The 115,343-nt window shown below is 50.4% G+C and carries 90 protein-coding genes, 3 tRNA genes, 1 CRISPR repeat array and 1 riboswitch (2 of these 95 only partly in view); of the genes, 63 read left to right on the top strand and 30 right to left on the bottom strand.

What is annotated here, in order from left to right:
• The 12 genes from C3V43_RS07775 to C3V43_RS07725 all read left to right on the top strand — a co-directional run.
• Positions 1–89, top strand: partial view of a PepSY-associated TM helix domain-containing protein gene (locus C3V43_RS07775; RefSeq protein WP_106070509.1) — the final stretch only. 526 nt of this gene lie to the left of the window's left edge; only the last 89 of its 615 coding nucleotides appear in the window; its start codon lies beyond the left edge, outside the window; its stop codon occupies positions 87–89.
• A gap of 59 nt (positions 90–148) precedes the next feature.
• Positions 149–1,036, top strand: a complete 888-nt coding sequence (locus C3V43_RS07770) for an ABC transporter ATP-binding protein (protein ID WP_106069312.1) — start codon at positions 149–151, stop codon at positions 1,034–1,036.
• 7 nt (positions 1,037–1,043) lie between these two features.
• Positions 1,044–1,712, top strand: a complete 669-nt coding sequence (locus C3V43_RS07765) for a hypothetical protein (RefSeq protein ID WP_106069311.1) — start codon at positions 1,044–1,046, stop codon at positions 1,710–1,712.
• Positions 1,713–1,748: 36 nt separating this feature from the next.
• Entirely contained in the window at positions 1,749–2,783 is a 1,035-nt protein-coding gene (locus C3V43_RS07760) for a DUF4857 domain-containing protein (protein ID WP_106069310.1), read from the top strand.
• Between the two features lie 151 nt (positions 2,784–2,934).
• Positions 2,935–4,020 (top strand): tyrosine-type recombinase/integrase, encoded by a 1,086-nt coding sequence (locus C3V43_RS15060; RefSeq protein WP_106041397.1) that lies wholly within the window; start codon positions 2,935–2,937, stop codon positions 4,018–4,020.
• Between the two features lie 297 nt (positions 4,021–4,317).
• Positions 4,318–4,443: a hypothetical protein gene (locus C3V43_RS15045; protein ID WP_262494709.1), complete on the top strand. Its 126-nt coding sequence runs from the start codon at positions 4,318–4,320 to the stop codon at positions 4,441–4,443.
• A 16-nt stretch (positions 4,444–4,459) separates the two neighbouring features.
• Entirely contained in the window at positions 4,460–5,701 is a 1,242-nt protein-coding gene (locus tag C3V43_RS07750; RefSeq protein WP_106069309.1) for a DUF3575 domain-containing protein, read from the top strand.
• Positions 5,698–6,738, top strand: coding sequence for a DUF5119 domain-containing protein (locus C3V43_RS07745; RefSeq protein WP_106069308.1), 1,041 nt, complete (start codon positions 5,698–5,700; stop codon positions 6,736–6,738). Before C3V43_RS07750 ends, C3V43_RS07745 begins: the two co-directional genes overlap by 4 nt.
• Before the next feature lie 191 nt (positions 6,739–6,929).
• Positions 6,930–8,033, top strand: a complete 1,104-nt coding sequence (locus C3V43_RS07740) for a fimbrillin family protein (protein WP_106069307.1) — start codon at positions 6,930–6,932, stop codon at positions 8,031–8,033.
• Positions 8,034–8,239: 206 nt separating this feature from the next.
• Positions 8,240–11,026: a fimbrillin family protein gene (locus tag C3V43_RS07735; RefSeq protein WP_129588739.1), complete on the top strand. Its 2,787-nt coding sequence runs from the start codon at positions 8,240–8,242 to the stop codon at positions 11,024–11,026.
• 416 nt (positions 11,027–11,442) lie between these two features.
• Positions 11,443–11,982, top strand: coding sequence for an HU family DNA-binding protein (locus C3V43_RS07730; protein WP_106069305.1), 540 nt, complete (start codon positions 11,443–11,445; stop codon positions 11,980–11,982).
• A 186-nt stretch (positions 11,983–12,168) separates the two neighbouring features.
• Positions 12,169–12,444, top strand: coding sequence for a hypothetical protein (locus tag C3V43_RS07725; RefSeq protein ID WP_106041407.1), 276 nt, complete (start codon positions 12,169–12,171; stop codon positions 12,442–12,444).
• Positions 12,445–12,455: 11 nt separating this feature from the next.
• On the opposite strand, the gene C3V43_RS07720 is transcribed toward C3V43_RS07725, so the two are convergent.
• From C3V43_RS07720 to C3V43_RS07705, 4 genes are read right to left on the bottom strand one after another with little or no spacing between them, the layout of a single operon-like run.
• The gene (locus C3V43_RS07720; protein WP_106069304.1) at positions 12,456–14,993 is read right to left on the bottom strand and encodes a S9 family peptidase; all 2,538 of its coding nucleotides are present in this window, start codon (positions 14,991–14,993) and stop codon (positions 12,456–12,458) included.
• 14 nt (positions 14,994–15,007) lie between these two features.
• Positions 15,008–15,682 carry an RluA family pseudouridine synthase gene (locus C3V43_RS07715; protein WP_106069303.1) on the bottom strand — a complete coding sequence of 225 codons (675 nt, stop codon included), beginning with the start codon at positions 15,680–15,682 and terminating at the stop codon, positions 15,008–15,010.
• 11 nt (positions 15,683–15,693) lie between these two features.
• Complete coding sequence (gene fabG / locus C3V43_RS07710; RefSeq protein ID WP_106069302.1) at positions 15,694–16,440, bottom strand: 3-oxoacyl-[acyl-carrier-protein] reductase; 747 nt, start codon at positions 16,438–16,440, stop codon at positions 15,694–15,696.
• Positions 16,441–16,454: 14 nt separating this feature from the next.
• Positions 16,455–17,051 carry a TetR/AcrR family transcriptional regulator gene (locus tag C3V43_RS07705; protein ID WP_106069301.1) on the bottom strand — a complete coding sequence of 199 codons (597 nt, stop codon included), beginning with the start codon at positions 17,049–17,051 and terminating at the stop codon, positions 16,455–16,457.
• A 139-nt stretch (positions 17,052–17,190) separates the two neighbouring features.
• Here C3V43_RS07705 and C3V43_RS07700 point away from each other — a divergent pair.
• Positions 17,191–17,265, top strand: a tRNA-Met gene (locus tag C3V43_RS07700).
• A 90-nt stretch (positions 17,266–17,355) separates the two neighbouring features.
• On the opposite strand, the gene C3V43_RS07695 is transcribed toward C3V43_RS07700, so the two are convergent.
• Genes C3V43_RS07695 through C3V43_RS07680 form a run of 4 tightly spaced genes read right to left on the bottom strand, consistent with a single transcriptional unit; the run spans position 17,356 to position 20,279 of the window.
• Entirely contained in the window at positions 17,356–18,216 is an 861-nt protein-coding gene (locus C3V43_RS07695) for a hypothetical protein (RefSeq protein WP_106069300.1), read from the bottom strand.
• A 9-nt stretch (positions 18,217–18,225) separates the two neighbouring features.
• Positions 18,226–18,597 (bottom strand): GntR family transcriptional regulator, encoded by a 372-nt coding sequence (locus C3V43_RS07690; RefSeq protein WP_106069299.1) that lies wholly within the window; start codon positions 18,595–18,597, stop codon positions 18,226–18,228.
• A gap of 6 nt (positions 18,598–18,603) precedes the next feature.
• A complete protein-coding gene (locus tag C3V43_RS07685; RefSeq protein WP_106070508.1) occupies positions 18,604–19,428 on the bottom strand; it encodes a hypothetical protein in 825 nt (274 codons plus the stop codon).
• 5 nt (positions 19,429–19,433) lie between these two features.
• Complete coding sequence (locus C3V43_RS07680) at positions 19,434–20,279, bottom strand: ABC transporter ATP-binding protein (protein ID WP_106069298.1); 846 nt, start codon at positions 20,277–20,279, stop codon at positions 19,434–19,436.
• A gap of 687 nt (positions 20,280–20,966) precedes the next feature.
• Between C3V43_RS07680 and C3V43_RS07675 the strand changes: the two genes are divergently transcribed.
• The 6 genes from C3V43_RS07675 to mutL all read left to right on the top strand — a co-directional run bounded on the left by C3V43_RS07675 (position 20,967) and on the right by mutL (position 28,830).
• On the top strand, positions 20,967–22,508 hold the full coding sequence (locus C3V43_RS07675; RefSeq protein WP_106070507.1) for a peptidylprolyl isomerase: 1,542 nt from the start codon (positions 20,967–20,969) through the stop codon (positions 22,506–22,508).
• Positions 22,509–22,564: 56 nt separating this feature from the next.
• On the top strand, positions 22,565–23,413 hold the full coding sequence (locus C3V43_RS07670; RefSeq protein ID WP_106069297.1) for a peptidylprolyl isomerase: 849 nt from the start codon (positions 22,565–22,567) through the stop codon (positions 23,411–23,413).
• Positions 23,414–23,423: 10 nt separating this feature from the next.
• The gene (locus C3V43_RS07665; protein ID WP_106069296.1) at positions 23,424–24,791 is read left to right on the top strand and encodes a peptidylprolyl isomerase; all 1,368 of its coding nucleotides are present in this window, start codon (positions 23,424–23,426) and stop codon (positions 24,789–24,791) included.
• A gap of 25 nt (positions 24,792–24,816) precedes the next feature.
• On the top strand, positions 24,817–26,535 hold the full coding sequence (locus C3V43_RS07660; RefSeq protein WP_106069295.1) for an OstA-like protein: 1,719 nt from the start codon (positions 24,817–24,819) through the stop codon (positions 26,533–26,535).
• A gap of 4 nt (positions 26,536–26,539) precedes the next feature.
• Positions 26,540–26,830 (top strand): hypothetical protein, encoded by a 291-nt coding sequence (locus tag C3V43_RS07655; protein ID WP_106069294.1) that lies wholly within the window; start codon positions 26,540–26,542, stop codon positions 26,828–26,830.
• A gap of 68 nt (positions 26,831–26,898) precedes the next feature.
• Positions 26,899–28,830, top strand: a complete 1,932-nt coding sequence (gene mutL / locus C3V43_RS07650; protein ID WP_106069293.1) for a DNA mismatch repair endonuclease MutL — start codon at positions 26,899–26,901, stop codon at positions 28,828–28,830.
• 137 nt (positions 28,831–28,967) lie between these two features.
• On the opposite strand, the gene trpS is transcribed toward mutL, so the two are convergent.
• Positions 28,968–30,062 (bottom strand): tryptophan--tRNA ligase, encoded by a 1,095-nt coding sequence (gene trpS / locus C3V43_RS07645; protein WP_106069292.1) that lies wholly within the window; start codon positions 30,060–30,062, stop codon positions 28,968–28,970.
• Positions 30,063–30,146: 84 nt separating this feature from the next.
• Positions 30,147–30,395 carry a hypothetical protein gene (locus C3V43_RS14775; RefSeq protein ID WP_164996226.1) on the bottom strand — a complete coding sequence of 83 codons (249 nt, stop codon included), beginning with the start codon at positions 30,393–30,395 and terminating at the stop codon, positions 30,147–30,149.
• Positions 30,396–30,495: 100 nt separating this feature from the next.
• Here C3V43_RS14775 and carB point away from each other — a divergent pair, with 100 nt between their 5' ends.
• The 10 genes from carB to rodA all read left to right on the top strand — a co-directional run bounded on the left by carB (position 30,496) and on the right by rodA (position 46,839).
• Complete coding sequence (carB, locus tag C3V43_RS07635) at positions 30,496–33,717, top strand: carbamoyl-phosphate synthase (glutamine-hydrolyzing) large subunit (protein WP_106069290.1); 3,222 nt, start codon at positions 30,496–30,498, stop codon at positions 33,715–33,717.
• A gap of 443 nt (positions 33,718–34,160) precedes the next feature.
• On the top strand, positions 34,161–35,072 hold the full coding sequence (locus C3V43_RS07630; protein ID WP_106069289.1) for a nucleotidyltransferase family protein: 912 nt from the start codon (positions 34,161–34,163) through the stop codon (positions 35,070–35,072).
• Positions 35,073–35,306: 234 nt separating this feature from the next.
• A complete protein-coding gene (abc-f, locus tag C3V43_RS07625; RefSeq protein WP_106069288.1) occupies positions 35,307–37,286 on the top strand; it encodes a ribosomal protection-like ABC-F family protein in 1,980 nt (659 codons plus the stop codon).
• Between the two features lie 26 nt (positions 37,287–37,312).
• On the top strand, positions 37,313–39,349 hold the full coding sequence (locus tag C3V43_RS07620; RefSeq protein ID WP_106069287.1) for a M13 family metallopeptidase: 2,037 nt from the start codon (positions 37,313–37,315) through the stop codon (positions 39,347–39,349).
• A gap of 167 nt (positions 39,350–39,516) precedes the next feature.
• Positions 39,517–41,040 (top strand): bifunctional phosphoribosylaminoimidazolecarboxamide formyltransferase/IMP cyclohydrolase, encoded by a 1,524-nt coding sequence (gene purH / locus C3V43_RS07610; RefSeq protein ID WP_106069285.1) that lies wholly within the window; start codon positions 39,517–39,519, stop codon positions 41,038–41,040.
• 30 nt (positions 41,041–41,070) lie between these two features.
• Positions 41,071–42,093 (top strand): rod shape-determining protein, encoded by a 1,023-nt coding sequence (locus C3V43_RS07605; protein WP_106041018.1) that lies wholly within the window; start codon positions 41,071–41,073, stop codon positions 42,091–42,093.
• 29 nt (positions 42,094–42,122) lie between these two features.
• On the top strand, positions 42,123–42,968 hold the full coding sequence (gene mreC, locus C3V43_RS07600; protein ID WP_106069284.1) for a rod shape-determining protein MreC: 846 nt from the start codon (positions 42,123–42,125) through the stop codon (positions 42,966–42,968).
• On the top strand, positions 42,968–43,465 hold the full coding sequence (gene mreD, locus C3V43_RS07595; RefSeq protein ID WP_106069283.1) for a rod shape-determining protein MreD: 498 nt from the start codon (positions 42,968–42,970) through the stop codon (positions 43,463–43,465). The genes mreC and mreD overlap by 1 nt, the downstream gene beginning before the upstream one ends.
• Positions 43,466–43,535: 70 nt before the next feature.
• Complete coding sequence (mrdA, locus tag C3V43_RS07590) at positions 43,536–45,401, top strand: penicillin-binding protein 2 (protein ID WP_106069282.1); 1,866 nt, start codon at positions 43,536–43,538, stop codon at positions 45,399–45,401.
• On the top strand, positions 45,382–46,839 hold the full coding sequence (gene rodA / locus C3V43_RS07585; protein WP_106069281.1) for a rod shape-determining protein RodA: 1,458 nt from the start codon (positions 45,382–45,384) through the stop codon (positions 46,837–46,839). The genes mrdA and rodA overlap by 20 nt, the downstream gene beginning before the upstream one ends.
• Positions 46,840–47,204: 365 nt before the next feature.
• Here the strand turns inward: rodA and C3V43_RS07575 are convergent, their stop codons facing one another.
• The 5 genes from C3V43_RS07575 to C3V43_RS07555 form a co-directional block, all read right to left on the bottom strand.
• Positions 47,205–47,690, bottom strand: a complete 486-nt coding sequence (locus C3V43_RS07575) for a gliding motility lipoprotein GldH (protein ID WP_106069279.1) — start codon at positions 47,688–47,690, stop codon at positions 47,205–47,207.
• Positions 47,668–49,092 carry a PSP1 domain-containing protein gene (locus tag C3V43_RS07570; protein ID WP_106069278.1) on the bottom strand — a complete coding sequence of 475 codons (1,425 nt, stop codon included), beginning with the start codon at positions 49,090–49,092 and terminating at the stop codon, positions 47,668–47,670. Before C3V43_RS07570 ends, C3V43_RS07575 begins: the two co-directional genes overlap by 23 nt.
• Before the next feature lie 79 nt (positions 49,093–49,171).
• Positions 49,172–50,299 (bottom strand): DNA polymerase III subunit, encoded by a 1,128-nt coding sequence (locus tag C3V43_RS07565; protein WP_106069277.1) that lies wholly within the window; start codon positions 50,297–50,299, stop codon positions 49,172–49,174.
• A gap of 60 nt (positions 50,300–50,359) precedes the next feature.
• On the bottom strand, positions 50,360–51,313 hold the full coding sequence (gene metF, locus C3V43_RS07560) for a methylenetetrahydrofolate reductase [NAD(P)H] (RefSeq protein WP_106070506.1): 954 nt from the start codon (positions 51,311–51,313) through the stop codon (positions 50,360–50,362).
• A gap of 93 nt (positions 51,314–51,406) precedes the next feature.
• Positions 51,407–53,314, bottom strand: coding sequence for a fimbrillin family protein (locus C3V43_RS07555; protein ID WP_106069276.1), 1,908 nt, complete (start codon positions 53,312–53,314; stop codon positions 51,407–51,409).
• Positions 53,315–53,485: 171 nt separating this feature from the next.
• Here C3V43_RS07555 and metA point away from each other — a divergent pair, with 171 nt between their 5' ends.
• Genes metA through C3V43_RS07540 form a run of 3 tightly spaced genes read left to right on the top strand, consistent with a single transcriptional unit; the run spans position 53,486 to position 57,340 of the window.
• Complete coding sequence (gene metA / locus C3V43_RS07550) at positions 53,486–54,403, top strand: homoserine O-acetyltransferase MetA (protein WP_106069275.1); 918 nt, start codon at positions 53,486–53,488, stop codon at positions 54,401–54,403.
• A 56-nt stretch (positions 54,404–54,459) separates the two neighbouring features.
• Entirely contained in the window at positions 54,460–56,313 is a 1,854-nt protein-coding gene (locus tag C3V43_RS07545) for a peptidase U32 family protein (RefSeq protein WP_106069274.1), read from the top strand.
• Positions 56,303–57,340 carry a hypothetical protein gene (locus tag C3V43_RS07540; protein WP_394336134.1) on the top strand — a complete coding sequence of 346 codons (1,038 nt, stop codon included), beginning with the start codon at positions 56,303–56,305 and terminating at the stop codon, positions 57,338–57,340. The genes C3V43_RS07545 and C3V43_RS07540 overlap by 11 nt, the downstream gene beginning before the upstream one ends.
• Positions 57,341–57,342: 2 nt before the next feature.
• Here C3V43_RS07540 and C3V43_RS07535 read toward each other — a convergent pair whose 3' ends face one another.
• Positions 57,343–59,787: a TonB-dependent receptor gene (locus C3V43_RS07535; RefSeq protein ID WP_106069273.1), complete on the bottom strand. Its 2,445-nt coding sequence runs from the start codon at positions 59,785–59,787 to the stop codon at positions 57,343–57,345.
• A 327-nt stretch (positions 59,788–60,114) separates the two neighbouring features.
• Between C3V43_RS07535 and C3V43_RS07530 the strand changes: the two genes are divergently transcribed.
• The 9 genes from C3V43_RS07530 to C3V43_RS14685 all read left to right on the top strand — a co-directional run bounded on the left by C3V43_RS07530 (position 60,115) and on the right by C3V43_RS14685 (position 74,166).
• Positions 60,115–60,423: a phage integrase SAM-like domain-containing protein gene (locus C3V43_RS07530; RefSeq protein ID WP_106069272.1), complete on the top strand. Its 309-nt coding sequence runs from the start codon at positions 60,115–60,117 to the stop codon at positions 60,421–60,423.
• A gap of 820 nt (positions 60,424–61,243) precedes the next feature.
• The gene (locus C3V43_RS07525) at positions 61,244–62,902 is read left to right on the top strand and encodes a helix-turn-helix transcriptional regulator (RefSeq protein WP_106069271.1); all 1,659 of its coding nucleotides are present in this window, start codon (positions 61,244–61,246) and stop codon (positions 62,900–62,902) included.
• A 398-nt stretch (positions 62,903–63,300) separates the two neighbouring features.
• Positions 63,301–64,584: a DUF3575 domain-containing protein gene (locus C3V43_RS07520; protein WP_106069270.1), complete on the top strand. Its 1,284-nt coding sequence runs from the start codon at positions 63,301–63,303 to the stop codon at positions 64,582–64,584.
• An 11-nt stretch (positions 64,585–64,595) separates the two neighbouring features.
• Entirely contained in the window at positions 64,596–65,645 is a 1,050-nt protein-coding gene (locus tag C3V43_RS07515) for a DUF5119 domain-containing protein (protein ID WP_106069269.1), read from the top strand.
• 108 nt (positions 65,646–65,753) lie between these two features.
• Positions 65,754–66,902, top strand: coding sequence for a fimbrillin family protein (locus C3V43_RS07510; RefSeq protein ID WP_235655825.1), 1,149 nt, complete (start codon positions 65,754–65,756; stop codon positions 66,900–66,902).
• Between the two features lie 240 nt (positions 66,903–67,142).
• The gene (locus tag C3V43_RS07505; protein WP_129588738.1) at positions 67,143–69,872 is read left to right on the top strand and encodes a fimbrillin family protein; all 2,730 of its coding nucleotides are present in this window, start codon (positions 67,143–67,145) and stop codon (positions 69,870–69,872) included.
• 384 nt (positions 69,873–70,256) lie between these two features.
• Positions 70,257–73,001: a fimbrillin family protein gene (locus tag C3V43_RS07500; protein WP_106069267.1), complete on the top strand. Its 2,745-nt coding sequence runs from the start codon at positions 70,257–70,259 to the stop codon at positions 72,999–73,001.
• A gap of 319 nt (positions 73,002–73,320) precedes the next feature.
• Positions 73,321–73,842 (top strand): HU family DNA-binding protein, encoded by a 522-nt coding sequence (locus tag C3V43_RS07495; protein ID WP_235655824.1) that lies wholly within the window; start codon positions 73,321–73,323, stop codon positions 73,840–73,842.
• A gap of 111 nt (positions 73,843–73,953) precedes the next feature.
• The gene (locus tag C3V43_RS14685) at positions 73,954–74,166 is read left to right on the top strand and encodes a hypothetical protein (protein ID WP_129588737.1); all 213 of its coding nucleotides are present in this window, start codon (positions 73,954–73,956) and stop codon (positions 74,164–74,166) included.
• Positions 74,167–74,177: 11 nt separating this feature from the next.
• Here the strand turns inward: C3V43_RS14685 and C3V43_RS07490 are convergent, their stop codons facing one another.
• From C3V43_RS07490 to radA, 5 genes are all read right to left on the bottom strand, one after another.
• Complete coding sequence (locus C3V43_RS07490) at positions 74,178–74,789, bottom strand: response regulator transcription factor (protein WP_106069265.1); 612 nt, start codon at positions 74,787–74,789, stop codon at positions 74,178–74,180.
• Positions 74,790–74,842: 53 nt separating this feature from the next.
• Positions 74,843–76,459: an NAD(P)/FAD-dependent oxidoreductase gene (locus tag C3V43_RS07485; RefSeq protein ID WP_106069264.1), complete on the bottom strand. Its 1,617-nt coding sequence runs from the start codon at positions 76,457–76,459 to the stop codon at positions 74,843–74,845.
• 66 nt (positions 76,460–76,525) lie between these two features.
• The gene (locus C3V43_RS07480; RefSeq protein ID WP_106069263.1) at positions 76,526–77,209 is read right to left on the bottom strand and encodes a hypothetical protein; all 684 of its coding nucleotides are present in this window, start codon (positions 77,207–77,209) and stop codon (positions 76,526–76,528) included.
• Entirely contained in the window at positions 77,206–79,020 is a 1,815-nt protein-coding gene (locus tag C3V43_RS07475) for a hypothetical protein (RefSeq protein ID WP_106069262.1), read from the bottom strand. Before C3V43_RS07475 ends, C3V43_RS07480 begins: the two co-directional genes overlap by 4 nt.
• A 28-nt stretch (positions 79,021–79,048) precedes the next feature.
• Positions 79,049–80,416: a DNA repair protein RadA gene (gene radA, locus C3V43_RS07470; protein ID WP_106069261.1), complete on the bottom strand. Its 1,368-nt coding sequence runs from the start codon at positions 80,414–80,416 to the stop codon at positions 79,049–79,051.
• Between the two features lie 548 nt (positions 80,417–80,964).
• Between radA and C3V43_RS07465 the strand changes: the two genes are divergently transcribed.
• Positions 80,965–82,089 (top strand): AAA family ATPase, encoded by a 1,125-nt coding sequence (locus C3V43_RS07465; protein WP_106069260.1) that lies wholly within the window; start codon positions 80,965–80,967, stop codon positions 82,087–82,089.
• Positions 82,086–82,784, top strand: coding sequence for a DUF4276 family protein (locus C3V43_RS07460; RefSeq protein ID WP_106069259.1), 699 nt, complete (start codon positions 82,086–82,088; stop codon positions 82,782–82,784). The genes C3V43_RS07465 and C3V43_RS07460 overlap by 4 nt, the downstream gene beginning before the upstream one ends.
• Before the next feature lie 22 nt (positions 82,785–82,806).
• On the opposite strand, the gene C3V43_RS07455 is transcribed toward C3V43_RS07460, so the two are convergent.
• Both C3V43_RS07455 and C3V43_RS07450 read right to left on the bottom strand, forming a co-directional pair.
• Complete coding sequence (locus C3V43_RS07455) at positions 82,807–83,265, bottom strand: DUF4377 domain-containing protein (RefSeq protein WP_106069258.1); 459 nt, start codon at positions 83,263–83,265, stop codon at positions 82,807–82,809.
• A gap of 367 nt (positions 83,266–83,632) precedes the next feature.
• Complete coding sequence (locus tag C3V43_RS07450; RefSeq protein WP_106069257.1) at positions 83,633–84,670, bottom strand: asparaginase; 1,038 nt, start codon at positions 84,668–84,670, stop codon at positions 83,633–83,635.
• 563 nt (positions 84,671–85,233) lie between these two features.
• Here C3V43_RS07450 and thrA point away from each other — a divergent pair.
• The 10 genes from thrA to cas2 all read left to right on the top strand — a co-directional run bounded on the left by thrA (position 85,234) and on the right by cas2 (position 98,540).
• Positions 85,234–87,666, top strand: a complete 2,433-nt coding sequence (gene thrA, locus C3V43_RS07440; protein ID WP_106069256.1) for a bifunctional aspartate kinase/homoserine dehydrogenase I — start codon at positions 85,234–85,236, stop codon at positions 87,664–87,666.
• An 18-nt stretch (positions 87,667–87,684) separates the two neighbouring features.
• Complete coding sequence (locus C3V43_RS07435; protein ID WP_106069255.1) at positions 87,685–88,959, top strand: cofactor-independent phosphoglycerate mutase; 1,275 nt, start codon at positions 87,685–87,687, stop codon at positions 88,957–88,959.
• 32 nt (positions 88,960–88,991) lie between these two features.
• On the top strand, positions 88,992–90,305 hold the full coding sequence (gene thrC, locus C3V43_RS07430) for a threonine synthase (protein WP_106069254.1): 1,314 nt from the start codon (positions 88,992–88,994) through the stop codon (positions 90,303–90,305).
• A gap of 603 nt (positions 90,306–90,908) precedes the next feature.
• A complete protein-coding gene (cas9, locus tag C3V43_RS07425; RefSeq protein ID WP_106069253.1) occupies positions 90,909–95,219 on the top strand; it encodes a type II CRISPR RNA-guided endonuclease Cas9 in 4,311 nt (1,436 codons plus the stop codon).
• Between the two features lie 37 nt (positions 95,220–95,256).
• Positions 95,257–96,231, top strand: coding sequence for an IS982 family transposase (locus tag C3V43_RS07420; RefSeq protein ID WP_106069252.1), 975 nt, complete (start codon positions 95,257–95,259; stop codon positions 96,229–96,231).
• A gap of 32 nt (positions 96,232–96,263) precedes the next feature.
• Positions 96,264–96,887, top strand: coding sequence for a RhuM family protein (gene rhuM, locus C3V43_RS14860; protein WP_217349956.1), 624 nt, complete (start codon positions 96,264–96,266; stop codon positions 96,885–96,887).
• A gap of 37 nt (positions 96,888–96,924) precedes the next feature.
• A complete protein-coding gene (locus C3V43_RS15040; protein WP_262494717.1) occupies positions 96,925–97,014 on the top strand; it encodes a virulence RhuM family protein in 90 nt (29 codons plus the stop codon).
• Complete coding sequence (locus C3V43_RS14915; RefSeq protein ID WP_234878266.1) at positions 97,015–97,152, top strand: virulence RhuM family protein; 138 nt, start codon at positions 97,015–97,017, stop codon at positions 97,150–97,152. It abuts the gene before it with no gap.
• 119 nt (positions 97,153–97,271) lie between these two features.
• Positions 97,272–98,204, top strand: a complete 933-nt coding sequence (cas1, locus tag C3V43_RS07410) for a type II CRISPR-associated endonuclease Cas1 (protein ID WP_106069251.1) — start codon at positions 97,272–97,274, stop codon at positions 98,202–98,204.
• Positions 98,205–98,207: 3 nt separating this feature from the next.
• Positions 98,208–98,540 (top strand): CRISPR-associated endonuclease Cas2, encoded by a 333-nt coding sequence (cas2, locus tag C3V43_RS07405; protein ID WP_106069250.1) that lies wholly within the window; start codon positions 98,208–98,210, stop codon positions 98,538–98,540.
• A gap of 108 nt (positions 98,541–98,648) precedes the next feature.
• Positions 98,649–100,618: direct repeats of the CRISPR family, unit length 47 nt; unit sequence GATGTTCCCAATGGTTCAAAGATACTAATTTGAAAGTAAATCACAAC.
• Positions 100,619–100,802: 184 nt separating this feature from the next.
• Here the strand turns inward: cas2 and C3V43_RS07400 are convergent.
• From C3V43_RS07400 to C3V43_RS07385, 4 genes are all read right to left on the bottom strand, one after another.
• Positions 100,803–101,711: a transposase gene (locus tag C3V43_RS07400; RefSeq protein WP_234878149.1), complete on the bottom strand. Its 909-nt coding sequence runs from the start codon at positions 101,709–101,711 to the stop codon at positions 100,803–100,805.
• A gap of 138 nt (positions 101,712–101,849) precedes the next feature.
• Positions 101,850–102,509 carry a thiamine diphosphokinase gene (locus C3V43_RS07395; RefSeq protein WP_235655890.1) on the bottom strand — a complete coding sequence of 220 codons (660 nt, stop codon included), beginning with the start codon at positions 102,507–102,509 and terminating at the stop codon, positions 101,850–101,852.
• On the bottom strand, positions 102,476–103,114 hold the full coding sequence (gene pnuC / locus C3V43_RS07390; RefSeq protein WP_106069248.1) for a nicotinamide riboside transporter PnuC: 639 nt from the start codon (positions 103,112–103,114) through the stop codon (positions 102,476–102,478). The genes C3V43_RS07395 and pnuC overlap by 34 nt, the downstream gene beginning before the upstream one ends.
• Complete coding sequence (locus tag C3V43_RS07385; protein WP_106069247.1) at positions 103,114–105,429, bottom strand: TonB-dependent receptor; 2,316 nt, start codon at positions 105,427–105,429, stop codon at positions 103,114–103,116. Before C3V43_RS07385 ends, pnuC begins: the two co-directional genes overlap by 1 nt.
• 33 nt (positions 105,430–105,462) lie before the next feature.
• Positions 105,463–105,559, bottom strand: a riboswitch (TPP riboswitch).
• 234 nt (positions 105,560–105,793) lie between these two features.
• Here C3V43_RS07385 and C3V43_RS07380 point away from each other — a divergent pair.
• Positions 105,794–106,663 carry a mechanosensitive ion channel family protein gene (locus C3V43_RS07380; RefSeq protein WP_106069246.1) on the top strand — a complete coding sequence of 290 codons (870 nt, stop codon included), beginning with the start codon at positions 105,794–105,796 and terminating at the stop codon, positions 106,661–106,663.
• A gap of 25 nt (positions 106,664–106,688) precedes the next feature.
• Here C3V43_RS07380 and C3V43_RS07375 read toward each other — a convergent pair whose 3' ends face one another.
• The gene (locus C3V43_RS07375; protein ID WP_106069245.1) at positions 106,689–107,615 is read right to left on the bottom strand and encodes a DMT family transporter; all 927 of its coding nucleotides are present in this window, start codon (positions 107,613–107,615) and stop codon (positions 106,689–106,691) included.
• Between the two features lie 613 nt (positions 107,616–108,228).
• Positions 108,229–109,284: a bifunctional diaminohydroxyphosphoribosylaminopyrimidine deaminase/5-amino-6-(5-phosphoribosylamino)uracil reductase RibD gene (ribD, locus tag C3V43_RS07370; protein WP_164996225.1), complete on the bottom strand. Its 1,056-nt coding sequence runs from the start codon at positions 109,282–109,284 to the stop codon at positions 108,229–108,231.
• An 83-nt stretch (positions 109,285–109,367) separates the two neighbouring features.
• Here ribD and prmC point away from each other — a divergent pair, with 83 nt between their 5' ends.
• From prmC to C3V43_RS07335, 7 genes are all read left to right on the top strand, one after another.
• On the top strand, positions 109,368–110,213 hold the full coding sequence (prmC, locus tag C3V43_RS07365) for a peptide chain release factor N(5)-glutamine methyltransferase (protein ID WP_106069244.1): 846 nt from the start codon (positions 109,368–109,370) through the stop codon (positions 110,211–110,213).
• Entirely contained in the window at positions 110,204–110,680 is a 477-nt protein-coding gene (locus C3V43_RS07360) for a regulatory protein RecX (RefSeq protein WP_106069243.1), read from the top strand. Before prmC ends, C3V43_RS07360 begins: the two co-directional genes overlap by 10 nt.
• An 81-nt stretch (positions 110,681–110,761) precedes the next feature.
• Complete coding sequence (gene pyrE / locus C3V43_RS07355) at positions 110,762–111,400, top strand: orotate phosphoribosyltransferase (RefSeq protein WP_106069242.1); 639 nt, start codon at positions 110,762–110,764, stop codon at positions 111,398–111,400.
• 94 nt (positions 111,401–111,494) lie between these two features.
• Positions 111,495–111,905 (top strand): SRPBCC family protein, encoded by a 411-nt coding sequence (locus C3V43_RS07350; RefSeq protein ID WP_106069241.1) that lies wholly within the window; start codon positions 111,495–111,497, stop codon positions 111,903–111,905.
• 19 nt (positions 111,906–111,924) lie between these two features.
• On the top strand, positions 111,925–113,265 hold the full coding sequence (argH, locus tag C3V43_RS07345) for an argininosuccinate lyase (protein WP_106069240.1): 1,341 nt from the start codon (positions 111,925–111,927) through the stop codon (positions 113,263–113,265).
• Between the two features lie 101 nt (positions 113,266–113,366).
• Positions 113,367–113,439, top strand: a tRNA-Gly gene (locus tag C3V43_RS07340).
• 27 nt (positions 113,440–113,466) lie between these two features.
• Positions 113,467–113,550, top strand: a tRNA-Leu gene (locus tag C3V43_RS07335).
• Positions 113,551–113,838: 288 nt separating this feature from the next.
• Here the strand turns inward: C3V43_RS07335 and rpmH are convergent.
• Positions 113,839–114,000, bottom strand: coding sequence for a 50S ribosomal protein L34 (rpmH, locus tag C3V43_RS07330; protein WP_004292199.1), 162 nt, complete (start codon positions 113,998–114,000; stop codon positions 113,839–113,841).
• 193 nt (positions 114,001–114,193) lie between these two features.
• On the opposite strand from rpmH, the gene efp reads away from it, so the two are divergent.
• Both efp and C3V43_RS07320 read left to right on the top strand, forming a co-directional pair.
• Positions 114,194–114,760 carry an elongation factor P gene (gene efp / locus C3V43_RS07325; RefSeq protein ID WP_106069239.1) on the top strand — a complete coding sequence of 189 codons (567 nt, stop codon included), beginning with the start codon at positions 114,194–114,196 and terminating at the stop codon, positions 114,758–114,760.
• A gap of 132 nt (positions 114,761–114,892) precedes the next feature.
• Positions 114,893–115,343 carry the beginning of a glycosyltransferase family 2 protein gene (locus C3V43_RS07320; RefSeq protein WP_106069238.1) on the top strand. 539 nt of this gene lie beyond the right edge of the window, so only the first 451 of its 990 coding nucleotides appear in the window; the start codon lies at positions 114,893–114,895; its stop codon lies off the right edge, out of view.

Genomic DNA, 115,343 nt, shown 5'->3' with positions numbered 1-115,343 from the left:
TGCTGAAAGGCCCGAAAGGATTGTGGGGACGCGGAGGAATAGAGTTGGCGGCGGGGATATTGATACCGCTGCTGTTTCTCTTCCTTTGATTGGGTATACAAAAGATGACGGACTCCGATCATCATCACTAACTTTACTATAAAAATCAATGGGGAATATCATTGAATGCAATAACCTGACGCACTACTACGGCAAACGGTTGATATACGAGAATCTCAGCTTCAGCGTCCCGCAAGGGCGCATATTGGGGCTGCTGGGGAAAAACGGAACAGGGAAAACCACCACCATCAACATCCTGAGCGGTTACCTGACACCCCGTTCGGGCCGGTGCTCCATCTTCGGACAGGACATTCGGACGCTGGAGCCGGCCTTGCGTCGAAACATCGGATTGCTCATCGAGGGACATGTGCAATACCAGTTCATGACCATCCGCGAGATAGAACGCTTCTACGCCGCCTTCTATCCGGGACAGTGGCGGAAGGAGGCCTACTACGACCTGATGAACAAGCTGAAAGTGGCGCCCAAGCAGCGCATCTCGCGCATGTCGTGCGGACAGCGCTCGCAAGTGGCGCTGGGTCTGATTTTGGCACAGAATCCGGAGCTGCTGGTACTGGACGACTTCTCGCTGGGACTCGATCCCGGCTATCGCCGCCTCTTCGTGGACTACCTGCGCGACTATGCCCGCTCGGAGAACAAAACCGTCTTCCTGACCTCGCACATCATCCAAGACATGGAACGCCTGATAGACGACTGCATTATCATGGACTACGGCAGCATCTTGATTCAGCAACCCGTCAGGGAACTGCTCGACACGATACGCCGCTACACCTGCACCGTGCCCGAGGGCTACACCCTGCCGAAGGACGCGGACTTTTATCATCCGGCCGTCATACGCAACACGCTGGAGACATACTCGTTCCTCACTCCGCAAGAGGTGGAAGACCGATTCTCCTCCCTGCAAGTGCCCTATAATCAACTGAAATGTGAAACCGTAAATCTGGAAGACGCCTTCATCGGCCTCACCGGGAAATATTAAGAAAGAAATGAACGCCATATTTTATAAAGAATGGATTAAAACACGCTGGTATCTGTTGCTGGCCTTTGCCGTAAGCACGGGCTTTGCCGGATATTCCATGCTGCGCATAAACCGTGTGGCTGAACTTAAAGGAGCCGCCCACGTATGGGAAGTGATGCTGATGCGTGATGCCATCTTCGTGGACTTGCTGCAATACATCCCCCTGTTGGCGGGCATACTGCTGGCATTAGTGCAGTTCGTCCCCGAAATGTATCACAAATGCCTGAAGTTGACACTGCACCTGCCCTATCCGCAACTGAAGATGGTGAACCTCATGCTGCTTTACGGATTGGCCGCATTGGCGTCCTGTTTCTTCCTGAACTACCTGCTGATGTTCGTCTATCTGCAACGGATACTGGCTCCCGAACTGTACATGCGCATACTGTTGACGGCCGCCACTTGGTATGCGGCAGGTTTTTGCGCCTACCTGCTCATGGCATGGATTTGTCTGGAACCTACATGGAAACGGCGGGTGTTCAATCTGGTGGTGACGGTGCTGCTGCTCCGCATCTTCTTCCTCTCCTCCGAGCCCGAGGCATACAACGGCTTTCTGACGTGGCTTGTCGTCTACAGCCTGCTGTGCGTCAGCCTCTCGTGGATTTCCGTCCTGCGCTTCAAGGCGGGCAGGCAAGACTGACCTCGTCCCATTCAATCATTAAAGCATAACAAAGAGATGAAACGTTTTAGTCAACTATTCCTATGCGTTACGGTGGTACTGTTGCTCCTCTGGCAACTGCCGTGGTGCTACGCATTCTTCGCCTCCAAGCCTTCGCGCACGCCTTTCGCCCTATACAGTTGCGTGATTGGCGACTTCCTCTCCATCGGTTACGACGAGGCCACCGGCATGATACGGCGCGATCGCTCGGGCAACAATTATACGCAGGAACAGACAGACAGCATCCTGCCCCTGTTCTACGTCCGGCAACTGATGGCCGACGAGCGCTTCCCCGACACTCTGAAGGGGGTGCCCGTCACACCGCGCGAGGTGCAGCGCACCAACTTCAACTTCCGTGTATCGGCGTCGGAAGTCAATACCGCCGTCGTCCCCTTGTATCCGTTGTTGGAGAGCATGTCGAAGCGGGTGGACCTGGCCATGCCGGATGATGTATTCCGCATCACCCCGAGAGGCATTGAGTTCGTTGTGATGGACAGTAACAGCGTGGACAAGGCGAAGAGCGCGAAGTTTACGGAGGCGCTCGTGAAGAAAGGCTTCCGCTTTCCCGCCTCTCGTATAGCCGGCAACCCAAACCCTCGGAAAGAATACGATGAAGGATACCTCATTCTGGACGATGAGGGCAAGCTGTTCCACCTGAAGCAGGTTCGGGGCCGTCCCTACGTGCGCGCCATCCCCCTGCCCGAAGGACTGCACGCCAAATACCTTTTCATCACGGAGTTCTCCGACCGCAAGACACTGGGATACCTCACCGATGCCGACCATTCCTTCTACGTATTGATGAACAAGACCTACGAAGTGATAAAGACCGGACTGCCCTCCTACAATCCGGAGACGGACAAGCTCACCATCTTCGGCAATATGTTCGACTGGACGGTTTGCGTCGTGACGCCCGAGGCGGAAGAATACTATGCGCTGTCTGCCGACGACTTCTCGCTCATCGACTCGATGCGCATCCCGATCTCCGACGGCCCGATGCCCGGACTGCACTTCACCTCGTACACGGATAAGTACGTCAAGCCGCACTTCTTCTGACAAGCACTGCTTGCTTGTTCTCCATAAGATACAACGTTTCCCTGAAAGGGCGATGGATGCCGAAAGCTCACACTCACTTTCGCTGTTGCATATCGCCCGTGTAAGGGAAACGTTTATTTTTGTCTGCATAATCACTTAAACCAATCGAGAGATGATCTATTTTTTACCAAGTTTTAGGCAGGCGGGCCATACAATTGAGCCCGGCATAGAGCAACCTGCCGGGAAAAAACGGAAGCCGGTTCCGATGCTTTCCGTTTGTGCCGAGCAGGCACCCCGTGGCGTAAGTCGTTCCACGGCGGAAAATTACCGTACGGCAGTGCGCTCCTTCATCCGCTTCTGCGGCAACACAGATGTCCCCGTATCGGCGCTCAACGCCGACAATGTGCGCCGCTACGAGCGTTGGCTGCAAGACCGTGGCGTATGCCCCAACACCTCCTCGTGCTACATGCGCTCCTTGCGCGCCATCCACAACAAAGCGGCCTCGAAGCGGCTCGTGAAAGACAGGAAGCCCTTCAAGGGCGTGTTCACGGGCAACTCTCCCACGGTGAAGCGCGGCATCACCACAGGGGAGTTGCGCAGGCTCAAAAGCCTCTCCCCCGCAGGAGGCGGGGCAGAGGCCGGGGAAGCCGGGAGGAAGCGGACAGCCGTGGAGGCTGCGGCCCTGGACTTCTTCCTCTTCTCGTTCTACGCCATGGGCATGCCCTTCGCGGACCTGGCCGGCCTCCGGCGTCCGCAGGTCAGGGACGGGGTGCTTACCTACCGGCGGCGCAAGACCGGCCGGCAGGTCAGGGTGACGCTGGAACCCTGCATGCTCGACATACTGGACAAGTATGCGACGCGGGAGTCGGACTACCTCTTTCCCATATTATATAAGATGAAAGGCGGTGAGAAAGACCGGACGAAAGGCGGTGATACGGACAAGGGGAAAGACGGCGGTAAGGGCAGGACGAAACGTGGAAATCCTGTGGAAGTCTCCTACTCCTCGGCGCTGAACCGCTACAACCGCGCGCTCAAGACCCTTGCCCGTGAGGCGGGAATAGCGGTGAACCTGACCTCCTACGTCGCCCGCCACTCCTGGGCGAGCATCGCCTACGAGGGGAACGTCGACCTGCCCGTCATCTCCAAGGCATTGGGGCATACCGACACCAAGACGACACTCATATACATCGGGGAGATAAACGACACGCGGCCGGCATCGGCCAACCGCAAACTGCTGGAAGAGGTTTTCCCGTCCTGAAAGGAATTGCCATATCCCGGGGGATAGCCCCCTTTCCACACCTCTTGGCAAGAGGTGTGACCCCTCCCGTAACTGCCTGCAAATAAAAGGCTTTTATTTAATATATACAAATATTTGTGAGAAAAAATGCATCCCCGCCCCGTGCAAACGACTGCACCGTGATGTTTACAACCCCAGGTCCGGCCCTCCTGCCGCAAGAGGCCGGAACCTGCCGGCCGTCCCGCCTTTCCTTCCCTTTCCCCCGAGTGGAAATTTCCTTATGCCTTTTCCCGTCCCCCACACCTCTTGCCAAGAGGTGTGACTCCCGGAACACCTGCCCGAAGCCGCCCCGACAAGGACATGACAGGTCCCCGGACAAGCGGACGGGCGGGCGGACGGACAGCCGGTACGGTTACCCGTCCGAGAGATGAAAAAGATGTATAACCCTTATTCACAGGCAATGAAAAGACCCTTCCTCCTCCTGCTTTTCCTGCTTTCCCTGGGGCATTCCCGGGGACAGGAATCCGACTTCCGCCGCGGCACGGATTCCGTGCGCGTCTATTTCCGTCAGGGCGAATCGCGCCTCGACCCCTATTTCCGTGAGAACGGCGCGCGCGTTCGCGCCTTCACCGAACGTTTCAGTGCCCTGCTCCGGGACCCCTCGCGGCGCATACGGGGCCTGCGGGTCACCGCAGGCGCCTCCCCCGAGGGAAGCACGGCATTGAACCAGCGTCTCTCCGAGCGGAGGGCCGAGGCCATCCGGCAGCTGGTCTCCGGCTACTTCCCCCATGAGTTCGGGTGGCTCTCCACCGTGCCCAAGGGCGTGGACTGGCAGGGACTGGAAAAGCTCGTGCAGGCGGACGAGTACATGCCCTACCGCTACGAGGTGCTCGACATCCTGCGCTACACCCCCGAGTGGATTACTCGCGAGGGCAAGGTGGCCGACGGCCGCAAGCGCCGTCTGGCCATGGCGGGCGGGGGCTACGCCTGGCGCTACATGGAGAGCCGCTTCTTCCCCGAGCTGCGCGCCTCCACCCTGCACGTGTGGTACGAGACAGAGGAGGCGCAACAGGCCGTGAAGGACACCGTCTACATCCTCCCGCCCGAACAGGCTGAGGCCGTACCAGCGCCGCAGGATCGCAGACCTTTCTACATGGCGCTGAAGACCAACCTGCTCTATGACGCCCTGGTCGTTCCCAACATCGGGCTGGAGTTCTACTTGGGCCGCGGCTGGTCGGTAGCCGGCAACTGGATGTACACCTGGTTCAAGAGCGACAGCCGCCACCGTTACCACCGCATCTATGGCGGCGACCTGGAGGTGCGCCGCTGGCTGAGCTACGGCAAGAAGCCGCTGACCGGGCACCACATAGGGCTTTACGGCCAGCTGCTGACCTACGACTTAGAGTGGGGCGGCAAGGGCTATCTGGGCGACCGCTGGAGCTACGGGGGCGGCATCGCCTACGGCTACTCCGCCCCCATCGGACGCAGGCTGAACCTCGACTTCAGCATCGGCATCGGCTACTTGGGCGGCGAATACTTCGAGTACATCCCCAAGGGATGGTGCGAGACCCACCGGAAAGAGTGCTACCTGTGGCAGGCCACCCGGCAGCGCCGCTGGTTCGGCCCCACCAAGGCCGAGGTGTCGCTGGTATGGCTGCTGGGACATGATAACGTAAACACGAAGAAAGGAGGCAAACGATGAAAACCGAGAATATGATGAAAACCGGAAGACACCCGTTCACGTCCCGCCCGCTGCGGGCCTTCGGCGCCGTGGGCGCGCTGACACTCTGCGCGGCCCTGATTGTCGCACTCATCACCGGCACACTCTCATCCTGCGACCACAAGACCTTCTGCGACCCCGAGCCGGCCGTGTCGAAGGTGCATGTCGTCTTCGACTGGCGCAAGGCTCCCGGAGCGGCCGTCACCGGCATGAGCCTCTACCTTTATCCCGAAAGCGGTGGCGAGATGCTGCGCTACGACTTCGACAACGCCCTGGGCGGCGTGGTGGAGATCCCTCCCGGCAACTACCGGGCCCTGTTCCTGAACAACGACACGGAGACCACGCTGCTGCGCGGCACCGACGCGTACGGTACCTTCGAGGCCTACACCCGTCCCGCCTACCTGCTCGAGCCGCTTGGCATACAGAGCAGCCCGGCGGAGGCCAACCCCACGGGCGAGGAGGTGGCACTGCCCACAGACCCCGTATGGGGCGGCCGGGACGGAGCTGTGGAGGTGCCCGCGGCAAAGGCCGTCGGCGAGGGGGCATACGACCATCAGCTGACGTTCTACCCCGAGCGGGAGACCTCGCGCTACACGGTGGAGGTGCGTAACGCCGAGAACCTGCGCTACGTGTCGGCCCTGAGCTTCTCCTTGTCGGGGCTGTCGGGCAGCATGGCCCTGGCTTCCGACGCCCGCTCGCCGCTACGCACCACCATCCCCTTCGAGGGGCGCACCAACGCCGACGCCGGCACCGCCACGGGCCATTTCCACGCCTTCGGCCTTCCGTCCTCGGGCAACAAGCTGCGCACGCTGGTGATATACGTCATCATGACGGACGGCAGCAAGCAGTTCTACTCGTTCGACGTGAGCGGCCAGGTGAACGACGCCCCCGACCCCCTGAACGTGCGTATAGTGATAGACGGGCTGAAGCTGCCGCACCCCATAGTGGAGCCGGGAGGGGGAGGTTTCCAACCCTCTGTGGACGACTGGGTGGGCGAGACGATAGAGATGGAAATGTAGTCAGCGTTCAGCGGGACGTTAGACGTAAGACGTTAGAAATTAGACTTTAGACGTCAGGCTTCAGGGATCGGACGCTGGACGTAAGAGATATGTGATGTGGTTCTCTATTATATGAATTAAGACCATCGGTCATTGATTGTTTTATCTTTATTAATTAACCCTTTTATTAATCATTTAAAATTAACAAGAACATGAAAAAGAATGTATTGTTTTTAGCTGCGGGCCTGCTGGCGTTCGCCTCCTGCTCGCAGGACGAGACCACGGGTCTGGACAAGGGCGGCGCCATCAAGTTCCGCCCCAACGTGGGCAACGTGACGCGCGGCCCCATCATCACCACGAGCAACATCGCGGCCTTCAAGGTGAGCGCGTCTATCGCGGCCGCCCCCGCCAACTTCTTCACCGACCTGCAGGTGAACAAGGCCGGTACCGTGTGGAACACCGCTCAGACCTATTACTGGCCCGGCACGGGCACGCTGCGCTTCTTCGCCTATGCTCCGGTGGACGTGACCACCGTGGCCATAACCCCCGGGGCGCAGACCATCAACAACTTCTCGCCGACGGCCGCCGTAGCCTCCCAGAAAGACGTGGTAGTGGCCTACAATACCGGCACGAAGGCCGCCAACGAGGCGAGCGGCGTGGCGCTGACCTTCAAGCACATCCTCTCGCAGATCGAGGTGAAGGCCGAGATGGACGCCGCCGCCGTTACGAACTATGAGATTAAGGTATTGGGCACGAAACTGGGACGCATCCCATCCACGGCGAACTTCACCTTCCCCGCCTCGGTGGTAACGGGTACGCTGCCGCAAAGCCAGTGGTCCGCCGCCGCCACTCCGGCGGACTACGGCACGATGCTGGACGCCGCCGCCACACTGACGGCCGCCGCTCAGAAAGTCACCAAGGACAACTTCCTGATGATTCCGCAGCAGCTGACCAAGTGGACGGGAGGAAACACGGCCGACGGCGCCTACATCGCCGTGCTTTGCCAGATCTCGAGCAAGAACGGGGGAAACACCACGCAGATCTTCCCCAAGGTGTCGGGCAAGTACGCCTACGCCGCCGTGCCGGTGAACACCAACTGGCTGCCGGGCAAGAAGTACACCTACAAGCTGAAGTTCTTGGGCAGCGGCGGCGCCGGACACGTAGATCCGAACCAGACCAACCCGGACGATCCGAGCGACCCGAACGTGGACACCACGCAGAACAACGGCGGTGACCCCGTATTGGGCGGTGCCATCAAGTTCACCGTGACGGTTGAGGACTGGGACGAGCTGGCCGAGGAGGAAATAAGCCTGTAAGAGCCTGTAAGAGGATGCCCGCCACGGGCATATGACCCACATCGACAGGACGGCGGGGGTTGGACCGGCCCGGGACAAGCGGCCGGGGAGGGCGCAGGCCCTCCGTCCCCCGGCGTCCACAAAGCCTGAAGCCTCTCCCCGGTCCCCTCCCACATAGGGAGGGGGGAGAGAATCACTTTCAACTAATCACCAATCGTTAAATAATTATGAGAACTATGAGATTTATTCGCCCGGTCACGACCTCCCGGCTGCTGTCGGGCGTTGTGCTTGCGCTTCTGTCCGCGCTGCTGTTTGCGGCCTGCTCGGACGAGGAAGACGGCGGAGGCCTGCGGGGCAGGACCATCGGGTTTGAAATGACCGCACCGCAAGGGGCGGAGGAGACCGGTACGAAAGGAGCCGCCACCCGGGCGGCGGCCGACACCCTGCCACGGGTGGAGATAACCGCCATTGAGGGAACCACCGACGAAGAGGGAAGACAGCTGTACCTGCACACGCTCACGGAAGAGGACATGGCGGCAGATGACGCAAGGGAGGCCGATGCCGGCGTTGCCGGGGAAAGCGGCGGCGCAACCACCAAGGCGGCACCGGTGACTACCGCCACCATGCACGCCGACGCCACGGTGTTCGCCGCCGTGTACCCGTCCGCCGACACGTGGAACAACACCGTTGCCCCTAACTACTTCTTCGACACGCAGGTGAAGAAGTCGGAAAGCTGGGCGACGACCTACTACTGGCCGGGCACGAACAAGCGGGTGGCGTTTTTCGCCTACGCCCCTCACCACTGCGCGGGCGTTACCCTGACCACGGGCATCGCCACGCCCGGAGCACCGGCATTCAGCTACACCGTTCCGGCGGCCGTGGCCGCCCAGACCGACCTGCTGACGGCCTCGTCGGTGGACGTGGCGGGCGTGCTGCATGCGCCGGCGCCGCTGACATTCAGGCACGCGCTGACGGCCGTGCGCTTCGAGACGGGCAACCCGCTCCTGCCGGGGACGGTGACCAAGATAACCCTCAAGGGGGTGTACGGTACGGCGACGCACCGCATAGGGGAAAGCACATGGAGCGGGTACTCGGGCACAAAGGATTTCGCGCAGACGCTTGCCGTGGTGACGCCCGACCCTAATGTGGCGGGAACGGAGATTACACAGCCGTCGGCCACGTTCATGATGCTGCCGCAGACGCTGCCCGCGAATGCGAAGATAGAGGTGGTCTACACCGACAAGCTGACGAACATGCAGCGCACGCTCACGGCAAGCATAGCCGGTAAGGTGTGGGGCATGGGCAAGACTGTGACATACCGCATCAGCACAAACAGCATCGTGGTGACGCCTATACTGACGGTGACGCCCCCGGCGGACTTTGAGTACACGGGCGGCATGAAAGGCTACACGGTGACAAGCTACCTGGAGGTGACACGCCCGGGAGACCCGACAAAGACCGTACCTGCCCCGTGGACGGTGGAGTACTCCACGGACAACGGGCTGAACTGGAGCAATACTAGACCGGCGTGGCTCATGTCCTTCACCGAAAGCGGCGCGGGCGGAACCTCGCCCTCTACATACACCGCCACCGTGGCGGCACAGGTGAACAGCGCCTCGGCCAACCCGCACACCGAAGCACTGAAGAATGCCTCACCGGTGAACGACGGGACAAACACCAACATATACGACCTCTCCACCCACGACGGGCAAGGAAACATCGCCCCCATGCGTACGGCCAACTGCTACATAGTGAACGCCGCCGGGAGGTATAAATTGCCGCTGGTGTACGGAAATGCCGTGGATTACGTCAAGGTGCCCGGCACGGGCAACAACACTTCCGCTTACACATCTACGGCAAGCGGAGGCAATGTGCTGAAGCCGTTTATCAACCACCGAGGAGCAGGTATTACCTCCCCGTATATTTACAACAATGCAAACTGCACTCCCGATAACTGCACGCTCATCTGGCAGGACGAGCCGAACCTTGTTACGAACGTGGCCCTCTCTTCCGACGGGCACTACCTCGAGTTTACTGTGGGGCAGGCCACCATTCACCAAGGCAACGCCGTGGTGGCGGTGCGCAACGCATCGAACACCGTGCTGTGGAGCTGGCACATCTGGGTGACGGACTACAAGCCCGGAACAACGGGAACAGCCACACCCGACAAGGAAATAACCAACCACCAGGGTAAACATTATAAGATTATGACCGTCAACCTCGGTTGGTGCGACGGAAAGGAGGAGGAGACCTACGCCGAACGCACCGTACAAGTACGCTTCAAGCAGAAGCCTACGGCAGGATACACGCCGGCGGCGACACAAACCATCACAGTGAAACAGAAAGCGCATACCATTGCGGAACTTGGGAACAATACCTACTTCCAGTGGGGACGCAAAGACCCGTTCGTGGGGGGTATACTCGACGGCTCCACAATGAAGAATAAGACATGGTATGATGCATTGGGGACATCCCACACCGACGAGCTTCCTCCGACAAGCAACTTCTCATACAATAATGCCTGCATCACCTCAGGCATCACCCGGCCTAACACGTACTGTACGAATTATTACATGGATTATAAATACGCCAACCTCTGGAGTGCAAACAACACCATTTATACAAATAACGACAACCCTGTTGTAAAGACCATCTACGACCCTTGCCCCGCAGGCTACAAAATGCCTCCGGGCAATGTTTACACCGGTTTTACTACAACGGGACAATACGCGGGCTACTCGTCACAATTCAATGTGCAAGGACCTTGGGACAACGGTTGGAACTTCTATTGCGACCCAAGTAAGACCCAAACCGTCTTTTTCCCTGCGTCGGGCTATCGGGCCAGCAATTCCGCAGTGCCCATCTTCGTGGGGAGCTACGGCTACTGTTGGACGGCGGGGCCGAGCTCCACGTACTACGGGAGGTACCTGCACTTCTGCCTGGGCTACGTGCACCCGCTGAGCAGCAACGTATTTCGGAGCAACGGCTACGGGGTGAGGGCGGCCCAAGAATAAAGGGAGCGAAGCGACCGCGTCAATTATTATTTGTAAGGATTATTCTGCTATCGTGCAATCTGAGGTAACAAGCAAATTTATCGGTGTATGCCGTCTGAAGAAGAGAGTTATCTCATAAACAGGATGCTCCGATGATACGGAAATAACAACTTTATATGTGCGTATTATGCTGACAATGAAACATATACAAACCCGGTTGCGGTATGCGTATCTACCTGCCCGTGACATACGTATCTCAATGGTCACGACATACGTATCTCATGAGGCACGACATACGTGTCTCGTCATGCACGACATACGTATGTCACCGCCAACGACATACGTATGTCATCGCGGGGTATGAACCGAAGAAAGAGAGTCATCCGAAAGGATGTAGTATATTTTTATTAACCATTTAACAAATAGGAGATCGAACTATGAGTGTAAATTACAAATTAGTGCAGAAGAAAAATCCGCAAAAGAAAAGCGAACCTGCCAAATGGTATGCCACGCCCAACAGCGCAAAACCGTTGGCGCAGAAAGCCCTGACCCGTGCCGCCACGGAGAACACCACCACGGCGCCCATCGAGATGGAGGCGGCCATGGAGCTGCTGGCAGCCTTTATCCCGCAACAGCTTCAGCAGGGGCACACGGTGAACGTGCCCGGTATGGGTACATTCCGCCTCACCTTCAAGAGTGAGGGCGTGGAAGACATCGACAAGTTCAATGCCGGGCAGATGATAAAATCGCCCCGCATCGTCTTCACCCCCGCCAAAGAACTGCGTGAGAGAACTCTGCAAGGCATCAGCTATGAGAACGGCGGCGTACTGGAAAACAAAATCAACTATGCCTCGCTGGCCGACTACCGCAAAGCGAAAGGGATTCCCGAACCTACGCCCGGCGGCACAGGCGGTAGCGGCACGGGCGGCGGTACTCCCGGCGGCTCGGGCGGCCAAGGAGAGAATCCGCTTGGTTAGCGGTTGTTAGCGGTTAGTGGTTAGTTGTCAGTGGTGAGCGATTAGTGAGTGGTGAGTGAAAAACAGAAAGCACTCATCACTTACCGCTCACCACTTATCACTCACTGCTCATCACTCATCGTTAACCGTTCATCACTCATCACCCATCGTTAACCGCTCATCGACTAACCGTTAAACACTACTACCATGGCCCCCTATCGAACTATCAAAAGAATACGTGCGGCGAAATTCCGCAAGAGTTGCCTGATAAACATCGACATGACGGGCGAGGCATTCACGGCCTATGACCGCTCGGCCTTGATATTGCACGCCATATATCCGCAACTGCCCCTCCGACATGTGGTTTGCGGAGATGGACAGAAGCATCCGATGGTGACGGACATCCCACAGAAAATCATCCTCGAGGTGTGCCGCAGATACCGGTTAGTGGATGCGACGGCGAGGCTGATAAATGGGGGTTAGGAATCACTAACTCACCAATGCCTTTCGGGATACAGGTCGTTCCACCACGCCGGGCTGTTCTGCAGCCAGCGGGCAAACCATGCCATGATGGAGTTGTGCCACAACACGCGCTTGTCGTAGTCGAGGATGAAGTGGTTCTCGCCGTCTACAGTGATGAGCTCTACCGGTTTGCCCAGAATCTTCAGGGCGTTGTACATCTGGATGCTCTCGCCGATGGGCACATTGGTGTCCGCCGTGCCGTGCAACAGCAAGAGCGGAGTCTTGATTTTGTCGGCATTGAACAAGGCGCCGTGCTTGGTGAAGAGGTCGGGGTTGTTCCACGGATAACTCTCGGCGGCGGCCACGGAGTTGTACGAATATCCCCAATAGCCTTCGCCCCAATAGCTGGCCACGTTGCTGATGCCGGCATGCGAGGCGGCAGCGGCAAAGAGGTCGGTCTTGGTCTGCAGATACATCGTCATGAATCCGCCGTAGGAAGCTCCCAGACAGCCGATGCGCTTGGCGTCGACAAACGGATGTGCGGCGCAAAACTTCTTCGTGCCTTCGATAATTTCGTCGGCCGTGCGCTCGCCCCATGCGTTGACATGGCGGGCGGAGAATTCCTGCCCGTAGCCGATGGTGCCACTGGGCTGGAGGACGTAGACCACATAGTCGCGCGAGGCAAAGAGTTGGGGGGAGTATGGCGAGGTGATGCCGCGCGTGGAGGGCAGCGTTCCGCCGTAATAGTAAACGATAAGCGGGTATTTCTTTGCCGGGTCGAAAGAAGGAGGCAGGCACATCATGCCCCTGATTGTCGTGCCGTCTGCCGCCGTAAAGTCCCACTCTTCCATCTTGCCCAATTCTATCTTCTCCAAGATGGGGCTCATGGGATTGGCAAGCAAAGCGGAGGTCTGCTTTTTGGCATCATACATGTAAGCCGCTCCCGTGCCGGTGTTTCCTCCTCCCACATAGGCGGCAACCGAAGGATTGTCTTCGGCCAGTGAGAAATTGTAAATCACATCTTCCTCAAGTGGCAGTTTTTCGAACCGGTGGGTCTTCAAAGAATAGCGATAGATGTTCCGGCAGTCTCCGTCGGTGGTATTGAAATAAATGCAACCGTCCACACGGTTCCACTGCAAGGGAGTTACTGTCGGGTTGAAGTCTCGTGTGATAGGGTCTAACTTCTGCGTTGTCAAGTCCAAGATGAATGCTTGTGTGTCGAAGCTGTTGGCAATGGGATGAGGGTCACAATTGCGTCCGATGCCTCCGAGGGCATCCGGCCCGCCGGTCAGCAGCAGCTTCTTGCCGTCGGGAGAATAAGAAGCCCCCCCTATATAAGCGTCCCAGCCCACCAAAGTATCGGTCTTCAAAGTGGACAATTCTATCTCGAACAAAGAAGAAAGCGAGAACGGACACTCGGTGATGTTCGATTTGGATGTACTGCACAGCAGCTTCTTCCCGTCAGGAGAAATATCGTTCAGATAGACGTTGTGGCTGCCATAAGTGAGGCGTTCGGAAAGTCCCGTCGACAAATCGTACTTCATGAGATAATAGCGGTTGCGCGAATCGGGTATGCGGTCGTCCGGATGCAACAGTCGCTTCAACGGCCCGGCGACCTTTTCGCCTTCATCCGTCAGCGTATAAATGAGGCAGTCTTCCGTAGGCGACCAAGTGAAGTACTCTTCGGGAACGTTCTTCAACAAGACTTCCTCGCGCATGGTGGCGGGGTCGAACACCACCAAGTCATTCTGCTCTTTACCCACAACCGTATAATAAAGCTTATTGCTTCGTGGCATCCAACGCATACGCTCGTTGGCGCTGGGCAATATCACCCGCCCGGTCTTCACCTCGGTCAGCTCGCAACGGGTTTTGGAACGCTTCACGCCATAATTATCCGAATAGCAGGTCAGCAGGTATTTGCCGTTCGGCGAAAGGGAAACCCAACTCACACGGGAACCGAAGTTGGTATTGAACAACGAAAGGCGCCTTTTCAAGTCGGGCGCCATCAGGCAACCCACATCCGCAAACTCTTTCTCTTTTTCAAACTCGCACTTCAGCATCGGCGGCATCTTGTCATCGGCGGCGGAAAACAGCTTGATGACAACCTCATAATCCGTCTCCGGCTCCATGCGCAAGCTGACAACCGAAGGACGAACCTGCGACAGGCTGTCTTCCGCCGTATCTTTCATCTGCTTGGACTCGCCGTTCACAAACACTTCAAAGCGTACGGGAGCATAAACATTCAGCATACCTCGCATGAAACGCTCTGCACGCAGGTTGGTGGAAAACAGATAGACAAGATTGTCTTTATCTGCTTTCTTAACAGACACGTATCCTGCCGTATCGGCCGAAATCCTCTCATAGGGATATCCTTCAAATCCAAGGCTGATTTTCGTCTTCAAAAGGTTGGCAGTCGTAAACTTTTCTCCTTTGAAGTTGATGCTGTCTCCTTGAATGGGAGTGCGTAGCGCAACGGCAGGACGTACTTTGTACTCAGTTACTTTCTCTTGTGCCCGGACTGCCGACCCTGCCCAAAGGAGCAGTCCCGATAAAACAATAAGTTTCTTCATTATCATTTGGTTATTTAGATTATACTGTTAAATCCTTTCCATAAACTGTCAGACGGAACAGGCGCCTCTACCTCTATCAACTCCTTGGATACCGGATGCACAAAGCGGATATTCCGTGCGTGCAGGCAAATGCTTCCGTCCGGATTGGAACGAGGGGAGCCGTATTTCAAGTCGCCCTTGATGGGGCATCCCATCTTTGCCAGCTGGCAACGGATTTGATGATGCCGTCCCGTCTTCAGGTCTATTTCCAACAGATAATAGTTCTGTGAGTGCCCGATAAGTCGGTAGTGCAGGATGGCTTTCTTGCTGCCCGGCTTCTCACGGTCGTACGCATAACTCTTGTTCTGTTTCTCGTTGCGTATCATATAGTGCACCAATTCCCCTTCCTCCTGTGGAGGGCGGTTTTTCACCACGGCCCAGTAGGTCTTCTTTACTTCGCTGTTCTTGAACATTTCATTCAGACGGGAAAGCGCTTTACCGGTCTTGGCAAAAACAACAAGACCGCTCACGGGGCGGTCCAGTCGGTGAGTGACACCGATAAAGACATTGCCGGGTTTCTGATATTTCTCCTTCAAATACTGTTTCACGGTCTCTGAAAGCGGCGTATCGCCCGTTTTGTCTCCCTGAACTATCTCGGAAGCGGTTTTGTTGACTATAATGATATGATTGTCTTCGTATACGACAGTCATAGCAACGCTCTTTACATATTCATTCCACCATCTATCTGAATGACCTGGCCTGATACGTAGGATGACATATCGGAGGCAAGGAAAGTAGCCACGTTGGCCACGTCTTCGGGCGTACCGCCGCGACGCAAAGGAATCTTCTTGGCCCATTCGGCCTTTACCTCATCGGACAAGGCATCGGTCATGGCTGTCATGATGAATCCCGGAGCAATGGCATTGGCGCGGATACCGCGCGACCCTAATTCTTGTGCCACTGACTTGGCCAAGGCAATCATACCGGCTTTGGAAGCGGCATAGTTGGCCTGGCCTGCGTTGCCGTGAACACCTACCACAGAGGCCATGTTGATGATGCTGCCGGCTTTCTGGCGCATCATGACCGGCGTGCAGGCATGGATGAAGTTGAATGCCGATTTGAGGTTTACGTTGATGACCATGTCCCATTGTTGTTCGCTCATGCGCATCATCAGGCCGTCGCGCGTGATGCCGGCATTATTTACCAAAATATCGATGCGCCCGAAGTCTTTCTGAATATCCGCCACAACATTGGCCGTGTCTTCAAAGCTTGCAGCATTCGAAGCGTAAGCTTTGGCTTTTACACCCAAGGTTTCCAGTTCCTTTGCCGTAGCTTCGGCATTTTCGTCAATCACCAAGTCGGTGAACGCAACATTAGCTCCTTCTTGAGCAAACTTCAAAGCGATGGCCTTGCCAATGCCACGAGCGGCACCGGTCACAATGGCTGTTTTTCCTTCTAATAATCTCATATTCTTTAAACTGTTTATGAATGTATTTCTTTCTTTCCCAATGCACTGAGCACCATACGGCTTACGTAAGTCCCACGAACCTCATCGTCCATATCGGGAGCTATCTGACCGCGAATATAAGGTACTTCTATCCCTTTCACGCTATAATGTACGATGGCGGCAGTCATTTCGATGTCATCGATCTGAAACACTCCCTTTTCCACTCCTTCGCGGAGCACGTCTTCGAAAAGTTGTATCTCTTTTGCATCAAATCGCTTTCGCACCTTTTCCACCCTCCATATATCTCTGAAGAAGTTGGCACGGAGTGTTCCGTTGCGAAACACTACCTCTTTCACTGCATCCAGACGGGTGTATATCATTTCCATCATCTTTTCATCGGGCGAGATATCTTTCTCTGCCACACGCTTCATCATATCCGAAAGGATATCCAATTCCGTCTCGACAACAGCCATGTAAATATCTTCCTTACTTTTAAAATAGGTGTAAAGTGTTCTTCTTCCCTTTTTAGAGGCGAGGGCAATATCGTTCATCGTGGTATTCTCGACACCCATCTTTGCAAATAACTGACGGGCAACATCCACCAATTTAGCTTTTGTTTTCGATACGGTCATAAATTAATTGCACATTGCTTTAATATTTGAGCAAAAGTAAAACATTTCCGCATATCTCACAAGCAATAGAAAAATAATATGCATTTTATTTGCAGATTAAAAATAAAGCCGTACCTTTGCACCCACAAAACAACAACATCGCGGAGTGGAGCAGTGGTAGCTCGTTGGGCTCATAACCCAAAGGTCGTCTGTTCGAGTCAGGCCTCCGCAACCAAAAAGCCGTTCAAAAACTGAACGGCTTTTTCTTTTCCTGTCATCTACGTGGCTGTTTCGAGGCTGTATGAAAGTTTCGGGTTGAGTTCCGTTATTCCGTAGGCTTCGGTTTGTCTGTCAGTTCTATTTTGCCTCCGGACTCCAGTTTTACATTCAAAGCTGCTTCTTTGGCCAATGGCGTCCATAGCATTTGCCTGCACTCGTTTTTCTGCAATGTGCAGTATGCGCTACGGCTACCGCTCAGGTACTCCGTATCAATGTGGAAGGAATCCGTATTTACTGTCCAATTACCGATGTAATCCAAGTTCAGATGCATTTTCTCTGCCGAGCCGCTTTTGAAATGCCAGTTGTTTCCGCTTTGGATATGTAAGGAGCGGAAATGGCTGTTCTCTATCACGACCGGACCATAAATATGCCTGAAAGAAAGACTCAGACTGTCGCGCTCAAAGCCTCTGATCGTGCTCTTCTGGTCGTACATGTTAGATACGATGCTCTGTACGCCGGGGGGGACTGACAGGGTCATGCCGGTTTTGGAGTTCACGCTCAACCAAAATGTGCGAGCGAACTTTTTGTCTAATTTCTTCAATGGAAAGGCAAACGACACGGTCACTGTGTCTTCGGCGGATGTTATGGAAACAAAGGGCTCTAAGTCGGCGGCGAAAGAGATGCTGCCCGAAGCAGACGAGTCGGTAGGACATATCTCTAAAGGGATTTCTATGAAAGATGCCTCTTTGATTCTTTCTGCATCGCCGTTTCGGTTGCGGTCCGCACGCGGAGCAAGCAGTTTCAATACTTTGCATTCCGGAAGTGGAAAAGTTTTGGGTGCCTCGGTGAAATATAGTTCATAGTCGTCCCTGTTCAGTCCATGCTTTGACATGTAGAATATCGTGCCGCTCATCAGCAACAGTCCGCCGAGCAGCACTCCCAATATGATATAACTTGTTCGTTTCATTATCTGTCTTTATTTATTCTGTTTCTTACCATATGCCCGATACATGGCCATGAGTTCTTCTTCGGTCACGCCGAGCATGTATATTTGCTTGAAGAAGTAATCGGCTTCTTCTGTCAGGAAGGATTCTTTCCGTAGGAAATGAATCAGTTCGCGCGCACCGGCTGTCACGAAGTAACCGATGCCCCGCTTGATATGGATGATGCCTTGCGTCTGCAAGTAGTCGTACGAGCGCATCACGGTATTGGCGTTGACCTCCACCACAGCCGCATACTCACGCACCGAAGGAATGCGCTCTTCCTCCCGATACTGTCCGAGGAGTATCTCGTCGCAGATGCGGTCTGCTATTTGCAGGTAGATGGCCTTACTTTCTTTGAAATTCATACTTTATCACCAACGGTTAATGATTTCTGACTCTTTGAAACGGAAATAGGCAAGCACCCAGTTGAAAAGGGCGGCGAGCGAACATAAGATGGCTCCCCAGAAGGCGGCTTGCTCGTCCGTGAGAAACTTATTTTCCATATAATTATCGGGGAATAGCACTTTTACTAACCCTGCGCCAATCAGCAAGTAGACTATGACGATGACAACTCCGGCGGCAAACGTCTTGAGGAAAGCATTCTTGGCCCAAATGGAGCTGCCCAGTACGAAGCAGGATTGCAAGAGGAAATAGAAACTTACGCCAAACATAAATTTGTCACAATTATTGAAAGCTGTCCAATGTTCTGCCGGGCCTACGAGATAGACGGAAAGCGGCATGGGAGCTATCTGGCTCACTTCGGGGTATTTTACCGTAAAATACAGCACGCGGGTCCAGTCTGCCAGTTTGAAGGACACCAAGAAAACGATGAGGAAGCCGAACGTAAAAACCAGCCAGCGCGAGAGGAATTTCTCGAACATCGTGGCCGGTGTCAGCAGCATGGCTGTACGGCCGGTCTTTGTCTTCATTCGTTCCATGATGAACGATGCGCTCAGGCAGCCCATGAGGACAATGCACCAGATAAATGTTATCGCGTGAAAAGGCCATGCCGGGTCATTAGTCACTCCTTCCCAATTGCGATCGGTATATTCAATATATCCGTTCCATATAAAGATTATCGCAATCATGCCGTACATCAACACCATGCGCAGCACATTGGCTTTCCAGTTTTCCACCATATCCTTGCGGCACAGGTTCACAAAACGGGGCATACTAAAAAAGGTATCACGTATCATCATTCTTATTTGTTAGAGTGAAACATATCTGCTATTTTGCCGGGAGAGGAGAGCACCGCTCCAAACAACAGCTCGAGGTTTATCTCCGATTCCTCACCATCCGCATTGGGCAGCATCAGGTAATTGCCTTGCACGGAAGGCAGTGCATACAATGCTTTTTGCGCCAATTCCCGGTTGTCACTTTCCACAAAGAGAAGCTTGCGGCAAATATCGGTCGTGGACGCGTCGAGCATCACATGCTTGTTGTCCATGATGAGCACGTGGTCCAGAATCTTGTCGATATCCCTCACTTGATGGGTAGAAACGACAATCGTCTTGTCGTCCGACATTCCGGAAGCAATGAACTTGCGAAACTGACTCTTGCCGGGGATATCAAGTCCATTGGTGGGTTCGTCCATCAGCAGCAACGAAGTGTTGGTGGCCAAGGCAAAGCTCATGAACACTTTTTTCTTCTGACCCATGGAGAGTGCCCCCAGATTGATGTCCTGCTCCATCTCGAAAAAATGCAGATACCTCATCATGTCTTCTTTGCTGAAACGCGGATAGAACGGGCTGTTCAGCTCCACATAGCTGACAAGGGAGATGGCCGGAAGCTCAAACTCTTCGGGCACCAGAAACATGTCCCGCAACGTGATGGGCAACCGGCGGCGTACGTCGACATCGTGATATATCACTTTCCCATGCTTGGGGGTGAGCAAACCGCTCATCAGATAGAGCAAGGTGGACTTGCCGGCTCCGTTCTTGCCCAGTAATCCATAAACCCTGCCTTTCTCCAATGAGAGGGAAAAATCGTCCAGCACATCTTTCTTGCCTCGACGATAACTGAATGAAATGTTTTCTACTTGTAGCATATATTTAAATGATTGCGAGTTTTTTGTGTATTAGTAAAATAGTACACTGCAAAAGTATATATTCTTTTGGGAATAGCAAATTATTAATCGGATTTTTTTTAATAATTCTTTCGGGCAACACGAAACGGAACGAAAAAAATAGATGAAAGATGCATCATACGTTTTCAACCTTGAATTTGCGAAAGGTGGAAAATTGTTTACTTTTTATAAGAATGTACGTCTGCCGGCGCTTGCTGTATAGATGTTCTTTACGGGAAATATAGATGCAGTGCGCTCGGAATATAGATGCAGCATGGTGGAAATATATCTCCACCGAATCCTGCCTACAGGTATCTCTCGAAAGGGGAGGCTCTTTGAGATGTCTTTGTGTTAATTATTGACAAAGCAATGTCCTTATGGAACATCATGCCGAAAAACTAAGCGGCATAAATGTAACATTTAAGGCTTAAAATGTAACATTTGGTACACATAGCATAGCATAGTATAGCATAGTATAGTATAGCATACCCCCTCCTCAAGAGTTCCCCCGAAACCGGGGGCACCGAGGGCTCGGCCGTTCCGTCCGCGGAGGAGGAATATCGCCGGAAGATGAATGGCGGCTCATATCTTTTGAAAACATTGCATTTTCTTATCGTGGTTATTCCAAAGATTTTCCGTAAGTTTGCGGGTCTTAAAGAAGAGTGGATGATGGTTAGATTGGCTTTGATATCTGTGCTTTGGGGATTCGTTTTGGCTGTTTCGGCTCAAAACGACCCGGTGCTCATGCGTATTGACGGAAAGGAGGTTTTTCGTTCCGAGTTCGAGCGTTTCTGTGATAAAAAAGGCATGAATGCAGGTGTAGGGCGAAAAGAACTGAATGAGTATGTCGATTCCTTTGTGAGCTTTAAGTTGAAAGTTGCTGCGGCCAAAGCTGCGGGATTGGATACGGCCACCGTTTTTCTGAAAGAACGAGAACGTTATCGTAACCGGTTGGTCAGGGCTTACCTGACGGATATGGAAACTGCCGGTAAGGAGGCACGTGACTTTTACGATAAGATGAAATCCGGGCATCGCGCAGGGCAAGTGCTGGTGAAGCATGTTTTTAAATACCTTCCTCAAAATATTTCCGGCCATGCGATGCGGGAGGTAGAACACAAAATGGATTCTGTCTTCAGGCAGTTGGAGAAAGCGAATGCGGCAACGGATTTCGATGTTTGTGTCAATCTTTTTTCTGATGACAAAAGCTCTTTCTGGGTTAGTCGGACGCAAATGCCGATAGAGTTTGAAGACGTTGTGTTTGGCTTGAAGGTAGGAGAGTTCTCCCGTCCGTTCTTCACTCCGCAGGGCATTCACATTGCGAAAGTTCTTGAACGAAAGGAGTTTGATGAAGTGAAGGATGAAGTCATCCATCGTCAAACCTTTCGGCATGGAGAGAATAAGATTATCCGAACTTTTGTGGAGAAACTGAAGAAGGAGTATCGCTATACGCCCGACAAAGCCGGCATAGACGAACTTCTGTCGGCAGGCAGTACGCGTCGGACACTCTTTATGTTGGATGGAAAATCGTACACCGGAGAGGGCTTTTCCCGTTTCGCAGCTGCGCATCCGGCCGGGGTACGCAAACAGTTAGAGGAGTTTGTCATGAAGACCGTGCTGGATTATGAGAACAGTCGTTTGGAGCGGAAACACCCGGAGTTCAGGATGCTGCTGCAAGAGCATTGCGACAGTGTATTGCTTGCCGAAATTATTCATCGTGAAATCGGGGAAGAGAAAGTGGGGAATGAAGCGGAATTAAAGGGATATTTTGAAACGCACCGTTCGGATTTTCATTGGGGGGAGGCACGTTATAAAGGGATGGTGTTGCATTGTGCCACCAAACGGGTGGCCAAGCAAGCGAGGAAGCTCCTGAAGAAACTGCCTGAAACCGAATGGAAAGATGCCATTCGGTTGACTTTTAATGTCGAAGGGAAGCAGCAGATACAGGCAGAGCAAGGAACATATGCTCCCGGCGATAATGGGTATGTGGATCAGTTGGTTTTTGGAAAGAGAGAAATGGCTCCGGTTTTGTCATACCCTTTTACAATAGTGCTCGGCAAGAAGCAAAAAGGACCGGATAGTTGGGAGGAAGTACATGAATCCGTAACCATGGCCTATCAAAATCATCTGGAAGCACTTTGGACCGCAAAGTTGCGTTCTGCTGCTAAGGTTGAATTTGAACAAGAGGTTTTAAAAACCGTTAATAATCACTGATGCAACCGATTAAAACATTATCTTCGTACTTTAAAATGAGTAAATATCAGTTGGCGATGCGAACAACCGGCTTTGGACTTTTGATTCTCTTCCTCTGCATGTCATGCAATGACCGGCACGATCATGAAGGGCGAACACCTTTGGTGGAGCTGGATGGTTATTTTCTCTATAAGGAAGATTTGCAATCGGTGCAGCCCGTAGGTTTGTCAAAAGACGACAGTTTGTTATTTGCCGAACATTATGTACGTAATTGGGCGGAAGATGTGTTGCTGTATGATAAAGCAATGGATAATATTCCCAATAATGGTGAAATAGAGAAACTTGTGGAGAACTATCGTAAGGCTTTGATAGTACATACCTACCAGCAGGCTTTAATACATCAACAGCTCTCGGATGAGATTTCCGAGCAGGACTTGACAGACTATTACGAGAAGAATCAGGCTCTTTTTAAGGTGGAACGCCCGTTGATCAAAGGTTTGTTCATTAAAGTTCCTTTGTCGGCTCCGCAGTTGTCCAATGTCCGCCGCTGGTATAGGACGGAGGCGCGCGAAGCTGTGGAGAAGCTGGAAAAATATAGCTTGCAAAATGCCGTGAAGTATGAATACTTTTATGACAAATGGGTGCCGGCGTCGGATATTCTGGCTATGATGCCGTTGAAAGTAGCCAATCTGGAAGGCTATCTCGGCGAACATCGGCAAATTGAATTGAAAGATACGGCTTTTTATTATTTTCTTAATGTGAGCGATCTTCGCTCGGCAGGTGAGCAGGCACCCTATGAGTTTGCACATGCTCAGGTGAAAGACATGCTGCTGAATATGAAGCAAGTGGATTTTATGAAAAAGGTGAAAGACGACCTGTATCAGAGTGCAGTGAAAAAAGACAAGATTAAATATTATTTAGAATAAGATACCAAGAATGAAAAAGTGTATGAACTTTAAGTTTGTAGTTTTATTAGCCTTGACACTATGGTTTGGTCCTACCGTTTACGGGCAAGACAACGTGATTGATGAGGTGGTATGGGTGGTAGGCGACGAGGCCATCTTGAAGTCCGAAGTGGAGGAGGCGCGCATGAGTGCACTGTATGAAGGACGAAAATTCGATCGTGACCCTTACTGTGTGATACCCGAAGAGATAGCCGTGCAAAAGCTATACCTCCATCAGGCGGCACTTGATAGTATCGAGGTTTCCGAAAATGAAGTTGTGCAACGTGTGGACTATATGACGAATATGTACATCGCCAATATCGGCTCGCGCGAGAAAATGGAAGAATACTTCAATAAGACCTCCAGCCAGATTCGTGAAACATTGCGCGAGAATGCACGCGAAGGGTTGAAAGTACAGAAGATGCAGCAGAAATTAGTCGGAGAAGTAAAGGTGACTCCGGCCGAGGTACGCCGTTATTTTAAGGATTTGCCGCAGGACAGTATTCCTTATATCCCGACTCAGGTGGAAGTGCAGATTATTACCCAGCAGCCCAAAATTCCTTTGGAAGAGATTGAAGATGTAAAAAGACGTTTGCGGGAATACACCGAGCGCATCAATAAAGGCGAAAGCTTCTCCATGCTGGCCCGTCTCTATTCTGACGATCGCGCGTCGGCAATCAATGGCGGCGAAATGCCGTTTACCGGACGCGGATATTTAGACCCGGCTTTTGCCAATGTGGCTTTCAACCTGCAAGATCCGAACAAGGTTTCCAAAATAGTGGAGTCGGAATATGGTTTCCATATCATTCAGCTGATGGAAAAACGTGGCGACCGCATCAAAGTGCGTCATCTTCTTTTGAAACCTCATATTCCGGAAGCGGCTTTGACAGCCGGATGTGTACGTTTGGACTCCATTGCCGACGACATCCGTAATGGCAAGTTCTCGTTCGAGGAGGCTGCCGCCGTGCTTTCGCAGGACAAGGATACGCGTAATAACCACGGTCTGCTGCCCAATCCCAACTCGAATACATCCAAGTTTGAGATGCAGGAACTTCCTCCTGAAATAGCCAAAGTGGTAGACAAGATGAAGGTGGGTGAAATTTCCGAGGCATTCACCATGATTCCGCAAAAGACGGGAAAAGAAGAGTGCGTGATCGTGAAGTTGAAGAGCCGTACGGCAGGACATAAAGCAACGATTGCCGACGACTATCAGAACCTGAAGGAAATAGTACTTGAGAAACATCGCAGCCAAGTATTGGATAAGTGGATTCGCGAGAAGCAGAAGCATACTTATGTCCGCATTAAGGATAGTTGGAAGAATAACTGTACGTTCAAGTATCCGGGCTGGATTAAAAATTGACCCGTAGGGATTTACATAAATTTGTATGCAAAGAAAGTATATAAGAACTCATTTTCTGAACAAGCATAGATACCTTTTGATAGGTATTCTATGCTTGTTTGGCATCTGTCTGTTAAGCGCCCAAGATAAAAAGACGAAGACCGCTACTTCCAAGAATAAAGTGGTGGCAACAGACAAGCAACAAGCGCCGGCAGCCGGAAAGCAGAAAACCCGTGTGGATTTGCTCTATGCCGATGAAGCGCAAGCCGATAAACTTTCGCGTCCCGATGTGCAGATACTTGTCGGTTCGGTAAGGCTGAAGCACGACAGCATGTACATGTTCTGCGACAGTGCCTTGATCTTCGAGAAGATAAACTCGGTTGAGGCGTTTGGCAACGTTCGTATGGAACAGGGGGACACCTTATTTATTTACGGTGATTACCTTTACTACGACGGGATGTCGCAGTTGGCCATATTGCGCGAAAATGTGCGCATGATTAATCGTAAAACAGAATTGACCACCGACAGCCTGAATTATGACCGTTTGTATAACTTAGGTTACTATTTTGAAGGCGGGACGCTGACCGATGAAGAAAATGTACTTACTTCCGAATGGGGAGAATATAGTCCGACTACTAAGTTGGCTGTTTTCAACCATGATGTGAAACTGGTCAATCCGAAATTCGTGCTGACATCAGACACACTGAAATATAGTACGGAAACTAAAGTAGCCACCATCTTGGGACCTTCCGATATTGTAAGTGAGCAGAACCATATCTATTCCGAGCGCGGTGTGTACAACACAATTACCGAACAGGCAGAGTTGCTCGACCGTTCCATTCTGACCAACGAAGGCAAGAAATTGACCGGTGACAGTCTTTTCTACGATCGCAAGCTGGGCTATGGCGAAGCTTTTGACAATGTGCAGATGAATGATACGGTGAACCGGAACATGCTTACCGGCGACTATTGTTTCTATAATGAACTTACCGGTAATGCCGTAGCCACCCGGCGTGCAATGGCTGTTGATTATTCGCAAGGCGACAGTCTGTTTATGCACGCCGACACTTTGCGGTTGATTACTTATCATCTGAATACCGACTCCATGTACCGGGAGATGCGTGCCTATCACAAGGTTCGGGCCTATCGCACGGATGTGCAAGCGGTGTGCGACTCTTTGGTCTACAACTCAAAAGACTCCTGCATGACAATGTATACCGACCCTATTCTGTGGCATGGAGAACAGCAGTTGCTGGGCGAAGAAATCAAAGTTTATATGAACGACAGCACCATCGACTGGGCGCATATCATTCGTCAGGCTCTAACGGTAGAAAAGATGGACAGTATCCATTATAATCAAGTGTCCGGCAAGGAAATGAAAGCCTTCTTCATTGACGGTGATATGCGTAGGGTCGAAGTCAACGGCAATGTGCTGGTGGTCTACTATCCGGTAGAAGAAAAAGACAGCTCGTTGATTATGATGAACTATTCCGAAGGAGGATTGTTGAAAATGTATCTGAAGGACAGGAAAATGGAACGCGGGGTCTTTGTAGGGAAAACCACCGGCACAGCCTATCCTCTGGATCAGATTCCAGCAGAAAAGAGCAAGCTGCCTTCTTTTGTGTGGTTTGACTATATCCGCCCGAAAAACAAGGAGGATATCTTTGAGTGGAGAGGTAAGAAAGCGGGCGAAGCGTTGAAGAAAAGCGACCGGAAACCTGTGGTTTCGCCAAGGAACATGCATATCAAACGAAATAAAAAGTAACGCTATGGGAATGTTTACGATGCGGAAGCCCCGTGGCTTCAATCATCCATATATCTATGTGGACGAGCGGAAAGAGAAGTTGGCGAAAATGGAAGAGAACGCCAAACGCGATTTGGGTATGCTGCCGGAGAAAGAGTTCTCTCCTGAAGATATCCGAGGTAAATTCATTGAGGGAACCACCCACTTGAAGCGTCGGAAAGAGAGCGGACGCAAACCGGTGCATTTGGGAATCATTTTGGTGGTCATTGCCCTGCTGATTTACCTGTGGTATGCCATCAGTAGCGGGATTATATAGAAGTTGTTGCCGAATGTCATTCGGCTTCTTCCTTTTCTTAACGTATACTTGCTAAATTGTAGTTATTTATGAGCGATATTATTCATTTGCTGCCCGATTCGGTTGCTAATCAGATAGCAGCCGGAGAGGTGATTCAGCGTCCGGCATCTGTGGTGAAAGAACTGGTGGAAAATGCGATTGATGCCGAAGCCCGTGAAATACATGTGTTGATTACTGATGCAGGCAAGACCTGTATTCAAGTGATCGATGACGGAAAGGGAATGTCCGAAACCGATGCGCGCCTTTCTTTTGAGCGGCATGCTACTTCAAAGATACGCGAGGCAGCCGATTTATTCGCCTTGCGCACCATGGGGTTTCGCGGCGAAGCGCTGGCTTCCATTGCCGCTGTGGCAGAGGTGGAGTTGAAAACACGATTGGAGAATGAAGAACTGGGAACACGCTTGTTGATTGCCGGCTCTAAGGTTGAGAGCCAGGAAACTGTATCTTGCCCTAAGGGAAGCAATTTCTCTATCAAAAACCTGTTCTTTAATGTTCCTGCCCGACGCAAATTCCTGAAAGCTAATTCCACAGAGTTGAGCAATATCCTTACGGAGTTTGAACGTATTGCGTTGGTGCATCCCGAGGTGGCTTTCTATTTGTATAGCAACGATAGTGAGTTGTTCAATTTGCCGGTGGTGTCCCTACGGCAACGCATTCTGGCCATATTCGGCAAGAAGCTGAACCAGCAGTTGCTAACCATGGAGGTGGACACGACAATGATTAAGATTTCCGGTTTTGTTGCCAAGCCCGAGACGTCGCGTAAGAAAGGGGCGCATCAATATTTCTTTGTGAACGGACGTTACATGCGGCACCCTTATTTCCACAAGGCAGTGATGGATGCTTACGAACAACTGATTCCGGCCGGTGAGCAAATCTCCTATTTTATTTATCTGGAGGTCGATCCGGCAAATATTGATGTGAACATCCATCCCACAAAGACAGAAATCAAGTTCGAGAACGAGCAAGCCATTTGGCAGATTCTGTCGGCGGCAGTCAAGGAAGCTTTGGGGAGATTCAGCGCTGTTCCTACCATTGATTTTGATACGGAAGACATGCCCGATATCCCGGCATTCGAGCAAACGCGGCCGATTGAGCCTCCGAAAGTGCACTATAATGCCGACTTCAATCCTTTTAAAACGTCATCTTCTTCCTCTTCTTCTTATGGGGGAGGCGGAAACTATTCGCGGCCGAAAGTGGAGTGGGAGGGACTCTATTCCGGTCTGGAGAAAGGCAGTAGGATGAACAATTCGATGGGGGAACAATTTTTTGCCGAAGAGGGAGAAGGGAGAGGTTTCGTAGTCTCCGGAGAGGAACCGGACGTGTCATATCGTTCGGGCGCCACTCCTGTCGGTGCAACATCGGCTTCCTTCTGCGGAAGTGAAGTCTCCATAGAAAAAGGAGCTCAACATTTTCAGTTCAAGGGGCGTTTCATTCTGACTTCCGTAAAGTCTGGTTTGATGTTGATAGACCAACATCGTGCGCATGTTCGGGTACTGTTCGACCGTTATATGAGCCAGATCAATCAGAAACAAGGGGTGTCGCAAGGGGTACTTTTCCCGGAGATAATCCATTTGCCGGTTTCCGAAGCAGCTGTACTCGAAAGTATCATGGACGATTTGTCGGCGGTAGGTTTCGACTTGAGTCCGTTGGGTGGTGGCAGCTATGCCATCAATGGCATACCTTCGGGCATCGAAGGACTGAGCCCGGTGGAATTGATCGGGAATATGGTGCATACTGCCATGGAGAAAGGAAGCGATGTGAAAGAAGAGGTACAGACTATTCTTGCATCCACATTGGCTCGTGCCGCAGCCATTGTTTATGGTCAGGTATTGAGCAATGATGAGATGGTGAACCTCGTGGATAGCCTGTTTGCCTGTCCTGCTCCTAACTATACTCCTGACGGGCGGGTAGTGCTGGCAACCATCAAGGAGGAAGAAATAGAAAAGCTTTTCAATAAATGAAATAGTGGGTTGATTCCTTTTGCTTTGACGACCTCAAAACCAAAGTGACCTCAGAAGACCGGATGATTCGTGAGCCATATCCGGTTTCTTGAGGTCACTTTGGTTTTGAAATATTTCAGAATGGAGTTCGGCAAAGATTACTCTTCGCTGAACTTCTTCACTTGTTCGGCAATTAGTTCTGCGTCATCGAAATAGTTTATCTTCATGGCTTTGCGCACGTCGTCCAGAGTGGCGGCAGCCGTTTCCCTGGCTGTATCGCAACCTTTTTTCAGCATTTCGTAGATGGAAGGAATGTCTTTCTCGAACTCTTTGCGACGATTGCGAATCGGCTCTAACGTTTCCTGCATGATGGCATTGAGAAATTTCTTGACCTTCATGTCACCAAGACCGCCACGTTGGTAGTGGGCTTTCAATTCATCCAGATTGGGATATTCGGGTAGATAGAGACCGAAGTGTTCGGGGCGGCAGAAAGCATCGAGATAGGTGAATACCGTGTTGCCTTCAAGCTTTCCGGGGTCGGAAACGTGCAAGTGGTCGGGGTCGGTGTACATGCTTTTCACCTTCTTTTCCACGTCTTCGGCGGTGTCGGACAGGTAGATGCAGTTGCCGAGCGACTTGCTCATCTTGGCTTTGCCGTCGGTTCCCGGCAGGCGCAGGCAAGCGGCATTGTCGGGCAGGAGGATTTCAGGTTCAACGAGTGTTTCACCATATATATAATTGAAGCGTCGCACGATTTCGCGTGCCTGTTCCAGCATGGGTTCCTGATCTTCGCCTACGGGCACGGTGGTGGCGCGGAAGGCTGTAATGTCGGCCGCTTGGCTGATGGGGTAAGTGAAGAAACCTACGGGGATGCTTGTCTCAAAGTTGCGCATCTGTATCTCGGTCTTTACTGTCGGGTTGCGTTGCAGGCGGCTGACAGTGACCAGATTCATGTAGTAGAAAGAAAGTTCGCAAAGCTCCGGAATCTGAGACTGGATGAAAATGGTGCTTTTCGTTGGGTCCAGACCGCATGCCAGATAGTCGAGGGCTACTTCGATGACGTTCTGACGTACTTTTTCCGGATTCTCCATGTTGTCGGTCAGTGCTTGCGCATCGGCGATGAAGACGAACGTCTTGTCGTATAAACCGGAATTTTGCAGTTCCACTCTTCTTCTCAATGAGCCTACATAGTGTCCTATGTGCAGCCGTCCCGTGGGGCGGTCGCCCGTAAGGATGATTTTTTCTTTTGACATATAATGTGTTTTTAGTTCCTATATAATGATGTAAGGGCATTGCTGTCCGTAATGCCTGCAAAGATACCGATAATTATCCAAAAATCAAGGGATAGCGATTTCTCTTATATGTAATCCTCTTGCCGGAATTGCCGCTCTGCTTAAAATATTAGACGGATTCATTTGTTCTTTTCGCAAATAAGTAGTTTCTTTGCACAAATTTTGAAACAACAATGCAGCCGCAGGAAATGAGAAACAAATACAATCCCTATTCGAGTGATTATCATTCGGTAGTCGTTGGTTTCTCTTTTTTCCACGATGATATTTTTTATTTTCTTGAAGAAATGCGTTCATCTTTTATAGTGGACGCATTTTTTTTTAGGCTGGTTTATGTTTTGCGCGGCTTTTATGCCAAGATGTGAGAAGGAAACCTAATTGACAACAATAAGAGAATATGGAAAAGAATTTAAAGAAAGTGCTCGTCTTGGGCTCTGGTGCACTCAAGATCGGTCAGGCCGGAGAATTTGATTATTCGGGGTCGCAGGCTTTGAAGGCATTGCGCGAAGAAGGTGTAGCTTCTGTTTTGGTGAATCCCAACATTGCCACCATTCAAACATCGGAAGGTATTGCGGACAAAGTGTATTTTTTGCCGGTAACTCCTTACTTCGTGGAGGAAATCATCAAGAAAGAACGTCCCGATGGCATTCTGCTGGCATTTGGCGGGCAGACAGCCTTGAATTGCGGTACCGAATTGTATCTGAACGGTGTGCTTGAGAAATATGGTGTGCGTGTGCTGGGCACTTCGGTAGAAGCCATCATGTACACTGAAGACCGCGACCTCTTTGTGAAGAAGCTCGACGAGATTCCGATGAAGACACCCCAAAGCCGTGCGGTAGAAAGTATGGCAGATGCGCTGAAGGCAGCCCGTGAAATCGGCTATCCGGTGATGGTGCGTTCGGCTTATGCTCTGGGCGGTTTGGGTAGCGGCATCTGTCCGGACGAGGAAGCTTTCGTGAAGCTGGCCGAAAGTTCTTTTACCTTCTCTAAGCAAATTCTGGTAGAAGAGTCGCTGAAAGGTTGGAAAGAAATAGAGTTCGAGGTTATCCGCGATGCGAACGACCACTGTTTCACGGTGGCGAGCATGGAGAATTTCGACCCGTTGGGCATTCATACGGGTGAGTCTATCGTGGTGGCTCCCACTTGTTCGCTGACCGATGAGCAGGTGAAGATGTTGCAGGAACTCTCCACGAAATGTATCCGTCATTTGGGCATCGTGGGCGAGTGCAACATTCAGTATGCGTTCAATGCCGAGACGAACGACTATCGCGTCATCGAGGTGAATGCCCGTCTGTCCCGTTCTTCGGCATTGGCATCGAAAGCCACCGGTTATCCGCTGGCGTTTGTGGCTGCCAAGATTGCGTTGGGCTACACGCTCGACCAAATCGGCGAGATGGGAACTCCCAATTCGGCTTATGCCGCTCCGCAGCTGGATTACTTGATTTGCAAGATTCCCCGTTGGGACTTGACCAAGTTCGTAGGTGTGAGCCGTGAAATCGGTTCAAGCATGAAGTCGGTGGGCGAAATCATGTCCATCGGACGCTCTTTCGAGGAAATCATACAGAAAGGCCTGCGCATGATCGGTCAGGGCATGCACGGCTTTGTGGGCAACGAAGGGCTGGAGTTCGGCGATTTGGACTATGAATTGTCGCATCCCACAGACCTGCGTATCTTTGCCATTGCCGCAGCTTTGGAGAAGGGCTATACCATCGACCGCATCTTCGAACTGACGAAAATCGACCCGTGGTTCCTTGGCAAGCTGAAGAACATTGTGGACTACAAGCAAAAGCTCTCCCTATATAATAAGGTGGAAGATGTTCCGGCCGACGTGCTGCGCGGTGCAAAGGTGCTGGGCTTCTCCGACTTCCAGATTGCGCGCTTTGTGCTCAATCCGCAGGGAAACATGGAGAAGGAGAACCTTGCCGTGCGTGCCCGCCGTAAGGAACTGGGCATCTTGCCTGCCGTGAAGCGCATCAATACGGTGGCTTCCGAACAGCCCGAACTGACGAACTACCTCTACATGACGTATGCTGTTCAGGGCTACGATGTGAATTATTATAAGAACGAGAAGTCGGTAGTGGTGCTTGGTTCCGGTGCATACCGCATCGGCTCGTCCGTAGAGTTCGACTGGTGCTCGGTGAATGCCGTGCAGACAGCCCGTAAACTGGGTTACAAGTCCATCATGATTAACTATAACCCCGAAACCGTTTCCACGGACTACGACATGTGCGACCGCCTGTACTTCGACGAGCTCTCCTTCGAGCGTGTGCTCGACGTAATCGACCTCGAGCAACCGCGCGGAGTTATCGTGTCGGTGGGCGGACAGATTCCGAACAATCTGGCCATGAAACTCCATCGCCAGTCCGTTCCTATTTTGGGCACATCGCCGGTATCCATCGACCGTGCCGAAAACCGCAACAAGTTCTCGGCCATGCTCGACCAGTTGGGCATCGACCAACCCGCTTGGCAGGAACTCACCAGCTTGGAAGACGTGAAGGGATTTGTGGAGAAAGTGGGCTATCCGGTGCTGGTGCGTCCCTCGTACGTGCTTTCGGGTGCGGCAATGAATGTGTGCTACGATGAAGAAGAGCTGGAGAACTTCCTGAAGATGGCGGCCGAGGTGTCGAAGGAATATCCGGTTGTCGTATCGCAGTTCTTGCAGAATACCAAAGAGATAGAGTTCGACGCGGTGGCTCAGAACGGCGAAGTGGTGGAATATGCCATTTCCGAACACGTGGAGTTTGCCGGTGTGCATTCGGGCGACGCCACGCTGGTGTTCCCCGCACAGAAGATTTACTTTGCAACGGCACGCCGCATCAAGAAAATCAGCCGTCAGATTGCGAAGGAACTCAATATCTCCGGGCCTTTCAACATTCAGTTCCTTGCGCGCAACAACGAGGTGAAGGTGATAGAGTGCAACCTGCGTGCTTCGCGCAGCTTCCCGTTCGTCTCCAAGGTGCTGAAGCGCAACTTCATCGAGACGGCCACCCGCATCATGCTGGATGCTCCTTACACCCGGCCGGACAAGTCGGCGTTCGACATCGACCGCATCGGCGTAAAGGCTTCGCAATTCTCCTTCTCCCGTCTGCACAAGGCCGACCCGGTGCTGGGCGTGGACATGTCGTCCACGGGCGAGGTGGGCTGCATCGGTGACGACTTTTCCGAAGCGTTGCTCAATGCGATGATAGCCACCGGATTCACCATTCCCCGGAAAGGCGTGATGTTCTCGTCCGGTGCCATGAAGTCGAAAGTGGATTTGCTGGACGCAAGCCGCATGCTCTGTGCCAAGGGATATAAGATTTATGCCACGGCAGGAACGGCCGCTTTCCTCAATGCACACGGTGTGACGACGGAAGCTGTTTACTGGCCCGATGAACGCCCCGAAGCCGAAAACAACGTGATGAAGATGATTGCCGACCATGCGTTCGACCTGATTGTCAATATCCCGAAGAACCATACGAAACGCGAATTGACAAATGGCTACAAGATTCGTCGCGGCGCCATCGACCACAACATCCCGTTGATTACGAATGCCCGTCTGGCAAGTGCTTTCATCGAAGCCTTCTGCGAGATGAAACTCGAAGATATTCAAATAAAGAGCTGGCAGGAATATCAATAAGCCGCGCTTCGCTAAAGATTGAAACCGCTTTTAAGGCGTGTTCCATTGTTCCTCTTGGGGAAACTGTGGAGCACGCCTTTGCTGTGTCTCCTTGTTTGTCGGCCGGTGGGGGAATGTAGTGCTTGATGTAAATATTTATTTAAAAAAGAGGCGCGGTCCCTTCTCCCCCTTCAGGGGCGTGTTTCGGCAAGGGGTTCGTTCCTCGGTGTGGAAGGCCTCGTTCCTCACCGAGGAACACCCTCTTCCTCACCGAGGAACGAGGTCATGGTCGGCGAGGATAAAATCTCCCCCTGTGTAAGGGCGTATGTTTGTATGGAAAGGTTACCGTGGCGTTGGGAGAATGCCACTTTTGTGTCTTCGTATTGTCTGAGTTCGGCAATTTTTTCGTACGTTTGCAGGTGCAATCAATGCTGATACACTAACCTTTTTTAATAACAACTGACATGAAACCAACTTTATTCTTATTGGCCGCCGGTATGGGCAGCCGTTACGGTGGCTTGAAACAGCTGGACGGACTGGGTCCCAACGGTGAAACAATCATGGACTATTCCATTTACGACGCCATCAATGCGGGCTTCGGCAAACTCGTTTTCGTTATCCGCAAGGATTTCGAGCAGGATTTTCGCGACAAGATTATTTCCAAATACGAAGGACACATCCCGTGCGAACTGGTATTCCAGTCCATCGACGCCCTGCCCGAAGGGTTCACCTGCCCCGAAGGACGCACCAAACCGTGGGGTACGAACCATGCCGTCATGATGGGAGCCGACGTGATAAAAGAACCTTTTGCCGTAATCAACTGCGACGACTTCTATGGCCGCGATTCCTTCCAAGTGATGGGCAAATTTCTTTCTGCCCTGCCCGAAGGTTCGAAGAATGTCTACTCCATGGTGGGTTTCCGCATCGGCAATACGCTGAGCGAAAGCGGTACAGTGTCTCGCGGGCTTTGCGGAACGGATGCCGGCAACCTGCTGACTTCCGTGGTAGAGCGTACCAAGATTCAGCGTATGGACGGCGAAGTGAAATACATCGACGACAACGGCGAGTGGGCTGTTACTCCTGAGACTACTCCGGTCAGCATGAACTTCTGGGGCTTTACTCCCGACTATTTTGCTTACAGCGCCGATTTCTTCAAGACCTTCCTCAGCGACCCGAAGAACATGGAGAACCTCAAGAGCGAGTTTTTCATCCCCTTGATGGTAGACAAGCTGATTCATGACGGTACGGCGACCTGCGAAGTGCTCGATACGACCAGCAAGTGGTTCGGCGTCACTTATCCGGAAGACCGCCAAAGCGTGGTGGACAAGATTCAGGCATTGGTGAATGCGGGCGAATATCCTGCCAAGCTGTTCTAAGTCCTCCGCCTCATTGAAAGACTTATCATAAAGGTATTCCGCAAATATCTTTACACTATCTGTAAGCACGGGTCTCACAGGTTTCACGGTCTCTTCATGGCCGTGCCCGTTCTGTGAAGTCCGTGCTTGCCGCATTGTCTTGCGGATGTTTCAAGCAGTTTTTAAGGCTATCGGGAGTTATGTGGTTGGAAATCGTTATCTTTGCCACTCCAAAACGATTATTTCATTGACATTATGATATCAGTAGAAGGATTGAAGGTGGAGTTTAACGCCACGCCTCTATTCGAAGACATCTCTTACGTTATCAATAAAAAAGACCGCATAGCCCTTGTGGGCAAGAACGGTGCGGGGAAGTCCACCATGCTCAAGATTCTGGCAGGCTTGCAGCAACCCACTGCGGGCACTGTGTCCGTTCCCCGCGAATGTACCGTCGGCTACCTGCCGCAGGTGATGGTGCTCAGCGATAAGCGCACCGTGATGCAGGAGGCCGAGCTTGCTTTCGAGCACATCTTCGAGATGCAGGCCGGCATGGAACGTATGAATCGGCAGCTTGCCGAGCGCACCGATTATGAAAGCGAGGACTACCGGAAACTGATTGACCGCTTCACGCACGAAAACGAGCGCTTCCTGATGATGGGCGGCACCAACTATCGTGCCGAAATAGAGCGCACCTTGCAGGGGCTTGGCTTCAGGCGTACGGATTTCGACCGCCCCACCGGCGAGTTCTCGGGCGGGTGGCGCATGCGCATCGAGCTTGCCAAGTTGCTGCTTCGCCGTCCCGACGTGTTGCTGCTCGACGAGCCTACCAACCACCTCGACATAGAGAGCATACAGTGGCTGGAGAATTTCCTCTCCACCCGTGCCAATGCGGTGGTGCTCGTCAGCCACGACCGCGCTTTCCTGAACAACGTAACCACCCGCACCATCGAGATTACTTGCGGACGCATTTACGACTATAAAGTGAAGTACGACGAGTTTGTGGCACTCCGTAAGGAACGCCGCGAACAGCAACTCCGCGCTTACGAGAATCAGCAGAAGCAGATACAGGACACGGAGGATTTCATCGAGCGTTTCCGCTACAAGGCCACCAAAGCCGTGCAGGTGCAGAGCCGCATCAAGCAACTGGAAAAGATAGAACGTATTGAGGTGGACGAAGAGGATAACTCGGCGCTTCGCTTGAAGTTTGTGTGCAGCAGCCGTAGCGGAAACTATCCGCTCATCTGCGAGGATGTGGCCAAGGCATACGGCGGGCATGTCATTTTTCATGACGTAAACCTGACCATCAACCGGGGAGAAAAAGTGGCTTTTGTGGGCAAGAACGGAGAAGGAAAATCCACGCTGGTAAAGTGTATCATGGACGAGATTACCGATTATACCGGGAAGCTGACGCTGGGTCACAACGTGCAAATCGGCTATTTCGCACAGAACCAAGCCCAATTGCTGGATGGCGAACGGACGGTGTTCGACACGATAGACCGTGTGGCCGTAGGAGATATCCGGCTGAAAATACGCGACATACTCGGTGCTTTCATGTTCGGCGGCGAGGCTTCGGACAAAAAAGTGAAAGTGCTTTCGGGCGGAGAGCGTACACGGCTTGCCATGATTAAACTGTTGCTCGAACCGGTGAACTTCCTGATTCTGGACGAACCGACCAACCACCTTGACATGCGTTCCAAGGATGTGCTGAAGGAGGCGATTCGTGATTTTGACGGCACGGTGATTATTGTCAGCCACGACCGTGATTTTCTGGACGGACTGGCGACTAAAGTATATGAGTTCGGTGGAGGATTGGTGAAAGAACACCTTTGCGGCATCTACGAGTTCTTGCAAAAGAAACAACTGGAAAACCTCAATGAGTTGCAACCGGTATCTGCTTCTTCGGCAGGAGAAGCGGGAAGCGCCGGTAAGGAAAGAAAGGCGGACGTAAAAGAAAACGAGACCGGCCGGTTCTCTGCGGCTAAACTCTCGTATGAGGAGCAGAAGGAACTCAACAAGAGATTGAAGAAGCTGGAACGCCGCGTGGCCGACTGTGAAGCGGAGATAGGAGAGATAGAATCGGCCATTGCCATCATAGAAGATAAGATGGCAACGCCGGAAGGCGCGTCGGACATGTCTCTATACGAACAGCATCAAAAACTGAAATCCCGGCTCGACAGCGTGATGGAAGAGTGGGATGCCGCCTCTTCCGAATGGGAGGAGGCGAAACGGCAATGACGTTTTTATAACCTAATTTTCATAGTATGAGGAAAAAACATTTACTACCCTTTGCGGCATTCTGCCTGATGGCGGCATCCTGCAACACAGGCAAGCAACAGACCGAGCTTACGGCCGGCATTCAGCTTGCCAATCTTGACACAATGGCTCTGCCCGGTACCGACTTTTATCAATACGCTTGCGGCGGCTGGGTAAAAAACAATCCGATTCCGGCGGAATACTCTCAGTATGGTTCTTTTACCATTCTTGCGGAAAACAACCGCAAGCAGATACAAGGGCTTATCGAGGAGTTGGCGTCCGTTTCGCACGAAGCGGGCAGTGTGGCTCAGAAAATCGGCGATTTGTATAAGATTGTGATGGACAGCGTGAAGCTGAATCAAGACGGTGCGGCTCCCATCAAGGCCGAACTCGACAGGCTGGGCTCCTTGAAGGACACCAAACAAGTGTATGCGCTTTTGGGCGAACTGCAACGAAAAGGCATCGTGGCCTACAATATCCTCTATGTGGGTGCCGACGAGATGAACAGCAGCATGAATGCAGCCCAGACCTATCAGGCCGGTTTGAGCATGGGCGAGCGCGAATACTATCTGGAGAATGACGCCGCCACTGCGCGAATTCGTGAAGCATTCCGCACGCATGTGCAGAAGATGTTCCTGCTGGCAGGTTTCGACGAGGCGGTGGCCAAGCAGGGAATGGAAACGGTGATGGAGGTGGAAACACGCCTTGCCGAAGCCTACCGCTCGCGCACGGAGCTGCGCGACCCGCATGCCAATTACAACAAAATGTCCATGGAAGAGCTGAAGAAGAATTATCTTACTTTCGATTGGGACACCTATTTGTCTGCCTTAGGACTGAAAAATATGAAAGAAATCATCATCGGCCAGCCTGCTTCGTTGAAGGCTGCTGCCGACATCTTGAATACGCTTCCTGTGGCACGGCAAGGCCTTTACTTGCAGTGGAAATTGATTGACGCTGCGGCAAGTCGTCTGAACGATGCCCTGGCCGAACAGAATTTCGATTTCTACGAGCGCACCATGAGCGGCACACAAGAGATGCAACCCCGTTGGAAGAGAGCGGTGAGCACCGTGAGCGCGGCTTTAGGCGAAGCCGTGGGGCAGATGTACGTTGGGAAGTACTTTCCGGCTGCTGCCAAAGAACGTATGGTGGCTTTGGTGAAAAACTTGCAGGAGAGCTTGGGCGAACGCATAAAGAACCTGCAATGGATGAGTGACTCCACGAAAGTTAAAGCGCTGGAGAAATTAGCCACTTTCCATGTGAAAATCGGGTATCCGGACAAATGGAAAGACTATTCCACTTTGGAAATCAAGAACGATTCTTATTGGGCAAACATGGAGCGTGCCAGCGAGTGGGAACACGCTGAAATGATAGCCAAAATGGGTAAACCGGTAGACAGGGATGAATGGGGCATGACACCGCAAACCGTCAATGCCTATTACAATCCCACCACGAACGAAATCTGTTTCCCGGCAGGTATCTTGCAATACCCCTTCTTCGACATGAATGCGGACGATGCCTTCAATTACGGTGCCATTGGTGTGGTGATAGGTCATGAGATGACTCACGGATTCGATGACCAAGGACGCCAGTACGACAAGGACGGTAACTTGAAAGACTGGTGGACGGCTGAAGACTCCAAGCGTTTCGACGAGCGCACTCAAACGATGGTGAACTTCTTCGACAGTATCGAGGTGGCTCCGGGGGTACATGCCAACGGACGCATGACTTTGGGCGAGAACATTGCCGACCACGGCGGATTGCAGGTCTCTTATCAGGCATTCAAGAAAGCCACGGCTACCGCTCCGCTTGCTGTGAAAGACGGCTTTACGCCCGAACAACGCTTCTTCCTCGCATACTCCGGTGTGTGGGCCAACAATATCCGCCCCGAAGAGGTGCTGAACCGTACTAAAAGTGATGTCCATTCGCTTGGCAAGTGGCGTGTGAACGGTGCGTTGCCGCATATCGGCGCATGGTACGAGGCATTCAATGTCACGGAGAAAGATCCGATGTTCCTACCGGTAGAAAAGCGCGTTTCTATCTGGTAAGGCAAAAAAGATGCTTATTGAGAAAGGCGGCAAACCGGTGACGGGTGTCGCCTTTTTTAATTATGCCTAATTTATTGTATATGAATGTATGTACGAATAAACAAAATTTGTAACTTTGCACATTCAGAATAGAATATACATACGCATACTTTTTAATACGCAAATCCATGTCTGAAACAAAAAGAATCAAAACAGCTTTGGTATCCGTTTACCATAAGGAAGGTTTGGACGAAATCATCACCAAACTACACGAAGAAGGGGTCGAATTTCTCTCGACCGGAGGCACCCGACAATTTATAGAATCCTTGGGCTATCCCTGTAAAGCTGTGGAGGACCTCACTTCTTATCCTTCCATCTTGGGCGGACGCGTAAAGACGTTGCATCCGAAGGTCTTCGGCGGTATCCTTTGCCGTCGCGGATTGGAGCAGGATATGCAGCAAATCGGTAAATATGATATTCCCGAAATAGACCTTGTCATCGTCGACCTTTATCCGTTCGAGGCTACTGTTGCCGGCGGTGCCGATGAACCGGCCATTATCGAGAAGATAGACATAGGCGGTATCTCTTTGATTCGTGCTGCAGCCAAGAATTATAGCGACGTGGTTATCGTTGCTTCGCAGGCTCAGTATCAGCCGTTCCGCGATATGTTGATGGAACACGGCGCCGTTACTTCGCTCGAAGAACGCCGTTGGTTTGCCAAAGAAGCCTTTGCCGTTTCTTCCCACTACGACTCGGCCATCTTCAACTACTTTGATGCCGAGGAAGGCTCGGCGTTCCGCCAATCGGCCAATAATCAGAAAATGTTGCGCTATGGAGAGAATCCGCATCAGAAAGGTTACTTCTACGGAAACCTCGACGCCATGTTCGACCAGATTCATGGAAAAGAAATCTCTTACAACAACTTGCTTGACATCAATGCCGCCGTCGAACTGATCGACGAATTCGACGATGTCACTTTCGCTATTCTGAAACATAACAATGCCTGCGGTTTGGCTTCCCGTCCCACCGTTCTGGAAGCATGGAAGGATGCTCTTGCAGGTGATCCGGTATCGGCCTTCGGCGGTGTTCTCATCACTAATGCGGTGATTGACAAGGCTGCTGCCGAAGAAATCAATAAGATTTTCTTTGAAGTGATTATCGCTCCCGATTATGACGTGGATGCGTTGGAAATCCTCGGCCAGAAGAAGAACCGGATTATCCTTGTGCGTAAACAGACGGCTCTGCCCAAGAAGCAGTTCCGCTCTTTGTTGAACGGTGTGCTGGTGCAGGACCGTGATCTGAAGGTAGAAACGCATGACGATTTGAAGACGGTTACCGCAAAGACGCCCACCGCTCAAGAAACGGAAGATATGCTTTTTGCGAATAAGATTGTGAAAAACAGTAAGTCGAACGCTATTGTGTTGGCTAAAGGCAAGCAGTTGCTGGCAAGCGGTGTGGGGCAGACCAGCCGTGTGGATGCGTTGAAGCAGGCCATCGAGAAAGCCAAGACTTTCGGGTTCGACCTGCATGGTGCCGTCATGGCAAGCGATGCTTTCTTCCCCTTCCCCGACTGTGTGGAAATAGCGGGCAACGAAGGAGTGACGGCCGTTATTCAGCCGGGTGGAAGCATCAAGGACGAACTGTCGTTTGAATATTGCAATGAACATGGCATTGCAATGGTCATCACAGGCTTCCGTCATTTTAAACACTAATTGTAATAACCTATAATAAAGTATCGTTAGATGGGATTATTCTCTTTTACTCAAGAAATAGCGATGGACCTTGGCACAGCCAATACCATCATCACCACGAATGGTAAGATTGTGGTGGATGAACCTTCGGTAGTGGCATTGGACCGTCGAACCGATAAGATGATTGCCGTGGGCGACAAGGCAAAGATGATGCACGAAAAGACCCACGAAAACATACGCACCATCCGTCCGCTTCGCGACGGCGTGATTGCGGATTTCTATGCTTGCGAACAGATGATTCGCGGACTCATCAAGATGGTGAATAACCGCAACCGCTTGTTCTCTCCTTCACTGCGCATGGTCATCGGCGTTCCTTCGGGAAGTACCGAAGTGGAACTGCGTGCCGTGCGCGACTCTGCCGAGCATGCCGGCGGACGTGACGTTTACCTGATTTTCGAACCGATGGCTGCCGCTATCGGTATCGGTATCGACGTGGAGGCTCCCGAAGGAAACATGATTGTGGATATAGGCGGAGGTTCTACGGAAATCGCCGTAATCTCATTGGGAGGTATCGTGGCCAATAACTCCATCCGTATTGCCGGTGATGATCTTACCGCCGATATTCAGGAGTACATGAGCCGTCAGCACAACGTGAGGGTCAGCGAACGTATGGCCGAGCGTATCAAAATAAACGTGGGTGCCGCACTGACCGATTTGGGTGAGGATGCGCCGGAAGATTATATCGTTCATGGGCCGAACCGTATCACGGCATTGCCGATGGAGGTGCCCGTGTGCTATCAGGAAGTGGCGCATTGTCTGGAGAAGTCCATCTCCAAAATTGAGACTGCCATTCTGAATGCATTGGAGAATACTCCTCCCGAACTCTATGCCGATATTGTACACAACGGCATTTATCTGGCCGGTGGAGGCGCTTTGCTTCGCGGATTGGACAAACGTCTGACGGATAAAATAAACATCCCGTTCCACATTGCCGAAGACCCTCTGCACGCAGTGGCCAAAGGTACGGGCATAGCGTTGAAGAATGTTGAGCGCTTCTCGTTCTTGATGAGATGACGGACAACCCCATTCAATAGCTTGTCGATATGCGGAATCTACTGAACTTTCTCATTAAATACAATTACTGGTTCCTCTTTCTGTTGTTAGAGGTGACCAGTTTTGTTTTATTGTTTCGCTTTAACCGCTACCAGCAGAGTGTGTATTTCACCTCTGCCAATAGTGTGGCGGGAAAGATTTATGAAGTATCGGGAGGCATCACTTCCTATTTTCATTTGAAGTCGGTCAATGAAGACCTGCTCGACCGCAACATGTGGTTAGAGCAGCGTGTCTCTTTTCTGGAGAATACGTTGAGAGAGAAAGGACTCGATTCCGTGAAACTTTATAGCATGGCTCGGCTGGCTCCTGCCGAATACCGTATTTTCAAGGCGAACGTTATAAAGAACAGTCTGAATAAGGCCGATAACTACATTACCTTGAGCCGTGGAACGCTGGATGGCATCGCCCCTGAAATGGGAGTGGTGGATGCCAATGGGGTAGTGGGAATCGTTTATAAGACGTCTCCCCATTATTCGCTGGTGATTCCGTTGCTGAACAGCAAGTCCAGTATCAGCTGTAAGATTGTGGGCAGTGACTATTTCGGTTATCTGAAGTGGGAGGGAGGAGATTCCCGTTTCGCTTATCTGAAGGATTTGCCCCGTCATGCGGAGTTCAATCTGGGCGATACGGTAGTGACCAGCGGTTATTCGACCGTATTCCCCGAAGGTATTGTAGTGGGTACGGTGGATGACATGTCCGATTCGCACGATGGGCTTTCCTATTTGTTGAAGATAAAGCTGGCTACCGACTTCGGAAAAGTGAGCAATGTGCGTGTCATATCCCGTAGCGGGCAGGAAGAACAGAAGGCATTGGAAAAGGAGAAGGAGATGGAGTAATGGCGATCAGTTATTTACATAAGATAGGGTGGCTTATCGGTTTGGTGCTGTTGCAGGTGCTGATATTGAATAATGTGCATATCATGGGATATGCCACACCGTTTCTGTACATTTATTTAATACTGAAATTCGAGTCGGACGCTTCTCGCAATGAGTTGATGTTGTGGGCGTTCTTTCTGGGATTGACCGTGGATGTTTTTTCCGATACGCCGGGGATGAATGCGGCGGCTGCGGTGTTGCTGGCTTTCCTGCGACCTATGTTCCTTCGTTTGTTCATTCCTCGTGATACGTTGGACGGTATTGTGCCTACTGTGCGTGCAATGGGCTTTTCGCCTTTCTTGAAATATTTGGTTGTCGGTGTTTTTGTGCATCATGGAATGTTGCTTGTTGTGGAGTTCTTTTCTTTGGCTCATATAGGAGCGCTGTTTCTGAGGATTGCGACAAGCACGCTCCTTACGGTGGGATGCATTATGGCGGTGGAGGGGATTAGACGTTAGATGTGAGGTGTTGGACATTAGACGTCAAGGATTAGCATAGAAGATTTTGATGTTGTAGCATGTAGGACAGATGAAGGATTATGTATTGGAGAAGCGGAAGTATGTGATAGGGGCGGTGGCTGTAGTTATCGTCTTCATCTATGTGTTCCGCCTGTTCGATTTGCAAATCATGACGGATGCCTATAAGAAGAATGCGGACAGCAACGCTTTTCTGAATAAGATACAATATCCTTCCCGGGGGGCAATCTACGACCGCAACGGCAAGTTGCTGGTGTTCAACCAGCCTGCTTATGACATTACGTTTATTCCTCGTGAGGTGACCGGTCTGGACACGTTAGACCTTTGCCGGACATTGAACATCACGATGGAGCAGTTTGAAAAGCGTATGAAGGACGTCAGAAACCGTTGGATGAATCCCGGTTATTCCAAATATACGCATCAGGTGTTCATGACCCAGCTTTCTGCCGAAGAGAGCGGGGTGTTTCAGGAGAAACTGTTCAAGTTCCCCGGTTTTTATATCCAGAGGCGTACCATCAGGCAATATACCTACAATTCTGCCGGTCATGCGTTGGGCGACATCGGCGAGGTGTCGAAGCGAGACATCGAGAAGGACGATTACTATATCCGAGGGGACTATATAGGGAAGCAGGGCATCGAGAAATCTTACGAGAAATACCTGCGGGGCGAGAAAGGTGTGGAGATTCTGCTTCGCGATGCGCACGGGCGTATTCAAGGACATTATATGGACGGGAAACTGGATCGCCCGTCCGTGCCCGGAAAGAACCTGACATTGGGCATAGACATCGACTTGCAGATGCTGGGAGAACGTTTGTTGCAACATAAAATCGGGTCTATCGTAGCCATCGAGCCGTCCACCGGTGAAATCCTATGCATGGTGTCTTCTCCATCTTTCGACCCCCATCTGATGATTGGACGCCAGCGGGGAAAGAACCACAGCCTGTTGCAAGCGGATAAGCGGAAGCCGTTGTTGAACCGTGCCATCATGGGAACTTATCCGCCGGGCTCCACCTTCAAGACGGCTCAGGCTCTGACTTTCCTGCAAGAGGAGATTATCCATGAAGACTATCCGGCCTATCCTTGTTCGCATGGTTTCAATTACGGCAACCTCCATGTGGGCTGTCATGCTCACGGCTCTCCCTTGCCTCTGATTCCGGCCATTGCCACTTCCTGCAATTCTTATTTCTGTTGGGGATTGTTCCGTATGTTCAGCGACAAGAAGTACGGTTCGCCGCAGAATGCTATCACGGTGTGGAAAGATCACATGGTGTCTCAGGGCTTCGGCTATCGGCTGGAGGTAGACCTTCCGGGCGAGCAGCGCGGGCTGATTCCGAACGCCAAGTTCTACGACAGGGCCTATCGGGGCTCATGGAACGGACTGACCGTTATCAGTATATCCATCGGACAGGGAGAGATTCTCACCACTCCGTTGCAGATAGCCAACCTTGCCGCAACCATCGCCAACCGTGGACACTTCATCACTCCGCATATCGTGAAGGAGATACAGGACAACGAGCTGGACAGCATTTATCGCTTTCCGCGTTATCCCACCATCGACCGCCGGCATTATGAAGAGGTGGTAAAGGGGATGCGTGCCGCCGTCACCGGAAGCACGGGAAGCGCCACATGCCGCATGGTGGGTTCCATCTTGCCGGGGGTGGAAGCCTGCGGCAAGACGGGTACGGCACAGAACCGGGGAAAAGACCATTCTGTCTTTATGGGTTTTGCTCCTATGGATAAGCCCAAGATAGCCATTGCCGTTTACGTGGAAAACGGAGGGTTCGGTGCTGTCTACGGTGTGCCCATCGGCGCCATGATGATGGACCAGTATCTGCACGGAAAGCTCTCGCCGGCAAACGAGGCGTTGGCCGAAGAATTCAGTAACAGGGTAATATTGTATGGTGACGAGGAGAGATAGTATATGGAAATCATTGGATTGGGTGACGATTACCGTCTACCTGATACTGATTGTGTTCGGCTGGTTCAGTGTGTGCGGGGCGAGTTATGACTATGGCGACCGCGACTTTCTGGATTTCTCCACCCGTGCCGGCAAGCAGTTTGTCTGGATTATCTGTTCGTTCGGTTTGGGATTTGTGCTGCTGATGCTGGACGATTCCCTCTATGACATGCTTTCCTACCTTATATATATAGGGCTGATATTGCTGTTGGTGGTCACGATATTCATTGCCCCCGACACGAAAGGCTCTCGTTCGTGGCTCATTTTGGGGCCTGTGAGCCTGCAACCGGCAGAATTTGCCAAGTTTGCCACGGCCTTGGCCCTTGCCAAATACATGAGTGCCTACTCCTTTACGATAAGAAACTGGAAGAATGCCTGTATGCTGGCTTTCCTCATCCTGCTGCCCATGTTGCTCATCATCATGCAGCGCGAGACGGGTTCGGCGTTGGTCTATTCCGCTTTCTTCCTCATGCTCTATCGGGAAGGAATGCCGGGCGGGGTGCTGTTCGTGGGGCTGTGTGCCGTTGTCTTCTTTGTGGTGGGCATCCGTTTCGATGCGGTGATGATGGCCGACACTCCCACCCCGGTAGGCGAGTTTGCGGTGTTGCTGATGGTGCTGCTGTCTGCTGCCGGCATGGTATGGGTGTACGAGAAGAGGTGGGAGCCTGTGTGTAATATGCTGGCAGGTTCATTGGGGGTGCTTTTCATTGCTTACCTGTTATCGGAGTATGTGATGCACTTCAACCTTGTGTGGGTGCAGTGGGGGCTTTGTGTTCTGGTCATCGGCTATCTCTTCTTCTTGTCGTTGGGGCAGCGGCGCCTGTCTTATTTTCTGATAGGCTTGTTTGCGCTTGGTTCCGTCAGTTTCCTTTATTCTTGCGATTACTTCTTTAATAATGTGCTGGAGTCTCATCAACAGATGCGCATCAAGGTGGTGCTCGGCATGGAAGAGGACTTGGCGGGTGCCGGCTATAACGTGAACCAGTCGAAGATAGCCATCGGTTCGGGCGGGCTGACCGGTAAGGGCTTTTTGAACGGGACGCAGACTAAGCTGAAGTACGTGCCCGAACAAGACACGGATTTCATCTTCTGCACGGTAGGCGAAGAAGAGGGTTTTATAGGCTCTACGGCCGTGTTGCTTTTGTTCCTCGTCCTGATATTGCGGCTGATTACGCTTGCCGAACGACAGTCGACGACGTTCGGGCGTGTGTATGGCTATTCGGTGCTTAGTATATTCCTGTTCCATCTGTTCATAAACATCGGCATGGTGCTGGGGCTTACTCCGGTCATCGGTATTCCGTTGCCTTTCTTCAGCTACGGCGGTTCTTCGCTTTGGGGATTCACCATCCTGTTGTTCATCTTCCTGCGCATCGATGCGGGGCGTAACCGCAGACTTTAGGCGGCTGCCCGGCAGTTGCATGGTTTCTTTCTTCTTCAAACCGCCTTCCCTCCTTCGCTCCGTTTCTCTATTTTGTTGTGTTCCTCCATCTTCTTTGTCGTTGTCGGTGAGGAGATGCCTGCAAACTTCTGCAAAGTTATTGCAGTGCTACTGCAAATATGCTTGCAGCGTCACTGCAATATGGTTGCAGTGAGAGTGCAACAGGCTTGCAGCAGTACTGCAATGGCGTTGCAGTAACGCTGCAACGAGTTTGCAGTGGCACTGCGTCGAGCATGCAGTGGAGTAAAGACAAGGGTAGTGAGACCTCTGTCGGGAATCCTGCGCGGCAAAGACAACGTTGAAGAGAAAGTTGCGGGGCGTATGCACTACTTCCACAGCCTGATGCCGACATCGTTGATTCCCGGCAGAATGGAGTCGGGCAGCGTATGGGATATCTTGAAAAGGTATGTGCCGGGCTTCCCGATGCGGATATTGCCTGCGGGAAAGTCGGTCAGGTAGAGGCCTCCCCAACCGTTGCCTTGCCATGCTCCCGTCTTGTCGGCTAAAGTCAGTTGCAAGGTGTCTGTCGGAAGCGGGACACTGTCGGGTGGAGTGCAGCAGACGGACAGGTTGAGGTTTTGGTAGGGATAGTTGTTGCGGTTCCGCACTTCTACGGAAAGCCGGTAGAGCGTGAGCGAGTCGTTAACCTCCGCCTTGAAGAATAGCGTGTCCGTGCGTTGCCAGCCCTTCGAGGGGAGGGGCTGGAAAGCATGATACACCGTTTGTCTGTCGCAAGCAGTCCATAGGCTTGCGACAAACAACAGTATGATACCTTTCAGGCGGAGATTCCTATGCTTGAGCGGGTTTGTCATTGGCGGCAGGTCTTTCTCCTTGGGGTTTGGGAGTGTTGTTGCGGAGCGGCCGGCGGTTGTTGTTCTGCTGCTGCAGACGTTCGCCTTGTCTTGCTTCTTTCTGTCCGGGCTGTTGCCCTCCTTGTTTCTGAGAAGTCTGTCCCTGCTTGGGTTGCTGTTTTTGTCCGGCTGCCGACTGCCCTTGTCTGGCTTGCTCCTTTGCCCCGTTGTTTCGCAAGGCATCTTGCTGCTCTCCGTTCTGTGGACGACCGTTGCCGTTGTTGTTCTTCTTCTTTTTCTTGTTGCTGCCGTCGTTGTTCTCGCCGTTGTGCCTTCCGTTGTTCTCGCCTCCGTTTTTGTTCTTGCGGTTGCGGTCGAAGCGGGTGAGGCTTTCCTGCTCCAGCAAATCCACGGGTCTCTTGGCTTCGGGACGCTGGGAGTCTTCCGAGAGGCTGTCGGGCTTGATGCCCCGTTTGTTCAGGCCGATGATTTCAAAAGCGCGTCTGCCGCTGATGGTCACTAAGTTGGCAGGGATGTTCTTGTCGGTAGAGTAGGTAATCTGGTTGCTTAAGATATCCGCCTTGAAGAAGTAGAACACACCGTCTTTGGTTTCCAACTCAATCTCTCTGGAGGGCAGGCGCTTCTGTGCCTCGACGTAGCAATCCACTTCGTAGTTGAGGCAACATTTCAGCTTGGCACATTGTCCGGCAAGTTTTTGCGGGTTCAGCGAGATGTCCTGAAAGCGAGCGGCACTGGTAGACACCGAAACGAAAGAGGTCATCCACGTGGAGCAGCATAGCTCGCGGCCGCAGGGACCGATACCGCCGATGCGTCCGGCCTCTTGGCGGGCGCCGATTTGCTTCATCTCGATGCGCACGCGGAAAGCATCGGCAAGCACTTTGATGAGTTGCCGGAAGTCCACGCGTTCGTCGGCAATGTAGTAAAAGATGGCCTTGTTGCCGTCTCCCTGATACTCCACGTCTCCTATTTTCATGTTAAGCTGGAGGTTCAGGGCTATCTGTCGTGCCCTGATCATGGTGGCGTGCTCGCGCTCTTTCGCCTCGTTGTATTTCTCCATATCCACCGGTTTGGCTTTGCGGTAGATACGTTTGATGTCGGTTTCCGACTTGATGTTGGCCTTGCGCATTTGGAGCGGCACGAGGCGTCCCGTCAGAGTCACCACACCGATGTCGTGTCCGGGATTGGCCTCTACGGCAACGATGTCTCCTTTCTCCAGCTCTATCTTGTTGCTGTTGCGGAAATATCCCTTGCGGGTGTTCTTGAACTGAACTTCCACCAGATCGTTTTCTTCGGTGTTGCCGGGTATGTCGGCCAGCCAGTCGTAGGTGTTCAGTTGCTTATCCTGTTTGCCGCAACTCTTGCAGCACAGTTTTCCGCTTCCGTTATATAGTTTGTATTCCATCTCTTTATAATATATTATTTTTTGACTATTGGTTTATTTATTGTTTCAATGCTTTTTCGTCCGGTGCTTCCGCTTGTTGTTACTGCTTCAGCAATACAATCATCTTCAGCGAGAAATCGAAAAACACCATGCGTGCGTTTACGTTCTGCTCGATGTGTATCTGGGCTTCGCTCAGTTCGTCCATGATGCCCGTCACGTTTCGCTCGTTGACGAACGGGGCAAAACGGGTGGCGAAGTTCTGTTCGGGCACAGTCATGTAGTTCATCTCCTTCCGGTGCAGGTTGTAGATGAAGTTTTCCCGTATCATGCGCTGGCAATATTCCAAGAAGTTCTTTTGCCGTTCGCGCCCCATACCGGCCACTTGTTCGCTCCATTGCTTCATCTCCCTTATCTTGCGTTGGTAAGAGAGGCGCATCAGGCTGACGAAGAGGTTGAAAAACAACTCGTTCTCTTCGTTCAGGTGAATGGTTTCCAATGCTTTGATGAAGTTTCCGTTGGCCAGATGGGCAATGGCTTCGCTGTCTGCCTGTTGCACGCCGTACTTCTCTCGCAAAGCTTTCGCTATGTCCGTTTCCTCAATCAGAGGAATGTTGAAGCGCTGTGTGCGGCTGATGATGGTGGGCAGAATCATTTCGGGAGTCTCGGAAACCAGCAGGAATATGTTTTTTTCCGGTGGCTCCTCCAACAGTTTGAGCAACTTGTTGGCACAGACTTCATGCAGCTTTTCGGGTAGCCATACGATGGTTGTCTTATATCCTCCTTCGCTCGACTTCAGGCTGAGCTTGCGGATTATCTCGTCACTTTCTTTGGCGTAGATGATGGCCTGCCCGTTCTCCGCTTCCATCTCGTTCAGCCAATGGTTGAGGCCGAAATAAGGAGTGGTAAGCATCAAGTGCCGCCACTCGGCGATGTAGTCGTCGCATACCTCTTTTTTCCCTTTGGCGTTCTTCACGATGGGAAACATGAAATGAACGTCGGGATGCACCAGTTTGTTCCACTTCACGCACGAGGGGCAAGTGCCGCAGGCATCCGTCTCCGTGCGGTTGGGGCAGCAGATGTAGCGGGCGTAGGCCAGTGCCAACGGCAGTTTGCCGACTCCGGGAGGGCCGCAGAAAAGTTGCGCATGCGGGATGCGTCCTTCTTGTACCTCCTGTATCAGCCTTTGCTTGGCGGCTCCTTGTCCTATTACATCATTAAAACCGAACACGATATTTATATTGTTTGCTGTTTGATAATCTACGATTTACTGTTTGCGTGAGAAAGCCGGTTAATAAATCTGCCGGGCCACTTCCTTTATGCTGTCCGTGGCACCTACGGAATAGAAGTGCAGGCTCGGCACACCCTTTGCTATCAGCTCCTTGCATTGCTGCACGCACCATTCGATGCCCACCTGTTGCACCTCCTTGTCGCTTTTGCATTTCAGCACCTCTTTGGTCAACTCTTCGGGCAAGTCTACCTTAAAGGTTTTGGGTATCATGTTGATTTGCGACAGTTTCTTGAGGGGCTTGATGCCCGGAATGATGGGGATGGTGATGCCTTCGAGGCGGGCGCGTTCCACAAAGTCGAAGAACTTGCGGTTGTCATAGAAAAGCTGGGTGACGGCATATTCGGCTCCGGTTTCCATCTTCTTCTTCAGCCAGTAGATGTCCGTATGGATGTTGGGCGCCTCTTCGTGTTTCTCCGGATAGCAGGCCACACCGTAAGAGAACGGTGTCTTGGTGATTTTCATCTCGGAGCCGTCCACAAATATGCCCTTGTTGAAGTTGTTGATTTGCTCTTGCAGTTCGATGGCGTGGTGATAACCGTTGCCTTCGGGGGTAAACGCGGACTCGTGCTTGGCCTTGTCGCCACGCAGCACCAATAAATCCGTGATGCCCAGAAATTGCAGGTCGAGCAATACGTATTCCGTATCTTCGCGCGTGAATCCGCTGCAAAGGATATGCGGCACCATGGTGATGTTGTATCTGTTCTGGATAGCGGCGGCTACGGCAACCGTTCCCGGACGGCGGCGCAAGCGGTTGCGTTGGTACAATCCGTTGCCAAGGTCTTTGTACACATACTCGCTGCGATGGGTGGTGATATTGATGTATTTGGGGTCGAACTCCCGTAGCGTATCGATGGTTTCGTACAGCTTTTCGATTCCGGTTCCTTTCAACGGCGGCAATATCTCGAAAGAAAAAGCTGTCTTTTCATGACTGTTTATCAGGTCTATTACTCTCATTTCTTTTTCGTTGTTTTTTGTCCTTGTGGCAAAAACATTACACATTGGGACAAAAATACGAAAAAGAAATGATATATGTTGACACAGAAGCCTCTATTCTTTGATACAGCGTATGGAAAGGGCTTTATAGTACTCTTGCCCGGTGATGTGGGCAGGCTGCCTGATGAATTCATCGCTTTCACCCAAAAAATACACAGTGTTCTCCGAAAGGGTGTTTCGGGTCTTGTCCCAGCTCCAGAAAGCGGTCATCTTCTGTGCGCTGTAATGTGCTCCTTTATACCACATCCCCACCGGAAAAGCGTTGAACCGGGCACGGTTATTTGTCGGCAAGGGTTCTCCGGATATCATTGTTTGCCACTCTCCGGCTTTCAAAACAGAGGCGTCATTGCCGAGATACTCCTTTAGTGCTTCCCAGTCTTCGTCCGAAGGAATCTTCCATCCTTCAGGGGCTAATTCTCCTGCCAATATGGCTTCGCCGTTGTAAAAATAAATGGTAAGTCCGTCCGGTTTGTAATAGCCGGCTTTGTCTTTGCCTAATGCGGTCTGTTGGCTCAGGTTCGTCCCATTTCGGTAGCTTGTGGCACGTAGTTCTTTTCCCATCCAGTATTGTTTTCCTATCTTGGTGATGGGATACTGGTCTATGATTCCTTTTCTTATGTCCAGCAAGGTATGGCTGGCCACATTCACTTTGACGGCATTTTCCGGTTTCCTCAAAGACAACTTATGGGCGGCATCTATGTAAAGTTTATCGACGGAAGCAGTATCTCCTTGAGTGTAAGAGAAACCGTGGCCGTATGTGTTCCAACTTATTTTTCCTCCGCAGATGTTGTCGGTGCAATCCATGAGTTGCAATACAATGCCGTTACTTAAATCGGCCTTTTCGTTTTCTCCCATAGGATAGGCTGTGAGGGCTCTGGAGGTTAGCGTCCCCGATCTAAGATATTCTTGGCAAATTTCTGCCACAGGCATTCCTTCGTGATAGACCCTGTAAATATTGGATTGTGAAAAAGAGAGTGCCGAGAGATGTATGGCGGTATAGTCGGCCGTGTTGTCGGTCTCAATGGCTTCCACGTTCTCCCAAGCCTTGATTTGTCCGGCAAATCCATTCAGTATGTTGCTGGTGCTTTGTATGGCAGACACATTGATGGAACATTGCATGTTGCTCCCTATCTTCATGCTTGGTATGGCGCAACTGTATAACCGTCCGCTCCATTCAATGATGAAAAAATACTTCCCTTCCTCTATGGCCTGCGGTATGATGATGATTTCCTTTCCCACCAGTTTGTTGTCTTTCACGCTCCATACTCCGGAGGCTATGATGTCTTTCGTCCCTTCAAGATTGCTGAATGTTCCGTCCTCCAGATTATAGTCGGCGGATGTTTTGAACCCGGTGGCTATGATTCGCGGGTTGGCTTTCAACAAGTTATCGGCCTTATTGCCCGTGTCGGGAATGAGCGTGACGGTCAGCTTGGCGAGTTTATGTTGGAATTCAAGTGCCACTGTCTTGCTTTTACCGGTAATGTTCTTTGCCGTAGCCACTAAGAAATCGCTCTGCGAGCGGCTCTTCTCGTTACTCTGATCGGTCTGCACCGATACGGGAAGGGTGGAAGTGCCCTCCGGTACACCTTCAGATTGATAAGGATAATAACTGATGAAATTCAGTGGCACATCCCCTTCGGGATAAAATACGGTTTTCTTCGGAACGAGCGTAGAGCCTTCGGTATACTCCAAAGGCAGATTGTTGATGTATCGCTTCCCTTTGATGGAACTTGACGAGGTAGTGGCGATGAGTCCCATTTGGTCTCCTTTTTCAAAAAGGTTACCGGTTACTTTGGTGGTTGCTTTTTTTATCTTGACGGAAAAGGAGATGGGGATAGTTCCTTCTTCTAATTCCGTCTCTGCATCTTCGCCGATGCTGTTTACACATGCGGTATTGCAAAAAACAATACTGCAAAGCAAGACCGCATTAAGTAATCTTGTTAAAAAGCTTTGTCTTTTCATAATATAAGCAGATATATTTTGGTAAACAGATGCAAATATAATCAAATGTGTTAAAAGAGAAAGCGTAAATCAATAAAATCTTTTATAATTTATTTATTACACTTTGTTTTTTATCTAACTTTACACGCTAAAATCATATATAATAACAAGTTAAATCATAGACATCGTTTCATGCCTTTAAATTTACCCGATAAGCTGCCCGCTATCGAGTTGCTCAAAGAAGAGAATATTTTTGTTATCGACAACTCTCGGGCAACCCAACAAGATATCCGGCCTTTGCGCATTGTCATCCTGAACTTGATGCCGTTGAAGATTACAACGGAGACCGATCTGGTACGTTTGCTATCCAACACCCCTCTTCAGGTGGAAATCTCGTTCATGAAGATCAAGAGCCATACCCCTAAGAATACCCCGATAGAACATATGAAGGCATTCTATACGGATTTCTACAAGATGCGTGGCGAGAAGTACGACGGTATGATTATTACCGGTGCCCCGGTGGAGCAGATGGATTTTGAGAAGGTGTCTTATTGGAATGAGATGACCGAAATATTCGATTGGGCGCGTACGCACGTAACATCCACCCTCTATATCTGTTGGGCGGCTCAAGCCGGACTTTACTATCACTACGGTATTCCCAAATATCCTTTGGAAAAGAAAATGTTCGGTATCTTCGAACATCGCACCTTACTTCCGTTGCATCCTATCTTCAGAGGATTTGACGATGTGTTCCACGTACCTCACAGCCGCCATACCGAAGTGCGCAGGGAAGACATCCTGAACGTGCCCGAACTCACTTTGCTTTCCGAATCGAAAGAGGCCGGCGTATATATGGCCGTGGGGCGCGGTGGACGTGAGTTCTTTATAACCGGTCATTCGGAATACTCCCCGTTGACGTTGGACACGGAATATCGTCGTGATTTGGCTAAGGGATTGCCCATCGAAGTTCCTTGCAACTATTATGTAGACAACGATCCCGACAAGGAAGTGCTGGTGCGTTGGCGTGCCCATGCCAATTTGCTGTTCTCCAACTGGCTGAACTACTTCGTATATCAGGAAACTCCATATAATATAGAAGAGATTGAATAATACCGGCAGTGCCGGAGGAGAATACCGGATTTCCTCCGCTCTTGTAGCTGAATAGTATGGTTAAACAGAGAAAAATAGAGTTGCTGGCTCCGGCAAAGAATCTGGAGTGTGGCATTGAGGCGGTCAACCACGGGGCGGATGCGGTGTATATCGGTGCGCCTAAGTTCGGTGCCCGTGCTGCGGCAGTCAATTCGTTGGAAGACATTGCGGCATTGGTGGCGTATGCCCATTTGTACAATGTTCGTATATACGTCACGGTCAATACCATTCTGAAAGAAGAAGAACTGGAGGAGACGGAAAAGATGATTTGGGCCTTATATCGTCTGGGGGTAGATGCCTTGATTGTGCAGGACATGGGTATCACCCGGTTGAATCTGCCTCCTTTGCCTCTTCATGCAAGCACGCAGATGGACAACCGCACTCCTGAGAAAGTACGCTTCCTGGCCGAAGCAGGTTTTCGTCAGGTGGTGTTGGCGCGCGAACTTTCTTTGCGCGAGATAGGGCAGATTCATGCTGCTTGTCCTACGGTGCCGCTCGAGGTGTTTGTGCATGGAGCATTGTGTGTGAGTTATAGCGGGCAATGCTATGTCAGTCAAGCCTGTTTCGGACGCAGCGCCAATCGCGGAGAGTGTGCACAGTTTTGTCGGTTGCCATTCAGCCTGCAAGATGCGGACGGGAAAACCATTGTGCGCGACAAGCACTTGCTCTCCTTGAAAGACCTCAACCAAAGTGAGATGCTGGAAAGCCTGCTGGATGCCGGAGTCACTTCCCTGAAGATTGAAGGACGCTTGAAAGACGTCACTTATGTGAAGAATGTGACGGCTGCTTACCGTCAAAAACTGGATGCTGTCTTTGCACGCCGTCAAGAATATGTCCGTGCTTCTTCGGGTACGTGCCGTTTTGATTTTAAGCCCCAATTGGATAAGAGTTTCAGTCGCGGCTTTACCCATTATTTCCTGCAAGGACGTGAACAAGGCATTGCGTCGTTCGATACTCCGAAGTCGTTGGGCGAAGAGATGGGAACCCTGAAGGAACTGCGTGGCAATTACCTCACGGTGGCCGGGGTAAAACCCTTCCATAATGGGGATGGAGTCTGCTTTTTGGACGAACAGGGGCGTTTGCAGGGCTTTCGCATCAACCGGGTGGATGGCAACAAGCTTTATCCGGCGGGAGAGATGCCCCGCATCAAACCGCGTACTCCTCTTTACCGCAATTTCGATCAGGAATTCGAGCGTCTGCTCACCCGCAAGTCGTCCGAGCGCAAGATACGTGTCGGCTGGGAATTGGCCGATACGGCTTTTGGCTTCAGCCTGACCCTTGCCGACGAGGACGACAATCGGGTGACGCTCTTTTTCCCTTACTCGAAGGAAGAGGCGCGTACCCCACAGGCGGATAATTTGCGCACCCAACTCGCCAAGTTGGGCAATACGCCGTTCGAGGTGGGTGGTGGCCTTTCCGATGACGCTTCGGGCATTGACCTGAACCTTTCACACAACTGGTTCTTGCCGGCTTCTGTGGTGGCTGACTGGCGGCGTCAGGCTGTGGACAAACTGGTGTCGGTGCGCCGCATCAACTACCGGCGCGAGACGGCCGTATGGAAGCCGACCAAGCATGCGTTCCCGACAACATCGCTGACCTATTTGGGCAATGTGATGAACAGTGCCGCCCGTAGCTTTTATCTGGCTCATGGTGTCTCTTCCGTGGCTCCCGCCTACGAAGCACAGGCCGTTCCGGATGCTGCGCTCATGTTCTGCAAGCATTGCCTGCGTTTCAGCATGGGGTGGTGTCCTACCCACCAGAAAGGACGCTCGCCTTATCGCGAACCCTATTATTTGGTGGGGACGGATGGCAAACGGTTCAAGTTGGCTTTCGATTGTAAGAACTGCCAAATGAAGGTCTATGCGGAGTAGGGAAGGGACATATCAGGAAGGGCGATGCCTCGACCGGGTGCACGGTGCGGAGAGAAGCTTGCGCAGGGCGATGGTTCGGGTGTTCTTGCTGTTCTTCTCTTTGATGGCGGCCTCTTGCCACTATTCCCGTCCGAATCTGGAGGATGAGAGCCTGAGCGCAGATACCCGCGACTCGCTGGCCTACCTCTTTGAGCGTCACTACACTTGGAATACAAATCTGGAAGTGCGGGCCGACTCCGTCAATCTGGCTTGCTTGCCGGTGAAGGATTGTTACAACATGCTGCATAAGGGCGATAGGGTGGTGGTGGCAGAGTTCGCAGTCCATCCGACGGATAGTGTGGATAGCATCTGGGTGAAGCTGGCTCACTCGCAGGAGATTCAGGGCTGGTTGCGAGAGTCGGAAATGATGCGTGCATTTGTTCCCACCGACAGCATTTCGCAGGCTATTTATCTTTTCAGTGATACCCATGCCTCTTATTTCATAGCTGTTTTTGCCCTGTTTGTGCTGGTCTGGCTTTTCCGTACTTTTCGGCGTAAGCAGCTCAAGCTGGTTTACTTCAATGATATAGACAGTGTCTATCCGTTGCTGCTTTGTTTATTGATGGCATTCAGTGCCACGGTCTATGAGTCCATGCAGGTCTTTGTGCCCGAAACATGGCAGCATTTCTATTTCAATCCCACCTTGTCTCCTTTCAAGGTGCCCTTCATTCTTTCTGTTTTTCTGATGAGCATTTGGCTGTTCATCGTGGTGCTACTGGCTGTTCTGGATGATTTGTTCCGCCAACTCTCTCCGTCGGTGGCCGTATTCTATCTGTTGGGATTGGCTTCGTGCTGCATCTTCTGTTATTTCTTCTTTATTCTGGCTACACATATTTATATAGGCTATCTGTTTCTGGCAGCTTTCGTGTGGGTGTTTTTCAAGAAACTGCGTTTGTCGTTGGCCGCTTCGCGCTACCGTTGCGGCAAGTGCGGACAGAAGATCCGGGAGAAAGGCATCTGTCCGCACTGTGGTGTTATGAATGAATAGGATTAGAAGCGGCATCGTAGTTCCACTCCTGCCTGGATGGGGCTTCCTTTTTGTTGCAGTCCGTTACCCATGCTTTCAAAGTAGAAGGCTGTATAGTCTCTGTTCAGGGCATTGCGCACCCAGAAGTCTATCTGTCCGTTGCCTTTCTGGAAACTGACGCGTCCGTTCAGTGTGCCGTAAAAGGCTTGGCTCGCTGTATTTGCTTCGTTCCAGTAGATGCGTCCTGCCCCGGTGTAGTTGGCGTTCAGCCGGATGCGGTCCAATAAGCATCCCGGATTGATGCGGAAGATATACTGTCCGCCTATGTTCATCGTATGCTTGGGCACGAACGGGGCATAATTGCCGTTATAGCTGATTGTCTGAAGGTTACTGTTCACGGTGGTATAGCCCTTGAATGTGGCATACGTATATCCATAGCCGGCGTTCAGGGTGAAATCCGTGGTGACGGCAACGGCCAGTGACGCTTCCGCTCCGAGGCTGCGGCTCTTTCCGGCGTTCACTGTCTCACGTCCCAGTCCGCTCTGTGCGAAGTGCGAGATCTGCTGGTCTTTGGTGTCCATCAGGAAGAAAGAGACGTCTGCCTGCAAGCGTCCGCCTGCAAGGTTCAGGTGCGTACCTATTTCATAGTTCCATGTCTGTTCGGGTTTATAGATCACGGCTGTCTGTACATCGGGCTTCTGGCCTCCGGCGGGCATGTTTTTGTTTACCAGTTCTTTGTAGTTATCTGGAACTCCGGGCAGGATGGCTTCTTTGGTCTGTTGCATCATGTCGCTTCTCAGGCTGCTTTGCAGCAAGTCCGAAAACATCTGTATGTTGTATCCGCCCGAACGATACCCTTTGCTCACGGTGGCATATACATTGCCTTTATTCTCTTTGAAGTCATATTGCAATGCTATCTTCGGCAGCAGTTGCAAGTAATCCTTTTTGAGCGAACCTTTATATTCGGACACGACGGTCATCGGTGTTTCGGGCATCATGGCAATCTCTCTGACTACGGTTTCGCCCCTCTTCATTTTTCCTTGGATGGCCACGGTGTAGTCCATCGAAGTGGCTGAGTTGTATTCCAGTTTCATCCGTTCATAATCCAAACGCAATCCGGCAGTGAGCGAAAGCCCGCTGATTCCGAACAAGTCTTTGAAGGTAGATTGATGGAAGATGGCTCCGTTCATCAAAGGAGTATCGAAATCGCCGTTGATGTGCATCAAGGGACTTGTTATGTTCAGAGAGGGCAAGATGCTCATGCTCATACCCTGTCCCATAGGCACGTCGATCGAAGGTATTACCGCTCCGAGCATTCCTTTTAACATCCTCATTCCGTCTTGACCGAAGTTCACCGGCCCTGCCGTACGCAGCCACTGATAGAAACCGAAGGCTCCCGTTGTCCATTGCCAACGGCGTCCGGGTTTCGATTTGAGAACAATCTCTTCGCTGAGGGCGTTCATCTTCTGTTTCTGTTCGATGTTGAAGATGGCCGAGGGCGTAAAGTCCTGATCCATGAACATGCGGTCTTTCAGAAACTGGTAGCCGGTGACGGCACTCAGGATGAAGTTACGGGCCTGGTATTCCAAGTTCAATCCTGCATTCAGCAGGTTGCGATAGTAGCTGCTCCGTTCGTTGTTGGCTATTTTCCCGATGTAGGGCTTCAGTGCCTCACTTTGTTTTCCGGCGTTCAGGCTTCCCATGTAGTAATAAGGATATCCGTTCTGGTCGCTATATTCGTAGCTTACGTTCAGGTCAATCTTCCAGTTCTCGGAAGGGAGGCAGATGGCGCGCATGCGTCCGCCTGCCGCCTGTCCTCGGTCGGCTTTCTCGTTGCGTGCACTGTTGTGGAAGAACCCACCCTGATAGTCGTAGAACCCTCCGGCCGAGAAGGCGAACCGTTCAGAGATGCGGTGATAGTGGGTGATGGAAGTGTTGTAGGCATTGTGCGTGCTTGCTCCCATGCGGAAGTCCGTGCCCTGATAGGAGAAGGGCGATTTGGTGTGTACCTTGATGAGGCCACCCATGGCGTTGCGGCCGTAGAGTGTGCCTTGCGGTCCGCGCAGCACGTCGATGCGCTCCACGTCGGCATAGCTGAAGTCGAAAGCCGACTTGTCTATGTAGGGCATATTGTCCACATAGAGGCCTACCGATGGAGTATTGATGCGCGAGCCTATTCCGCGGATATAGACGGCAGAGGTCAGTCGCGAGCCGTAGTCGGGAATAAACATATTGGGTACAAGCCCTGTCAGGCTCTTGATGGACCTTACTTGTGCGTTTTGCATGTCCTGTTGCGAAAGCAGGGTCACGGAGGTAGGCTGCTCACGCAGTTTGCGGGTTTCCTTGGGTGCCGCAATCACCAGCACCTCTTCTACATCTACCACTTTCAGCGTATCCAGCTCGTCGGCCGATACGATGCCGGCGGTCAGCAGCGCAAGGAATGAAATAAATAATCTGTATCTGTTCATAAGTCATTATAATTTTGGTTGCAAAGTAACGGCTATTTGCCGGGATGTGCAATCCTCATTTATTAGGATAAGTCCGCTATTTTCAGAATCATGTTGACCGAGTGCCATTGCACTAAATCCTGTTCAATGACGGGCTTCTTTTCTTGTTTAAGGGTTACATCTTATTTTTGTATGCGCATTATCAATTCTATAAATCCATTACGCATATGTTCAGTATTCTATCTTATTTCAAAAGGCAGGATGGGCACCAAAGAGTAAGTCCCGTTAGCAAAAGAGACAAGGAAAAGAAAGTAAGTAAAGAAAGTAAAAGGGCAAAGCACCTCGCCCTTGCTTTCGGAGTTTGTCTATGCGGCGGCCCGTGGCGTAAGCCCCTCCACTGCCCAGAACTACCGCACGGAGGTGCGCTCGTTCATCCGCTTCAACGGCGGCAGGGACGTGCCGCTCTCCTCGCTGAATGCCGATGCCGTGCGCTGCTACGAACGCTGGCTTCACGGCCGGGGCGTGTGCCCCAATACCTCCTCCTGCTACATGAGCTCCCTGCGCGCCATCTACAACAAGGCGGCCGCAAAGCGCCTCGTGAAGGACAAGGCACCGTTCAAGGGCGTGTTTACGGGCAACGAGCGCACAGTCAAGTGAAGCATCGGGGCGGAGGAGATGCGCAGGCTGGTACTCTGCTCCCTCACCACTCCCTGCGGGGAAGAGGCCGGGCGTAGAGCTGCCGGTCATCTCCAAGGGGCTGGGGCACACCGACACCGAGACTACGCTCATATACATCGAAGGGATAAAGGACGAACGGCTGGCGGAAGGCAACCGTGAACTGCTGGAAAGGATTTCCGGGTGTTTTTTTCTCAAAGAAATTATCTTTCAGCCATATCCCTCCTCCGCGGACGGAACGGCCGCGCCTTCAGTGCCCCCGATTTCGGGGGAACTCTTGAGGAGGGGTTATGCTATTATATGCTATGCTATGTGTACCAAATGTTACATTTTGAGCCTTAAATGTTACATTTATGACGCTTGACTTTTCAGAATCATGTTCTATCAGAGCGTTATTTTGTAAAGAATTAACACCAATCGGTTATCAAGTGACACCCCTTGCGAGAGATACCTGTAGGCGGGCTTCGGTGGGGATATATCTCCACCGTGCTGGATGTATATGCGGAGTGTGCTGCATCTATAGTTCCAGCATGGAGAATCTATATAGCGAGTTGGGGCAGGGAGAAGGAAACGATAAGGGGTAAATATTTTTCCTCCTGAAAAAAGTGTCTGCCACAGAACAAATTTCCGCTTGGACTTTGCGAGCATAGCGGTAAGCGTTTAAATGTTATGTATGTTCTGTTTAACAAATGTTCTTTAGCTCATCATTGACCGTTTCTATAATCGCCATATTGCTAATAATCAAAAAAGAGTTTGTAGAATTATATCGAACTCATTATTTTTGCAGTCATTTTAGATAATTATGAAATTATTCATCGTTTGCTTATTGGGCTTGTTTACGGTATATTGCCATGCCGCAGACACGCTCGACATCGACTATATAGATAAACTGTACGTCCGAGAGCCGCAACGTGCCTACCGTCTGTTGGAACCTGCACGAAAGCGGCTGGAACGGGAGGGCTGGAAACATAAAAGCCGCATGCGATATGAACGGGTGGCAGGGTTTGTCTGCCTGAACAACAATCTTTATGCCGATGCCCTGCGCCACGCCCTTGCCATGCAGCAACTCGGCAGTAAGGATCAAGGAAACATCTTGGATGGGCTGGACATTCAATGCCGGCTTGCAGACAAGCTCGGACAATACGAGCAGTTGGCGAGACTGGTAGACCAAATAAGGCAAGAAACGAAGAAGATAACCGACAGACACCCTCGCGAACGTGCAATCAAAGCCTACTATACCCTTCTATGTGAGTACTATAAGACAAGAGCGCTATCGAAGAGCGGACAAACGGACAAGGTCATGCAGTCATGGCATGAGGCACGGGCCATGCTGAACTTATTCGCCGACGACCCTAATGAGAATGTCCGTGGCAACTGCGCCATCATGCGGCACTCTTTCGATTTATTACTTGCCGACATCTACATTGACGGAGGCGAACCCAATAAGGCTGCCGCCTATATTCCCGATGCCGTTCAAGAGCTCAACAGGGAACAACAGGATGGCGGTGACGGGGCTACTGACCATGCAGGCTATGATATTCACCGCATGTACTTTAATCTCGCTCTCGGGCATGCCCTTGTCAAGTGCGGGCGAAAAGACGAAGCGTTGAAAGCTGCCGCCGGAGCCGACTCGCTGTTCCATAAATACCCTCCCATGGAAAATGTGCTCGGGTCACTTTTAAGTATCTATGTCGAGGCAAACAGCATCCCGGAAAATATCCTGTCCTTGGGTGAGGATTTCTACCGCAATAATCTCGCTACTCCATCCGTCGAACTGCTCTCTGTCTGCAACAGTCTGCTGCAAATCTACATCCGCCAAGGTGAGAAGGTAAAAGCCGAAGCTATGGCGGGCGAGGTGAAACGCATCAACGACTTCATCCACCGCGAAAACATGGAGTTCTACGATGTGCTGAGCGAGAACAGCTCCCTGCGCGTGTCGTATTACAAGCAACGCGTCTATAAAATGGTGGCCACAGGCGTGGCTACAGCTCTTGTCATTATCATCGTCATCATGATTTATTTCCACCGCCGGCGGCTTCACGACAACCAATACCTATATAAATATGTACGGTTGGCGGTACAACAAACCCCGGCCAAGCGAGCCGACAACCCTAAAACGGAAGAGAATCTGCAAGAACAAATAGAAACTTTACTTTCCGAGAACAACAACTTCTTGTCTCAGGACTTCAACACCGGCTGCCTTGAGACCCGATTGCAGATGAAACGGTATGCCATCGACCAACAACTGGCGGAGAACTGCCATACCTCGCTGAACGACATTGTAACCAACCTGCGGTTGCAACATGCCTGCAAGCTGTTGGAGCAGACCGACTATGTATTGGAGTACATCGCTACCCAGTCCGGTTTCGGCACCCTCCGTACTTTCTATCGCCAGTTTAAAAAGAAATACAATCTTACTCCGACTGAATACAGGCGATTGGGACAAAAGAAGAACCAATAACCTCACTTCTTCAATGACAGTTTGATTACGCCTCGGCCACGACATTACCACGGCCCGACCAAGGTATCGCCGGACAGCTGTACTGCCCACATACAGCCGCACTTCCTCAATATTCCACCTCTCCCCCTCCTTTTACACCTTTCTCAGGGGCTATGTCACCTTCTTTTCAATAATTTGTCACTATGTCACCCCCCCCTTTCCTACGGTTTCATCGAAATATTCATCTAATTTTGGCTTGTTAAACGAATTTTCAAGAACTTTTTTTGGAGGGATATAAACCGAACTTCAAAACAGAGTAAAAAAACAATGGAAAAATTAGAGAAGTTCCTAAAAAACGAATGAGATTACCAACTTTTAAAAGATTTATCTTATACCGAATTAACCCTTATTCACCGGCAATGAAAAGACCTATTATTCTTCTGCTTCTCCTGCTTCTTCTCGGCCATGTCCGGGGGCAGGAATCCGGAAACCGGCGGGGCCGCGACTCCGTCCGCATCCATTTCCGCCAAGGCGAGCCGTCTCTCGACCCCTCTTTCCACGGCAACGGCGACAAGCTCGACGCCTTCACCCTGCGCCTGGAGGCGTTGCTCTCGGACAGCACCTGCCGCGTGCGCGGCATACGCATGGTCTCGGGCGCTTCCCCCGAGGGAAGCACCGCCCTGAACAAGGCGCTGTCCGAACAGCGTGCCGTACACTTCTGGGACTATATCCGCGGCCGTTTCTCCGGCAGGGACATCCCCGTACTCTCACACGCCCCCGGCATCGACTGGGAACGGCTCATCCTGCTCACCGAGGCTGACGGCGGAGTGCCCTTGCGCTCCGAAGCCCTCGACATCCTGCGCCACACCTCCGAGTGGATTACCAGCGGCGGAGCGGTGCCCGACGGGCGCAAGCACCGCCTGGCCCTGCTTGGCGGGGGGCGTACGTGGCGCTACATGGAAGAGCACTTCTTCCCCGAACTGCGCACCTCCATGCTGGAGCTCTGGTACGAGTGCGTCTACCCCGAGGAGCGGACGGACACCGTGGTCGTGCTGCGGACGGACACGATGGAGGTGGCGCGTACCGACACCCTCGTGGTGCTGCGCACGGACACCATGACGCTTGCCGTTCCCGCGCCCCGGGCGCGCAAGCCTTTCCACATGGCCGTGAAGACCAACCTCTTGTATGCCGCCGTCGTCATCCCCAACATCGGGCTGGAGTTCCACCTCGGTGGCCGCTGGTCTGTGGCCGGTAACTGGATGTACACGTGGCTCAAGAACGACAGCCGCTACCGCTACCACCGGGTCTGCGGCGGCGACCTCGAGGTGCGCCACTGGCTGAGCCTCGGCCGCAAGCCGCTGACCGGGCACCACGTGGGGCTCTACGGCCAGCTGCTGACCTACGACCTCGAGTGGGGCGGCAAGGGCTACCTCGGCGACCGTTGGAGCTACGGCGGCGGCATCTCCTACGGCTACTCCGCCCCGATCGGGCGCAGGCTCAACCTCGACTTCACGCTGGGCATCGGCTACCTCGGGGGCGAGTATTACGAGTACGTCCCGCAGAACGGGCTCTACGTGTGGCGTACCACGAAGAACCGCCGCTGGTTCGGTCCCACGAAGGCCGAGGTCTCGCTGGTGTGGTTGCTGGGACACGGCAACTTCAACGTGAGGAAGGGAAAGCAGACAACGGATAACGCTAAATAAGGAGGACTATCATGGGAATGACAACGATAACTTCAAGCTCCGCAAGGAGAGAGACGACGAGAAGAAAGGCGGAGAGGGGCACGAACGCCCTGCACGCCTTGTGCGTGTCCGCGGCCGCCATCGGGCTGACCGCCTGCGTCACGCTCATAGCCACATTCATAGCCTGCACGTTCAGTTCGTGCGATCACAAGGACCTGTATTTCCCTTCCTCTCCCTTGGCGGAGGTGCGTGTGAAGTTCGACTGGAGTGCCGCCCCCGGCACGCGGGCGGAAGGGATGAGCGCCTTCTTCTTCCCCGAGCAGGGTGGCGGGCCCATACGCTGCGACTTCTCCGACCCGGCCGGCGGCACGGCCAGGATACCGTGGGGAGACTACCGGGTGATATACCTGAACAACGACACCGAGACCATCCTGCTCCGTGGGACGGAAAGCTACGAGACCTTCGAGATATACACCCGCCCCACCTCTGTGGGCGAGACCATGAGCACCCGCAGCGAGCCGCGGGGCGCCAACCCCGGCAACGAGCCCGTGGTGCTGGCGCCCGAGCAGGTATGGGGAGGCAGCCTCACGGGCGTGCGCCTCGCCGTCGGTGGGGAGCAGCCTTACACGCTGGTGCTGCCCGTGCATCCCAAGGTGTGCACCTGCAGCTTCGAGGTCAGGGCTGTGGAGAACCTCAAGTACGTCTCCTCTGTCGGGGCATCCTTCTCGGGCATGTCGGGCTCGCTTTTCATGGGCGACGGCTCCGTTTCCGGGCAGGGGAGCATGATCCCCTTCCCGGCCGACTCGGACGGTAAGTCCGTGATCACGGGCAGCACCTTCACCTTCGGCCTCTCGGCCGAGTCCGGGGCCACGCACGTGCTCACCCTCTACCTCATACTGGCCGACGGCAGCAAGTTCTACTACCGCTTCGACGTGACCCGCCAAGTGAACGAGGCTCCCGACAAGCGGCACGTGCGCATCGTCCTCGAGGGCCTCCCGCTGCCCAAGCCCATCGTCAACGGCGGAGGGTTCCATCCCTCGGTGGACGATTGGGAGACCGAGGAGATCCCACTCGGCGTCTGAGACGCCCCCGCATGATACATGCAAACGGATAATGCCATACGCATCCACCGTGATGCGGACCGTGATAATCACTTAATTAACTAACTGTAATTTAAAAAAGAAAAGACAATGAAGACAATGAGACATCTGTTTTACGCAGGCCTCGCGCTCGCCGCGCTGGCCTCCTGCTCGCAGGACGAGACCACGGACGTGAACAAGATCGGGTCGATCGGATTCCGCACCTCGCTGGGCAAGACAACCCGCGCCGTGACCACCAAGGCCAACATGGGCTCGTTCAACGTGACGGCATTCCCCACAGGTGGAGCCAACTATTTCACCAACCTGGCTGTCAGCAGTTCTGACCACGGTGATAACTGGAACACCGCTTCCATCTACTACTGGCCCGCAGGGGCGCTGAACTTCACGGCATACGCGCCCACGAGTATCAACACCTTGGTGACGATAAACCAGACCGAGCAGAAGATCGCCGGCTTCGAACCCGACGCCAAGGTAGCCGACCAAAAGGACGTGGTGGCCGCCTTCAACGCCGGCTCCAAATCCACGGTTGTGGGGGCGAGCACATTCGGCGTCGCCGGCGTGCCCATGAACTTCAAGCACATCCTCTCGCAGATAGAGGTGCAGGCCAAATGCTCCAACGCCAACCTGCGCGTGCAGGTGGTGGGCGTGAAACTGGGCAACGTCTACTCCAAGGGTGACTTCGCTTTCCCGCAGGAAGAGACCGCGACCACGTACAACGTGCCGCGCGCGAACTGGAGCAACCTCTCCGACGTCAAGGACTATGGCGTGGAAACGGCTACCCCGGAGACACCCTTGGAACTGAGCGCTACCGCCCGGAGCATCATGTTCGGCGCTAACAACTTCATGATGATACCGCAGGCCCTCACCGCCTACAATGCGACATTGGCCGCGTCGGGCTCGTACATCGGCGTGCTCTGCCGCATGGACATGAACGACAATATGGGCAACTACACCCCGCTCTACCCTACCACCGCGACCACGGGCTACGCTTATAACGCAGTGCCCATCGCCACCGAATGGGTGCCGGGCAAGAAGTACATCTATGTGCTCGAGTTCGGAAGCGGAAGCGGCAGTGGCGGAGGTATACAGCCGCCCAACCAGGACAACCCGACACCGGGAGGCACCATCACGCCGACCACGCCGACCACGCCCGCAGATCCGGAAGCGCCTATCCTGGGACAGCCCATCAAGTTCACCGTCACCGTGGATGACTGGTCTGACCAGACGGAGAACTTGTAATACACACGCACGGTCATCACATCACGAAACCGGGCGGAAAGGGCGGGACCGGAACGAACTTCTATAACCCAACGCCTTTTGTAAGTGCCGGGGAGGGCCGACAGCCCTCCATCCCTTTCCGTCCACGTAATATAGCGGTCAGCGGTTAACGATGAGTGGCCGGTGGTTGCGCCCTGCCAGCCACTGACAACTAACCGTTAACCGTTAATCACCAATCGCTAATAACTAACGCTAATTGACATGAAGAAGAGACATTTCATGGGGATGCTCGTCGTGGGCGCGGCGGCATTGCTGTTATCCACTGTTCCCGCCGGCTGCACGGACGGGCGGGATGAAGGTTTCCCTCCGGGAGAGAGAATCGGTTTCGCGGTAGACCTCTGGAAAGAAGGTGGTGCCGCGCAGGCCGCACTGACAAAGGGTGCGGGGACGGAGGCGGGCAGCCTGCCTGCCGACACCCTGCCCGCCGTGCAGGTAATCCCCCTGGAGGGTGAGGCTTCCGGAGACGGTAAACCGCTGTACCTGCATGCCGTGACTACGGACGGAATAGGAGATGACACGGCCGGGCAGGATATCGACGCCGGCGCCACCACCAAAGCCGCACCCGTGGACAACACGACGATGTACAACGAGATGGCGGTGACGGCGTTCGTCTACCCCGCATCGGACAGCTGGCCGTCGGCCTATACGGGAAGGAGGGCCACAAGCTACATGCGCACCGTGAAGGTGAAGAAGAGCGAGGGGTGGAATACCTCTTACTATTGGCCGGGAGCCGCACGCAAAATCAGTTTCTTTGCCTCGGCGCCCTACGGCAGCCCGGGGCTGACGGCGTTCAACGACGGGACTTCGGGTAACCCGCCTCACCTGTCGTACACTGTGCCGGCCGATGTGGCCGACCAGAAAGACCTCTTGGTGGCTGCCTCTACCGACAGGCCGGGGAACACGAACACGGACGAGGAGGCTCTGACGATGAAGCATGCGCTGACGGGGGTGCGCTTCGTCACGGGCGACAACATGCTGCCGGGCACGGTGTCGAAGATTACGCTGAAAGGCGTGTACAGTGCGGGCAGCCTGCCGATGACTGCTTCGCCGGCATGGCGCAACCAGGGCGGGGCGAGGAACTTCGAGCTGACGCTCTCGCCCGCCGCCACGGCGCCCGACCCGCCGACGCCCGGCACGGAGCTGACGCCCGAAGCCGTCACCTTCATGATGCTGCCCCAGACCCTGCCAACAAATGCGCAGATAGAAATAGAGTACAGGGACAACCTGACGAACACGCCCCGCACCCTCACGGCGAACATTGCCGGAAGCACGTGGGCGATGGGAAAGACGGTGACCTACCGCATCAGCACGAACAGCATTGGGATTACGCCCACATTGGAGGTGACACCGCCGGCTGACTATACCTACCAAGGAGGAAACGGCAGCTATACCGTGAAGAGCTATGCCTTCGTGTCGGGAGGAGGGAGCACGGCGAACGTGCCCATAGCCTGGGAAGCGGAGTTCTCCGAGGACGGGGTACATTGGAGCAGCACCAAGCCCGCATGGCTGACGACCTTCACCGCAAGCGGCGCGGGCGGCACCTCGCCCTCTACATATACCGCCACCGTGGCGGCACAGGTGAACAGCACCCCCGACCCGCACACCGAAGCACTGAAGAAGGCCAAACCGGTAAATTACTACGACCTCTCCAAGCACGACTATCAGGGCAAGACCGTGCCGAGGCGGACTGCCAACTGCTACATTGTGAACGCTCCGGGCGTATACCTCCTGCCGTTGGTGTATGGCAATGCCATAAAGAATGGAACAACCAATTCGTCCGCTTACACATCTACGGAAAGCGGAAGCAATGTGCTGACACCTTTTATCAACCACCGAGGAGCAGGTATTACCTCCCCGTATATTTACAACAATGCAGGCTGCACTCCCGATAACTGCACGCTTGTCTGGCAGGACGAGCCGAACCTTGTTACGGACGTGGGGCTATCTTGGGACAAGCACAACCTCTGGTTTGCCGTGAGGCAGCCCACCATCCGGCAGGGCAACGCCGTGGTGGCGGTGCGCGACGCCTCGAACACCATACTTTGGAGCTGGCACATCTGGGTGACGGACTACAAGCCCGGAATAACCACACCCGACAAGGAAATCACCAACCATCAGGGCGTACGATATAAGATTATGGCCTTCAACCTCGGTTGGTGCGACGGAAAGGAGGAGACCTACGCCGAACGCACCGTGCAGGTGCGCTTCAAGCAGAAGCCTACTGCAGGTTACACGCCGACGGCAACAAAGACATTTACCGTGAAGCAGAAAGCGCATACCATTACAGAATCTGAGAACAATACCTATTATCAGTGGGGTCGTAAAGACCCGTTCGTGGGAGTGCTTGTGGGGAATATCAATAAGACTTGGTACGATGCCGAGGGGAACGTCATGACCAACCGGATTCCTACAACAAGCAACTTCTCATACAATAATGCCTGTATCACCTCAGGCATCACCCAGCCTAATACATTCTGTACGAATGATAACATGGATGATAAATATTATAACCTGTGGGACGCGAATAACAGGGCTGATTTTCCCAACGATAACTCTGTTGTAAAGACCATCTACGACCCTTGCCCCGCAGGATACAGTCTCCCGCCAAACAATGTCTACTCCGGCTTCACTACAACGGGAGGCAATACGAGCAACTCATCTCAGTTCAATGTGCAAGGCCCTTGGAACAAAGGTTGGAACTTCTATTGCGGACTGAACCACACCGGAGACACAGTGTTTTTCCCTGCGTCGGGCTATCGGGGCACCAGTTCCGCAGTGCCCTGCGACATGGGGAACATCGCCTACTATTGGACGGCGGGGCCGTACGACACGTACAACGGGTGGTACCTGATCTTCTACGCGGGCTTCGTGTACCCGCTGTACTACAACTATCGGAGCCACGGCTTCGAGGTGAGGGCGTCGCAAGAATAAAGGGAGCGAAGCGACTGCGTGTAGCGTAATCGCGCCCGGTTGCTTTTAAGCAGCCTTGCGCATGGCCGGCGCAATGTCTCTATAGCGGTTGTGGTCGCTTCTCTATAGAGACGAAACCGGGCGGAAAGGGCGGGACCGGAACGAACTTCTATAACCCAACGCCTTTTGTAAGTGCCGGGGAGGGCCGACAACCCTCCATCCCTTTCCGTCCACTTTATCAGGGATATTAGAGATTAGACGTTAGACGTTAGATATTAGAGATTAGAGGGCAGGCGTGACATCTGACGCCTAAAGTCTAACATTTATCATCTATCATCTAACGTCTAACATCTATCATCTAACATCTAACGTCTAACATCTAATAATGTCTAAAACTGAATAACAATGGGAAAGAAACATTTTATCGGTACGGCCGCCGCGGGTGTGGCGGTATTGTTGCTATCCTTCTCGGGTGCCTGCACGGACGGGCGGGATGAAGGTTTCCCTCCGGGAGAGAGAATCGGTTTCGCGGTAGACCTCTGGAAGGAAGGCAGTGCCGCGCAGGCCGCACTGACAAAGGGTGCGGGGACGGAGGCGGGCAGCCTGCCTGCCGACACCCTGCCCGCCGTGCAGGTAATCCCCCTGGAGGGTGAGGCTTCCGGAGACGGTAAACCGCTGTACCTGCATGCCGTGACTACGGACGGAATAGGAGATGACACGGCCGGGCAGGATATCGACGCCGGCGCCACCACCAAAGCCGCACCCGTGGACAACACGACGATGTACGACGAGATGGCGGTGACGGCGTTCGTCTACCCCGCATCGGACAGCTGGCCGTCGGCCTATACGGGAGGGAGCACCGAGTCGTACATGCGCACCGTCCGGGTGAAGAAGAGCGAGTCGTGGAGCACTTCCTATTATTGGCCGGGAGCCGCACGCAGAATCAGCTTCTTTGCCTCGGCGCCCTACGGCAGTGCGGGGCTGACGGCGTTCAACGACGGGACTTCGGGTAACCCGCCTTACCTGTCGTACACTGTGCCGGCCGATGTGGCCGACCAGAAAGACCTCTTGGTGGCTGCCTCTACCGACAGACCGGGGAACACGAACACGGACGAGAATCTGAAGATGAAGCATGCGCTGACGGGGGTGCGCTTCGTCACGGGCGACAACATGCTGCCGGGAACGGTGTCGAAGATTACGCTGAAAGGCGTGTACAGTGCGGGCAGCCTGCCGATGACAGCTTCGCCGGCATGGGACAACCAGGGCGGGGCGAGGAACTTCGAGCTGACGCTCTCGCCCGCCGCCACGGCGCCCGACCCGCCGGCGCCCGGCACGCCTCTGACACCCGCGGCCGCCACTTTCATGATGCTGCCGCAGACCCTGCCAACAAATGCGCAGATAGAAATAGAGTACAGGGACAACCTGACGAACACGCCCCGCACCCTCACGGCGAACATTGCCGGAAAGACCTGGCCCATGGGAAAGACGGTGACCTACCGCATCAGCACGAGCAGCATTGGGATTACGCCTACATTGGAGGTGACACCGCCGGCTGACTACACCTACCAAGGTGGAAACGGCAGCTATACCGTGAAGAGCTATGCCACCGTGTCGGGAGGAGGGAGCACGGCGAACGTGCCCATAGCCTGGGAAGCGGAGTTCTCCGAAGACGGGGTGAGCTGGAGCAGCACCAAGCCCGCATGGCTCACTGCCTTCACCGCAAGTGGGACAGGGAATAGCAGCACATCAGGTGATGTTTACACCGCCACCGTGGCGGCGCAGACAAGCACCTCGGCCGACCCGCACACCGAAGCACTGAAGAATGCCAAACCGGTAAATTACTACGACCTCTCCAGGCACGACTATCAGGGCAAGACCGTGCCGAGGCGGACTGCCAACTGCTACATTGTGAACGCTCCGGGCGTATACCTCCTGCCGTTGGTGTATGGCAATGCCATAAAGAATGGAACAACCAATTCGTCCGCTTACACATCTACGGAAAGCGGAAGCAATGTGCTGACACCGTTTATCAACCACCGAGGAGCAGGTATTACCTCCCCGTATATTTACAACAATGCAGGCTGCACTCCCGATAACTGCACGCTTGTCTGGCAGGACGAGCCGAACCTTGTTACGGACGTGGGGCTATCTTTGGACAAGCGCAACCTCTGGTTTGCCGTGAGGCAGCCCACCATCCGGCAGGGCAACGCCGTGGTGGCGGTGCGCGACGCCTCGAACACCATACTTTGGAGCTGGCACATCTGGGTGACGGACTACAAGCCCGGAATAACCACACCCGACAAGGAAATCACCAACCACCAGGACAAAAAGTATAAGCTTATGGCCTTCAACCTGGGCTGGTGCGACGGAAAGACAGAAACCTACGCCGAACGCACCGTGCAGGTACGCTTCAAGCAGAAGCCTACGGCAGGATACACGCAGGCGGCGACAAAGACGTTTACAGTGAAGCAGAAAGCGCATACCATTACGGAACTTGGGAACAACACTTATTACCAGTGGGGTCGTAAAGACCCGTTCGTGGGGGCATTGGAGAATCCAAACGACGTCTATCACAGCATCAATAAGACTTGGTACGATGCCGATGGGAGCGTCATGACCAACCAGCTTCCTCCGACAGACAGCTTCTCATACTATAATGCCTGCATCACTTCTGGTATTCAATCTCCCCAAACATTCAATGCCGGATATGAGATGGATTATAAATATTATAACCTGTGGGACGCGAATAACAGTTATCGTTTTCCCAACGATAACTCTGTAGTAAAGACCATCTACGACCCTTGCCCCGCAGGCTACAAAATGCCTCCGGGCAATGTCTACACCGGCTTCACTACAACAGGAAACAATATAAGCACTGCCAGCCAATTCAATGTGCAACAACCTTGGAATAAAGGTTGGAACTTCTATTGCAACTCAAGCAGGACCGAGACCGTGTTTTTCCCTGCGTCGGGCTTTCGGCACTACGTCGTAGTGCCCCACTTCGTGGGGAGCCTCGCCTACTATTGGACGGCGGGGCCGGACTACATATACCGCGGGTGGCACCTGCACTTCGAATCGGGCAACGTGTACCCGCTGAGCGGCGACAGTCGGTGCTACGGCTACGGGGTGAGGGCGGTTCAAGAAGAATAAAGGGAGCGAAGCGACCGCGTGTAGCGTAATCGCGCCCGGTTGCTTTTAAGCAGTCTTGTGCATGGCCGGCGCAGCGTCTCTATAATGATTGCGGTCGCCTCTCTATAGAGGCGTGCATATCGTCTCTATAGAGGCAACGATGACGTCTCTATAGAGGCATTGGTAACGTCTCTATAGAGACAAAACCACCACCTCTATAGAGGCGTGGCACGCACCGATAAATACTGTATGTAAAAACAAATAACCCGCTTATTATAAGCGATATACAAATATCTTTTTTATTAACCATTTTAAAACAATAGGAGAATAAGCTATGAGTGTGAACTACAAACTCGTACAAAGGAAGAACCCTTTGAAAAAAGATGAACCCGCCAAATGGTATGCCACGCCCAACAGTGCAAAACCTTTGTCGCCCAAAGCCCTGACCCGTGCCGCCACGGCAAACACCACCACGGCACCCATCGAACTGGAGGCCGCCATGGAGCTGCTGGCGGCCTTCATCCCGCAGCAGCTTCAGCAAGGCCACACGGTGAACGTGCCCGGCCTGGGCTCGTTCCGCCTCACCTTCAAGAGCGATGGTGTGGAAGACATCGACAAGTTCAACGCCGGGCAGATGATAAAGTCGCCCCGCATCGTCTTCACCCCCGCCAAGGAGCTGCGGGAAAAGACCCTGCAAGGCCTCAGCTTCGAGAACAGCGGCGTGCTGGAAAACAAAATCAACTATGCTTCGTTGGCGGACTACCGCAAGGCGAAAGGGCTGCCTGCGCCGGGCGGCAGTGCTTCGGGCGGTTCCGGCTCGGGCGGCGGCACGGGCGGTCAGAACGAGAATCCGCTTGGTTAGACGTCTAACGTCTAACCTCTTACGTCTAACGTCTAATATAATGGCTCTTACCGAAGAAACAAGAAAATAAAAGCGGCGGAAGACTGCAAGAAATGCCTTATCCACATTGACATGAAGGGGGCATCGCCCACAGCCTACGACCGCTCTGCCGTGCTGCTGCATGCACTCTACCCACAACTATCGTTGCAACACGCACTCTGCGAAGACGGAGAAACACACCCCGTAGTGACCGACATCCCACAGAAAATAATCCTTGAAGTGTGCCGCAGGTATCGGATAGTGGAAGCAACAGCAAAAATCATTGTAAATCTCGGTAGTATATGATCATGATTCTGTCAGATCCTGTCAGCCTCGATATATCCGTGCATCACCGCGTAGATGGTGAGCCTTGAAACCGATTTTATGCCCAGCTTTTCGGTGATGTTCTTGCGGTGGGAGATGGCGGTGGTCAGGCTGATGTTCAGCTTGTCGGCAATCTCCTTGTTGATGAGGCCTTTGGCCACCAGCACCAGCACCTCTATCTCGCGGGCGGACAGGTCGTGCTCATCGGCGGCAGCGTTGGGGGCGGCAGCTGCGTGTCCGGCCGATGAGGGTTTTCTGCGATCCCCATGTTGATGTCCGTATTGGTGCAGTTGGAGGATGCTCTTCACGAGGTTCTTTTCGTCCTGATAGATGTTGAGCGTGGGCATGTCCGGCAGTTGGGGGACGGCCTCTCCATTCACCAACACGATGGTGCGGGGCTTGCGCTCCAAGAAGAAAGCCGTGTGCTCGAAATAGATTTGCGAAGAGATGAAATAGTGTACGTACATGTCGGGGGTGTCGTCCATCAATTCGCCGAAAGAGCGGAACGAACGGATGACGGCCGTCGGGATGATTTCCTCCAGAAGATTCCGCAATCCCAAGGAAGAGAGGCTGTTGGGGTCGACGATTGCTATTTCGGGTGTCATGACTTTAGCGGTTAGTTGTTTAACGTTTAGTGCTTAGTGCTTGGGACGACTGATCAGAGGCTTGCCGGGGAGGAGAGCATGGCCTTCACGGCTTCGGCACACCGCTCGCCATCGATGCCCGCCGAAACGATGCCTCCGGCATATCCCGCACCCTCTCCGCAGGGGAACAGCCCTTTGATGCGTACATGCTGCAACGTCTCTTTGTCTCTGATGATGCGCACCGGTGCCGATGTGCGGGTCTCCACCCCTATCATCACCGCCTCGTTCGTCAGGAAGCCCCGGCTGTATCTGCCGAACTGCTGGAAACCTTTGCTCAGGCGTTCGGCGATGAAGGGAGGCATCCAGAAGTGCAGGGGCGAGGAGACCAAGCCCGGCGCATACGACGTTTCCGGGAGGTCGTAGCTCAATTTCTTCCTTGTGAAGTCGTCCATGCGCTGTGCCGGGGCGGTCTGCTTCATGTTGCCCTGTTGCCAGCACAGCCGTTCCAAGTCTTCCTGAAAATACATCATGGCGAGTTGGGAAGAGAAGTCAGGCGAGCGGTTGCCGTCGGCGTCGGTAGGGTGTATGTTCAGCCTTTTGTCCTCCAAATCCTCCGGACGCAGTTCCACCACCATGCCGGAGTTGCTCCAGCGCGAGCCCCGGTTGCTGGGACTCATGCCGTTCACCACGATCTGCTGCGGGCCGCTGGCGGCGGGCACGATGAAGCCGCCGGGACACATGCAGAAGCTGTACACCCCTCGTCCGTCCACCTGACTGACGAAGCTGTATTCGGCGGCCGGGAGGTATCTGCCACGCCCCTCCCGGTTGTGATACTGTATGCGGTCTATCAATGCGGCAGGATGTTCCAGACGAACGCCCACGGCGATGCCTTTGCACTCTATCTCCACCCGGTTGGCTGCAAGCCATCGGTACACGTCTCTGGCGGAATGCCCCGTGGCGAGTATCACCGGGCCGAGAAACGTTTTCCCTGTGTTTGTCTCGATGCCTTTTACTTCGTTCTTCTCTATAATCAGGGCATCCATGCGTGTCTCGAAATGCACCTCGCCGCCGCATGCAAGGATGGTATTGCGCATGTTTTCGATGACGCGCGGCAGTTTGTCGGTACCGATGTGCGGATGGGCGTCTATCAGTATGGAGGTGGATGCTCCGTGCCGGCAGAACACGTTCAGTATCTTGTCCGTGTTTCCCCGTTTCTTGCTGCGGGTATATAGCTTGCCGTCCGAGTAGGCGCCTGCCCCTCCCTCGCCGAAGCTATAATTCGATTCGGGGTTGACGCACTGTTCCCGTCCGATGGCGGCCAAGTCTTTCTTACGTTCGCGCACATCTTTGCCGCGCTCCACGACGATGGGGCGCAGCCCAAGTTCTATCAGGCGCAGGGCTGCAAACAAGCCTGCCGGTCCGGCGCCTACCACGACCACTTGCGGTTTGCCGTTGACGCTGCGATAGATTGTTTTCTCGAATTCGTCCTCTCGCGGCATTTCGTTCAGATAGGCACGCACATTCAGGTTGACGAAAACGGTTCGTTGCCGTGCGTCGATGCTGCGCTTCAGGATGCGTGTCGCCGTAATATCCCGCGCGTCCAGTCCTTTTTCATGTACCAGATAGTCTTTCAGTCGTTGTTCGTTGGCTGCTACTTCGGGCAATACGCGCAGTTGGTATTCTTGTATCATCGTTTTCTGTTATTAGTGAACATTACAGAGGAAGAATGCAACTTCCTCTTCTTTTATTAATGAGACTTACATAGGAAGGGTATAGCTTACTCCTCCTTGCAGGCGGAACCCGCTCCAGTCCGGACTTATGTTGGCATTTTCCCCTTGATAGGTGAATCGGGTGGAGAAGTCCCATTGATAGCCGGCACTGATGTTGAGCGCTATCTTTGGAGATAAGCTGATTCTGCATCCCAATGTCGGCTCCAGATAGAAGTTGTTCCCTCCCAAAGAAGAGGAGTCGCCTTCCGTGTGGTTGCCGACGGTTGCATTTTCTTTCACCTTTCCTTTATTGAAGATGGTTCCGGCAGAAAATTGCAGGTAGGGCGACAGCGTTTTGTCGGCCGCATCGGGCAGGAAGAAGCGGTAGAATGCACCTGTGCGTAGACCTTTTACGCGGAATTCAAATCGGTAGCTTCCGGAATAGTCGGCTACTCCGCGACTGCCCACCGTATTCATGTATCCTATCGAGATACCTGCCTGATGCAGGCGGTGCCATGCTATGCCGAATCTGCCCTCGTGGGTGATGTATCCGGGGAAGTTGTCGGTCGTTTTTATGTTCTTTACCGGGGTGGAGAGATGGGATATGAAATCTTTCAGATTACTCATGCTGTAAGTGGCATATCCGCCATTGTATTCCATTATAAATTGTTGTGCGCTGATGGGCAGGGCGCACAGCAGCCATGCTATGATAAGGATGTGTTTCGGTTTCATTTGGATGAGGGCTTTTTGATGTTAAGGATGAATCCGTCAAAGGACGTCAGGTAATCGCCTGTCAGCGTAGGCCAGATGGCATAGGAGGCTTTTACGGTGAAAATCTCTTTGTAGTCCGTGGCGGAGAGTACGGATAGTTTGTGGTCGTTCCCCACCAACAGATTGCCGGTGACGGGGTCGGCCGACAAGTACTTCATACCGTCTTTCAGGAGGATGCTTTTTATCACTTCGTTCGTCCGGCAGTTGCGTATCTCTATGCAATGCTTGCTTTGGTCGTAGGTTATCAACTGCGAAAGGTTGGCGGGATTAAAATCCATTTTTTGTTGCTTTTCGAAAGGAATGGGCAGAAGATATTCATGTGCGGGTCGGTCGTTGTCCGGTTCTATGATTCTTATTCCCGAAAAGCCGGGAACGGCGATGCGCTTGCCGTCGGGCGAAATGAGTGCCGAAGAACTTTCCACATGTGTGGTCGAGAGGATGTCTCCATCCAGTTTGTGGATGATAATATCCTGATATCTGCTGTCCGGGGTGTAAGTCTTATAAACCAACTTTCCATTCGGAACGAGGAATAGGTCACCATTCGCCAAGAGCAGCCGGGAAACAGTCAGCGTATGTTTCAGTTCCAGCGTGCGAGCATCCCTGATTTCTATCTTGTCTGCTTCGGCTATGCCCAGCAGCGGTTCCGTGTACGAGGTGAATACGGTGGCTGTTCTCGAAGCTTCGAGGGTTACGGCGGGAGTGAGTTGCGGATAGCGGTAGGCATTCAGGAAGTTGCCATGGGCATAGAGCATTCCGGTCACGGGATTGTAGCACCACGAACTGGCCCGTTCCTTTTCATAGTGATAACCGGGAGAGCCTGGATGGAACTCTTGTTGATAGACCGTTTCCGAAGGATGGTCGATGGGCGACAGTGTCATGAGCACCCGGTTGGATTCGTACCATGCATTCGTTCCGAACTCCACGACCGGAAGCCGGATGGATTGCTGGCCTTCGGCTGGAGAGAAAGGTTCCTCTCCGTTGATGGTGAAACTTGGCAGGCAGTTGTATGGCAATTCCCAGCTGACCCAAACGTGCTCCATGTCCCATGCCGAGGTGTAGAGGCGGGGCAGCTTCTGCGGAACGGTGACTTCACCCATCAGCCAGACCAGACCTTCTTTGCCTTCGTATTTCATGTTGGCATACAGCTTATAGGTGGTCTCTTTGCCTATATGGCGGGTATCTACGAAATGGGCCTGACCGGCCGGGATGGTTTCGCTGTAGGACCTCAAGTCTTTGGTAAGGGCGTAGAGGGTGTACGAGGAGACGGTGAGATGCGATAGTACGGGAGTTTGCCAAGCCAATTCCAAGGAGCGGTTTTCGTTGGTACGGTAAGTCATTACATCCGGCAGCACCATCCGGTAGTCGATGATGACGGGCCAGCTCATCTCGCCCGAATAAGATTCCGCACCCAGTTGGTCGGCTATGCTTCCGCTGCCGGTGGGAGCGTAAAAGGCGGCTTTCAGCGTGTACTTTCCGGCAGGGAAAGTCTCTTTGTCGATGTAAATCTGCGTGTTGGGAGAGGTGGATTCCCAAATACGGTCTCCTAAAGAGAATATGATTTTACTGATTGGTTTGCCCGACAGGCTCAAGGAGTAGTCCAGCGTTGTGGGCTTGTTGACGAGGATGGCCTCTCCATTCGTAAAAGCGTTCAGGTCTACTTTCACGGGTATCTCTTTATCGGGCTCTTTAATCTCGATAAAGTTTTCGCCTACGGGATATTCGCATGCCGTGGCAAGGAATAGCAGGCACAGGTAGCAGAAATGTCTTCTCATATTTTATATGTATTACATTCGTGATGCTTCAGCCGAACAGCGTGCGGAAGGCTTCTTCCACTTTCCGCACCGGTATCAGCTCTATTCTTATCTTCTTGGTGTTGATGCCCTGCATGTTGTACTTTGGCAATATAAATTGCTTGAAGCCCAGCTTCTCCGCCTCGCCGATGCGCTGTTCGATGCGGTTCACCGGACGGATTTCGCCCGACAGCCCGATTTCGCCCGCCATGCAGACGCCTTGTTCGATGGCGGCGTCCATGTTGCTGGAGAGGATGGCGCTGATTACGGCTAAGTCGATGGCGGGGTCGTTCACCTTCAGCCCGCCTGCAATATTCAGGAAGACGTCTTTCTGTGCCAGCTTGAATCCCACGCGCTTTTCGAGCACGGCCAGCAGCATGTTCATCCGGCGGATGTCGAATCCCGTGGCCGAGCGTTGCGGATTGCCATACACGGCACTGCTGACCAACGCCTGCGTCTCGATGAGGAAGGGTCTTACGCCCTCTATGGCCGAGGCGATGGCCACGCCGCTCATTCCCTCGTGTTCTTGGCTCAACAGCAGTTCGGAGGGATTGCTCACTTGCCGCAGTCCGTCTTGCCTCATCTCGTAGATGCCCAGCTCGGCCGTGCTTCCGAAGCGGTTCTTGATGCTCCGCAGGATGCGGTACATATAATGTTGGTCGCCTTCAAACTGAAGCACGGTGTCTACAATATGTTCCAGCACCTTGGGGCCGGCTATGCTGCCCTCCTTATTTATATGTCCGATGAGGACGACCGCCGTGTGGGTCTCTTTGGCAAAACGAAGGATGGAGGCGGAGCATTCCCTTACTTGGGCGATGCTTCCCGGTGATGATTCGAGGCTTTCGGTAGAGATGGTCTGTATGGAGTCGATGATGACAATGTCCGGGCGCGTGTTTTTGATGTGGACATAAATCTGCTCCAGCGAAGTCTCGCACACGATGAGGCAGTCGGAGGAGCTGCCTGTCAACCTGTCGGCACGGAGTTTCAGTTGGCGGGCGCTCTCTTCGCCGGAGACGTAGAGTATTCGTTTCTCCGGAATGCGGAGCACGGTTTGCAACACCAATGTGGATTTGCCGATGCCCGGCTCGCCGCCAATCAGCACCAATGAGCCTTGCACCAGACCGCCGCCCAGCACACGGTTCAGCTCGTCGTCGTGCATGTCTATGCGCGGCTCGTCATCGGCCGTGATGTCGTCCAAGGTCACGGGCTTTGCTTTGGCGGTCTCTATGCCCGATACCGGACGTTTGCTCACTGCCTCTTTCCGTATCACCTCTTCCACATACGTGTTCCATTCTCCGCACGAAGGACATTTTCCTACCCATTTGGGAGACTCCTGACCGCAATTGCTGCATACATATACTCTCTTTTCTTTCGTCATAGTGGAGTATCTCTTCTAAAATGATTGCCCAAAGATAGTGCGAATCGAAGACGTAACAGCATAATTTCGTCCTTTTTTATGTGCGAGGGCGTTTCTATGGTGCTCGGTTTTTCAGTGCTCCGTCCAATCGCACTGTTGACTTGTTGAGAATTAATACTGAATGCCTGTCCGGAAGTACCCCCTGCGAGAGATGTCTGTAGGCGGATTTTGGTGGAACTATATTTCCACTGTGCCGGATGTATATATCGAGCATGCTGCATCTATACTTCCAGCCGGAGGCATCTATATATCGGGCCGGAGCGAGGATGAAAATACTTCAAGAGGTAAATGTTTTTCTTTGTCTGAAAGGTTTCGGGGAGGATGTGGAGGCTTTCATATTCTGTTCTATATAATCCTTGTTAACACACAGCTTTTTTGTGTTTTGAATGAAACGGATTTGTTTCAAGACAAAGGAGTTAGGTAATATCATTAAAAAAGTTTTCTCTTTGTTTTTTAGCTTGTTTTGGGGATTTATACTTAACTTTGTACAAATTTAAATTGAGTATACAATGACGCAGACTTACCAAAGGATCAAATTACAAGAAGTAATAATAAAAGGCTATAAATCTATAGCTTTTAACAGACCTGTAACATTAAAACTTGGTGATGTTAGTATCTTGTTGGGGGCTAATGGCTCGGGTAAAAGTAATATTGTCGGTTTTTTTCGTATGTTAAGTTATATGATGAGTAGGTCATTTGGGAGGTATGTCGAAATGTCCGGAACTTCAAATGCTTTGTTGTACTATGGCGCGAAAAAGACCCCTGCAATGTTTGGGGAACTAAAATTTGTAGATAGTAGATCCATAGATACATATAGCTTTTCTTTGGCAAATGCAACACCGGATAGGCTGATTATTACAGAAGAGCGTATTATATGGCATCGTGAAGGAGAAGGAAGACCCTATGAAGTCACATTGGAGCCGGGGTTTAAAGAGTCAGCTCTTGCAGAAAGCAATGACCCCGTTGCAAAGTCTATCTTTCAGATGTTGTCGTATTGTAAAGTCTACCAATTTCATGATTCATCAGTAGAAGGCCCTTTGCGTCAAGTTTGTCCCGTTGAAACAACCAACTATCTTCAATCTCACGGCAATAATTTGCCTTCGTTTCTGCTTTTCTTACGAGATAATTATAAAAATTCATATAAAAGGATAGTGGAATATGTACGCGATGTTGTGCCTCAGTTTCAAGATTTTTATCTTGAGCCGATTAATAGATTTGTTTCTCTGCGCTGGATGGATAATTCTGCTACAGACTATCGTTTCAATGCCTATCAGTTTTCTGACGGCTCAATCAGATTTATAGCATTGGCAACCTTACTTTTGCAGCCGCCACAAACCATGCCGAATGTTATAATACTTGATGAGCCAGAATTGGGCTTACATCCATATGCTATAACTCAATTAGCGGAAATGATAAAAGACGCATCAATACACGCACAAATCGTCATAGCTACGCAGAGTAAGGACTTGGTGGATCATTTTGATATTGACAATATTTCTGTTATAGAAATGGATAAGGAGTCTCAATCAACATCTGTAACCCACCTAAGTAGTGAAGAATATCGTCTTTGGCTTCAGAAATATACGGTTAGTGAGCTATGGGATAAAAATATCATAGGAGGGCGTCCGGTATGATAGCTAAAATCATTCATGTTCTTTGTGAAGGACAGACAGAACAAGGATTTGTTGAAGAAGTGCTAAAACCATACCTTAAAGAGCATGGTGTGACCGGGGTAAAAAGTATTTTGATTACAACTAATAAAAAGAAAAATGCACGTGGAGGAATGCTGACTTATGTACATGCTCTAACGGATATTAATTTGTTGATGCAAACAAAACAAGATGGGGAGTATGAACGACATATCTTTACAACGATGTTTGACCTTTATGCCCTTCCCGAAGATTTCCCGGGTTTTGCGGTTAGCAACACAATTAGTGATCCTTATGCCCGTACAAGTGCTTTGGAGGCAGATTTTGCGGATGCTATTAAGGATGAACGTTTTATTCCATATATTCAGATCTATGAATTTGAAGCTCTTTTATTCTGTGGTATTGAATATATCACTACACTTTACCCCGGTTGTGAAAGAAGTTGTAAACAACTGACAAACGCTTTACGGAAAGTTGGAAATCCGGAGTTGATAAACAATAACCCAGAAACAGCTCCAAGTAAACGTATCACTAAGGCAATTGAAGGAAACAAAAAGAAACATTATAATTATAATAAACCTGCAACAGGTAAATATGTTACTAAAAATATTGGTATTGATAGATTACGTATTGAATGCAGGCATTTTAATGAATGGATAGAAAAATTGATAAACAGCTGATTCCGGATCTCTTGGGATGGGGCTAAGGCAAGGCGTGCGGAGTATCTGCGGAAGAATCCGGTTGGTATCTCTCCGGGATGAAACTTTCCGGCAACCCTTCTGATTCTTTCTTCTCCTTTGAAAGAATCTCAAGAAGTTTGTGCTCCGTCCATGCCGGGTCGCCCATGCGGTAGTCTAAATAGCCGGTCTTACTGATGCGGATTTTGTATTCATAACCGCTTTCGTACTCGAAACCGGAAACATGGGAGAGTTGCTCCCATTGCCGGGAGTTCTCTTTTCTTGCGGCATAAACATCCATGACAAAATCCGTTCCGCATGAGAAGACAACCCCTTGCAGTTTTTTTGAAGCGACAATCACGGTCTGTTCTTCGTAATGAGTCACTTTCCTCTCTTCTTCTTTCTCCTCATTGAGACAGCTTGTCAAGCCGAAGATGCAGAGAAGAAACAGAAGCGCGCCGAATAAACCCTTGTTCTTTTTCATACCGATAGCTGTTTGTCATACAAATAAAACTGTGATATTCCGAAAATACTGCACGGGATGCCGATAATTTCGGAACAACGACTTCTTATCCGGTAATATCTTGTTACATCAAAGCGGTCTTTCGCGAGGCATCCAACGGGGTATGTATCTTCAGTCCTATACGTAGGCTACATCAGTCGTATACTGATGTAGGATGAGTCGTATACAGAAGGCACATCAGTCGTATACTGATCCTACCCCCTCTCAGAAGGTGTTCTGGCAGGGGTGCCCGGCTTTTATCCTTGGCGACGGATATGCTTTGCAGAAATGGTAAAGGATGATTACATGAATGATGTGCTTCCTATGGTTTGCGGATTGCGGGGGGCTGTTACACCGTAATTTCTCCCGCCAACGGACGTCCCATCAATTCCCGCACTTTGGCAGGCGGGTAATCGTGTCCCAGCAGAAACATCAGTTTGGTTACGGCCGACTCCGTGGTGCTGTCATATCCGCATACCACGCCTGCCTGCATCAGCTGATAGCCGGTTTCGTATCGTTCCATTTCCACTGTCCCGGCGCTGCATTGGGTCACGTTCACGATGACGATGCCTTGTTCGCAGGCATTGCGCAGGCGACGCAGGAACCACTCCTTGCGGGGGGCATTGCCCGAACCGTAGGTTTCGAGCACTACGGCTTTCAGCCCCTCTGTGGCAAGCACGGAGGCAATCACGTTTTCCTGAATGCCGGGGAAAAGTTTCAGTACGGCCACGTTGGTGTCGAGCAAGTAGTGGGGCTTGAGTTCGTGGTGGCGACCGTTCGTGCGAATCTGCACATTATTATATTTAATATGTATGCCGGCCGAGGCAAGTACCGGATAGTTGAATGAACGGAAAGCGTTGAAATTTTCGGCATTCATCTTGGTGGTGCGGTTGCCGCGCATCAGGTGGTTCTCGAAGAAGATGGACACTTCGGGCACGATGGGCTGCCCGTTGGGATGGTGCGCCGTGGCAATCTCGATGCTGGTCAGCAGATTTTCCTTGCCGTCTGTGCGGAGCACGCCGATGGGCAACTGGGAGCCGGTCAGGATGACGGGCTTGTTCAGCCCTTCGAGCATGAAGCTGAGGGCGGAAGCGGTATAAGCCATGGTGTCCGTGCCGTGCAGGATGACGAAACCGCTGTACCGGTCGTAGTTGTCGCTGATGATGCGCACTAATTTGCGCCAAGCATCCGGATCCATGTCCGATGAATCCATGGGAGGATCGAACTGATACGTATCGATGCGAAACATGAACCGTTGAAGTTCAGGGACATGTTTCTGCAACTGCTCGAAGTTGAAGTTTTCCAAAGCACCGGTTTCCACATTTTCTATCATTCCGATGGTTCCGCCGGTGTATATTAGCAAAACGGAAGTGTTGTCAGGGTTCATACGCACCTTTCTTTCATTTTTTCAATGCAAATATAATGATATATCTTGAGAACGATGGCAGAATGTTAGAAAAGAATGCGTCATATCATTGAATATATTGCGCCGGATGTGTGAAAATGTAAGCCGGGAAAGATGCACTTTTCTTGCCTTTTCAGGAGCTCTCTGCACTTTTATCATAAAAAAGTCGTGAAAAGTGATAGATTGAACGTTTTTATTCTTACTTTTGCAACACTTATCAGAAACGATAGAAACCGGAGGTTATGAACAAGTACTATCAACATACAGTCACATCCATGTGGACCATGACCCTTAGGGGTTAGGGATAGTATTTTGTGTTTCTACGTGTTACACCATTTTTCAAGCAGCTTTTTATTTAATAACGTTTCTCATACCCACTTGCCCGGCGGAAGTATCTGTCAGTCTTGAGCATAGGCGAAGGAGAGCTTCCATTTGGGAATAACGGTATGGTGAATACGGAGACAAGGTGCTCCGGCAGCATTCGGCACGACAGAGGGCCACAGAAGCCGGAAGTATAATTCGGATAATCAGAAAACAACAATACAATGAAAGTAATGAAATTCGGCGGAACGTCCGTGGGCTCCGCCAGCAGTGTTTTGAGTGTCAAGAGAATCGTAGAAGCAGTCGACGAACCGGTCATCGTGGTGGTATCCGCATTGGGCGGCATCACGGACAAGTTGATAAACACCTCCAAGATGGCGGCGGCCGGCGATGCCTCCTATGAGAACGAGTTCCGCGAGATAGTCTATCGCCACGTGGAGATGATAAAAGAGGTGATTCCTGAAGGAGAGGCGCAGGTGGCCTTGCAAAGGCGGGCAGGCGAACTGCTCAATGAGCTGAAAGATATTTTCCAAGGCATCTATCTGATTAAAGACCTTTCGCAAAAAACGTCCGATACGATTGTCAGCTACGGCGAGCGGCTCTCGTCCATTATCTTGGCCCAACTGACGGGGGCGGAATGGTACGACTCGCGCCGGTTCATCAAGACGGAAAAGAAGCATTCCAAGCATGTGCTGGATACGGACCTGACAAACTCGCTGGTGCGCGAGACGTTCGGCACGCTGCCTCGTCGCGCACTGGTTCCCGGCTTCATCTCCACCGACAAGACAACGGGCGAAGTGACGAACTTGGGAAGAGGCGGCTCGGACTATACGGCCGCCATCATTGCCGCCGCACTGGATGCCGACTGTCTGGAAATATGGACGGATGTGGACGGATTCATGACGGCCGACCCGCGTGTCATTTCAACGGCATATACCATCAGCGAGTTGAGCTATGTGGAAGCGACGGAACTCTGCAACTTCGGCGCAAAAGTGGTTTACCCGCCCACCATTTATCCGGTTTGCCACAAGAACATTCCCATTCTGGTGAAGAACACCTTCAATCCCGATGGCGTGGGGACGGTTATCAAACAGGAAGTTTCGCATTCGCAAAGCAAGGCCATCAAAGGTATCTCTTCCATCAACGATACGAGCCTGATTACCGTGCAGGGGCTTGGCATGGTGGGTGTCATCGGCGTAAACTACCGCATCTTCAAGGCATTGGCAAAGAACGGCATCAGCGTGTTTCTGGTGTCTCAGGCCTCTTCGGAGAATTCCACATCCATCGGTGTGCGCAATGCCGATGCCGATTTGGCTTGCGAGGTGCTGAACGAGGAATTTGCCAAAGAGATAGAGATGGGAGAGATTTCGCCGATTCAGGCGGAAAAGAATCTGGCTACGGTAGCCATCGTAGGCGAAAACATGAAGCATACGCCGGGCATCGCCGGCAAACTGTTCGGCACGCTGGGACGCAACGGCATCAATGTGATAGCCTGTGCGCAGGGCGCTTCGGAGACGAATATCTCGTTTGTGGTAGACAACAGGCTGTTGCGTAAATCGCTGAACGTAATACACGATTCTTTCTTCCTGTCCGAATATCAGGTGCTGAACCTCTTCATTTGCGGCATCGGCACCGTGGGCGGCAGTCTGATAGAGCAGATTCACAGCCAACGCCGTAAACTGATGCACGAAAACGGCTTGCAGCTCAATGTGGTGGGTATCGCCGATGCCAACAAGGCCATGTTCAGCCGCGAAGGCCTCGACTTGGAGCGCTTCCGCGAAGAGCTGCAAGCAAAAGGTAAGGAAAGCTCTTTGGAGACCTTGCGCAACGAAATCATCGGCATGAACATCTTCAACTCCGTATTCGTGGACTGCACGGCAAGCGCCGATGTGGCGTCGCTCTACAAAGACCTGCTGCTACACAACATTTCGGTGGTGGCTGCCAATAAGATTGCAGCTTCTTCGGCATACGACAACTACCGCGAGCTGAAGCAGATTGCCCGCCAGCGGGGCGTGAAGTATCTGTTCGAGACGAACGTGGGGGCGGGGCTGCCCATCATCAACACCATCAACGACCTCATTCATAGCGGCGACAAGATCTTGAAGATTGAGGCAATACTGAGCGGTACGCTGAACTACATCTTCAATAAAATCAGTGCCGATGTCCCCTTCAGCAAGACCATCCGGTTGGCGCAGGAAGAGCGCTACTCCGAGCCCGACCCGCGCATCGACCTCAGCGGCAAGGACGTCATCCGCAAGTTGGTGATTCTGGCGCGCGAAGCAGGTTATCGGTTGGAGCAGAGCGATGTGGAGACAAACCTCTTCGTGCCCGATGATTTCTTCGAAGGTTCTCTGGACGACTTCTGGAAGAAAGTGCCGAGCCTCGATGCCGATTTCGAGACCCGCCGGCGGGTGTTGGAGGCCGAAAACAAGCATTGGCGTTTCGTGGCCAAGCTGGAGGACGGCAAAGCCTCGGTAGGCTTGCAGGAAGTGGCCTCCAACCATCCGTTCTACGGGCTGGAGGGAAGCAACAATATCATTCTGCTTACCACGGAGCGTTATAAAGAGTATCCCATGATGATACAGGGCTACGGCGCCGGTGCCGGTGTCACGGCGGCGGGCGTATTTGCCGATATCATGAGCATTGCAAACGTTTAACGGATAAGAGACAGGGCAATGAAACACATTATTATATTAGGCGACGGCATGGCCGACCACCCCATAAAAGAGTTGGGCGGGCGCACGTTGTTGCAGGCCGCCGAAACGCCTTATATGGACAAGCTGGCACGCATGGGGCGTGTGGGGCGGTTGCTGACTGTTGCCGAGGGGTTTCATCCGGGCAGCGAGGTAGCCAACATGTCCGTTCTGGGTTATGACCTGCCTACGGTGTACGAAGGTCGCGGTCCGCTCGAAGCGGCAAGCATCGGTGTGGATTTGCAACCGGGCGAAATGGCGATGCGTTGCAACATAGTCTGCATAGAAGGCAACCTTATAAAGAACCATTCTGCCGGGCACATCTCCACCGAGGAGGCGGACGTGCTGGTGAAATACCTGCAGGAACACTTGGGCGACGACCGTGTGCGCTTCTATACGGGTGTGCAATACCGCCATTTGTTAGTGATAAAAGGGGGAGACAAGCGCATCGACTGCACACCGCCGCACGATGTGCCTTTGCAACCTTTCCGCCCGTTGATGGTGAAGCCGATGGAGGGTACGGAGGACATCGCGGTACCCGAAGGGGAAGCGGAATTAACTCCCCGGCAAACGGCCGATCTGATAAACGGCCTGATTCTACGTTCGCAAGAACTGTTGCGCCAACATCCCGTCAACCTGCAGCGCATGGCCGGGGGTAAAGACCCTGCCAACAGTATATGGCCGTGGAGTCCCGGCTATCGCCCGAAGATGGAACGCCTTTCCGACAAGTTCCCGCAAGTGAGGCGGGGTGCCGTGATTTCCGCCGTCGATTTGATTAACGGTATCGGCCGCTATGCCGGATTGCGCCGAATTGCCGTGCAGGGAGCTACCGGACTGTACGACACCAACTACGAGAACAAGGTGGCCGCCGCCCTCGATGCCTTAAAGACGGACGACTTCGTTTATCTGCACATCGAGGCCAGCGATGAGGCCGGCCACGAGGGCAATGTCGCACTGAAGCGGCTGACCATCGAAAACTTGGACCGGCGGGTCGTAAGGCCTCTCTACGAAGCATTGAAAGAGAGCGAAGAGCCTGTTGCCATCGCCCTGCTGCCCGACCACCCCACACCTTGCGAAATCCGCACACACACGGCCGAGCCTGTTCCTTTCCTCATCTGGCATCCGGGCATCGAGCCGGACGGGGTGCGGACGTTCGACGAGGTGGCTGCCTGCAACGGCAGCTACGGACTGCTGAAGGAAGACGAGTTTATCAATGAATTCATGAAAGAACCTCGCCTCCTTCGTCCCTTTAAATAATTTAATCGCTAATCATTCACTTTCCATCGATCATGAAATATTACAGTACCAACAAGCAAGCTCCCGAAGCCACCCTCGAAGAAGCTGTGGTGCGCGGACTTGCCTCCGACAAGGGGCTTTTCATGCCTTTTTCCATCAAGCCCCTGCCGCAAGCATTTTACGACAGCATAGACACACTCGGCTTTCAGGAGATAGCCTGCCGCGTGGCCGATGCGTTCTTCGGCGAAGATGTTCCTGCCGATACGCTGAAGCAGATAGTATATGACACCCTGAGTTTCGACGTTCCTTTGGTGAAAGTGACGGACGACATTTATTCCCTCGAACTGTTTCACGGGCCTACGCTCGCCTTCAAGGATGTGGGCGGGCGTTTCATGGCACGTCTGTTGGGACATTTCATCAGGAAAGAGGGCAAGAAGCAGGTGAACGTATTGGTTGCCACCTCTGGCGACACGGGCAGCGCCGTGGCCAATGGCTTCCTTGGCGTGGAGGGCATCCACGTATATGTACTCTACCCGAAAGGTAAGGTCAGCGACATTCAGGAAAAGCAGTTCACCACTTTGGGACGCAACATCACTGCCCTTGAGGTAGACGGCACGTTCGACGATTGTCAGGCATTGGTGAAATCGGCCTTTATGGACAAGGAGCTCAACGGGCGTTTGTTGCTCACCAGCGCCAACTCCATCAACGTGGCCCGCTTCCTGCCGCAAGCCTTCTACTATTTCCATGCCTATGCACAGTTGAAGCGTGCCGGCAGGGCGGACAATGTCGTCATCTGTGTGCCCAGCGGCAATTTCGGCAACATCACCGCCGGACTTTTCGGCAAGCGTATGGGTCTGCCCGTGAAACGTTTCATCGCCTCCAACAACCGCAACGACATTTTCTATCAATACCTTCGGACGGGCGTTTATACGCCACGTCCAAGCATAGCCACCATTGCCAATGCCATGGATGTGGGCAATCCCAGCAACTTTGCCCGTGTGCTCGACCTCTACGGAGGCAATCATGCCGCCATCACCGCCGAAATCAGTGGGGCTGCCTATACCGACGGGCAGATAGCCGCAACCATGAAAACGGTTTGGCAGCAGAAGCATTACCTGCTCGACCCTCACGGCGCATGTGGCTTCCGTGCCTTGTCCGAAGGTCTCCGGCTGGGCGAGACAGGCGTCTTTCTGGAGACTGCCCACCCTGCAAAATTCAAAGATACGGTAGAAGGGATTATCGGCGAAACAGTAGCGATACCTGAGAAACTTCAAGCCTTTATGCGGGGCACGAAGCAGAGCCTGCCCATGTCGAAGGAGTTTGCCGACTTCAAGCACTGTTTGTTAACGATGAGCGGTGGACGATAAGCGATTAGTGCCCCGCTAAACACTAATCGCTCACCGCTAATTACCGCTACCGTCGTTTCTGTCAGCCTGTACCCGCGGTATATATCGCAGATGATTTCCTGCGGAATGCCCGTCACCATCGGCCGGATGCATTTCTCCATCTTCATAGCGTGCGTATTGCAACGGTAGGTGCGAGTAGAGTGCATGCGGCAGCAGGGCGCGGTTGTTGGCTGTGGGAGATGCACTGTCATGCCGATCTGTATAAGCTCGATTCCTGCGTGTTTCCGTTCATTTCTCTACTCCTGACGAATTCTTATTCTGGTTGCCCGTTCTCTCCGGGCCTGAACTTTCACAGTCTATGCTTATGCCAATTGTGGGGTGCTGCCTGGTGTAGGTAGGCCTTCGGTTTTGCGGTAACGACCAATGAGGCATAGCTGATTTGTTTTTAGTAGCCAAAAAAAGGACGAAGCAAATGCCCCGCCCTAAATGTTTTCACAACGGAATAATCCTTATTGTGATTTGCTTCAAATTAGTGATACAAAGATAATGAATAATTTTATTATAATGTTTGTTTATGGGGAAAAATTAATATATTTGGGGTGTTGTGATAAAACAAGTTAAATTATGAAGAAGATATTAGGATTGGATCTGGGTACTAATAGTATCGGTTGGGCATTGGTGAATGAAGCAGAAAATAAAGATGAAAGGTCATCGATTGTTAAGCTTGGTGTGAGAGTAAATCCTCTGACGGTAGATGAATTGACTAATTTTGAGAAAGGGAAGAGCATTACGACCAATGCGGATAGAACACTCAAGAGAAGCATGCGGTGTAATCTGCAACGCTACAAACTTCGTCGTGATACGTTGGTGGAAGTGTTGAAAGAATACAAATTGATAACAAAAGATACTATACTTTCAGAAAATGGTAATCGAACAACTTTTGAGACATACCGATTAAGGGCGAAAGCGGCAACTGAGGAAATCTCGTTGGAAGAGTTTGCGCGTGTATTGCTGATGATTAACAAAAAACGTGGTTATAAAAGTAGCAGGAAAGCAAAGGGAACTGAAGAAGGCAGGTTGATTGACGGTATGGATATAGCTCGTGAACTATATAATAACAACCTTACGCCTGGTGAATTATGCCTGCAACTGCTTGATGCAGGTAAGAAGTTCTTACCCGATTTTTATCGTTCTGATTTGCAAAATGAACTTGATAGAATATGGGAAAAACAAAAAGAATATTATACGGATATTCTTACTGATGTATTAAAAGAAGAGTTGAGAGGGAAAAAACGCGATGCTGTTTGGGCCATTTGTTCCAAATATTTCGTTTGGAAAGAATCCTATACAGAATGGAACAACGAGAAAAGCAAAACTGAACAACAGGAAAGGGAGCATAAACTGGAAGGTATTTATGGTAAACGGAAAAGGGATGAAGCAAAAAAAGAGAATCTGCAATGGCGGGTAAATGGTTTGAAGGAAAAGCTGTCGTTGGAACAATTGGTTATTGTTTTGCAAGAAATGAATACCCAAATCAATAACTCAAGCGGTTATCTTGGTGCAATCAGTGATAGGAGCAAGGAGTTGTATTTCAATAAACAAACTGTCGGGCAGTATCAAATGAAAATGCTGGATAAGAATCCCAATGTGAGCTTGCGGAATATGGTGTTCTATCGCCAAGATTATTTGGATGAGTTTAATATGCTTTGGGAAAAACAAGCTGTATATCATAAAGAACTGACAGAAGAATTGAAAAAAGACATCCGTGATATTATTATTTTCTATCAGCGTAGCTTGAAGAGTCAGAAAGGATTAATCAGTTTTTGCGAGTTTGAAAGTCGGCAGATAGAGGTAGAGATGGATGGCAAGAAAAAGATTAAAACTGTAGGTAATCGAGTGATACCCCGTTCTTCTCCTTTGTTCCAAGAATTTAAAATATGGCAGATACTAAACAACATAGAACTAACCGTTGTCGGCAAGAAAAGTAAACGAAGAAAACCGAAAGATAATTCTCCTGCTCTTTTTGACGAACTTGACGGTACAGGACAATTGGAACTGAGTGGCAGACGTTATTTGTATCAAGAAGAAAAAGATTTGCTTGCCCAAGAACTTTTTGTTCGTGATAAGATGACAAAGTCAGAGGTCTTGAAATTGTTGTTTGATAATCCACAGGAATTGGATTTAAATTTTAAAACGATTGATGGTAATAAGACGGGATATGCGTTGTTTCAGGCATATAGTAAAATGATCGAGATGTCCGGGCATGAACCTGTTGACTTCAAACAATCGGTTGAGAAGATTATTGAACATGTAAAAGCTGTTTTTGATCTTCTTAATTGGAATACGGACATTCTATGTTTTAACTCGAATGAAGAGTTGGACAATCAACCTTATTATAAACTCTGGCATTTATTGTATTCTTTTGAGGGGGACAATACGACAACAGGAAACGGTAGGTTGGTTCAAAGGATGGCAGAACAGTATGGCTTTGAGAAAGTATACGCTACTATATTGGCAAATGTTACTTTTCAAGATGATTATGGCAGTCTGAGCGCAAAAGCTATTCATAAGATTCTACCTTATTTGAAAGAAGGCAATCGGTATGATGTGGCTTGCGCGTATGCCGGATACAGGCATTCAAAGTCGTCATTAACCAAGGAAGAGATAGCAACCAAGGAATTGAAAGACAGACTTATGCTTCTTCCCAAGAATAGTCTGCGCAATCCTGTGGTGGAAAAGATTCTGAACCAGATGGTAAACGTAATCAATGCCATTATAGACACTTATGGTAAACCGGATGAAATACGTGTAGAACTTGCTCGTGAGTTGAAGAAGAATGCCAAAGAGCGTGAAGAGCTGACTAAATCCATTGCACAAGCTACCAAAGCGCATGAAGAATACAAGGAGCTTTTACAGAAAGAGTTTGGTTTGATAAATGTAAGCCGTACTGATATTCTGCGTTACAAGCTTTACAAAGAGTTAGAATCGTGTGGGTATAAAACGCTTTATTCTAATACGTATATTCCGAGAGAAAAATTGTTTAGTAAAGAGTTTGATATTGAACATATCATTCCGCAAGCACGACTTTTTGATGATAGCTTTTCAAATAAAACACTTGAAGCTCGTAATGTAAATATTGAAAAAGGGAATAAAACAGCGTATGATTTTGTGAAAGAAAAATTCGGTGAAAGCGGGTCTGACAATAGTTTAGAACATTATTTAAATAATATCGAAGACTTGTTTAAGTCAGGGAAAATATCAAGAAGCAAATATAATAAACTGAAAATGACTGAGCAGGATATTCCTGACGGCTTTATTGAACGTGACCTGCGTAATACACAATATATTGCGAAAAAGGCGCTGTCTATGTTGAATGAGATTTCTCGTCGTGTGGTTGCTACAAGTGGTTCGGTAACTGACAAGTTACGTGAGGATTGGCAGTTGGTTGATTTGATGAAAGAATTGAACTGGGAAAAGTATAAGGCATTAGGACTGGTTGAATATTTTGAGGATAGAGACGGAAAGCAAATAGGTAGAATCAAGGATTGGACGAAACGGAATGATCATCGTCATCATGCGATGGACGCATTGACTGTAGCATTTACAAAGGATGTATTCATTCAGTATTTTAATAACAAAAACGCCAGTCTGAATGCAAACACGAATGAGTATCTAATAAAGAACAAGTATTTTCAAAATGGTAGGGCGATTGCGCCCATGCCATTGGGAGAGTTCCGCGCAGAAGCCAAAAAGTACTTGGAGAATATTTTAATTTCGATTAAAGCGAAGAATAAGGTTATTACGGATAATATTAACAAGACGAAGAAAAGGGGCGGTATGAATAAGAAAGTGCAACAGACACCACGTGGGCAGTTGCATCTGGAAACAATCTATGGTAGTGGCAAGCAATATTTGGCAAGAGAAGAAAAGGTGAATGCTTCGTTTGATATCGGGAAAATTATGACTGTAAGCAAACCTGCTTATAGAGATGCATTGTTGAAACGTTTACATGAAAATGGTAATGATCCGAAGAAAGCGTTTGCCGGCAAGAATTCACCGGATAAACAACCTATTTGGCTGGATAAGGAACAAACGAGGAAAGTTCCTGAGAATGTGAAAACTGTAACATTTGAAACGATTTATACTATACGTAAAGAAATCTCTCCTGATTTGAAAGTTGATAAGGTAATAGATGCTGGTGTCCGGAAAATACTAACTGACAGATTAAATGAGTGGGGTAATGATGCAAAAAAGGCATTCTCCAACCTTGATGAAAACCCTATTTGGCTGAATAAAGAGAAAGGTATATCTATTAAGCGAGTTGCAATTTTAGGAATCAGTAATGCGTTGTCATTGCATGTGAAAAAGGATAAGAATGGAAAACCTGTATTAGATGAGAATGGTAAAAATATTCCTGTGGATTTTGTTAATACAGGCAATAATCACCACGTGGCAGTTTATCGTAGGCCGGTTATAGATAAGAAGGGACAATTGATGGTTGACGAGGCTGGTAATCCCAAATATGAACTGGAGGAGATTGTGGTTAGTTTCTTTGAGGCAGTGACAAGAGCAAATCTTGGTCAACCGATTATAGACAAGGATTATAAAACGAGCGAAGGCTGGCAATTCCTTTTCAGTATGAAACAAAATGAATATTTTGTTTTTCCAAATGAAAAAACCGGATTTAATCCGAAAGAGATTGATTTGCTTGATGCGGAGAATTATGGGGTGATAAGTCCTAATTTATTTAGGGTGCAGAAATTCTCTCATAAAAATTATGTTTTTAGACATCATTTAGAAACAACAATCAAGGATACAAAGCCAATTTTGAGAGGTATTACTTGGATAGATTTTCGTAGTTCAAAGGGCTTGGACGCTATTGTTAAAGTCCGTGTTAACCATATTGGCCAAATAGTGGCAATAGGAGAATATTAATATAACCTGTTGGCGGAATTAAATTGATAAAAGATTTATGTATAAAAAGTTGTGCATATTATTGATATTTAGTAAATTAAAGGTAGCAAAACTTTTAATAAACAAATATCGTATGCACAACCTATATACAATATTCGCAAAAATCCTGAACATATGCAAGCAAATAGCCGGCAATTTAGTCAATGAATCAGGAAATGTGTCAAGAAGAGGAGTAGTTCCCAAATTTTCAGACCTTGAAGTGGTGGCTTTGAACATGACATCAGAGGCTGTTGGTATTGACAGTGAGTCATTGTTGTTTGCAAAGCTACAGGAGTATAGAATGGAAATACCTAACCTTATATCCCGCAGACAATACAATGACAGACGTAAAATTACTTCGTCCCTATGTAATGCAATCCGAGAAAGAATGGCCGCAGAAATGGATGGAGGCGAAGACTATTTCTGCATTGATTCGAAGCCGATAGAAGTATGTCGCATTGCCCGTTCCAAGCGTTGCTGTATGGGAAAGAAGGATTTTGAGAAAGCACCGTCAATCGGATACTGTGCATCACAAGGCATGTATTATTACGGATACAAACTCCACGCGATCTGCGGGTTAAGTGGTGTTATCCATTCCTTTGACCTCACCAAGGCAAGTGTGCATGACATTCATTACCTGAAGGATGTGAAGGTGGACTATAGTAATTGTAGAGTCATAGGGGACAAAGGATATATAAGTGCCCAAGTGCAATTGGATCTGTTTGAAACCGCCAATATCAGGCTGGAGGCACCATGCAGGTGCAACCTGAAAGAATGGAAGCCTGTATTTCTGGCTTTTGCCAAGGCGAGAAAAAGAATCGAAACCCTGTTCTCGCAATTGTGTGACCAGTTTATGATTATAAGGAATTATGCGAAAGATACGGATGGATTGTTTGCCCGGATTATCGGGAAGATTAGCGCACTTACAATCCTCCAATATATTAACTACAAAAATGAAAAGCCCATTGGCCGAGTTAAATATGCGCTATTTTAATTCCGCCAACGGGTTAATATAATGAATGGCTAATGAACAAAAACAATAATAATACCTCAATTTCATCTGATTTCTTTCTCTATAAAGACAGCAATGAAGAAGTGAACGTTGAAATCTATATCTTTAATGAAACGGTTTGGCTGCCACAAGACAAGATTGCACAATTGTTTGGAGTAGACAGAAGTGTGGTGGCTAAACGTTTAAAGAATGTATATAAAAGCGGAGAATTATTAAAAAAGGCAACTTGTGCAAAACTTGCACAAGTTCAAACTGGGGGTACAAGACAGGTCACAAGGCAGATTGAGTTTTATAATCTCGACACTATCTTATCCGTAGGCTACCCTGTTAACAGTACTCAAACCATACATTTTAGATTTTGGGCAAATGGTGTGCTGAAAGAATATCTGATTAAGGGGGCTATGAACGATGAGCGATTGAAGAATCCGCAAATGCTATTTGGTAAGGATTATTTTGAAGAACAGTTATCCCGTATTCGTGACATTCGTAGCAGCGAACGACGCTTCTATCAGAAAATAACTGATATTTATTCACAATGCAGTGCGGACTATGAAGCGGATAGCGATGTAACCAAGAAGTTTTTTGTAACTGTTCAGAATAAGTTGTATTGGGTTCATTTCCGGGCAAACAGCAGCTGAGATTATTGTTTCTCGTGCGGATGCCGATAAACCTAATATGGGATTGACTACTTGGAAGAATGCACCCTACGAAATGATACACAAACCGGATGTTTCTATTGTAAAGAACTATCTTAATGAAACATAAATGGATGATTTGAACCGTATTGTTTCGATGTATCTGGATTATGCAGAGCGTCAAGCGAAAAAAACAAGTGATGTACATGAAAGATTGGGTGAGAAAGCTGGTCTTGCACTTCAACGAAGAAGCCGTGCTACAACATAGCGGGTAGGTGAGCCACAAGATTGCCAAGGCATTAGCGGAGCGGAAATATGACAAATTCCATGTTAGACAACTCCAGAGCTACGAATCGGATTTTGACAAACTTTTAAAAGTAATGAGCCATGATTAAGAAAACACTTTATTTCGGAAATCCTGTTTATCTATCATTACGAAATGCACAGCTGGTCATCAAGCTGCCTGATGTAGAAAAAGTAACCGCCTTACCGGAAACGTTGAAAAAGCAGGCGGAAGTAACGAAACCTATAGAGGACATTGGAATCGTCGTGTTGGATAACAAGCAGATAACCATCACTTCCAGTGTGTTGGAGGCTTTGCTTGAGAATAACTGTTCCGTAATCACTTGTGATAGTAAGAGTATGCCAGTCGGATTAATGCTTCCTCTTTATGGAAATACTACGCAGAATGAGCGCTTCCGTAAACAATTAGATGCTTCACTTCCTTTGAAGAAACAACTCTGGCAGCAAACAATTCAAACGAAAATCAACAATCAGGCATCTGTACTCAAAGATTGTGTAGACGGGGAAGTAAAGTGTATGCGTGTTTGGGCTGCCAATGTGCGTAGTGGCGACCCAGATAATTTGGAAGCACGTGCTGCTGCATATTATTGGAAGTCTTTATTTGCTGATGTTGATGGTTTTACTCGGGAACGTGAAGGAATTTCTCCCAACAATCTATTAAACTATGGATATGCCATTCTTCGTGCGGTGGTGGCACGTGGGTTGGTAATAAGCGGGTTACTTCCTACGTTGGGTATCCATCATCACAATCGTTACAACGCCTATTGTTTAGCGGATGATATAATGGAACCCTATCGTCCTTATGTGGATGAGGTAGTGTTTAGTTTGATACAAGAGTATGGAAAAAATGCGGAGTTGACAAAAGAGATAAAAGCTCGATTGCTTACAGTTCCGACATTGGAAGTGGCAATTGGAGGCAAGCGCAGTCCGTTGATGGTTGCGGTGGGGCAAACTACTGCTTCGCTTTATAAATGTTTCAATGGAGAGCTTCGTAGAGTTGCTTATCCCGAACGATAGATTATGGATCGCTTTAGTGAATATCGTATTATGTGGGTGCTTGTTCTTTTTGATTTGCCAACTGAGACGAAGAAAGAAAAGAAAGCTTATGCGGATTTCAGAAAGAATCTGCAAAAGGACGGTTTTACGATGTTCCAGTTTTCCATTTACGTGCGCCATTGTGCCAGTAGCGAGAATGCGGCAGTACATATAAAAAGAGTTAAATCTTTTCTCCCGGAATTTGGGCATGTTGGAATCATGTGTATTACAGACAAACAATTTGGAGATATAGAACTTTTTTATGGAAAAAAGGTGCAGAATGTCAATACACCTGGACAGCAATTAGAGTTGTTTTAGAAAATAAAATCTCGCATTGATGCGAGATTTTGGGCTGGAAACACTCTTCTTTTTTCTTTCTCTGGTTGTTTTTTAACTCATTGGAAAGTAATGTGTTATGAGGATTATGATGTTCCCAATGGTTCAAAGATACTAATTTGAAAGTAAATCACAACTAGAGTCTTTTTTGCGGTCGTATATCTCTGATGTTCCCAATGGTTCAAAGATACTAATTTGAAAGTAAATCACAACCGAACGATACGTTGAGGTTCTATACGCTATGATGTTCCCAATGGTTCAAAGATACTAATTTGAAAGTAAATCACAACTATGAAGAAAAAGAAAGAAAAAGACGAAGAGATGTTCCCAATGGTTCAAAGATACTAATTTGAAAGTAAATCACAACACAAAAACGTTGGATGATGTTCAGAAAGGAGATGTTCCCAATGGTTCAAAGATACTAATTTGAAAGTAAATCACAACTACCTGAAGGATAATCGTGTTGGCTATAAAGATGTTCCCAATGGTTCAAAGATACTAATTTGAAAGTAAATCACAACATCATTCTTGTAGTCACAAAGCACCAGAAGATGTTCCCAATGGTTCAAAGATACTAATTTGAAAGTAAATCACAACCAATAGGCTGATCAAGAATTGTAGTTACAAGATGTTCCCAATGGTTCAAAGATACTAATTTGAAAGTAAATCACAACACAGTTGATAAGAACTTCCCACTCAGAGCCGATGTTCCCAATGGTTCAAAGATACTAATTTGAAAGTAAATCACAACTCTTTCACCTCGAGCAGCTCGAGCGTTTTGGATGTTCCCAATGGTTCAAAGATACTAATTTGAAAGTAAATCACAACTGTGTGCGGCATGATAATGGAGGTGGCGGAGGATGTTCCCAATGGTTCAAAGATACTAATTTGAAAGTAAATCACAACTTGCCATTGGTACGTAGGGAGATGGTTGCCGATGTTCCCAATGGTTCAAAGATACTAATTTGAAAGTAAATCACAACTCCATGTTCGCCAACGGTAGCAGCGACTTCGATGTTCCCAATGGTTCAAAGATACTAATTTGAAAGTAAATCACAACGGATTTTCATCGCCCACTTGGCCACGAGGTGATGTTCCCAATGGTTCAAAGATACTAATTTGAAAGTAAATCACAACTTCAAGACCAATCATACATTCGATTGGGACGATGTTCCCAATGGTTCAAAGATACTAATTTGAAAGTAAATCACAACTGCGTTCCTCTTCGGACTCTCCACCTCCGCGATGTTCCCAATGGTTCAAAGATACTAATTTGAAAGTAAATCACAACGCATTGGCCGTTACTCTCCACAAGCATCCTGATGTTCCCAATGGTTCAAAGATACTAATTTGAAAGTAAATCACAACGACACCTCTAAAACATTACGCGCCAGCGGAGATGTTCCCAATGGTTCAAAGATACTAATTTGAAAGTAAATCACAACGCTATCCGCATCATACCTCTCCGGAGAGATGGATGTTCCCAATGGTTCAAAGATACTAATTTGAAAGTAAATCACAACTGCAGTAGGCGATGACATTACCACCCTTGCGATGTTCCCAATGGTTCAAAGATACTAATTTGAAAGTAAATCACAACGCGAAACAAAGAATTTGACAGCCAAAAGTCGATGTTCCCAATGGTTCAAAGATACTAATTTGAAAGTAAATCACAACACCCAATTCCTTTAACTGGTCTTTAATAGGATGTTCCCAATGGTTCAAAGATACTAATTTGAAAGTAAATCACAACGAAATCGGGAGATGTCCAAAAGCAAAAGCCGATGTTCCCAATGGTTCAAAGATACTAATTTGAAAGTAAATCACAACTCTTCTGCCGAACAAGAAAGTCTAAGAAGTGATGTTCCCAATGGTTCAAAGATACTAATTTGAAAGTAAATCACAACTTCGTAAAGCCGCTGAAAGGGGCAGTCTTAGATGTTCCCAATGGTTCAAAGATACTAATTTGAAAGTAAATCACAACGCACAGGTCAATCATAATGCGTAATATTGGATGTTCCCAATGGTTCAAAGATACTAATTTGAAAGTAAATCACAACATCGAAATGCGGATAGAACTCACACGTTTCGATGTTCCCAATGGTTCAAAGATACTAATCTGAGAAAAAACTGTCTTTGAACAGATTTTCGTCAATGACAGGCTAATGCCAATGTTTTATTCTTATGTCTAAATCTAATCTCTAACTAATAATGCGAATCAGTAGTTGGTCTCTGATTCTTGTTTTAAAAAATTAGATAAATGAATGCGATGGCAATTTTTCCCATCGTATGTACTAAAAGTCCGGATGTTGATCTGACTTTCATCGCTCTTTGAATATTTGTTTTCTCATTCAGCCAGTTGAAAAACGACTCTATGGGTTGTCTGACCTTTGAAACAGCAGTAGAGAACAGGTCTCTTCCGGCTTTCTCTCTTTGAGTAATAACCGGAGCCTCCCCTTTTATTGCTTTTACGGGAGTTAGCATAGTTACTCCTTGTTCTTGCTGCTTATTCCTCCAGTAAGAGAAATCCGAGTATATCTTATCAGCGAAGATTTTTCTTTTTATAAGGATGTCAGCAGCTTCTCTTTTAAGAACCGTCAGATCATTCTCTTCTGCCGATGATAAGATAATCATTTCAGGAAATGGAATAGTTCCTTCCCTACGAAAGGCTAAAGCATGGATTTTTAGACCGAAATAATAAATGTTCTTTGTAGAACAGTATCCTTTGGTTGCAATTTCAGTAGCTACCTTTCCTGTTTTATTCTTTCCTGCACAGGTAATAATGGGCATAGAGTCAATAAGTGATGTCATAGAATCGCAATCCTCCGGTTTAAAGAATGTAATGAGATGCTTTACAAGTTCACCAATTGCCTCACTCATCAGGTTTAACCGATAGTTGAATGTCTGATAAGAAGGTAGGTTGGGGAACCATGAGAGCAAATATTCTTCAGTGAATGTATGTATCTCTTTGATTTGGAAGTATCGCTGATAGGCTCCGCAAAACAGATATACGGTAAGCAGTTCCTGGTCTGTAAAGATAGGATTTGCATTATTACTGAATCTCTGGCAGTAAAACTTCAGTGAAGACTGGTAAATATCGCAGATGTACATATATATTTTTATAAGTTTTAGCTCTTTCTCCTTGGGAATCATAATTAGAACAATGAGTGGTTTTATTCTTCTAATATACTGATTTCCAAGGAGATTAAGAAACAAACAGACAAGATAATTAATTGAATAATAACATTTTAACTAACTGAATCAAGTAGGGATTTCAACTACTGATTCGCATTAATAATTGATTATCACCAGATACTCTCCCTTTGCTTCAATGGTGAATTCGATGCCGGTGCACTCGTTGAGTGTGCCCTGCCACCAGTTGGTGAAGTCACTGAGAGGATAGACCAGCCTCTCGGCATGCAGGTTGCAGGCAGTGAAGTTGATGATGGAAACTTGTTGTCCCGGTCGGCAGGGAAAGGAGCAGGCGTCCCGGCAGGGGATGATGGCGCTGTAGTCGGTATAGGTGCATACATCGGCGCCCACACGCATATAGTCGATAAGCAGGCTGATGTTTCCCAGCGTGTGGTCTTCGCGTTTGCCCGTGGCGCCTACAATGGCGATGCGCTGTTTGCCCTGTGCCAGCAGGAAGTTGACGGCTTTGGTCTGGTCGTTGGTATCTTGATCGCTGATGCGATGAAGAAGATGCCCGTAGCGGAGCATATTCTCTTTGCTCAGCGAATCTCCGTCGCCGATAATGGCGTCGGGTATGTTGCCCCGGCGGATGTATTCATCAGCAGCGCCGTCGCAACACACCACGTAAGGCGCTTTTGCCAATACCTCCGATGGCAGAGGATGGGCGGGATATTCTCCGTTAGCCAGAACTACCGCTTCGGCTTTGTTATGTATATTCTTCACTGTCATCTGTCCGCCTCCTCCATCATTCGTTTCCATTTAAAGTAGCCGAAGATAGCGATAATTGTGTAAAGTGCATAGAGAGCGGCAGTAAAATGAAGTTCTTTGTAAATGTACAGGCCGGCACTTACGGCATCTACAGCTATCCATACCCACCATTGCTCCACATATTTGCGTGCCAGCATCCACATGCCGATGATACTGAGTGCGGTGGTGAAGGAGTCTAACCAAGGCACATTGCTGTCGGTGAATTCGATTAATATCCGGGCAATACCGACGAAAGCAACGACAAAGACGGCGGCAAGGGGCGACAGGTAGTGCTTGGGTATGTGGGTAATGGGCAGTTCCGTCTTCTGTCCTTTTGTTCTTTTGTCCTCTCCCCTTTGTGGTGCGCAACTTTTCCGTCTCAAAATAGTTCGTCGCAGGAATGCCCCGTACCTCCACATAACCCAACCGTAGACGGCCGCCCCCAGATAGTAAATATTGATGCCGAAGTCGGCATACAACCCCGCTTCGTAATAGACAAAGATGTAGACGGCAGGCATGACGATGCCTGCTATCCATAGATAGATGCTTGCCCGATACTCCAACCAGAGGTAGAGCAACCCGATGAGCGTGCCCGCGATTTCGAGTGCCTGCTCCATCAGAAATTGATTGCTATATGTCCCAGAATGTTGGTACCGGCTTGCGCGGCATAGCCCGCATAGTTGTAGCGCACCTTGTTATTCTGTTTGTCGAGACTGTAACCACTGCCGGCATAGCCGTTGTTCTCGTACTCTTCATTGAAGAGGTTGTAGACGGTGCAGCCTACAGTGACGGATTTCACTTTAGGCAGCTTGAAGGTGTAGGAAAGGTGCAGGTTGCTGACAAAGTAAGCGTCGAGCATGCAGTCGTCCTGCTTGGCGTTGCTCATGTATTGCTTGCCTACGTATTGCGACTGTAAGGAAGCCTCGAATCCTTTATACGTATAACCGAAGCGGTTGTTCAGAATAAAACCGGGCGAGAAGGCAATGGGGGTGTCGCCATGCTTGATGACCCATGCTTCGGTGCCGGCTTCCTCGCCTTTGAACAGCGTTTCGGTAAAGTTCTTTATGCGGTTTTTGCTCAGTGTGGCATTGGCATCCCATTGGAAGCCGCAATTCAGTTTGATGCCTGCCATCAGCTCGATACCCATGCGGTAGCTGTCCGGAACATTGTTTGCCATCGGCTCGCCTATTTCGTTCAGCTCTCCCGTCAGCACTAACTGGTCTTTGTAGTCCATGTAATAGAAGTTGGCGCCTGCGTGCAGCCACGAGTTGGCAAAGGTATATCCTATTTCGTAGTCGAACAGACGCTCGGCTGCGGGATGTTTGGTGAAGTATCCGTCGGTGTAGTTGTTGCGCGTAGGCTCTTTATGTGCCACGCTGAACGAACCGTACAGGCGGCTGTTACGGTCTATCTGCCATGACAAGCCGGCTTTGGGATTGAAGAAGTCGAACTTTTCATCAATGTTCAGCTTCTGCATGCCGGGATTGGCGGCTGTCCAATCGTATTTGTCGTTCAGTCCGTCTATCTTATAACCGATGTGGCGGTATTGAAGGTCGATGTAGGCGCTGAGTCCGCCAAACAGCTCGTAGTTGGCTTTCAGATAGAGGTTGCCGTCGTTCTTGATGGCGTTGTTGCGGTAGTAGTCGTTATCCGGATTCAGCATCCCGATGTAGTTCTTTACCCAGAGCACTTTGCCGAAATGGTCGCCGTCGTATCGGTTCAGACCGCCTCCCAATGCGGCATACAGGCGGTCGGTCTTGTAGTTGACGGAGAAGATACCTCCTCCGAACCGGTTGTCCATTGCCTTTTTGCGTACAAGGTCGCTTTTCTTTACGGTTTCACCGTTGTGTGTAAAAGGAAGCATGCCGTATTCGGAGAGTGTACGCCTGCCTTTGTATTCCTGATAATATCCGTCGCCTTTGGTGTAGTGCAGACCGATGTTCAGGTTCCACCGTGAAGTGAAATTGTGGTTGAACAACAACTGGTAGTGCTTCTGCGTATAATTATCAGTTTGGTCATCATAGAAGTGGAGTCTTCCGCCTTGTTCCAGCAACGGAGTGACTTTGGGAAGGTTGTAGTCATAGGTTATGTCGGGCTGATGTACGTTGCCGTTTTTGTCTTCGATATACATATATCCGCATGAATTGAAGCGGCGTCCGAAGGTCTTCATCGCTTCCTTGCTGGCATAGTTCCAAGCGTGATAGGTGCGCTCCTTGCCGGCAAACGTAATCAGTTTGATGGAACTGTTGTCCGTGTAATAACCTCCTTGCAGGTAGTAGGAGTTCAAGGCCACGGAAGCCCTGTCTATATATCCGTCTGTGCCGATGTTTGAGAGGCGTACGTCGAACGACCAATGTCCGTCAATCAATCCCGTTCCGGCTTTTACGGTCGCTTTGCGGGTGTTGAACGAACCGTATGAACCATTGAATTCGGCATACGGCTTGAGTGAGAAGTCGCCTGTTTGCATGTTGATACTGGCGCCGAAAGCTCCTGCACCGTTGGTCGATGTGCCTGCGCCACGTTGTACCTGCATGTCTTTGACGGAGGAGGCAAAGTCGGGCATATTCACCCAGAACACGTTGTGGCTCTCCGCATCGTTGATGGGCACTCCGTTGGCGGTGACGTTGATGCGTGTTCCGTCCGTGCCGCGTACTCGCAACGTGGTGTAACCGACTCCCGCTCCGGCATCGCTGGTGGTGATGGCAGAGGGTGTCATACTTAGCAGATAGGGCAGGTCTTGACCGAAGTTCTGTTTTTTCAACTGCTCTTTACCGATATTGGTGAATGCTACCGGTGTGGTTCCCGTGGCTCGTGTGGAGATGATTTCCACCTCTTGCAAGTTCACAACCCGCATGCTGTCCTTTTCGTGGGTCTGTGCGCAGATACTGATTGCTGCCGTCAGCAGGCAGACTGCCATTGCATTTCTCTTCATTTGCAATATTTGTTTAGATTAATATAGAAAAGGGGAACTTTTCTTCTCTTTTCCCTCCGCCGGCATTACCCGGATCAGGTCAATGGGTATGATCTCAGCCCGTCATGTTGGGGCACCCCTTCGTTGAAATCGGGGGCAAAAGTAGGATTTTCTGTCGAAAGTGACAAGCAATGTAGAGGATTTTCGAAGCTATTCACTACTTTTGCATGTCAATAATCCGGCACTGTTTAGTCCGGTGTTCTTTCATATCTTCTTTTGGAGACAGAAAAGAGAAGGGAAAGAAGCCACGGCAAAAGAACCGAGAGTGGAATTGAAGGCCGATTCTTGGAATCGTGTTTGAATCTAACATAATCAAGAGCGAAGTATGTTGTTACCTTTATTATTGTCGGCTATTACCGACCAAGCGTCTGAATTAAGTTTCAGCAAATTGCAATATCTTGTGGAAAAAATGATGGGTTGGGGCGTGGATATCGGCGGACGTATCATTAGTGCCGCGATAATCTATTTTATCGGGCGTATCCTGATATCCCTCATTAAGAAGTTTATTGCCAAAGTCTTGGTGAAAAGAAACATTGACGCCGGTATACAGAGCTTTGTGAGAAGTTTGGTCAACATCCTGCTGACAGTATTGCTGGTAGTGGCTGTCATCGGAAAGTTAGGGATAGAGACCACCTCGTTTGCCGCCTTGCTGGCATCGGCCGGTGTGGCCATCGGTATGGCCTTGTCCGGAAACTTGCAGAACTTCGCAGGCGGACTTGTCATCCTGTTGCTTCGTCCTTATAAAGTGGGTGATTGGATTGAGAGTCAGGGCGTGTCGGGTACGGTGCGCGAAATCCAGATCTTTCACACGATTCTTACCACAGCCGATAACAAAGTGATTTACATCCCCAACGGGGCTTTGAGCAGCGGTACGGTGATTAATTATAGTAAGGAAGATACCCGTCGTGTGGACTGGGTTATCGGTGTGGAATACGGTGAAGATTATAATAAGGTGGAGGAAACTGTGCGTCGCATCATTGCAGCCGATAAACGCATACTGAATACTCCCGAACCTTTCCTGGCTCTCCATGCCTTGGCAGACAGCAGCGTAAACGTCGTTATCCGTGTTTGGGTGAAGAGCCAAGACTATTGGGGTGTCTATTTCGATATGAACAGGATTATCTATTCGGAATTCAACAAAGAGGGCATCAGTTTCCCGTTCCCGCAGTTGACAGTGCATCAGGCAAAGGATTGATGCCGGCGGTTTCCTCCTGTGTTCTTTATCTCTTTATCGGCAATCTTGGAAAAAGCTTTCTGAAACGTACCAGATAAGAGGTGATATTGCTACCGGCTATGATGAGTGTCACGGACAGGATAATCAGCGCTATTCCGAAGCACAGTCTGGGTGTGAACGACTCGCCGAAGATGGTTACTCCGAAAAACACGGCTGTCACAGGCTCCAAAGCGCCGAGGATGGCTGTCGGAGTGGAGCCGATGTACTGAATGGCTTGTGTGGTGCAGAAAAAGGAGATGGCGGTGGGAAACACGGCCAAAGCGAACAGATTGCCCCATAAATACCATTTATCGACGGTGTACAGGCTTTGTCCGAAGTCTACACGAACCAGAAAGAGCGATAATCCGAATAACAATACGTAGAAAGTAATCTTCAGTGTGGCTACATCTTTCAGCCTTGGTCGGTTTACACCCACAATATAGATGGCGTAGGAGAGCGAAGAGGCTACGACCAATGCAATACCCATCAGACTGAGCGTGGCGCCGTCGTCGCCTTTATATAACAGCGCAATGCCGCTCAATGCAAGAAAGATGCACAGAACGGTTTGCAAGGTGATTCTCTCCTTAAAAACAAGGGCCATAATCACTGCCACCAGAATGGGATAAACGAACAATATTGTGGAAGCGATGCCGGCTTCCATGTAGTTGTAGCTTTGAAACAAGGTCAGGGAAGAGATTGCCACTAACCATCCCAACGCAATCAGGGGCAATATGTCTTGCCGCCTCAGCTTGAAACTCCGACCTCGCGCCTTGAGCATGATGCCCAGAATGGAGATGGCAAACAGGTATCTGAAAAACAGAACGGAGTCCGGGTCCATTCCCTCTTTGTAAAGCGGGAGGGCAAACAAGGGGTTCATGCCATAAGATGCTGCAGCAATGCTTCCCAATATATATCCTTTTACTTTTGCATTCATAAGAACTATAAGTTGCTATTCGTTTCGATTCATCATTCTTGAGACTTGCAAAGGTAAATCATACTTTTTATTCCTCGGCTTTTTCCCTTAGAGAAATAATCTATATTTTCATCTGCCTGTGAAGAAACAATGATCATGGGTGCAGAAAGGCATATAAAGCCTGTACAATTTGTACGACCCAATTATGTCTGGGTTCGGAATAGGCGGTTGCTTTCGCTAAAGATGAGGGGGTGCATCCTATCAGTCAGATATTTCTTGCATGCACCGGTTTACAATGGTTAGGCAGAAGAGAAGAGCGCCTTTCGCGCCGACTGCCTTCCCCCCCCCTGTTTGACAACTGCAAGCCTTTGTCGTGACAGACGCAAGTGTTCAAGCCGACAGACACTTGTGTCTGACATGATAGACACAAGTGTTTGAACCGTCAGACGCAAGTGTCTGACGAGTGAGAGGTAAGTACTTGATAACCAATGGGGTTTAGCTTTAGGATACAAGCCTCCGGGTGAGGTTGTCGAGCTGTTTCTTATCCCGAACTTAGGTATAAGATGGATGATTGTGTCTTTGGGGATTTTTTAGAAGAAACAGAAGAGGGAGATAAATAAGAATAAGGCAGATGTCAGATGGAATCCACCTTATTCTTTGGTTTATAGTGGCGGAAGTTCCTGCCGAATGCTTGTGAGACATCAAAAAGCATCTCATTGTTTATCTGCGGGGCTTTGACACCGGAATGAAGCAGAACAGGCGCTGCTTCCACAAAGGCCTCGTCCCACAATGCGGCATCGATGAACGATTGCAATAACATGCCGCCGCCTTCTACAAGAAGCGATTGTAGCCCGCGTTCATAAAGGGCATGCAACATCTGATGAAGGGTATCTTGTGAGTAATCTATCGGAATATATTCCACATTGCGAACCGCTTCATGCGGCTTCTCGGTAAAAACAAGAGTAGGCACGCTGCCGTCAAAGAGTTGCAGGCCGGGAGGCAATGCCGAATAGCGGTCAATAACGACACGTACGGGCGAACGACCATACCAATGGCAAACGGTCAGCCCGGGATTATCCAAAAGGGCGGTGCGGGTACCCACCATGATGGCGCTATGTTCTGCACGCTTCTTGTGTACCAGCATGGATGTCAACGGGCTGGACAATACAACGGGACATCCGCCTTCACGATGAATATCCAAACAACCGTCGGCCGACTCCGCCCATTTCAAGGTGATATAGGGGCGGTGTAGAGTGTGGAAGGTAACAAATCGTTGAATGAGCTGTTTGCATTCCTCTTCCAGAACTCCCACAATTACTTCACGTCCGGCATCTTTCAGTTTCCGTATGCCCCGTCCGGCCACTTCAGAAAAAGGATCGAGACACCCGATGACGATACGGGGAATTTGTTTTTCGATAATCAGGTCGGCACAGGGAGGCGTTTTCCCGTAATGAGAACATGGCTCCAGACTGACATAAATGGTGGAACGTTTCAGTAACGAAGGTTTTTTGACAGAACGGATGGCATTCACCTCGGCATGCGCTTCTCCGCAACGCACATGATAGCCCTCGCCTATAATTTGCCCGTCGCACACAATCACTGCCCCCACCATGGGGTTGGGGGCTGCGTTGCATCGTCCGTTCTGTGCCAGCTGGATGCAACGTCGCATGTATTTATATTCTTCTTCCATTTCCATATTTTCTTTTTCGGTGGACATTCTCTACTCGCTTTTTTCTCTATTTTTGCATCCTGATACAAAAAAGAAAGGTTTCAATGAGTCATCCTGCCCGACATATCCGCACTGTTTTGCAAGCCTGTTACTCCGCACAAGAGGTGGCGGCCCTCTGTCGTATCATTTGCTGTGAAATGTTGGGGCAAAGTTCCGTAGATTATTATCTGGGCAAAGATATAATTTTATCCCCGAACAAAGAAAAGGAATTGGAAAGCATTCTGTGCCGCTTGTGTAAATTCGAACCGATACAATATATACAAGGTATGGCCTCCTTTCTGGGACTCTCTTTTCATGTGGCACCCGGCGTATTGATTCCCCGTCCCGAAACCGAAGAACTGGTGGAAGAGATGCTGAAAGAAATTGCACCGGACAGTCGCATTCTCGACATTGGTACAGGAAGCGGTTGCATAGCCGTCAGCTTGTCGAAAGAACTTCCCGAAGCAGAAGTCACGGCTTGGGACATTTCTGCCGAGGCTCTTTGCATAGCCGAAGAAAACAACAGGCAATTGCAAGCTTCTGTGCGTTTTGTCCGACGTGATGTCCTGACATATCGGCCGACCGATGACGATTGTTTTGATGTGGTCGTCAGTAACCCGCCTTATATTACCGAAGCCGAAAAACAAGACATGGAACGGAATGTGACGGACTGGGAGCCTTCTTCGGCCTTGTTCGTACCGGATGCAGATCCCCTCTTGTTCTATCGCCGTATCGGGGAATTGGGAAGAAACATGCTGGCAGCCGGCGGCAAACTTTATTTTGAAATCAACCGGGCATTCGGAGAGGCTGCTGCGATGATGCTTCGCGAACAAGGCTACACGAAAGTCCACGTCCGAAAAGATATTTCCGGCAACGACCGGTATGTAATAGCAGAAAGAGGATGGAAATAACCGAAACAGAAGCCCTGAAGCGGATGGAAGCTTATTGTTCTACTGCTGAACATTGCAGGGCAGAAATAGTAGAAAAACTTCAGCGAATGGGTGTGTCCCATGATGCCGTAGAACACATCATCAATCGCCTGATAAAGGAGGGGTATATAGACGAGAAACGTTTTTGCCGTGCTTTTATCCATGATAAATACCGTTTTGCCAAATGGGGGAAGTACAAAATAGGCCGGGCACTTCAACAAAAAGAAATCCCCTCGTCCGTCTACCGCATTTTTTTGGATGAGGTTGATGAAGGAGAATATCTTGCCACTCTTCGTAATTTGTTGGCTGCAAAGCGGAAGAACATCCGCGCCAAGAGCGAATACGAACTGAATGGCAAGCTGATTCGCTTCGCCTTGAGCCGCGGATTTGAGATGAAGGACATACGTTGCTGCATCGATGTTTCCGACGAAAATGGCTATCCCGAATAAAAAAATATTGGCATTCTCTTTTCTAATCTCATACAGTTTCTGTATTTTTGTGCCATATTTATCATAACAGTTAGTGTGATTATGAAAACTTTAGAAAGATTGTTTGCAGAAAAGTTGCTGAAGATAAAAGCGATTAAACTACAGCCCGCCAATCCATTTACTTGGGCATCCGGATGGAAGTCCCCATTTTATTGCGATAACCGCAAAACCCTTTCTTATCCTTCTCTTCGCAATTTTGTGAAAACAGAAATTACACGTCTGATTCTGGAACGCTTCGGGCAGGTAGATGCCATTGCCGGTGTGGCAACGGGAGCCATCCCGCAAGGAGCATTGGTGGCCGACGCCTTAAATCTGCCGTTCGTATATGTGCGTTCCACCCCGAAAGATCATGGCTTGGAGAACTTGATTGAAGGCGAACTTCGCCCCGGCATGAAAGTGGTGGTGGTAGAAGACCTGATATCGACCGGTGGGAGCAGCTTGAAAGCTGTAGAGGCCATTCGTCGCGATGGGTGTGAAGTTATCGGTATGGTAGCCGCCTACACTTACGGATTCCCCGTGGCCGAAAAAGCATTCAGGGATGCCAAAGTGCCTTTGGTGACATTGACCAATTACGAAGCTGTGCTGGAGACCGCCTTGCGCACCGGCTATATCGAGGAAAAAGACATAGCAACACTCAATGAATGGCGCAAAGACCCTGCGCATTGGGCTGCCGGGAAATAAATTTTGTTCTTGATAAAATATGGTATGACAAAAGAGCCATTCGGAGCAATCCATGTCCGGATAGTTCTTTTGTCTTTTTAATAGAATCGAATATATGACGAAATTTGAGAGTGGAATAAAGAATATACAGGCTTCACAAGAGGCTGTCTATCAGAAACTGTCCGACTTGAATAATCTGGAGAAGGTGAAGGAACGCTTGCCGGAAGACAAAATAAAGGACTTGACTTTTGATGCATACAGCATGACTATGGAGGTGAATCCCGTAGGGAAAATCACTTTGCAGATCGTAGAGAAAGAGCCTTGCAAGTGCATCAAGTTTGAAACGGCTGCTTCACCGTTTCCGTTTAATCTTTGGATACAAATTCTGCCTGTCACTGCCGGCGAATGCAAAATGAAACTCACCATCGGCATGGATATCAATCCATTTATGAAAGCCATGGTGCAAAAACCCTTGCAGGAAGGCCTTGAAAAGATGGCCGACATGCTCTCCCTCATACCTTACTAACCGCTAAATACTGAATGACGTGGCTCAGAAACTTTGGGAAAAATCAGTCCGGGTAAACAAGGACATCGAACGCTTCACGGTAGGCCGCGACCGTGAAATGGATCTTTATTTGGCAAAATACGATGTGTTAGGATCTATGGCACATATCACGATGCTTGAAAGTATCGGCCTTTTGACTCAAGAAGAGTTAGAGCAACTACTTGCCGGATTGAAAAACATATATGTAATGGCAGAGCACGGAGAGTTTGTGATAGAGGAAGGTGTCGAGGATGTGCATTCGCAGGTGGAACTCATGCTGACACGGAAGTTGGGCGATGTAGGAAAGAAAATACATAGCGGACGTTCACGCAACGATCAGGTGTTGCTCGACCTGAAACTCTTTACCCGTGCAGAGATAAAAGAAATAGCGGAAGCTGTGGAACAACTGTTCCATGTGCTGATCATGCAGAGCGAGCGTTATAGAGGAATACTGATGCCGGGCTATACACACTTGCAGATAGCCATGCCTTCTTCATTCGGATTATGGTTCGGTGCCTATGCGGAAAGCCTGGTAGACGATATGCTCTTCCTGCAGGCAGCGTTCAAAATGTGCAATCGCAATCCTTTAGGTTCGGCAGCCGGTTATGGCTCTTCTTTTCCGCTGAACCGTACCATGACTACTCGCCTTTTGGGTTTCGACTCATTAAACTACAATGTGGTATATGCTCAGATGGGACGTGGCAAGATGGAACGCAATGTGGCTTTTGCTTTGGCGAGTATTGCCGGTACCATCTCTAAACTGGCTTTTGATGCTTGTATGTTCAACAGCCAGAATTTTGGCTTTGTGAAATTGCCCGACGACTGCACTACCGGTTCCAGCATCATGCCGCATAAGAAAAACCCGGATGTTTTTGAACTGACACGTGCCAAATGTAACAAACTGCAATCCTTGCCCCAACAGATCATGATGATTGTCAATAATCTTCCTTCTGGTTATTTCCGTGATTTGCAGATTATCAAGGAGGTCTTCCTGCCGGCCTTTCAGGAGTTGAAAGACTGTTTGCAGATGACCACTTATATCATGAATGAGATAAAGGTGAATGAGCATATTCTGGATGATGACAAGTATCTGCTTATTTTTAGTGTGGAAGAGGTCAATCGTCTGGCGCATGAAGGCATGCCTTTCCGTGATGCTTATAAAAAAGTGGGACTGGATATCGAGGCTGGAAATTTTTCGCATACAAAGGAAGTAGGCCATACGCATGAGGGTAGTATAGGAAACCTCTGTAACACGGAAATCTCTGCATTGATGCAACAAGTAGTGGATGGTTTCAACTTTGAAACCATGAAAGATGCAGAGCGGAAACTTCTTGGCAGGTAGACTCTACGCGCCTTAGTTCTTGCTACTGAATACGATACTTTTTATAAAATATATTTGGCAGGAATGAGAAAACTGCTTATCTTTGCAGCCGTTCTTCCAATGCGGAAATAGCTCAGTTGGTAGAGCACAACCTTGCCAAGGTTGGGGTCGCGAGTTCGAGTCTCGTTTTCCGCTCTCTTTCCCCTTTTTTTCTGTAAGGATGCTCGAATGGTGGAATGGTAGACACGAAGGACTTAAAATCCTTTGGCCATTGCGGCTGTGCGGGTTCAAGTCCCGCTTCGAGTACGATGGAAGCCCTGTAAGTATAAGACTTGCGGGGCTTTGTTTTTTTGCAGGCGATTGTTGCATCTATAAAAAGGGCTTTGTAGCTTGTTTTATGTTTCCTCTCAGTTCGTTCTCTCTGAAGTGTGAGCGGATGTTTCCTAAAGTGTGGGTCTAATCTTGCTCGGATGTGGGCTTACGGAATAATCCGGTTTTGCGATGGTGCAAGTGTAAAGGCTTGAAAAAGGAAAAGCCGCAAAAGAAGTTGTTGCTTCTTTGCGGCTTTTTGTGTCCTTAATCGTTTGCGGAGGGTTATGCCTTTACTCCGTTGTATTCGTCAGAAACAGTCAGTTTCTTTCTGCCTTTAGCACGACGCGCGGCTAAAACTCTACGCCCATTGGCAGTTGCCATTCTCTCACGAAAACCGTGTTTGTTCTTTCTCTTTCTGTTAGAGGGTTGAAATGTTCTTTTCATTACTGTATCTTGTTTTATGTTATTATTCTCACGAATTCGGGCTGCAAAAATAGGGACTTTTTTCAAATAAACCAAGAGATAACTCATTTTCTCTCAAAAGTTTTTGTGATTTTTGTCGATTTCCATTACTTTTGCAGCTGTGAAGCAATTCCAACAAACAAAGTAAACTATAAATAATATAAAGACTATAAGTATGATTAATGCCCAAGACATTAAAATCGGGACTTGCATCCGCATGGACGGCAAGCTTTATTTCTGTATCGACTTTCTGCATGTAAAGCCGGGAAAAGGTAACACCTTTATGCGCACTAAGTTGAAAGACGTAGTGAACGGCTATGTGCTCGAACGTCGTTTCAACATCGGTGAAAAGCTGGAGGACGTACGCGTGGAGCGTCGCCCGCACCAATATCTCTATCACGATGGTGACTATTACCAGTTTATGCATCAGGAAACTTTCGAACAAGTACCTATCACCCACGACCTCATCAACGGTGTAGACTTCTTGCTTGAAGGCATGGTGGTAGACGTGGTATCGGACGCCACAACCGAGACCGTGCTTTATGCTGATGTGCCGGTAAAGGTTCAGCAGAAGGTTACTTACACTGAGCCGGGGCTGAAAGGTGACACGGCAACCAATACCTTGAAGCCTGCAACCGTAGAGTCGGGGGCAACCGTTCGTGTTCCCTTGTTCATTAACGAAGGCGAGACCATTGAAATAGACACTCGCGACGGTTCTTACGTAGGCCGCGTAAAAGCATAATTTCTTTGTACAGTTTGTAATTCGCTCGGCAGCTTGTCCATAACTTTTTTGGGCAGGCTGCTTTTTTTATTGCCGGATTTCCATTATTGCCGGGTTTCCATTACCTTTGTTCGTCGCTAAAGAACAAACGCTATGAGATACTCAGTCATTATCCCCGTTTTCAACCGTCCGGACGAAGTGGACGAGTTGCTGCAAAGTCTTATCCGCCAGAGTTACACCGATTTTGAAGTGATTATAGTGGAAGACGGCTCTTCTCTTCCTTGTCGGGACATCGTGGAGAAATTCCGAGGAAAGCTGGATATACATTATTATAATAAGCCCAATTCCGGCCCCGGACAGACACGCAACTATGCCGCAGAGCGCAGTAATGGTGAGTATCTGATTATTCTGGACTCCGACTGCATTCTGCCCGAAGGATATTTCACCGCTGTGGAAGAAGAATTACAATGCAAACCTGCCGATGCCTTCGGTGGCCCGGATCGTGCGCACCACTCCTTTACCGACATGCAGAAAGCCATAAACTATTCCATGACTTCTTTCTTCACCACCGGCGGCATACGCGGAGGAAAAAAGAAGATGGACA

The organism is Prevotella heparinolytica, from assembly GCF_002998535.1.
Classification (GTDB): Bacteria; Bacteroidota; Bacteroidia; order Bacteroidales; family Bacteroidaceae; genus Bacteroides; species Bacteroides heparinolyticus.
This window is presented reverse-complemented; position numbering and strand designations above follow the sequence as displayed.

Coding starts and splice junctions, on each gene's coding strand:
- C3V43_RS07450 (WP_106069257.1), bottom strand. CDS start 84,670: ATGAACCCTGACAACACTTCCGTTTTGCTAATATACACCGGCGGAACC.
- carB (WP_106069290.1), top strand. CDS start 30,496: ATGGAAAAGAATTTAAAGAAAGTGCTCGTCTTGGGCTCTGGTGCACTC.
- C3V43_RS07520 (WP_106069270.1), top strand. CDS start 63,301: ATGAAAAGACCTATTATTCTTCTGCTTCTCCTGCTTCTTCTCGGCCAT.
- C3V43_RS07655 (WP_106069294.1), top strand. CDS start 26,540: ATGGGAATGTTTACGATGCGGAAGCCCCGTGGCTTCAATCATCCATAT.
- C3V43_RS07555 (WP_106069276.1), bottom strand. CDS start 53,314: ATGAAAAGACAAAGCTTTTTAACAAGATTACTTAATGCGGTCTTGCTT.
- cas1 (WP_106069251.1), top strand. CDS start 97,272: ATGATTAAGAAAACACTTTATTTCGGAAATCCTGTTTATCTATCATTA.
- thrA (WP_106069256.1), top strand. CDS start 85,234: ATGAAAGTAATGAAATTCGGCGGAACGTCCGTGGGCTCCGCCAGCAGT.
- C3V43_RS07770 (WP_106069312.1), top strand. CDS start 149: ATGGGGAATATCATTGAATGCAATAACCTGACGCACTACTACGGCAAA.
- C3V43_RS07680 (WP_106069298.1), bottom strand. CDS start 20,279: ATGCTACAAGTAGAAAACATTTCATTCAGTTATCGTCGAGGCAAGAAA.
- C3V43_RS07760 (WP_106069310.1), top strand. CDS start 1,749: ATGAAACGTTTTAGTCAACTATTCCTATGCGTTACGGTGGTACTGTTG.
- C3V43_RS07570 (WP_106069278.1), bottom strand. CDS start 49,092: ATGGAATACAAACTATATAACGGAAGCGGAAAACTGTGCTGCAAGAGT.
- C3V43_RS07685 (WP_106070508.1), bottom strand. CDS start 19,428: ATGATACGTGATACCTTTTTTAGTATGCCCCGTTTTGTGAACCTGTGC.
- C3V43_RS07375 (WP_106069245.1), bottom strand. CDS start 107,615: ATGAATGCAAAAGTAAAAGGATATATATTGGGAAGCATTGCTGCAGCA.
- pyrE (WP_106069242.1), top strand. CDS start 110,762: ATGAAAACTTTAGAAAGATTGTTTGCAGAAAAGTTGCTGAAGATAAAA.
- C3V43_RS07465 (WP_106069260.1), top strand. CDS start 80,965: ATGACGCAGACTTACCAAAGGATCAAATTACAAGAAGTAATAATAAAA.
- C3V43_RS07725 (WP_106041407.1), top strand. CDS start 12,169: ATGGCCCCCTATCGAACTATCAAAAGAATACGTGCGGCGAAATTCCGC.
- C3V43_RS07505 (WP_129588738.1), top strand. CDS start 67,143: ATGAAGAAGAGACATTTCATGGGGATGCTCGTCGTGGGCGCGGCGGCA.
- C3V43_RS07515 (WP_106069269.1), top strand. CDS start 64,596: ATGGGAATGACAACGATAACTTCAAGCTCCGCAAGGAGAGAGACGACG.
- C3V43_RS07690 (WP_106069299.1), bottom strand. CDS start 18,597: ATGAATTTCAAAGAAAGTAAGGCCATCTACCTGCAAATAGCAGACCGC.
- C3V43_RS07380 (WP_106069246.1), top strand. CDS start 105,794: ATGTTGTTACCTTTATTATTGTCGGCTATTACCGACCAAGCGTCTGAA.
- C3V43_RS07540 (WP_394336134.1), top strand. CDS start 56,303: ATGCGGAGTAGGGAAGGGACATATCAGGAAGGGCGATGCCTCGACCGG.
- radA (WP_106069261.1), bottom strand. CDS start 80,416: ATGACGAAAGAAAAGAGAGTATATGTATGCAGCAATTGCGGTCAGGAG.
- rhuM (WP_217349956.1), top strand. CDS start 96,264: ATGAACAAAAACAATAATAATACCTCAATTTCATCTGATTTCTTTCTC.
- C3V43_RS07675 (WP_106070507.1), top strand. CDS start 20,967: ATGGTTAGATTGGCTTTGATATCTGTGCTTTGGGGATTCGTTTTGGCT.
- C3V43_RS07535 (WP_106069273.1), bottom strand. CDS start 59,787: ATGAACAGATACAGATTATTTATTTCATTCCTTGCGCTGCTGACCGCC.
- C3V43_RS07545 (WP_106069274.1), top strand. CDS start 54,460: ATGGTTAAACAGAGAAAAATAGAGTTGCTGGCTCCGGCAAAGAATCTG.
- prmC (WP_106069244.1), top strand. CDS start 109,368: ATGAGTCATCCTGCCCGACATATCCGCACTGTTTTGCAAGCCTGTTAC.
- purH (WP_106069285.1), top strand. CDS start 39,517: ATGTCTGAAACAAAAAGAATCAAAACAGCTTTGGTATCCGTTTACCAT.
- C3V43_RS14685 (WP_129588737.1), top strand. CDS start 73,954: ATGAAGGGGGCATCGCCCACAGCCTACGACCGCTCTGCCGTGCTGCTG.
- ribD (WP_164996225.1), bottom strand. CDS start 109,284: ATGGAAGAAGAATATAAATACATGCGACGTTGCATCCAGCTGGCACAG.
- rpmH (WP_004292199.1), bottom strand. CDS start 114,000: ATGAAAAGAACATTTCAACCCTCTAACAGAAAGAGAAAGAACAAACAC.
- C3V43_RS07420 (WP_106069252.1), top strand. CDS start 95,257: ATGTATAAAAAGTTGTGCATATTATTGATATTTAGTAAATTAAAGGTA.
- C3V43_RS07455 (WP_106069258.1), bottom strand. CDS start 83,265: ATGAAAAAGAACAAGGGTTTATTCGGCGCGCTTCTGTTTCTTCTCTGC.
- C3V43_RS07630 (WP_106069289.1), top strand. CDS start 34,161: ATGAAACCAACTTTATTCTTATTGGCCGCCGGTATGGGCAGCCGTTAC.
- C3V43_RS07745 (WP_106069308.1), top strand. CDS start 5,698: ATGAAAACCGAGAATATGATGAAAACCGGAAGACACCCGTTCACGTCC.
- C3V43_RS07730 (WP_106069305.1), top strand. CDS start 11,443: ATGAGTGTAAATTACAAATTAGTGCAGAAGAAAAATCCGCAAAAGAAA.
- C3V43_RS15040 (WP_262494717.1), top strand. CDS start 96,925: ATGGGATTGACTACTTGGAAGAATGCACCCTACGAAATGATACACAAA.
- C3V43_RS07750 (WP_106069309.1), top strand. CDS start 4,460: ATGAAAAGACCCTTCCTCCTCCTGCTTTTCCTGCTTTCCCTGGGGCAT.
- mutL (WP_106069293.1), top strand. CDS start 26,899: ATGAGCGATATTATTCATTTGCTGCCCGATTCGGTTGCTAATCAGATA.
- C3V43_RS14915 (WP_234878266.1), top strand. CDS start 97,015: ATGGATGATTTGAACCGTATTGTTTCGATGTATCTGGATTATGCAGAG.
- C3V43_RS07400 (WP_234878149.1), bottom strand. CDS start 101,711: ATGATTCCCAAGGAGAAAGAGCTAAAACTTATAAAAATATATATGTAC.
- C3V43_RS07720 (WP_106069304.1), bottom strand. CDS start 14,993: ATGAAGAAACTTATTGTTTTATCGGGACTGCTCCTTTGGGCAGGGTCG.
- metA (WP_106069275.1), top strand. CDS start 53,486: ATGCCTTTAAATTTACCCGATAAGCTGCCCGCTATCGAGTTGCTCAAA.
- metF (WP_106070506.1), bottom strand. CDS start 51,313: ATGAGAGTAATAGACCTGATAAACAGTCATGAAAAGACAGCTTTTTCT.
- C3V43_RS07660 (WP_106069295.1), top strand. CDS start 24,817: ATGCAAAGAAAGTATATAAGAACTCATTTTCTGAACAAGCATAGATAC.
- C3V43_RS07695 (WP_106069300.1), bottom strand. CDS start 18,216: ATGAAACGAACAAGTTATATCATATTGGGAGTGCTGCTCGGCGGACTG.
- C3V43_RS07500 (WP_106069267.1), top strand. CDS start 70,257: ATGGGAAAGAAACATTTTATCGGTACGGCCGCCGCGGGTGTGGCGGTA.
- fabG (WP_106069302.1), bottom strand. CDS start 16,440: ATGAGATTATTAGAAGGAAAAACAGCCATTGTGACCGGTGCCGCTCGT.
- C3V43_RS07475 (WP_106069262.1), bottom strand. CDS start 79,020: ATGAGAAGACATTTCTGCTACCTGTGCCTGCTATTCCTTGCCACGGCA.
- C3V43_RS07715 (WP_106069303.1), bottom strand. CDS start 15,682: ATGACTGTCGTATACGAAGACAATCATATCATTATAGTCAACAAAACC.
- mreC (WP_106069284.1), top strand. CDS start 42,123: ATGCGGAATCTACTGAACTTTCTCATTAAATACAATTACTGGTTCCTC.
- C3V43_RS07670 (WP_106069297.1), top strand. CDS start 22,565: ATGCGAACAACCGGCTTTGGACTTTTGATTCTCTTCCTCTGCATGTCA.
- C3V43_RS07735 (WP_129588739.1), top strand. CDS start 8,240: ATGAGAACTATGAGATTTATTCGCCCGGTCACGACCTCCCGGCTGCTG.
- mrdA (WP_106069282.1), top strand. CDS start 43,536: ATGAAGGATTATGTATTGGAGAAGCGGAAGTATGTGATAGGGGCGGTG.
- abc-f (WP_106069288.1), top strand. CDS start 35,307: ATGATATCAGTAGAAGGATTGAAGGTGGAGTTTAACGCCACGCCTCTA.
- C3V43_RS07395 (WP_235655890.1), bottom strand. CDS start 102,509: ATGGAAACGAATGATGGAGGAGGCGGACAGATGACAGTGAAGAATATA.
- pnuC (WP_106069248.1), bottom strand. CDS start 103,114: ATGGAGCAGGCACTCGAAATCGCGGGCACGCTCATCGGGTTGCTCTAC.
- C3V43_RS07665 (WP_106069296.1), top strand. CDS start 23,424: ATGAAAAAGTGTATGAACTTTAAGTTTGTAGTTTTATTAGCCTTGACA.
- C3V43_RS07575 (WP_106069279.1), bottom strand. CDS start 47,690: ATGACAAACCCGCTCAAGCATAGGAATCTCCGCCTGAAAGGTATCATA.
- cas2 (WP_106069250.1), top strand. CDS start 98,208: ATGGATCGCTTTAGTGAATATCGTATTATGTGGGTGCTTGTTCTTTTT.
- C3V43_RS07385 (WP_106069247.1), bottom strand. CDS start 105,429: ATGAAGAGAAATGCAATGGCAGTCTGCCTGCTGACGGCAGCAATCAGT.
- C3V43_RS07605 (WP_106041018.1), top strand. CDS start 41,071: ATGGGATTATTCTCTTTTACTCAAGAAATAGCGATGGACCTTGGCACA.
- cas9 (WP_106069253.1), top strand. CDS start 90,909: ATGAAGAAGATATTAGGATTGGATCTGGGTACTAATAGTATCGGTTGG.
- C3V43_RS07485 (WP_106069264.1), bottom strand. CDS start 76,459: ATGATACAAGAATACCAACTGCGCGTATTGCCCGAAGTAGCAGCCAAC.
- C3V43_RS07620 (WP_106069287.1), top strand. CDS start 37,313: ATGAGGAAAAAACATTTACTACCCTTTGCGGCATTCTGCCTGATGGCG.
- C3V43_RS07490 (WP_106069265.1), bottom strand. CDS start 74,789: ATGACACCCGAAATAGCAATCGTCGACCCCAACAGCCTCTCTTCCTTG.
- efp (WP_106069239.1), top strand. CDS start 114,194: ATGATTAATGCCCAAGACATTAAAATCGGGACTTGCATCCGCATGGAC.
- mreD (WP_106069283.1), top strand. CDS start 42,968: ATGGCGATCAGTTATTTACATAAGATAGGGTGGCTTATCGGTTTGGTG.
- C3V43_RS07510 (WP_235655825.1), top strand. CDS start 65,754: ATGAAGACAATGAGACATCTGTTTTACGCAGGCCTCGCGCTCGCCGCG.
- C3V43_RS07460 (WP_106069259.1), top strand. CDS start 82,086: ATGATAGCTAAAATCATTCATGTTCTTTGTGAAGGACAGACAGAACAA.
- C3V43_RS07705 (WP_106069301.1), bottom strand. CDS start 17,051: ATGACCGTATCGAAAACAAAAGCTAAATTGGTGGATGTTGCCCGTCAG.
- C3V43_RS14775 (WP_164996226.1), bottom strand. CDS start 30,395: ATGAACGCATTTCTTCAAGAAAATAAAAAATATCATCGTGGAAAAAAG.
- trpS (WP_106069292.1), bottom strand. CDS start 30,062: ATGTCAAAAGAAAAAATCATCCTTACGGGCGACCGCCCCACGGGACGG.
- C3V43_RS07435 (WP_106069255.1), top strand. CDS start 87,685: ATGAAACACATTATTATATTAGGCGACGGCATGGCCGACCACCCCATA.
- C3V43_RS07765 (WP_106069311.1), top strand. CDS start 1,044: ATGAACGCCATATTTTATAAAGAATGGATTAAAACACGCTGGTATCTG.
- C3V43_RS07360 (WP_106069243.1), top strand. CDS start 110,204: ATGGAAATAACCGAAACAGAAGCCCTGAAGCGGATGGAAGCTTATTGT.
- C3V43_RS07525 (WP_106069271.1), top strand. CDS start 61,244: ATGAAATTATTCATCGTTTGCTTATTGGGCTTGTTTACGGTATATTGC.
- C3V43_RS07350 (WP_106069241.1), top strand. CDS start 111,495: ATGACGAAATTTGAGAGTGGAATAAAGAATATACAGGCTTCACAAGAG.
- C3V43_RS07740 (WP_106069307.1), top strand. CDS start 6,930: ATGAAAAAGAATGTATTGTTTTTAGCTGCGGGCCTGCTGGCGTTCGCC.
- rodA (WP_106069281.1), top strand. CDS start 45,382: ATGGTGACGAGGAGAGATAGTATATGGAAATCATTGGATTGGGTGACG.
- thrC (WP_106069254.1), top strand. CDS start 88,992: ATGAAATATTACAGTACCAACAAGCAAGCTCCCGAAGCCACCCTCGAA.
- C3V43_RS07480 (WP_106069263.1), bottom strand. CDS start 77,209: ATGAAACCGAAACACATCCTTATCATAGCATGGCTGCTGTGCGCCCTG.
- C3V43_RS15060 (WP_106041397.1), top strand. CDS start 2,935: ATGATCTATTTTTTACCAAGTTTTAGGCAGGCGGGCCATACAATTGAG.